The sequence below is a fragment of the Pseudoalteromonas sp. CR1 genome (assembly GCF_019392235.1).
In the GTDB taxonomy this organism is placed as follows: domain Bacteria; phylum Pseudomonadota; class Gammaproteobacteria; order Enterobacterales; family Alteromonadaceae; genus Pseudoalteromonas.
The window spans coordinates 1-115,343 of the sequence record NZ_JAHXRM010000005.1 but is presented as its reverse complement, the minus strand read 5'-3'; the positions used below and the strand labels follow the sequence as shown (position 1 = coordinate 115,343).

Here is a 115,343-nt window from a genome sequence, read left to right as displayed (position 1 = left end):
TTAAAATCTTTGCTTAATTGCTTAGGATCTAACGCTTCACGTTGTTTGCTGGAGCCCTCAGCCCACCACATTAATTGATTAAAGGTGCGCGAAAAATAGCTATCCCACGATGTTTGCTCAGGCATCATGGGGGAAACGGGTGGTGCTAGGCTATTAAATACTTGATTTAATTGAGTACCACATTTACCTACTGTTGACTTATTATCTTAATGGCCTTGGTCAATTACAAATTGAGCCACTTATATTTAAAGTTAGTGTGCCACTACAATTTGAAGACTTACGTAAAAGATCGAAAATACAAGAATTTTTTTGCTTAATCTATTTCATAAACTATTATTAAGAAAACACCAGCCCAGAATATTTACGGTTTAAAAAAGAAACATAATTTAAAAACGTTAATCTTTAGCATATTTCACTAACAATATTAAATTACGTTTTTAATCACTCTTTGCCTTTATAAATTATAGTTTAGACATTGAGTAAATTAGTTTTATATTTTAAAAGGAACATAAAATGTCTAAAGAAAATGTCGCAATTAGTCGTAGGCACATAATAGGTGAAGTTCCTATGATAGCGTGTGAAATTGCAGAAAAATGTCTATACACTGGATTTTTTGGATCTATTGACTCTGGCAGAATGGCACAAATTACAGAGTCATTGACACTTCGATGTGAAAAAGAAACTTATAGCGTAGCCATTGTTGACCTCAGTAATGTTGATGCGATTGACACTGCTGTGGCCACACATTTGGTTCGATTAGGAAAAGTGCTTGAACTTATAGGCGTGAAAATTGTTTTTTGTGGGATAAAAGGGAATATAGCACGAACTATGGTTACTGCTGGCGTGGAATTTGACCAATTTGATACGGTTAAAGATTTAAAATCTGCATTGACTTTTTTCTATAGCTCATCTGGCCTAGAGTTAGTAAATGTTATTGCTAAATAAAAATGGACATTGCTATCGAAGAGCCTGTTGATGCTTATTATGTTGCTCAAGAAGCACGCAAATTAGCTTTTGAATTGGGCTTTAATGAATTTGAAGCTGGTATGATAACAATCGCTGTTGCAGAAATTACTACAAATGTAGTTCGCTATGCTTTACCGGGCGTCGCTACTTTGACAGTTATAGAGCGAGGCAGAGGTATTCAAGTTACCATAAAAGACAATGGACCAGGCATTACAGATCTTGAAAAAGCTATGGTAGATGGATTTAGCACTCACTCAGAGCCAAGTATAGGTAAGGGTCTAGGGTCAGCTAAAAGGTGCGTTGAAGAATTTATAGTCAACAAAAATGATCCCAGTGGCCTTTCAATTACATTACGGCACTATCTAACAACTCCCGAAAATCAATTAGAGAAAGTATCGATATCCTTTCCTGCTATTGGGAACAGTGTCAACGGGGATAAATATTTTCTGAAACAATATCATAGCGATAAACTTTTTGTTTGTTTAATTGATGGATCGGGAAAAGGCATCAATGCATCGAATTCATCGCAGTGCGCACTCAATATAGTCAAAGAACATTATACTGATGATTTGAAGACCATTATTAGCCTATGCCACTCGAGCCTCAAAGACAATTATCCCTATCGCCCTGTGCAGATTGCATTATTACGTATCTCACCTGATTGGTTGGAATATTGTGTTGTTGGAGATTTAGGTATCAAAATTATTTCGGACTCTCAATTAGCATTTCCAGTAAATGACGGCAGTGTAGGTTTAACACTTCCTTCAAAAATCCACAATATAAGAGTTAACCGTCCTATGAACATGACTCTTTTTCTATATTCTGACGGAATAATACTGCCTCAAGATCTCAAAGAAATTAGAGAAGCTAGTTCTTTAGAACGTAGTGCATGTTTACTATTTAATGAAGCCGCTTTACCAGATGATGATGCGACATTAATTGTTATAAGAGATAAGATTTTATGACTATTCAATTTGATCAATTTACGACTCTACACGAGCAGCTGACAGGAATTATTTCTGCCATCCCATTTGGTGTTGTTGTGCTTTCAGATTCTCACGAAATTGAGATTATTAACGCCTCCGCTACCCAGTTTCTTGGCTTAACAAGTCAAAGTCCATCAGATGTTATAGATCAAAATTATAAAGATAGCTTTATGAATATTCCAGTTCTGGTTGACAAGTATGAGAATTTAATTGTGGCAGGTAAGCGAAGAAAGTTTGCGCTCCCTTGCGACAGCGAACAACATAACCTAAACATTTATGTTACCTGTCAGAAAATGCTAAAGGGTACGTTATTCATAATAGAAGACCGAACTGAAACAAAAGCATTAATTCATAAAACGTCACATGATCACTTAACGCAATTATTGAATCGTCAAAGTTTTGAAAAAATATTAGAAACAACATACCAAAAAAGTAATATAAACGACAACGCGGTCGTTGTATTTATAGATTTAGATAGATTTAAACTCATTAATGATATTGCAGGACATGCTTATGGTGATGAGGTTTTAAAACGAGTAGCAACTTCCCTTGTCAGCTGTGTAAGAGATTCGGATGATATTGCTCGAATTGGCGGGGATGAATTTGCATTGTTGATCAGAAATTGTTCCCTAAATCGCGCGAAGGACATAGTTCATGTAATACTGCAAAAAGTTGAAAATATTAACTTAATAAGCTCAGGGAAAGTACTTGGTGTTAGTTTATCCGCGGGAATAGCCCCTATTGACCCTAGCAAGTATGACAATGTTAGCCAAGTTATTAACGCTGCAGATACAGCTTGCCGATTAGCAAAAGGAGATAATGAAGAACGAATTCATATTATTGATAGTTACTATGGTGAATTTGAAAGTTATCTACAAGATACCAATCTTTTAAATACAATTAATTTTGCTATTGCTAACAATAGTTTTTATCTTGTTGCACAAGAAATATCACCTCTGGTTTGCAATTCGGAACACCAACATTATGAAATTCTGCTTAGGTTAAAATCTGAAGACGGTACAAATATTCCTCCTAACCTATTTATACCAGTTGCTGAGAGAGCTAGAATAATGGCAAAAATAGATCGTTGGGTAATCGCAGAAACCTTTTCAAAAATTAATTCAAAAGTTAATGTTTCAATTAATTTATCCGGTCAATCGCTCTCAGACATGACGTTAGCTGAATTCATAATATGTATGTCTCATAGATATCAGGTCAACCCTAAACAAGTTACGTTTGAAATTACAGAAACAGCAGTAATTTCAAACATTGAGAAAACTCAAAACTTTATTAGCTCGCTTAAAGAAAATGGATATACATTTTCATTAGATGATTTTGGAACAGGCCTTTCTTCTTACCAATACTTAAAAAGTCTTCGCGTTGATTATATAAAAATTGATGGTATGTTTGTAAAAGATATAAATGATGATAGTTTTTCTCATGCAATGGTATGCTCAATAAATGATTTTGCCCACAAGATAGGTTTAAAAACTGTTGCTGAATTCGCCTCTAGCAATGACATCGTGGAAGAACTCAAAAAAATGAAAGTAGATTTTGCCCAAGGTTTCTTTATCCATAAACCGCAACTTTTAGCAGAATTGATTAACGAAATACAGCTTAGGCCAAAAGGGTTCTATGAAGTTAGTTCTAATCCTAAAGCCAGTGCAAACAATGGATTGTAGAGGTAATACTTTTAAATTAGTTGACTACTACGTTTAGTGCTCAGAGTAATGCTCAAGCAAATATCGCTCACATGCTTTCGCTACCCTTTCCCCTAAACGCGCAGGTTTAGGTGGGGTACTTTTTCTAACCGAACCGAGAAAAATTAAAAATTTCATGTATCGGCACTCCTTTTTAATTGCAAAAATAAATACCTCAAAAAAGTTTGAGGTATTTACTGTACGATTTAGGCCTTATCGAGCGCTTGGCTTACATCGGCAATAATATCGTCAATGTTTTCAATACCCACCGATAAACGAATTAAATCGCGGCTAACGCCAGCATTGGCCAGCTCTTCATCATTTAATTGGCGGTGAGTGGTAGATGCTGGGTGGCAAGCAAGCGATTTAGCATCGCCAATATTTACCAAACGTAAAATCATGTTTAGAGCATCAATAAACCGCGTACCGGCTTCAAGGCCACCGGCAATACCAAAACTTAAAATACCTGACGCTTTACCATTGGTAATTTTTTGGCTCATTTCGTTATACGGGCTTGATTTTAATCCCGCATAATTAACCCAAAGCACCTTAGGATGGCTCTCTAAATATTCAGCAATTTTTTGCGCGTTTTCGCAGTGGCGATCCATTCTTAGCCCCAACGTTTCAAGGCCAATTAAAATATCAGATGCGTTTTTAGGCGCAAGCGCCGCACCGGTATTTCTAAGTGGTACAACGCGGCAAGGACCAATAAACGCCGCCTCAGCAAATGCATCGGTATACACTACATTATGGTACGACGGATCAGGCTCATTCATCATCACAAAACGAGTCGCATTGGCTTTCCAGTCAAACTTGCCCGAATCAACAATCATACCGCCAATCGCGGTACCATGGCCGTTAATATATTTAGTGAGTGAGTGCACCACAATATCGGCACCTAACTCAAATGGCCGACATAAATACGGCGTAGCAACGGTATTATCAACAATAAGTGGCACACCTTTGCTATGAGCAATCTTAGCTAAACGCTCAATATCAACAATATTACCTGCAGGGTTACCAATAGATTCACAAAAATATCACGGGTATTGTCGTCAATGGCATCCTCGAATGCGCTAAAGTCATCAGCCTTAATCATACGCGCTTCAATACCTTGGCGTGGTAATGTATGGGCAAATAAATTATAAGTGCCGCCATACACTTGGCTGGTGCTTACAATATTAGTACCTACTTCACATAAACATTGAATCGCATAGGTAATCGCCGCCATACCCGAGGCTACAGCCAACGCACCAATGCCGCCTTCCATTGCCGCAATACGCTGCTCAAGTACCGCATTGGTCGGATTCATTATGCGGGTATAGATATTTCCAGGTACTTTTAAATCAAATAAATCGGCACCATGTTACGTGTTATCAAACGTGTGCGATGAGGTATTATAAACAGGCACTGCTGCTGATTTCGTGGATTCTTCAGACTCGTAACCATGGTGTAGTGCTAAAGACTCTAATTTCATAATTAATTCCTTTGGTAAATTATTAAAACACACCACTTAAGGGTAATTAAATGCACGTAAAAATACAAACCCACAAGAAAAGAATAGTATAATCGTTAAATCTATAAATTAAGATTAAACTAGTTAATTTGGTTTTGGAGTTCCTACCAGCTAATACTAGAGCATGAACTAAACTTGGCACTTCTTATTGTCTATTAAATTGTCACCTCAAAACATAGCAGACGCTGAATCCGACGTGCAGATATAACTCAACAGATTTAAGAGCGATAGCACAGTCAAAACGTTAAAATACGCGCTCATGCCGCAATATGTGGAAGTAATTAATTAAACGAAGTCTTAAATCGATTTATGTTTGAATTCGAAAACCGTATATAAAATGTTATTTAAACACGGTAGTTACATCGCACCCTTTAAAAGGTTTACTGCAAGTTAACTATAAAAACGTATCGAAAAATCAATGAGGTCTTGCTCAGGTATTGGTTTACTAAAATAATACCCTTGAGCAAAATCACAACCAAGTTCTTTTAATATTGTGAGTTGTTCTTGAGTTTCAACTCCTTCAGCAACCACTCTTAACCCTAAACCATGCGACATTGCAATTGTTGCCTCTACTAAGCTGTAGTCTTCATTGTTTTCAGTAATCCCCCCAATAAAACCACGATCTATTTTTAATACATTAAACGGGTATTGCCTTAAGTAGCTAAGTGATGAATAACCCGTCCCAAAATCATCCATGGATAGAATAACCCCTAAATTTGTGATGTTGGTTAAAGTGTCAGTAATGGTGGACTCTCCAGTCATCAACACTCCTTCTGTAATTTCAAGCTCAAGGTTTTTAGGCTCAATATTCGCATTTAATAACGATGTTTTAATAAAGTTAAACAGACTTAAATCTTTAAATTGACTTGGAGATAAATTTACAGCGATAGTAAAATCTTTATTTAACTTTTCTACGTTTTTCCATCGTTTGAGTAAGTGAAGTGATTCTTTAATAACAAACTCACCAATAGAAATAATTACGCCTGTTTTTTCTGCAATAGGGATAAACTCATCTGGTGCCACGCTACCGAGTACAGGGTTTAGCCACCGTAGTAATGCCTCTGCGCCTGTAATTTCATTGTTTTTAACATCAAATTGCGGTTGGTAATAAAGGATAAACTCCTTTCGCTGTAGAGCACCTCGCATTTGCTCTTCTATTGCTAGGCGTCGTTGAATAACGGTATTCATTTGACTGGTAAAAAACGAATATGTGTTGCGCCCCAGTGCTTTTGCCTGATACATCGCTGTATCTGCATTTCTCAGTAAATCAGAAGCCGTTTTGCCGTTATCTGGAAATATTGCCACACCAATACTAATTGTTAACATTAACTCACGGCCTTCAATTGTGAAGGGGTCTCTAAAATTTTGTAGAATCTTTTCAGCAATACCCACTGCATTTTGCTGAGTAGAAATTCCTTTAGACAGAATTATAAATTCATCTCCTCCTAGTCGACCAATTGTATCTGCTTTTCTCAAAGCGCTTTGCAGGCGGTTAGCTGTTTCAATCAAAACCTTATCGCCAGCCTCATGGCCAAGTGAATCATTTATTTTTTTAAAGTCGTCTAAATCTAAAAAAAATATCGCGGCTTTTTCATCATTGCGATCGGCTTCTACTGTTACCTGTGATAATCGATCGAGGGCTAGTAAGCGGTTTGGTAATTGTGTAAGGCTATCAAAATAAGCTTGTTTACGAATTAATTGTTCTGATTGGTGTTGTTCGGTTATATCTCGAATAATTATCATTATTTGGTCATACTTAGAGACTTTATTTATCCTTGCCTCAAAGTAGGCTAAGCCTTGGCGTACTGTAAGCTCATATTTAAATGTCACCATCTCTTCTTGTTCGATTGCTTTAGCGATATGTATTTCAAATTTTTTTGCAACACCCTTTGGTAAAATATCAAGCATACTATTACCAATAAACTTTTCAGGGGATACATAAAGGGTATTTTTGTTATTAGTATGGTAATCAATGATGATTCCATCATGATCCATTAAAAAGAGTAAATCAGGGATTGCTTCAAAGATTGTTTTCAGCATTTGCTCTTTAAAAGTAGCAATGGCTTGGGCCTTTTTTACATCCGACAAATCAATGTCTATACAATACATTTGCTTGACTTTAAATTCATTTTCAAACATTACGTGGCTTGAATAAACGTATATATCAGTTCCATTTTTATGCTTAAGTAGTATTTCTGCAGCGGGTATTGCTACGCCTTCATTTATCCACTTTGTATGAGCCTCAACTACCATGTCTTTCATCGGAGCGGGTACGATAAGGTCTTCTAACTTATTTCCAAATGCTTCCTCTGATTTAAACCCATAAAGTAATTCACTTCCCTTGTTCCAATACACAACTCGTCTTTGTTCATCATAACCTTGCACTGAAATTGAATTTACACTTTCAAATAGTTGGTGCAATGAATCGTTAGTAACAAACTGTTTAGATAATTGATTAACAACCGTGTTGGAACTCATATTGTGGTTATCTCCTATAAAATTTTCTCATTTTATAATAGAAGTTAATTGTTGAATTTCCATACACATATATTCAAAAGTAAGCTTAAGTGTATTATTCACTGTTAAAATAATAATAAAGGAGCCTTAGCTCCTTTATTAGTGTTGTTAAATTCTATTTAACATCATTTGGGTGTTCAACTCCCATCCATGCTTTGAAGCGTGCTTTTTGATCTGTAGTTGCTTGGGGATTTGCTGTTACCTTTTTGGGCTTATCAAACTTTTCAGTTAACACTAAGGTAAGGCTTTGCAGTGAATCACGACGAATAAAGTCAATGGTTACCTTATCTGACGGACTAAAGGTTTCAAGGGTCGACTTCAGATCTTTTCCTACATGATGCTTGTTTATAGCTACGATTTTATCGTTGGTCGTTAATCCCGCTTTCCACGCACTACCACCACGTTGAACATGTGTTAATGTTAAAAGCTGCCCGGTATTTTTAGCTACTGCATCTATGCTGGCAACAGCCTTAGCGTCTTTGGGTCGCTCAAAAACCAAACCTACTTTATTGAGTAATTCGTCAAAATCAATTTTTGCAGGTGAATCAACATACTCTTTCCACCAGTTTGAATAATCGAGACCCGTCAGGTTTTGTAAAATGCTTAGTACGTCTTTTTCATTAAAACCTAATGGTAACTTATGGTTGTTATAGAGTGCTTTATGCACATCCCGGTAACTGACTTTACCTGCTGTTTTTTCTAATAGGTTTATATCAAGGACCATTGAGAGCAATGAACCCTCTGAATAAATATTTGTACTGTAATTACGTCCGTGATCTCCACCTTGGTTAATCCACTTGTCAAAACTTGTTTCACTGGCACTTTGAACGTCTCTACCTGGTGTTTGTAAGTGTCGATTTATGGTTTTTGTCAATCCATTAAAAAACTCATCAATCGTCTCAATTTTTGAGCGTACTAACAAATGATCCTCAAAGTAACTTGTTGAACCTTCTGCTATCCAAAGTAATTTTGAATAATTCATATTAGTGTAATCGTAAGGTACCAACCCCTCTGGACGATATGCTTTTACATTCCAAGTATGAATAAATTCGTGGGCAGCGGTACTAATAAAGCCTAAATAATCTTCGCGGCTACCAAAACGGCCGCGTGGGCGTTGAATTATGGTCGAATTTAAATGCTCAGTTGCCCCCCCTGCGCCAGACGTTGCATGCACCATAAATACATAGCGTTCATACGGGTAGCTATCCCAAATTACATTACCTGTTGTGACTAGGTTTTTGAGATCACGCAGCATTAATTCAACGTCGTAGTTCCCCTCGCTCCAAATTACCAATTCGTACTCACGCCCATCAACGCTAAAGGAATGGAGTTGGTTAATACCTGTTTCAATAGGCGAGTCCACGAGTACATCGTAATTAGCTGCTATAAACGAGTGTGTTGAATTTAAATTAGCCATCCCAGAAACAGAACGCCACAGTTTAGGAACCTCTAATTTAACCGTTACAGGCTCTTGACGAAATGATTCGCTGAACATAAAAAAGCCAGAAGCATCTATAAAAGCATGGCTATCATCAATGTGGCGAGCACGCTTACCTAGTTCATTGGCGTAAACCTGATAACCTACACTTACTTCTGTGGGTGTATCAATATGGACACGCCATGTACTGTGATCAATTTTTTCCCACTTTAGAGGATTACCCTCTTTATCCGTTGGGTTAAAATAACGTACTCCATTGGCAAGATTAAGGACTTCATAACGGCCGGTGCGCCAAGAAGGTAATTTAATATCAAGATGAGCTTGTGCTGACTTAGGAAATTGAACGCGAACATCACCAAGATGATGCTGAGGCTCATCGATACTCAATGAGTAGTCAACATCAGCAAAAGCAGATGCCGATAATGCAGCACAAATTGATAAAACTAATAACTTTTTCATATAAACTCTATTTAAGACCTTGATTGCAGCCAAGGTTATCAAGCGAACATTTAAATGTGAATTAAAAGCGATAAACCCTCATGTATACGAGTTTGTACGCACAAGGCTAATAAAAATATAGAGTTTTTACCGAGATAACTACACTTAATATAAATTTGTTGTAGACTTAGAGTAACAAAATTACAAATCATGGTGGCTGCCTAGGTGTCAGAAAAATCTACTGCTACAGAGAGAAAACTAAAACAAGCAATTGGTGCGCGCATGGCACTGGAAGACGCGCGAAAACATCAAGTAGACACCCTCTCTATTTTTTCATCTAAATTATCCTTAGCGTGTAAGGGTCTTGACACAGAACTTGACAACAGACTTGCTAACTTTAGAAGTGCACTCAACAAAGGCGTTGGTTTTGATGATTTATCCCCTTTAATTGACGAAACAATAAAGCTGTTAAAAAAACAAGAGTCCATTCAACTTTCGCAACAACGTGACCTACAAGAAAGTGTTTTATCAGCGGGCAGACAACTCCAAAAAACCAAAGGCTTGCCAGAAGGCACACGCCGTTCATTAAGAAATTTACTCGATCACGAAATGAATAACGTTCATTCCACTCATGACTTTATTCCGTTACTGGAAAAATTAATTAGCTTTTATCACCATGCGCTAAACACAAAACTACGTGCAGATAGCAAGATTACTTGTGAAGCGACGCCTGCATTAGCACAAAAACTACTTGAACTCGCTAACGACTTAGTTCTTGAAGATGAAGCAACAATAGAAATTAAGCGTATTAAAAGCATCATATCTGAAAGCGATAATTTAGGCTCTTTGCTCGATACGGCCATAAACATAATTACTGTTGTCGTAAAAAATATAAATAAAGAACGCGAGTCAGCTCAAAGCTTTTTATCATCGCTTAACCAGACAATTGAAGAACTTCACAAATCAATAGTCGCTACAAGTAAACATTCGACGTCAATGGGGGCTGAGTTTGAGACCCTCAATAAAAATATTAAAAGTAAAATAGAAAACTTAAACGAAAAAACACAATCCGCTACTTCTATTTCATCTTTAAAAGAGCTTGTTGATAATGAACTAAAGTCGTTGACTCAAGACTTTATGGCAAAAGAAAAACTAGAACGCCAAGACAGGGAAATACTTGTATCCAGTTTTAATGAGATTAATGGCCGTATTGGTACGCTTGAAACAAAACTAACAAAATACAAAAAGCGCTTAAACGATCAACGCTTTAAAAGCCTACTAGACGGCTTAACAAAATTACCTAATAGAGCCGCTTTTGACGAACGCTATAACCACGAAATGCATTTATTTAATGTTCAGCAATCAAATGTTACGCTGGTCGTTATAGATGTTGATCATTTTAAATCAATAAACGACAGGTTTGGCCATACAGCTGGCGACATTACGTTGCAAGTGATCGCAAAAGCATTACAAAAGTCGATACGAAAATCTGATTTTATAGCGCGATATGGCGGTGAAGAATTTGTCTTATTAATGAGTGAAACCACTGTTGACAATGCAGTTGCACCGCTTGAAAAACTCAGAAAAGTTATTAAAAATATTCCGTTTAAATTTAAAGATAAGCAAATTGAAATAACTATCTCCGTAGGCGCTACGCAGTTAAAAAAAGGGGATACCCCAATTAAAGCTTTTGATAGAGCTGACGATGCTTTGTATGAAGCCAAAAATACTGGTAGAGACCGCCTTTGTATAAGTAAATAATGCCATACGGGTATAAATAATGTATGGCTCAGTAGTAATTTACATAAATAGCAAGGAGTACGCCCATGTTAATACAGTTAAACCCAACTGGTGTATTAGATTTACTATCTCAGTTAGAGGTTGATTTATTAGAACAATCCTCAACTAGCGAGCGTTATAAACTATTTAGAAATTGTGTATTAGCGGTACTCAATGTAGGCAGCCATACCGACGAAAGTTCGCAAATATACGACAAGTATAAAGACTTTGACATTCGCTTACTCAGCCGAGAGCGCGGAATAAAAATTGAGCTTGAAAACCCACCTCAAACTGCCTTTGTAGATGGTGAAATAATCACCGGTATACACGAACACATATTTTCAGTTATCCGCGATATTTTATTTATTTGTCAAAAGTACGAAAAAGATCTAAAAGAACAAAAAGCCATTACTCATATGGTGTTTGACATGCTTAGAAATGCGCATGCGCTTCGTGTAAATAGCGAGCCCAATATGGTGGTTTGTTGGGGCGGGCATTCAATAAACGAAATTGAGTATAAGTATACCAAACAAGTAGGTTATGAATTGGGCCTGCGTGGATTAAATATTTGTACTGGTTGCGGACCTGGTGCAATGAAAGGTCCAATGAAAGGCGCTACTATAGGCCATGCAAAACAACGTATTAAAAACAATCGTTATTTAGGACTAACAGAGCCCAGCATTATTGCAGCAGAACCCCCTAACCCAATAGTAAACGAACTCGTTATATTGCCAGATATAGAAAAACGGTTAGAAGCATTTATACGCACAGCCCATGCAATTATTATATTTCCAGGCGGTGCGGGCACTGCCGAAGAATTATTGTATTTATTAGGCATTTTATTGCATCCAGATAACGAAAAGCAGTGCTTACCCGTTATTTTAACCGGACCAAAACAAAGCAAAGATTACTTTGAAAAACTGTGCGAATTTATTGAAATGACGCTCGGAAAAGAAGCGCTAGACAAATTTGAAGTTATTATTGACGATCCCAGTTTAGTTGGACAAAAACTAAAATCTAAAATGGCTAATGTTCGCGAGTATAGAAAAAGTGAGGGCGATGCATACTATTTTAATTGGACGCTTAAAATTGATAACGATTTTCAGCAGCCCTTTGCACCTACACATGAAAACATGGCAAACCTAGATTTACACTTGGATCAACCAAAACAACAGCTTGCAGCAAACTTACGACGTGCGTTTTCGGGTATTGTTGCCGGTAATGTTAAAGATGAGGGAGTACGCGCTATTAAACAACATGGACCTTATACTCTCAGTGGTGAACCTGCATTAATGCAAGATATGGATGTACTTTTACAAGCCTTTGTTGACCAAGGCCGCATGAAATTACCTGGCAGTAAGTATACTCCGTGTTACAAAATAAAAGCATGAGTCATATAGTTTGAAACCCCATTTATTATTAATTGATGCGCTTAATTTAATTAGGCGCATTTATGCAGTTGATGTAAACCAAAAACACAACAACGAAGACCAATTAATACTTACGTGCAGTGAGCGTGTAGCGCAAGCATGCAAAAAATTGCTTCGCATAACGCAAGCAACGCATGCAATTGCAGTGTTTGACGGAGATAAAAGTTGGCGCTATCACTTTTATGAACATTACAAACACTCAAGAGCCCCGATGCCCGAAACACTAAAAGGTGCGTTACATCATTTTAAATCAGCAATTGAGGAAACCGGTATTATTGTGTTTGAACCAATAAATGATGAAGCTGATGATATTATTGCTACGCTTGCTTGCAAAGCCGCTGATAAAAAAATAATGAATACGATTGTATCTACTGACAAGGGATTTTTACCGTATTTAAACAATGAAATACAGATTTATGATTATTTTAAAAGGCAGTATTTAGATGAACCCACAATGGAAGAGCGCTTTGGTGTAGAAAAAAATAAACTCGTCGATTTTTGGGCACTTGCAGGCGATAAAACGAATGACATACCTGGTGTAAAAGGAGTTGGTATAAAATCAGCTCAGCAGCTTGTTAATAATTACACCTCTATAAATGAAGCATTGAGTGATGAATTACTAAACACAGCGCTACGCAAAAAACTTGAAGCCAATATGGACATGTTCGTTATATCTAAACAATTGGTTAGTTTAAGAACAGATATAAATTTAGGGTTTAGTTTAAAGCAGCTTAGGCTTAATTAGTCGCAAGTAAATAGCGTGTATTTATAACAAAACGTATACTAATACCCGTGGTAGCATTTAAGGTAAATAGTGTTGAAAAAGTTTATACGGTATTTAATTTTAGGGTTGGGGCTATACGCGCTCATTGCAACCTTAGTGATTGCTTTTTACAAAGACGATCCACAAGCAATGATTTGGCAAGATCGAGAATCATTTAATAAGCGCTACATTGAAAAGCTTTCGCTAGATTCTCAAACTACACTCAACACCGTACTTGATTACCTTGGTAGCCCAGACTTAACATTTGCCAAGCGCGATAATGAACAAGTATTACAAATTATTTTTTATCGCACACAGCATATTACGTCAGACGGTATAACAACGATGGATGAATGCACAGGCTTATTATTTAAAAATGGCCAGCTAATTTTATGGGGACCAAGTGCATACAGTAAATATCAGGAAGAAATTAGGTGAAGGCATAATGGATGAGCCCCTTGCAAATCGTTTAAAACAACTGCACGAAAATACGCAGCGTTTTTTAATTGGCTATAATAATAAAGACCATTGGCAAGCCTTATACCCTATGGCCTGTAAATTAGCCGAACAGTATAGAGTCTTATACGAACACTGCCCTAATGCACTACTATCCAAATTAACGTTATTTAATTCCCACTACAGCTATTCAACTAATTTAGTGATAAGCCAGTGTGTCATTACTGCAAGCTTATGTGCTAGCCAAAATTACGACAAAAAACTAACCGAACTTTACATAAACGCCGCACTTGTGGAGCATTTGTGTGTCTGCTCGCAACTAAACAAGCTAGCTGAACAATCTGAATTTAGTGCTAACGATAAAAAGATTTGGCAGCTGCGCCACCAATTTGCAGCAAAAATAATGTTAAGCTGTGGCAATAGCGCTGCACCGATTACACATATACTCGCAAAACTAAATAAATATAAGCAAGCTCTCGTAAATACACCAAAGATAATGCTTTACGATGGTGGAATTACGCTTGTTGCACTCGCTAATATAATAGCAATGAATATAACCCATACCCCTGCTAAAAAGCACATAAGCTTTTATCAGGCCTTGTCCGATTTATATTTACGCACGCCAAATATTTTTGCACAACATTTAATTAAATCTTACGTTGCCCACGTAGGGGCATTTTTGGCTGGTAGCCGAGTTGTGTATCAAGATCAAAATATGGTTTATCTAGCAACCGATAAACAAAACAGGCATATAATAGTTACCCCTGAAAATAAACAAAAATTAGCTTGGTTTAGAGTAAAAGCGACATTAAAAGACAACCCCAAACAATGGAAATGTGCAGATAAAAAGCTTCTATACAGTGTATGGAACAGTGAACATATTACTATTAACGAGCCAAGCAGTTTAGATAAACCAAGGCAACTAATTGAGTTAATTAGTCAAATTAAAGTTAACCAAGAATATAGTTTTAAAGGTTTGAATAAAATAATGGCTCATCACCCTGAGATTATTGCGCGAGTATGTGAAGCCGTTAAACCTTATAATAAAGAACATCAAGCAGCTAAAGATCTGCGCCATAGCTTGTCTATGGTTGGATACAATAATGCGCCTGCTATTATTCAGCGCGTCGTATTTGAGCAATTGGTTAATTCAACACCCCATCCACTACAAAAGTTTATATTAAATCGACTAGACTGTTTGGTAAAAATAATGGCTTTATTGGTAACACACAATAAGCAGTATCAATTTGAGCACATCACTTTACCTTTGTACGCATATACTCATTTTTTGTTAACCCAATGCAGTACTCGCTTAACACGAAAAATAGCTATCGATGAAGTGCCAAACAAAACGTTAAGCACTCCATTTAGTGCATTTTTTGGTGTAGCTAATATTAATAATGAGCATATTAAAGCATTGCTTTTGCAATTACTAAGCGATAACCCTTGGGCAAACATGTTGTTACAGGCAGAGCAAACAGCAAAAAAACAGCTAACAAATGAGCATAAGCTATGGGTTGCTTTAAAAGTGATTGCTCAACGGGTTTTCAAACCTGAGCTAAAATTAACCCCATGGCAACAGCAAACTCTGAGTGAGCAACTAAGACTAAATGGCTGGGATGATGAGCGACCTTTTTACGCCCAATTAGCGGGTTTACAAATATATAACAATATTTAGTTCGTTTATTACCACTATAAATAGAAATTATACCCATTATTTATTCTATAAACTGGCAAAATAAGTGGTTTATTGGTATAAATGCGCCCTTAAAATTTTCAATCATTCACATAAATGACCTAACAAGCAGTTACTCTTTTAGAGTAATTTTTTATGTGCACATCAAACTCTTTAAAGGAAACGTTAATGGCCAAACAAACCATCACAGTGATCAAAGGCGACGGCATCGGTCCGAGCATCATCGACTCAGCACTTGAAATACTAAAAGCCGCAGGATGCGATTTTGATTATGAATTTGTTGATGCTGGCCTAGCCGCTCTTGAGAAAACAGGTGAGTTACTTCCACAAGAGACGATCGATACCATTGCTAAAAACAAAATTACACTTAAGGGTCCATTAACTACCCCTGTAGGTGAAGGTTTTACGTCTATTAACGTAACACTGCGCAAGCAATTTGGGTTATACGCAAACGTTCGCCCTGTAAAATCATTTGTGGGCACTAAAGCCCGTTACGATGATATTGACATCATCACTATTCGTGAAAACACACAAGGCATGTACTCAGGTGCAGGCCAAGTAGTGAGTGAAGATGGCAATGAAGCTGAAGCAAAATCAGTAATAACACGTGAAGGCGCTGAAAAAATTGTAACATTTGCTTATGAACTTGCAGTGCGTGAAGGCCGTAAAAAAGTAACCGCTGTTCACAAAGCAAATATTTTAAAGTCTACGTCTGGCTTATTTTTAAAAGTTGCTCGTGAAGTAGCTGAGCGTTACCCACAAATTGAATCAACAGAAATGATTGTTGATGCAACCTGTATGAAGCTTGTAATGACACCTGAAGAGTTTGATGTAGTTGTTACTACAAACTTATTTGGTGACATTTTATCAGACCTATGTGCTGGCTTAGTGGGCGGTTTAGGTATGGCACCAGGTGCAAATATTGGCGAAGATGCTGCAATTTTTGAAGCTGTGCACGGTAGCGCGCCAGATATCGCAGGTAAAAACCTAGCAAATCCAACTTCTGTAATTTTAGCATCTATTCAAATGTTAGAGCACTTAAATATGGGTGACACAGCAGAGCGTATACGCAGCGCCGTTGCTGATGTAATCAAATCAGGTGACCGCACTACACGTGATTTAGGTGGCAGCCACGGAACAACTGATTTCACACAATCAGTGATTGACCGTCTGTAATTTAATAGGACGTTCAAAAAAGCCAGCATTTTTGCTGGCTTTTTTATGCCATTTAAGCGCGTTTAAATCTAATTGAAATTAACAACATAAAAATTAATAACCCGCCAAGCGCACCGCCACTAGAGCTTGAACCATTATTATTTTCTGGCTGCGCTACATTTACAGACAAGTTTTCACTGATAACCTCACCCGTATTTGTGTCTGTTATGGTTAAAGCCACAGAGTAACTGCCAGCACTTTGATACGTATGACGTGGGTTTTGAACTTGAGATAGGTCGCTGCCGTCACCAAAATCCCAACTGTAAGCATAATTTTTAAAGCCACCTATTGCATCTGCATTAAATTGAACCGTTAAGTTATTCGTTGAAAAAGTGGTATTAACTGCTAATGGAACATTAACGTTTACATTTACATTTTGAGATACCGACACCCCTTGGTCATCAGTCACGGTAAACGACACTAAATAATCACCCGAGTATAAATAGTTATGTGAAACGCTTTGTGATGCTAACGAACTGCCATCGCCTAAATTCCACTGGTAACTGTACGGCGCTAACCCTCCTTCAACGTCAGCTTGTGCTGTTAATAGCCCTTGTGTTGTTTCATAATCAATTGCAGTGATACTCAGGGGAGCAACAATGGTTACTGTCGTTGTTGCTGTCTGCTCATCATTGCCGTTACTGGCTGTAAATTTAACATCATAACGTCCGTAACCTTCAAAAACGTGCGAGGGGGATAATTCAGAACTTGTTTTTCCGTCACCAAAATCCCAAATAAACGTGTCAGATGGTGAAAGCGATAACCCTTCTACTTTAAAATTAGCTGTGAAATCTGAGAGTGAGTAACTAATACCATTTAATGGCTCATAATTTAATAATATTTCAATGCTTTCATTATTGCTTTCTTGGTTTGTGAGCGTAAAACCAAAACCAACTTGTGGTAATTTAACACCCGATTCAGCTTGTTCTGCAAAGCTGAAGTCCGTCTTATCGTTAAATGAACTAATAGCAGATAAGTCATTATCTCCTAGCCCAGCTCGTTGAGCATAAAGACTGAATGCGGCATCTCGTACCTGAATAGCTGTATTTGCTGGCGATTGCGTAGCTCCTTTATTGATAGCACGCTGATCTGCGTCAACAACCAATGCAAAACCACTGCCGGGATGCTCAGTTGTATTGTTATCAGTGTGCGACTCATCGCTGTACCACAGTAATAACCCCGGCGAGTAACCTTCTTTTTGCAATCCACTATCTATACCCGAATAGTCACGCAACTGCAGGTAGTAATATGATGGCCTAGCAAATACATAACTACCCACTTTTGAAAAGCCGGCTAAGGTGATAGTGCTTTGAGTTTCTGCGTTATTTTGCCAAATTAATGAACCACTTTGCTCAATGCGCATATCGTCAATAACAAAGCCATAATAGTGCGCATTAGCGTCTGTTAAGTATTGTACTTGCAACTCTATTGTTTGCCCTGCATAAGCAGATAAATCAAATTGGTGTATTAAATAACCGTTAGGAAGCTGCGCATCAGCATTTAAAAATGAATCGCCTGTAATATAAGGGCCAATATTGCCATAGTAAGGGTTTATAGATTGTGTATAGTTACCAGCAATAGGCATACCATTAACCTTTATTTGGACTAGATCGTAATCTTTCTCAATGCTGTAAAAGGCAACAAAGCTCAGCATAAGCGACTCAGTTGTACTTGGTAAATTAATGGTATTTACTAAGCTCGTATTAAGATTATCGCCAGTATTTGAATAATATTGAAAAACACCTTCTACCGGGGTTTTAAATTTTTCAAGTTTTGGTGGTAATGCAACCTTTATTTGGCTTTGTGAAATAGACGTACTTGCTGCATTATTTATCACTTGCACAGCATTGGTATTAATCTCATCCATATCAAGGCTAAGCTGGTTTACCCAATTACCTTGGTAGCGTGTTTGTAGATACTCTAGCGCATAAGGGCTGAACATGACCGGCTCGGACCCTCTGGGAGAGCCCGCCCACGTACCTGATGACATAACAGACCATGAAGCAACGGGTTCACCAACCGTATTAGACTGTAAATCATATTCATCCTTTAAACCTAAATCGTGTCCAAACTCATGAACAACAACACCAATGGCTGCATCGATAGGGTTTATTGTGTAACCAAATAACTTAATGTCACTACCAACAACTTCAGAGGGTTGGCTATTTTCGTCTAAAACATAAAAGCGGTGTGACCAAATAGCATCAGTGGCTAAATAACCACCGCCCGACTCTTCACCAATACTAGAATGAAAAATCATAACATGATCGATTATCCCATTTGGCTCATCGGTAATACCGTCACCGTCTATGTCATCAAGGTCGGTTAAATCATAGTCTGCTAAATTAATATTAAATTGGGCAACCGCTTTTTCCACAGCTTCTTGCACTAGGCTTGGAGCGTCTTTATCTCGGGTGGAGCCTAAACGTTCACCGTAAAATTTAGCATTATTATTTGCAGTTACCCACCCGTAAACTTGCCCTTCAAAATTTAAGCTGTTGCCCGAAGCAGCTGCATAATACTCAGCTGCAGACGAAAGAGTCTCTCCATTAGGACCTTCATATCCACTGAGATTAAACAACATCTGCTGGTAATGATCGGCTGAGTAATCGGCATAAAACATGTCTGTATCTTGAGGAGTTAACTGGTTTTCGTCGTGTTTTAAATCAGGAAAATCAATTAAAATAGTTAGCACTTTAACTGTATTTACTCGCTCATCAGGAACTAAGCCTGTTGAATAACTCGGTTGTTTTTTAAACAAGGCCTTATTTTGTAACGAGTTATACGATGATATGCCTGATGATTGACGAAACCCATTTTTTAACGGCAGTTGCAGTGGTGATTGATTACTGATGAATTCATTATAAGAAGCTTCTAACTCATCGGGAGTTAAACCCTCTTTTTTATTAAGCCAATACAAAATACGTTCTTTGTTAGTCACCCCTAAATCGTGCGGAGTCGGTGCTTTAGCAGTAGCGATAGTGCTAAAAAACATAGTAAAAAAAGTAAGTAACGCTATTTTGTTCACTGTGTGTTCCTCAAACAGATTGTTAGACACATCATACCTAATAACAATCATTTAAACAGGTTATAAACTAGCTTAAAGTATATGCTAGCAACCTATTTTTGCTTAAGCCTAAAACAACAGCAAGTAAATGAAAATAAACAAATTGCATATTATCTCCTTAAAACCTTTAAATACCATTCAAATAAAGCATTAAAAAGCCAAAAAGTCCCAGCAAATGAATTTAAAATGCAAAAATACACATTCAAGGTTGACATGCACACCTAAAACACTTAAAAATAGCCCTATACAAAATTTCGCATCAAAGCAGTGTTTTGCTGAGTAGAGTAAATAACTATGAAAACACAATTTAATCTTCTAGTCGTTCTCGTACTGGTCTTAGTAATAAGCCCAGCGGGGATGTATTAAAAGGTAATACTGCTTTTTAAAAACCCTCGCTTTAAGCGGGGGTTTTTTTATGCACAAAAAGCGCAGAGGAATGAGGATGAGCAAACAAGAGTATAATGGCTCTGAACTAGTCGTTCAGGCATTAAAAGAATTAAAAGTAAAATATATATTTGGCTACCCTGGTGGTTCGGTATTAGATTTATACGATGCACTTTTTCAACAAAATGACATTGAACACATTTTAGTTAGGCATGAGCAAGCGGCAACACACATGGCTGACGGTTATGCACGTGCTACCGGAGAAGTCGGTGTCGTTCTTGCTACCTCTGGCCCTGGTGCAACAAATTGTATTACGGGTATTGCAACCGCTTATATGGACTCCATTCCAATGGTTGTATTATCAGGACAAGTACCCACTAGTTTAATTGGTGACGACGCCTTCCAAGAAACAGACATCGTTGGCTGCTCTCGCCCAATTGTAAAACACAGTTTTAACTGCAGAAGCGCGCAAGAAATTCCAGTTATTTTGGCAAGAGCGTTTTATATTGCAAGCACTGGCCGCCCTGGCCCTGTTGTAGTTGAGCTACCAAAAGATATGCTAAATCCGACAATCAAATTTGAATACGACTTTCCTACAACAACTGAGCTTCGAACATATAGCCCAAATACAAAAGGCCACTCAAAACAAATTAGAAAAGCAGTGGCTGCTATTTTGGAAGCTAAAAAGCTAGTTATATACTCTGGTGGCGGGATTATTATTTCAAACACATCTGAGCAATTAACTCGATTAGTAGAATCATTAAATGCGCCCATAACTAACACCTTAATGGGGCTTGGTGGTATATCAGGAGTCCACCCTAATTTTATTGGTATGCTAGGGATGCACGGTACTCTAGAAGCAAACAAAGCGATGGCTAACGCCGACGTTATACTCGCACTGGGTGCCCGCTTTGATGATCGGGTGACAAATAATGTTAAAAAATTCTGCCCTAACGCCACTATTGTTCATGTTGATGTAGATCCAACCTCGATTTCTAAAACCATTAAAGCACACATCCCTGTTGTAGGCTGTTTAGACACGGTACTTAAACAACTACAAGATGGCATTGATAAAAGCACAATCCAAATAGATCGCAGTGCACAAGAGGATTGGTGGCGACAAATTATTAGCTGGCGTGAACAAAAATGTTTGGGATATAAACAACAACCATCTGAAAAAATTAAACCTCAAGCCGTTATTGAAGCCCTTTATAAAGCAACTGAAGGAGAAGCTTACATCAGTTCTGATGTTGGGCAACACCAAATGTTTGCAGCACAATATTACCCATTTAAGTACCCTCGCCAATGGATAAACTCTGGTGGCCTAGGCACTATGGGCTTTGGTTTACCTGCCGCTATGGGTGTTAAGCTTGCATTTCCTGATAAAGAGTCAGTATGTGTAACGGGTGATGGCTCTATTCAGATGAATATTCAAGAACTTTCTACGTGCTTACAGTACAACTTAGCGGTTAAAGTGGTTTCTCTCAATAACCGTTCATTAGGAATGGTTCGTCAATGGCAAGATATGGTGTATGGAGGACGTCATTCTTCCTCGTATATGGACTCGTTGCCTGACTTTATAAAATTAGTTGAAAGCTATGGTCACGTTGGCATTCAGGTAAACACGCTTGAAGAGCTCCAACCCGCTATTGATAAAGCAATGAGCATAACTGATCGTCTCGTATTTTTAGATATACTTGTAGACGAGAAAGAGCATGTATACCCAATGCAAATTAAATTAGGTGGCATTGACGAAATGTGGTTACGTAAAGGAGTAAAAGCATAATGCGTCGTATTTTATCGATATTATTAGAAAACGAACCCGGTGCACTATCTCGTATTGTAGGGTTATTTTCGCAACGGGCATACAACATTGATAGCCTAACAGTGGGTACCACTGACGATCAATCTTTGTCTCGTATTACGATAACAACAATGGGTGATGACCGAATTGTTGAACAAATTACCAAGCAAGTAAATAAGCTAGTTGATGTTCTAAAAATTATTGATTTAACTGAAATGAGCCACATTGAACGCGAACTACTTCTTGTAAAAGTATTTGCGCAAGATGAAACAACGCGTGCAGCGGTAACGCGTGTGGTCGATGTGTTTAAAGGTGATATTTTAGATATGGGGCGTCAGAGTTACAGCTTACAACTTGTAAGTAGCACAGATAAAATAGAATCATTTTTAGATACGTTACGCCATGAAACAGACATCATTGAAGTTGTGCGTTCAGGTGCAGTTGGAATTGGCAGAGGCGATAAAGCCTTAAAAGCCTAACTTTACTGATACGGAGCCGTTTAAATACGGCTTTTAGAATATAAAAAAAAAGGGCTAAATAGCCCTTTTTTCAATTAATTTGTAAAACCAATTATAGGTTTACTTGGTCTTTAAGACCTTTGCCTGCTTTAAAGCTTGGGATAGTTGCTGCTGCGATTTGGATCTCAGCACCCGTTTGAGGGTTACGGCCAGTGCGTGCTGCACGTTCTTTTACTGAGAAAGTACCAAAACCAACTAATGCTACTGAATCACCTTCTTTAAGTGCAGAAGTTACAGCACCAGTAAATGCGTCTAGCGCACGGGTAGCAGCGGCTTTAGAAATTTCCGCGTCAGTAGCAATTTTTTCAACTAATTGAGCTTTATTCATTGTTAGATTCCTATTCGTTATTATTTTGCCTTCGCAAAACCTATCTTTATGTATTTTTTAAAAGTTAGCAACAGCAAATTGCAATTTTTAGTTAAAATCTTATAAAACACATAAAATTATATTAATTTCCGCTAAAATACAGCATCTTGTGTTAACAAAGACTTAATTTTTGTACAATTTTGGTGCGTGTTCATCAACATGTAAAAACTATATTTTTTCGATAACTAAGGTCACTTCCCCGACCTCGACACCAAACTTAACAATAGATGTGCGGTTAATCAAGCGTGATTGTGTTACCAAATACATCCAGTCATCAAAATTAACATCTAAAGTACTCCCGTCATAAGGAAGCTCAACGTTATAATTCCAATGAAATACACTGCCATCACTCTTACCTTTTGCTACACCAAGAACGTCATCAGCAGTACCTGTAAGCGTGTTATCATCGTTAAGGGTTATTTTCCAAATGCGTTTTTGTGTTTCACCATCATCATACACAAAATCTTCTTCTATAACGCCCTGGTTGCCCTCCCACGTAGCGTTCATGTCAACCACTAACTTACGGGTTAATTCACCTTTAAAGTCTTGCACTACGCCGTAGGCTTTTAATTTTCCGCTAAAGAACGTTTTAAAGTCAAAATTGGGGGTTGTTTTACTGTAATGCTCAACGCTAGGTGCAGAGCAGCTAACTAAAAGGAGCGCAAGTACGCACACAAGAGTCATTTTTAACGCGTTATTAATAGTCATTTTAATTCCCTAATAGTTTTTTTCTTAAAGCCGGTTCAGACGTATTTTCAGCTAACCAAATAGCTAAAAAATCACTCGAAAAGGCAATATCATCAATAACACCTACTTTTTCATCGTTAAACAAAAAAGTACTTTTGCCTTGTTCGTCTGTAACCAAGGTTAAAGAGTCGCCTTTGCTTATGTTTGGCCAAAGCGATAAAAGCTGCTTATCGTATTTATTAACTAAATCTTCCTTACCAATTAACTCCCACTGCTCATTAGTTGCTTTTATAATTTCTTTGGCTTCAAAATCACGTAAGTAGATAAGCTTAAATTTGACAGGGTGTTCACCCAAAGCATAATCGCCAGAAGGAGTATATAAGGTGGCGTCGTATACATCCCAAAACAAATACTCCATTCTACCCTCACCCACTTTGCTAAATTCAGCATTAGCAAAAGCAGAAGTACTTAATAATAGGTACAGCAAAGTCGTATTAATGAGTGCTTTCAATATTAAAGTCCTTATTTAAATAAAAAATTAACTAGGTAAACCGGCCTCAAGTAGGAGGTATTATCGACTTTATTTTTTGATTTATAAGTACAATGAACGTAAAGGCTGCTGACCACATCGCACCGTAGGCTAACCAAAATTGCCAAAGGGGTAACCCTAAATCAATTACGTTAAATCGTGCCCCCGCCCAATAACTAGCAGGTGCAAAAACCAAACAAACAACAAAAACTTGCCAAAATTTTAAACGACTCAAAAAGTGCATCGATGTGTTTAATGATAGTAGTAGTGCGGCCCATAAAAAAACCAACCACAGAGGAAATGGATTGACCTTGAACGCAAGTAAGCCAAGCTCTACAGAAATATATTCGAGCAATAATGCAATTGGGAGTGCTTTCAGTAAGAGTAATGCGTCTTGTTTTTTATGTTTTGATAAATAAAACATTAAAACAATAACAATCGCACTAAATAAAAGTGATTTCCCTTCAAGCAGTAATGATAAAAACCACACTGCTTGAAACAAAATAAAATTAATAAGCGAGTGCAATTTCATCTACACTGCTACTAAAGCGAGGTTTACGCGCCATTAAATGTACGGTACTGGTTGCACGGGTTCTAAATGCACCTTCACAGTACGCAAAATAAAATAACCATAGCCTATAAAAGCGGTCATCAAATTTTGAGCGGTCTAGGTCTGGCCAACTCTTGATAAAGCGCTCACGCCAATCAGCTAACGTTCTTGCGTAATGCGTTCCAATATCACTAACAGTATGAATAACCATATCGGTGTTGTTCTTAATTTGCTCACTCATTTCGTTTAATGAGGGTAAACACCCACCTGGGAAAATATACTGCTGGATAAAATCTGAATTTTTAAGGTAGTGCTTATAACGCTGATCGCTAATAGTGATTGCCTGTATCAACATTGCGCCATCGTCTTTTAGCAAGGACCCACACTGCGTAAAGAAGCTAGGTAGATATTCGTGGCCCACCGCCTCAATCATTTCAATTGACACTAACTTGTCGTATTTGCCTGTCAGCAACCGATAGTCGAGTTTAAGGAGCGTTATTTTATTTTCTAAGCCTAGCTCTTTAACTTTTTGAGCGACATAATCGTATTGCTCATCAGATATCGTTGTAGTCGTTACTTGGCAGTCATAATGCGTTGCCGCAAAAATGGCAAATGCCCCCCAGCCTGTACCAATCTCTATTACTGAGTCACCGGCTTTCAATTCAACCTGTTCACAAATACGCTTTAGCTTGTGTTGCTGAGCATCTTCTAAACTGGCATCTTTTGAGGGATAAACAGCACACGAGTAAAGCATCTCCTTACTTAAAAACGACTCATATAAATCGTTACCTAAATCATAATGAGCAACTATGTTTTTCTTCGATCCCGACTGAGAATTTTTGTTTTTTAAATGAGTCAACCTGTTAGCAATATTACTGAAAAATGCAAATTTTCTTTCAAATTCATCCAGCTGCTTCTCATTTATCGCAAACAACTCAATTAGTCGGGTTAGATTGTCACAACTCCATTGACCTAAAATGTAAGATTCGCCTGCACCAACACTGCCAGACAACGCAAATGCCTTATACATTGCTTTGTCGTGGATTGTTACCGTTACTTTTAAGTCAGATGATGCATCTCCAAAAACAAGCTGCAGATCTTCATCAATCACGGTGATTTGCCCTGTTTCTATTGAAGAAAAGGCTTTAAATACTAATTTTTTATAAAGCCCTGTAAACCAGCCTGTGTTTTGTTCGCAATTTAAGCTAGACACTTTTTCCATTAGAACACCTATGTTATTTTTATTACTGCTTATATGTAATTTGTGACTTTTAAGAATGGCCTAAAAAAGGCACTCTTTTTATAAATAGCTTTAACGCTTGGTAATAAATACCTTTAAATATTGTCCACGTCATTGCTGGGAAACGCTTTAACAACTGACTCATTTCTTTTTCAGTCAGTTCTTTGCGGGTTAATCGAAGAGTGGCATCAAATAGCAACTCACCATCCCGCTTATTTTCAATATGAATCAAAGTTTTATCTTGCGTTAACCTGATTGTCCAATGATAGTGCATATCAAGATTCATAAAGGGTGATACGGAAAATACTTTTTTAAAGTTCACTTTTTTCTCTAGAGGTATCAAGTAGTAGTGTCGCTCATTCCATGGTGTATTACTAACCTCAGCGACCATGTACTTAAATTCACAGTCACTATTACCATAAAAAAAGAAGTTTACTGGGCTAAAGTAAATACCAAAGCAACGAAGCTGTCCAAGCATGTAAACATGGCTAAAAGTCTCTGTTACACCGAGCGATAATAACTGATGACTTGCACGTTCAATGATTGAAGCATCATTATTGTGGGGACTATTAACAAAATAGTCTGATTCATTAAACTTTAATGCTTTTAAACCAGACGTGCCTAACCATTTATGCTTATTATTCAATTGCTCTGGGTTATTGAGGTCAACCCACATCATATACAGTGGATTACTAAAATGATGAGTCTTAACAGCAAAACGGCGATGCTTAACATCGCCTAAATAAACAGCACTAGTCAAACTCAACCCCTAACTGCCTTGCCACATCTACACCGCTGCGCACACCATCTTCATGAAAGCCGTTGTACCAATAGGCACCACAAAAATAACTATTATTTTGGCCATCGATAGTTTGTTTAAGACCTTGCGCAGCAATGGATTCTTTGTTGAAAACAGGATGATGATAAGTGAACTCACGCAATATTTTGCTTTTATCTATCCCTTCAAGGTGGTTTAACGTAACGCAAAACTGAGTGTCTGATTGAATACCTTGCAATATATTCATCTGGTAGGTAACAACAGCTGCTTTATCGGTATTGTTATTTAATAAATAATTCCAACTAGCCCAAGCAGCTTTTCTGTCAGGTAGTAAATTTGTATCTGTGTGAAGCACTACTGAATTTTCAGTATAAGGAATTGCACCAAGTACAGATTTTTCTTGGCTTGTTGCATCACCAAGTAATTTAAGTGCTTGATCTGAGTGGCAAGCAAAGACCACCTTATCAAATATATGCTGCTCACCATTGGTAAGTTCAATGGTTACTTGGTCATTTGCACGAATTACCGATTTAATATCAGTGTTAAGCTTTATTTTATCAGCGAACCCTTTTATTAATGGGTTAATGTATTCGCGTGAACCGCCAGGCACAACATACCACTGAGGTCTATTTGTAATATCTAAAAGGCCATGATTAAAGAAAAATTTTACAAAAAACTCTACACCTACATTTTCCATTTCCTTAATACTAGTAGACCAAATAGCTGCGCCCATGGGTAGGATATAATGATACTTAAAAAAGTCATTAAACTGATTCTCATTAAGAAGCTGGCCCAATGTTTGAGATTGTTGGTATTCGCCTTTTTCGTGTATGGCTTTACATAGTTTGTTAAATTTAACTATGTCAGATAACAAGCGCCAAAATTTAGGCCTAAAAATATTTCTTCTTTGTGCAAACAAACTGGTGAAGGTATGGCCATTGTACTCAAAGCCTGTTGCCTCATTATGAACACTGAAACTCATTTGGGTTTCTTGCTTTTTTATGCCAATGCGAGCAAGTAGCTTTTCAAAGTAAGGGTAGGTTCGGTTATTAAAAACAATAAAGCCGGTATCCACTGCGTAATTAACGCCCTTAACAGCTACGTCAACTGTCGCAGTGTGCCCGCCAATATAATCGTTTTTTTCAAATAAAGTGACATCGTAGTGTTTGTGAAGCAAATGCCCACAGGTTAAACCTGATACACCAGTTCCAATTATTGCTATTTTTTTCAACGGGTTAATCCTTTTGCTATTTTAAGCCAGAGCGGCAAAGGCAATATCCGCAATGCTTTTAATATAAGCGTAAAGCGATACGGAAAATGTACTTCTTTACGTCGTTTGTTTATTCCTTTGATCATATAATCTGCCGCTTCTTCAGCGGTCACTGCCATAGGCATAGGAAAATCATTTTTTTCTGTTAGAGGTGTTTTAACAAATCCAGGATGAACTAACGTTACATCTATATCGGTCAAATCAACGGCAAGGCTTTTAGCTAAATAACTTACGCCCGCTTTAGACGCACCATAAGCCTCAGAGCGTGGTAACGGTAAGTATGTAACGCTTGAACTAACAATAACTAATTGACCGCCGCTTTTAACTTTGGGGAGCAACGCCTCTAGGCAAAAGCCTACCGACAGTAAATTGGCATTAATTACTCGTTCAAACAGGGCACTGTCAAAGTTTTTCGCATCGTCTATGTATTCACAATTGCCTGCATTTAGAATAACGCGGTCAAAGTGCGGGTACCCAATCGTTGCTTCTTTAATATCTTTTAGGCTTGTTGCATCAAACTTACAACTTTCAATATTTTTATGTTTTGAAAGCTCCGCTAATTTTTCTGTATTACGGCCACATGCAATAACAGTGTCACCCATTTGTGCATATTTAATTGCTAATTGCTCGCCAATACCTGACGTCGCGCCTGTTATTAAGGTAACCATAATTAACCCGCCCTTTTATCAATGTAATTAACCACACTGCCTAATATAGGGATGTGTTTGTAGAGCAGTTCGCCGACATTGAAGTAATCACGGTGCTTAATAATTTTTTCATTATCAAAAATTAATTTGCTATGCCCCTGCACAGATATGGTTTTGCCAGAGGCCAGCTTGGGATGTGAATAATGCATTGTCCAATAGACAAATGCATTGTTATTAATACCAAACGAATCTGTAATATCAAACTGACAGTGCTTAACGTTACTATATAAATTTGCAAAATAGTCTCGCAAACTTACTATGCCGTTAATTTCGTGCATTGGATCAATAAATTGAATGTTGTCGGCATAAATATCACTTAATAAATCCAAGTTAGAACTATTGAGTTGCTGGTAAATATCAACAAATTTATCTACTGGTAACTGGTTATCCATATCATACCTTAAATGCAGCGAGCGCACGTTCACGTGCAGCTTTGTGATCAACAATTGCTGGCCAATAACATTCACTTCCTTTGCCTGTTGCAGCTAAGTAAGTATGTGGGAAATGAATGTGTTTATCTGGCACATTTTCAAGCTCAGGCAAATACTTACGTATAAACTTACCTGTCGGATCAAATCGCTCACTTTGGGTAATAGGGTTAAAAATTCTAAAATACGGTTGCGCATCACAGCCTGTACTTGCAGCCCATTGCCAGCCACCATTATTTGAGGCTAAATCACCATCAATAAGGTGCTGCATAAAAAAGCGCTCACCCTCACGCCAGTCAATTAATAAGTGTTTGGTTAAAAAACTGGCTACTACCATTCGTAAACGGTTATGCATCCATCCAGTTTGCTTTAGTTGTAACATGGCTGCATCTACTAATGGGTAACCCGTACGCCCTTCGGTCCATGCTTTAAACTCTTTTTCGTTTTTACGCCATACAACCGGATTATATTTCTCGTTAAAGTTTTCGCCACGCGAAAGCTTCGGGTACTCTGCAATAAGGTGCCTGTAAAACTCTCGCCAAATTAGCTCGTTAACCCACGTAAATGTTTTACTTTTTGATGTGGTGAGTATGTCGGGGTAACGTTGCTGTATATTAATCAATAATTGTTTTGGGCTAACTATACCTAAAGCTAAATATGGGCTTAAACCTGATGTGCCTTTAACACTGGGGATGTCACGCTGGTCGTCATAGCTTGTTAACTTATCGCAAATAAAATTATCAACAACGGTTAAAAGTGTTTCATCATCAACGGGCCATTTATCCGAGCTACCATCGCTTTCAAGGTACTGGCTTTTTTCAATTTTTATAGGATTTTGCTCTAGTGGCCATCGCGCCAAGCTAAAGTGGGTGTCTTGATATTGCTTTAACCATGCGCGTTTAAATGGTGTGAATACTTTATACATTTCATTACTTTGGTTTTTAACGCTACCAACAGGCGCAATTAAATCCCCTTCATATAACGTAAAAGTAATAGAACGTTTGTCACACTTTGCTAGAACGGCCTTGTCGCGATTAACTTCGTTTAATTCGTATTCTGTATTAGCAATAATGTGCTCAATGTTGTTAGTTTCACAAAACGAAAGTAATTCAGTTTCACAGTCGTCGAAACTAGGGGCATTAATTACATGAAGCGTTATACCATAATTGGCAAGTTGGTCTTGTAAATAAGCAACACGTCGCTTAAGTAAATCAATTTGTATGGGCGCTGCTTGGTGCTGTTGCCACTGCTTTTCGCAAACAAAAAAAATGGCGTGTTTAGCGCCATTATTTAGCGCTTCTATTAACGCTTCATTCGAAAAAAGGCGCAAATCGCGCCTAAACCAAAATAATGTATTCATTAAATACCAAATCGTAGTTTTAAGTCATGAGGATAGGGATTAAAAAACACCTGTTTTTCTAGGTACTCTTTAGGGTGAACTTTTAGGTGGTGCTTAAGTAAAGTAAGAGGTACATAAAGCGGCACTAAACCAGAGCGATACTCGTCTATTGCTTCACGCAGTTCTTGTTTTTCAACCTTAGCTAAGTCTTTTTTAAAGTAACCTTGTAAGTGCATTAATGTGTTGCAATTATTACGGCGTGATGCAGGTTTTTTAAGCCCTGTCATTAAGCCTAAAATGTATTCATCAGCCAACGTATTTATGTCGTCACCTGTATAAGTTCCAAGCAATTTACCAAGTTCTCGATACGCTTGATAGTTGTGAGCCATTAATAAATACTTATGCTTGGCATGAAATTGAGTTAGGTGGTGAACACTTAGTGGCTCTTTTACAAGCTGCTGCCAGCTATTTAAAACATATACGCGCATTACAAAGTTTTCACGTAAGTGCATATCGTTCAATCTGCCATTTTCCTCGCAAGGTAACAGCGGATTATGCTTCATAATTTGTTCGGCAAAAAAACCAACGCCCTCTGAGGTGTTACCTGTACCAGCCTCATTGTATATTTTTATACGCTCCATGCCGCAACTTGGACTTTTGGCGCAAAATACAAAACCACTCAACTCTTTAGCCTGCTCAGTTGATACTTTTTTACCGTATTCAGTTAACTTCGGACCTACGTCGCCAGAGCCGTCAGGACGGCAAACTTTAATAGTGTCACCAACTCGAACTTGGCGAATTGTAGGTCGAGGTATTGGTAAGCCAACCGCAACCTCAGGACAAAAGCGTGTATATTCAACATGCTTTGCAAGTTCATCCATACAAAAGTTTGACCTTTTGTGACCTGTATCAAATCTAACTTTTTCGCCTGCTAAGCAGGCGCTTATACCTATTTTTATTGTAGTTTTTTGCATGTAATCTCTTAGTAGATTAAATTACCAATTGGATTTAGTAACTTACTTAGCCCTTTATTAAAATGTAGCGCACTGCTCACAACTGTAAAGCATAAACACCCATCTTTTGTTATTGGCGTGTGTTGGTGGCTGCCATCTTGCCAAATAAAGTCACCTGGTACGTAGTGCCCGTCTTCATCACAAAACTCACCGTCTAGTAACAGGGTTATTTCAAAACCTGTGTGAGTATGTTCAGGAATCTCACCGCCAGCGTCTATATGTAGCAAACTTGAGCGTAGCGCACCATCGTCTAGTGCAACGCGTGAGCGAGCTAATTTGCCAACTTGGGTAAATTTGCTGTGTGAAATACGCGACAATGCGCGAGGCAATTGGTAGTTATGCTCATTAACACTTACTTTAACAGGTTCTACCTCATACACTTCATCTATAGAATCATCAGCAGTGATTAGGTCAAGCACGTTCATATCAAATTCTTCAAGCAATTGAGATTGGTTATTAATCGGTTGCTCAAAAGATTCGGTGTCTTCACTAAACAACGCATCTGCATTGCTTGCTTCTATTTTTGCTACCTTTTCTTGGCAAACAGGACACATGTCTACATGTATCGAAACTGCAAGGCTCAAAGAGGCACTTAACGACGCTGAACAATACTCTGTAAGTAGTGTTTCACTCGGGTGATGTTTAATCATGCTGATCTCCCATTTCATTACGTAATTTCTGCAAGGCTAAACGTAATCGTGATTTTACCGTGCCTACTGGAATATTAAGTTGTTGAGCTAATTGCTCTTGCGACATATCTTGAAAATAAACCCCACGAACAACTTCGCGTTGTGCGATAGGCAATTTGTCAAGGTAGCGTTTAATTTGTTTATCTTCTAAATGATCAGTGTATTCATGATTTGTGTCTTCAGAATCGTTAATTAAAGGCCATATATCTTCGCTAATGTTTTCTTCTTTGTTACTTTTCATTTTGCGGAGCATATCAAACGAGGCATTACGCATTACTGTGTAAACCCACGTAGTCGCAGCACCTTTATCGCTATTATATAAATGCGCTTTACGCCAAACTGACGTTAATGTTTCTTGCACAAGCTCCATCGCTTGTGCTTCAACACCAAACTGCTTTATTCCAAAGCGCTTAATTTTTGGTGAAAAATATTCAAATAAATAGGCAAATGCTTTTTTATCGCGGTCTTGTGCAACCGAAAGTAATGCTTGCATAAGTTCAGAACTAGGCGTTTCTGGCATGGCAGTATACTTACCTGTATTAGGTTCACAACGAGTTGACTGTTGTTGACTTACCATAGTAATTAATCCCATTTTTGTTTTGGTATGAGTAGTACGTACAATAAATTGTATGGGATCACATTATTTAGGCAAATTCGTTATTAATCACAGTATGTAGGAAATTGAGTAAGTTATCAAAGTTAGTTTCGAACGCAAGTTGTTGTTTTTTCTCGATCGAAATAGGCAATAGCTCAAGCCAACGTGCGGCTATCCATGCTAGATTGTTAAAATTAGTTGTTTTATAAAGTAGGTTTAATTCAGGGTTGCCATAAAACACATTGCGCAACGCATCATGTAGCAAAAAATGCTCGGCAACAGCAGTGTTTGTTTCGTTATACCAATAAGGCGTTTTGCAGTCAGATATTAAACCATGACGGAGTTCTTCTTCGTCTTGGTAAACATCATTAATTTGAACACTTTTAGACGCAAAAACATCAATAAGCAGCACGTCATTGTCATCTTGGTCAAAATCGATTATGTCAACCAAACAGCCTTGGGCACTTATATTAAAAGGTGTGTCGTGCTCAAACGTGCATAGTACAAAGCCCGTGCTATTTTTTAATGCGGTTTTAACCATATTTAAATAACGAGGCTCAAAAATACGCAAACGCGTGTAACCTTCAGGTAAAATAAAAATGGGTAATGGGAAAATCGCACGTTTCATAAAGTCTACTTCTATCAATAACACTGCCTTTATTTACGTGCGTTTTTACTAAGTCGATCAGCTTTAACTAAATCGAATTAATTGCAATATACTTAACTGGTTAAATATTAAGCCACCCGCCCATGCTCTTTAATGCTTGTACAGATACATACGCAGTTATAATACTCACTACAGGTGCTAACATAAGTGCAAATAATCCAAGTTCGGTACTCATCGTCTTATTCCTTTAAGTTGCTTATTTTGCGTTTTTTACTGCTGGATTCGTACTTTCAGCTACTTCATTACTGACTAAGCCAGCAGGCTCAATTAACGATTCAAGTGTTAGTTTTGTATCAAAATAAAGGGTATCTTTTATAGATTTTTCAAGCTCTATGGTGGTTTGCTTAATGTAGCTTGTCACACTGCTTGTTAAAATATCAGTTACATCTAGGTCAACTTCTGTCGCGTTTACTTGCGAAGAACCTAATACTAATAAACTAGCCATAGCGATTTTAATTGAATGTTTCATAATGGTATTCCTTGTTGGTGTATTGTTTAGACGTAGTTATATACTCAAGGGTTGTGCCAAGATGAAAATAAAGTTTAAATTATTGATATATATAATTATTTTATAAGCTAGGTAATTTATAAAAATTCAGGAGAGGTTAATTTAACCACGTATATTTATTTTTTAGCCACTTTTTAGTTAAAATAAACAGTGGGTATGCTCAGTTTTATAGATTCGCAAAAGCATTAAATTAAAAATGGTCGGTCAATCACAAAGTCATTATTAAAAACACGCAACCATAAATAATGGTTTTGAAATAATAAGATCAGTGAATATAAAAAGACTAATAGGCTTAGGCTTACTTTTTACCTAAACGAAAGGCATCAACCATACTCAGCACCCAAATCACAATCATAAGTGGTAAGTATTTGTATTCTGCAAGTTTTGCACATGCTTGTGACGGCTCTTTTGCGGCACTAAATATAGAGGTAAGAGTCATAGGTATTTTCCCTGCCACAATTTCATTGGCTGTGCATTGTGCAACGGCAAAAATATCCTTCATAGTTAAAATTAATAATACCGAAAACACACCAGCAAATATTGCACCTATTAAATGTTTTTTTAACGAAAAGTGCCCAGCCCCTGGATAAATAATGGCTGTTAGTAATGCGGCTTTTAAATTTGCTTTCATGGTTTTTAACTTGAGTTATGTTGAAAATAGGCCAACACATAGTGAATTATTTTTGTTTAAAATCAAGAAAAAGGTTTAACTTGTACAGTGATTGAAAATTTCAGCGTACACTTGTACACTAAACGCTAATTAAATAGTGGTAGGAGCAGTAATGTCACTCGACGCCCCTTATTCTCGTAAAGAAGAACAGCTCAATGTTATAAGCCATGCTCTGGGTATTATTTTTGCCGTGTTTGTTATGTGGGATCTATTTAGTCAAGCTACAAATCCCAAAGCCTATATAAGTACTGCAATATACGGTAGTACCTTGTTTATACTCTTTTTATCATCAACCTTATACCACGCCAGCGTCCAACCACGTTTACGTGCCTTATATAAAAAGTGTGACCACTGCGCCATTTATTTACTTATTGCTGGCACCTACACTCCTTTTTTATTGCTCTCACTTTCAGGGGCTTGGTCATGGGGAACACTCACTTTTATATGGAGTGTTGCTATTGCGGGTGTTGCGTACAAAATACTTGTTAAAAATGGCAATAAAAAAATATCCCTTGCCACTTACCTACTCATGGGATGGTTTGCATTAGCAATTATTTACCCGCTGTATTCAAGCGTTAATATAAATGCACTTTACTGGCTATTAGCTGGCGGCGTATTTTATAGTGTAGGTACTGTGTTTTACAGCGCTAAAAGTACTCAATATAGCCATGCTATTTGGCACCTCTTTGTTATTGGTGGATGCGTAAGCCATTACATCGCTATTACCCGCTATGTGTATTAAGCAATAATACACATAGTCTTTTTTAAATATCACCTCATTACCTGCGTTTTTAGCTAATACCCTGGACATGTACTTATTAATAAAAACGATAACGAAATCTATCTCATGATCTAGAAATCTGTTTGCTATACTGAAAAATGGAATTCAAAACGCCGTTGATTTAGATGGACGCGGCTAATACCAACTCGCTTAATTAATTATTATTGTTTGTTGGTATCAACAACGCTAGGTGTTATTAACATTGTCATTATCTAAGACACGCTCAAAAATATTAAGCTTGTTTATCTATGCAAGACTCGTTTTGATCACTTTTTTAATATCAACACTTGCCGCCGTGTATTCAATTTACTTACTTGATCAATACATTTATCAGCAAAAGCAAATCTCTATAAGAGAAGTTTCAGGTAGTTACGTAAACCACATTAGAAATAACCTTAACCAAACGCTTTCTGCAGCCTATCCAATCGCAGCATTAATTCGCACACAAAAAGGCAAAACAGATGGTTTTGAAGAGCTTGCATCTGAAATGTTAGCGCTCTACCCCGGCCTTGCCGCCTTACAACTTCATAAAAACGGTATACTTACACACGTAGTACCACTTAAACGCAATGAAAGCGCTTTAGGCAATAATGTATTAGAAAATCCATTGCGAACTCAAGAGGCATTTTTAGCCAAACAAACCGGAAAATTAACCCTCGCAGGGCCGTTTGAGTTATTTCAAGGTGGAATGGGGGCTGCTGCTAGGCTACCTGTCTATCTAGATACGCAAGAGGGTAAAAAGTTTTGGGGTTTTGCTACAGCGCTTATTCGCTTTCCGGATATTCTGCAAAGCGTTAACTTGGAACAACTGCCACAGGCAGGTATTGGCTATGAGCTTTCAAAAATCATGCCCGATACAAATCATGTACAAATTATTGTTAGCTCAAAAAACCAAAAAATAAAAAATACTGTCAACTTTAATATACAAGTACCAAATGGGGTTTGGATATTTAAAACTTATCCTATCAATGGCTGGAAAGATAGTAGCATGCTGTTATTTGGTGTTGCTATTGCAGCCCTGTTCATCCTTTTAACCACAGTCACTTCTTATTTAGTGACTCGCTTAAGAGCCAGTCACCTAAAACTAGAAAAAAAAGTAACGCAACGTACTCAGGCACTACAAAATAATATTAAGGCACTTACTAATACCGAAAGGCGGCTTCATCTGAGTCAAAAAGTAGGTGGGATTGCGACTTGGGAATGGGATATAAAAACCAATGGAATCCGTTTTTCTGAACATGGTATTAGATTAATTAACGGCAGTGTTAAACAACTAGAAATGACTAAAAATGAATATCTGGCCATTATTTACCCTGCTGATCGTGCCGATGTCATAAGAAATATAGAAAAATGCATTGACGATGCAAAGGAATATAATATTGATCATCGTATTGTTAATAAACGCAGTGAAATTCGCTGGTTTAATACCAAAGGAACACTCGTTAGAGATAATCAAGGTATTGCAGTCACTATGTTGGGTGTATCAATCGATATTACTAAACGAAAGCTAATTGAGGAAAAGCTGCATTTATCTTCGCGCGTATTTAGAGATACTCACGAAGGCATTATTATTACTGATGCAAATCGACATATTGTTGATGTTAATCCTGCTTTTTGTCGAATAACCGGTTACAGCCATGATGAGGTAATAGGCCGCACCCCAGAGTTTTTAAACTCTGGTAAACAATTAGACTCTTTCTATAAAGATATATGGCTACAATTAAACAAGGTTGGTCATTGGCAAGGAGAGATTTGGAACTGCAAAAAAAATGGCGAGCTGTATGCAGAGCTACTAACTATTTCCGTGTTAACCGATGATAACAACGTTACTTTTTACTTGGGAATATTTACCGATATAACCCAAGCTAAACGTCAACAAGAGCAACTAAGCCGAATTGCACATTATGATTTATTAACTAACTTGCCAAACCGTGTGCTGCTAGCAGATAGGCTTAGCCAAACCATGTTGCAATGCCGTCGACATAACAATTCACTGGCTGTGGTGTTTCTGGATTTAGACGGATTTAAGCAGGTAAATGATTCACATGGGCATGATATTGGCGATAAGTTACTTGTTGCGATCTCTATCCGTTTAAAAGATGCACTGCGTGAAGAGGATAGTTTAGCCCGTATTGGTGGCGATGAATTTGTTGCCGTATTAACCAACTTAGAATCAATTGCCGATTGTGTCCCTGTGCTCGAGCGGCTATTAGCTGCAGCAGCTAAACCGGTTACGGTGAATGACATTGTCTTAAATGTTTCAGCCAGTATTGGGGTGACCGTATACCCTGAAGATAATTTTGATGCCGATCAATTAATGCGCCATGCCGATCATGCCATGTATATTGCCAAACAAATGGGCAAAAATCGTTATCATTTGTTCGATACGAGTCAAGGAGATACAGTTAAATTACAGCAAAAAGGCATTGCGCTCATTCGTGAGGCTTTAGCTAATAATTGGTTTGTGCTTTATTACCAGCCTAAGGTTGATATGCGAACCGGCGATATGATTGGCGTAGAGGCATTAATACGCCTGCAACACCCCGAGCGTGGCTTACTAAGCCCTATCGAGTTTTTACCAGCCATTGAAAATAATCAACTAATGATAGACCTTGGCGAGTGGGTTATTGATACCGCCTTGACTCAAATTAATCAATGGCAATCATTAACGCCAAGTTTAACTGTAAAAGTAAGCGTTAATGTTGCTGCAGTACAATTACAACAACCTGAATTTACCTCAAAGTTAACTGAATTACTATTGGCGCACCCACAAGTGAATGCAACCAGTTTAGAGCTAGAAGTACTAGAAACCAGTGCACTGAGCGATGTGACCCATGTATCTAAAACTATGCAGGATTGTAAAACTTTAGGGGTTGATTTTTCGTTGGATGATTTTGGTACCGGTTATTCATCACTGACTTATTTAAGACGTTTACCAGCAAGTTTAATAAAAATAGATCAAAGCTTTGTTAGAGATATGCTTGAAGACTCGAACGATTTAGCAATTGTAAAAGGCGTTATTGCACTGGCTAATTCGTTTAAACGAGGCGTTATAGCTGAAGGCGTAGAAACGCCTGAGCATGCAGCAACTCTTATGCTTCTTGGCTGTCATTTAGCACAAGGTTATGGTATTGCCAAACCCATGAAAGCTGAGGCTATTCCTATTTGGTTAAACGAATGGACTGCTAATGAAATTTGGGCTTTAACTAACTCACATAAATAGAGTATTAGTTGAGCTTTAGTTTACTACCAACGGTACTTGGCCATATTAATACGCTGGTTAATAACAATGCCTTCAGCAATTAATCTCTCTCGTTGAATGTGATACTGAGGACAGCTCTCAGCAAACGATATTTTACCTTGGCTATTAACCACTCGATGCCATGGAATCGTCGAACCTTTTGGCATCTCTTTTAATAAACGACCTACCAACCTAGCATTATTAGGATAACCTGCAAGCGCCGCTACTTGGCCGTAACTGGCAACACAACCTTTGGGTATACTCGCTATGATAGTATAAATTACAGTGTGTTTATCAATATCCATTTTTATTAGCGTAAACCTTACTCAGTTGTTTAAATTGGTCCCATACAGTGCGTGCCACTGGGCCATGATGAATGGCGTGTTGCCTAAACGCTCTTATTTGTGCGCTAAATTTATGCTCGCGGTCGGTAATAAGGATTTCTTGTAGTAAATCTGCTTTTATTTCAGGCGCGCAATGCTCTAAGCTCATCATGGCCCAACCAGCTCCTGAGAGTAAAAACGATTTTAAGGTCGCCACATCGTCTATTTTCATCATAGCGGAGCCTTTGGAATACGAAAGCCTTTCGCTGTCTATACTTAAATCGCTTTCAAACATGGCTAAGCAGGGGTAGTTTTGTAGTTGAGTATAAGTGAGCTGTTTGGGTAAAACCCCTTTTGCGCTTACTATTCCAATATCGAGCTTGCCTATGGGCAAACTTTCTAAATCGCCTGTGGCATGGAATAAATCAAACCATGGGCCAATGCCTAGCTCTGCTTGTCCATTGTTTACTTGCTCTAACGACGCAAATCGTTTTCCGCTGCTAATACAAAACTCGGTACTGGTAAACTGTTTAAAAGTATTACTTATTATTTGGTTGTAGCTTTGCTTATGACAAAGCTGCTCGTAACAAATTTTATATTGCGGTTCATTCCCTAATGAGAGCTCTTCTGCCAGTTTTGCAAGCTCATCGTTCGCATGCAGCAGCTGTTGGGCTTCACGATGGAAGATACGCCCTTTTTCAGTCAGCTGTAATCTATACTTAGTTCTGTCTAAAAGCTCAAACCCTATTTGCGATTCTAGGTTTTTAATAGCCAATGTTAACGCAGGCTGCGTTTTATGAAGCCTTTGAGCAGCCCCGCTTAAGCTTGCGCTTTGTACTATGGCATCTAAAATTACTAATTGATTCAGCTTCATATTGTGCCCAAAAACATCATAAATAAAACTTATTAAGTATGTAAGATTTAATGAATTTTATTTTATATGTTTGCAGCGTATTCTGCACTTAATTAATTTGCCAATATTGCAACGGAGAAGACATGAAACTCTTTCGTCTATGTTTCTTAACAACGACCTTACTTAGCTTAATAGCCTGTTCTGAGCCAGAACAACAAGTTAAAGAAGAGCCTATCCGCCCTGTTAAGCTTTTCACAATAGGCCACGACTCACAAATTAATATTCGTAGTTTTCCAGCTGAAGTGGTTGCAAACCAAGGCTCATACCTTGCATTTAGAGTAAACGGAGAACTTATAGAGTTTCCGGTTCTTGCCGGTGAACACGTTGAAAAAGGTGATTTATTAGCAAAATTAGACCCTGAAGATTTTCAACTGCAGTTTGATGAACGAAAGGCACGTTATGAGTTGGCAAAGTCGCAATTGAGCAGAATAGAACAGCTATTTGAGAAAAAAATCACCAGCCAATCTGAGTTAGACCAAGCTTTAGCTAATATGCAAATTGCTGAATCGGCCTTTAGAATTGCTGAAACCAACCTCGAATACAGCGAGTTGCGTGCGCCATTTGCCGGTACCGTTGCAAAGGTATTTGTAAAAAACTTTGAAAACATTCAGGCAAAGCAAAATATTTTGCGCCTAGAAACTCGCGATTTAATGGACGTAGAAATTCAAGTGCCTGAAAAAATAGTGGCGCGTTTTAAAAAGGGCACTGATTACCATCCAACGGTTAAATTTGATGGCTTTGAAGATAAAGAATACACCCTCGACATTAAAGAATGGGACACCCAAGCCGATCCTGCAACACTGACCTATAAAGTGGTATTTTCGCTACCCGTCCCTGATGACTTTAACTTACTAGCCGGTATGACTGGCCGTGTGTTAATTGATTTAAGTAAAGTAACTCGCTCGCAGGTTGCTTATACCATATTGCCAATTGAGTCGGTTTTTTCTGATCCCCAAAAAGCGATTAACAATAATGCCTATGTTTGGCTTTATGATGAAAATACCGGCCAAGTTTATAAGCAAGCTGTTGAAGTTGGCCAATTACACCATGATGGCATAGAAGTACTTAGCGGTATTAAAGAGGGCCAAATTGTGGTGTCTGCGGGTGTTCATTCAATAGAAGAAGGCATGAAAGTTCGCCCATGGAATAAAGAGCGAGGCTTATAATTATGAGCTTTGCACAACTTTCCATAGAAAAAAAAGTAATTAGTTGGATGTTTGCACTGCTGCTTTTAATTGGCGGAAGTGTATCTTATTTTGATTTAGGCCAACTAGAGGACCCTGAGTTTACTTTAAAGCAAGCTATGGTTATTACCATGTACCCAGGTGCTTCGCCGCAACAGGTTGAAGAAGAAGTTACGTTTCCTTTAGAAAATGCAATTCAACAATTACCGTATGTTGATCATGTCACGTCTATTTCGTCAAATGGCAAATCTCAAATAGCCGTAGAAATGAAGAGCACCTACCGAAAAGAGCAACTTCGTCAAATTTGGGATGAAATGCGTCGTAAAATTAATGACCTTTCGCCATCACTACCTAGTGGTGTTTATCCAAGCACCATTTTAGATGACTTTGGCGATGTATATGGTGTTTTATATTCTGTTGTGGGTGACGGCTACTCTTACGATGAACTAAAAGACTATACCGACTATTTAAAACGTGAATTGGTATTAGTAAAAGGGGTAAGCAAAGTAACCATTGCCGGTGAGCAACAGCCACAAGTAATGGTAGAAATATCTACCCGTAAATTAGCCCAACTTGGTATAGCCCCTAGCCATATATTTGCTTTATTACAGTCACAAAACACGGTATCTAACGCAGGTAAAATTAGAGTGGGCGACGAATCAATTCGTTTTCACCCTACCGGCGAATTTAAAGATGTTAAAGAGCTTGAAACCCTGCTGATTTCTAAACCAGGTGCCAGCGAGCTTATTTACTTAGGTGATGTTGCCGAGGTATTTAGAGAGTACGCTGAAGTACCTACTAATGTTATTAGATACAATTCTGAACAAGCACTATTAATTGGTGTGTCGTTTATGAATGGCGTTAATGTAGTTGATGTGGGTAAACGTATTGATGCTCATTTAGCAGAGCTTGAGTACCAGCGCCCCCATGGTATTGACGTTAATGCTGTTTATAACCAACCAAAAGAAGTAGAAACCTCCGTTGACGGCTTCATTGTAAGCTTGCTAGAGGCTATTGCAATCGTCATTGTTGTTTTGCTTATTTTTATGGGTCTTAAAAGTGGCATTTTAATTGGTGGTATTTTATTACTAACTGTTTTAGGCACCTTTATTTTTATGAAGCTGTTTGCCATAGATTTACAACGTATATCACTAGGTGCACTGATCATTGCGCTTGGTATGTTAGTAGATAACGCTATTGTGGTGACCGAAGGCATATTAATTAACTTAAAACGGGGTCAAACTAAACTTAAAGCCGCTGTTAATATTGTAGAGCAGACCAAGTGGCCATTATTGGGTGCGACCATCATAGGCATTACTGCGTTTGCGCCAATTGGTTTAAGTTCTGACGCAACGGGTGAGTTTGCCGGCAGCTTATTTTGGGTGTTATTCATATCGTTGTTACTCAGCTGGATAACCGCTATTACCTTAACGCCATTTTTTGCAAACCTTATGTTTTCAGAAAATGAGTTTAAAAAAGATAAAAATACCGGAGACGATTCAGATAACGACCCATACCAAGGATTTATTTTTACAGGCTATAAAACACTCTTAGATTTAGCAATGCATTACCGTAAATCAACTATGATCCTCATGGTTGTATTACTTTGCAGTGCAGTAGTGGGGTTTGGCTCGGTTAAGCAGTCGTTTTTCCCGGCCTCTAACACACCTATGTTTTACGTAGATTACTGGCAACAACAAGGTTCAGATATACGCGCAACAATAGACGGTATTAAAAAGCTTGAACACTATTTGCAAAAAGAAGAACTTGTAGAAGAAGTAACAAGCACGACAGGCCAAGGTGCGCCGCGCTTTATGCTAACTTATGCGCCTCAAAAGTCTTATTCGTCTTATGGACAACTTATCATAAGAGTAAAAGACCGCGAAGCTGTTGCAGTCGTCATGCAAAAAGTACGAGATTATTCACAAAACTCAGCGTTATCAGCCGAGCTAAAGATAAAACCAATGGAAATTGGTCCTTCAACTGATGCAAAAATAGAAGCTCGTTTTACCGGCCCAGATCCTGTTATTCTGAGAAAACTCGCTGCAGAGGCTGAAAAACTAATGTCGCAAGACGACGGCGCGTTTAATATCCGAAACGATTGGCGTGCACGTACTAAAATGATTCGCCCACAGTTTAACGAGCAAAAAGCGCGACGTTTAGGGATCAGTAAATCAGACCTGGATGATGTGCTGCTTACAAGCCTTTCGGGTAAACAAGTCGGTGTATATCGTGATGGAACCCAGCTTTTACCTATTATTGCTCGCTCACCTGCGAATGAGCGCCTAAATGTAGACAGCGTTCATGATTTACAAATATACAGCCCTGTTTTAGGTGTATTTGTGCCTGTAACGCAAGTAGTTGATGAGTTTATAGTTGAATGGGAAGATAGCCTAATAATGCGTCGCGATAGAAAGCGAACAATTACGATAATGGCCGATCAAAATGTATTAGGCGACGAAACAGCCGCTAAATTATTTGCCCGAGTACGAGGCCCCATTGAATCTATAGAGCTACCTCATGGCTACTCTTTAGAATGGGGCGGCGAATATGAATCATCTAGTAAGGCTCAAAAAGCAATATTCGGCTCTTTACCGCTAGGCTATTTAGCTATGTTTGCTATAACTGTTTTACTTTTTAATTCTTTAAAACAGCCTCTTGTAATTTGGGCTACGGTACCATTAGCAATTATAGGTGTAAGTGCCGGTTTATTAGCTATGAACGCACCGTTTAGTTTTATGGGCCTACTTGGGTTATTAAGTTTAAGCGGCATGCTAATTAAAAACGGTATAGTGTTAGTCGATCAAATAAACCTTGAGCTTCGCGATGGTAAATCGCCATATCAAGCAGTGTTCGAATCTGGCGTAAGCCGTGTGCGTCCTGTCGCAATGGCAGCAATAACCACAATACTGGGTATGATCCCATTACTGTTTGATGTGTTTTTTCAATCAATGGCGGTCACTATCATGTTTGGTTTAGGCTTTGCCACTATACTGACACTAATAGTAGTGCCTGTTTTATATACTATGATTTTTAGAATTGAATACGAACCAAGTAAATAACGACATATTAAGTATTTATCTAAATAAAAATGCCACAGCGTAAACTGTGGCATTTTTTATAACTTAAACAAATATAATGGTAATTGTTTAGCTTATTTTTTTAAACTTAGCTTTATGCGTGCGCCTGCTTTATTGCTAGATGCACTATTTGCTTTTGCCGTTTTTGGTTTACCGACATAGGTTGTAGAACGCTTTTGATAAGGTGCTTTAGCGCGATTATTTTTTTGCTCGCCCCCTGGCTCTTTTTGTTTATTACGGCGCGGGTTTTCACCCTGAAAGTCGCGCTTGGGCGACACCCCAACGTTTTTATCCGCAACCTTATTAGTATCTAAAGAATGCTCTTGAGTTTTTCCTGAGTCTGCAATCGAGTCGTTAATTTGCGCCATTTCAACATCTGATAAATGACGCCACTGCCCTACTTTTAAGCCTTTTAACGTTACATTCATTATGCGAGTGCGCTTTAAAGTAACAACCTCGTAACCTAAATACTCGCACATTCTACGAATTTGGCGATTTAATCCCTGGGTTAAAATAATCTTAAATTCTTTAGGGGCTGTTTGTGTAACCTTACACTTTTTGGTCACAGTATCTAAAATAGGAATGCCGTTGGCCATTTTAGATACAAATTGGCGATTAAGTGGTTTGTCTACAGTGACTATGTATTCTTTTTCGTGGTTATTACCCGCACGCAAAATTTTGTTAACAATATCGCCTTCGTTGGTTAAAAAGATTAATCCTTCAGAGGGTCTATCTAATCGCCCAATTGGAAATATACGATCGGGATAATTAACCGCTTTAACAATATTGCTTTGTATTTTTCGCTCGGTTGTACACGTTATACCAACTGGTTTATTGTAAGCAATATAAACGCGTTTAGGTGGCGTTTTTAATGGTTTTCCATCGACCAATACGACATCGGTTGCTGCAACCTTTACGCCCATTTCTGGCGAATTACCATTAACTGACACACGACCTTGCTCAATATATTTATCGGCTTCACGGCGTGAACAAAAACCTGTTTCACTAATAAATTTATTTAAACGTTTTAATTCGGTCATATCACTTAATGGTATTAATTTTTTAGGGTCGTTAGTGTATACCCAAACCACCTAAAAATGCGAGTTATGCCGCCGATTTAATGTCGGTTAATTTACGCCAAAGCACTTCAAGCGGCCCTTGTTTAAAATAACAACTGTAAAATAACGTAAATAATAACTGCGCAGCAACTAAGCTAGCGGCAACTAACCAGTAATCTATTCTATTAAAGCTAAGTATCCACTCTGGAAATAACACTCTATAAATAAGCAATTGCATAACGGTTTGGCTTATATATAGTGTGAATGCCATGCGACCCGCCTGCTGTATTAGTTTGCCAAACTGTGGGCTATTGCCACAAAACTTAACGATTACATGAATATAAAGCCCAGCCATAAACAGGGCGGCGAACATGTTAGAAATTTCTTGTAAACTAAAACCCAAGCCACCGGTAAGCGTTGATGTGTTTAATCTTATAATACAAGAAATAAGTACACCTACTGTACATATCTGCAACTGCTGAGTTGATAAACCTTTGCTAAAAACTCCCTCTTTGTACGCGTAAATACCTATTAGCATAATGCCAACGCACATCCACATCGTCATTAGCGGTACTGTTATTAGCATAAGAATATTTATATAAAGATTTTCATTAAAATAGTCACTGTAATGAGGGCTAAATAACTCGATAAACTTGGCAGAATCACGATAAGTCTGATCGTCAGGAATACTCAATAACACTAAAAATGTAACTACTGCTGAGAGAGCAGTAAACTCAAGCCCTCTTTGCAATAGCTTGGGGTTGTCGGTGTCTAAATATTTAATAATAAACCAGCCAGATACACCATAAACAAACAAAATATCACCAGCCCAAAGTAAAAAGCCGTGTATGAGGCCAAAAATTATTAGCCAATATAATCTGCTCTTTATTTGAACTGATGACTTATAGCGCTGCCATTGAATATATAAACCTGCGCCAAAAAGTAGACTAAACAGCGTTCTAAATCGGCCTTCTATAAACAGTATATTCATATATTGAATGAGGGTGTCGCTTACAGGGGGGGTGGTTAATGGCACGTAACCAAATTCCATAAAACCAAAAGCATAGCCATTCATAAACACTAAGCCAAGCACGGCAATGCCGCGAATAAAGTCCATATTATAATTTCGCATTAAAGCTGTTTTCCGTTAAATATTATTTTTATAGCTGTCGGCCCAGTCAACCGACATTTGGTAAAGCTCTGGTAGTATATCACTTTGTATATTTAAAAATATAACTGCTTGTTCGAGTGCCCACCAGCTGCCGGTTTCGTATGCTTTAACAACTTTTAAAATGTAATACAGTGTGTTTTTTTCTTCAAGCAGGGCTGCTTTTATATCATCTTGAAAAGGTAACTTTTCAACCAATAAGCTCATTGGTTCATCTAAAATAGCATCAAGGAGTGAAAACAAGCCGGTTAAAAAAGCCTCTCCTGACTGATGCTTGGCCACTTTTTTAGCAATCAATTCACAAAAACGGGCACGCACCACGCACACTTGCATTAGCTCTGCAGGCTTTTTACCGGCAGTGTGAGCTGTCACGATTAAACTAACAAACTTTTTTAAACGCTCCTGTCCTAAATAAACAAGCGCTTGCTTTAACGACGCAATTTTACTTTGTATTGGAAACACACCGCTATTAATTAAACGCAGTAATTTATAAGCTAATGCTGCATCAAGTTCAAACAATTGTGCTATTGCCGTTAGGTCTGGATTAGGTTTCATTATCTCAGCGTAAATAGCCACGACTAACCCGTAGTTATAATCGATGTCGTTATGCTTCATCATGGTGGGTTTTGCAAAAAAATAACCTTGAAAGTAATCAAAGCCCATACCAGCGGCAACTTCATATTCTTGTTGTGTTTCTATTTTTTCGGCCAGCAACTTAATTTGTTTGTGATCTTTAAGCTTTTTTATAATAGGGTGAATTTCGTCTAATGGGGTTATGGTTATATCAAATTTTATGAGTTTAACGAGCTTTAAAAAACGATCCCATTGCGGTTTATAAACAAAATCATCAAGGGCGAGATTAAAATTACTATGAAATAACTCTCGGCATAACTCGTAATTTGTATCGGTGGGCTCTATGCTCTCAAGCAGCTCTATTACAACGTCTTGGCATGGTAAAAAGGCACATAGGTCAAGCTCTAAAGATTCTGGCCCAATGTTGATAAGTGCTTTTTTACCTGAGGTGATATGGCGTGTACCCAAATTAAGCTGATTTTCCATAATAAGCCGCGCAGTTGCCTGTCCCTCGGCTATATCTGGAAAAAAGTTTTTAGGGCTGTCCCTAAAAAGCAGCTCATACGCAACTACTTTTTGACGCCGATTGAAAATTGCTTGCCTTGCAACAAATACAGACACTTTACCTACTTTATTTAAATCCATTAATACCAAGTTATTAATAGCGTAAATAATCTAAAATGTCACTTCGCTTAAGTTAAATTACATAAACTTTATCGGTACAAGGTTGAAATGTAATCACTTGCAACCTGCGACCACGAAAAGCGTACTGCTTTTGCATTAGATTTTATTTGCTGCCATTTTTTTGGATATTGTTTATAAAATGCTAGCGTTTCAGCTAGACATACGTGCAAACTATGTGTTTGCTCAAGTAATGTTGCGCCGTTAAAACTAAACCCATTTTCGTTGTGTTTTACTGTATCTTTTAATCCGCCAACGCTATGCACCAAACAAGGTTGACCTGCACGCATTGCCAGCATTTGGCTAATTCCACACGGTTCAAACGAACTAGGCATTAAAAATAAATCACCTAATTGATACATTAAGTCGCCTACTTTTTGTGCATAACCTTTTAAAAATAATAAGTTTTCGTTACGCGTCATAGCTTTTGTGAACACGGCTTCTAACACTTTATCGCCAGAGCCTAATATAATTAAACGCCCACCGTACTCATTAATACTATTACATACTGCGTCTATAGCAAGTTCACCATTTAAAGACTGGCACAATAGCAATACTTTTTGCTCTGTAAGTCTACCTACGCTAGTTACTAGTGGGCCGTTATGTGGGGTTGCTTTAAACTGTTTCAATCGTTGGTGTGCAATGTAGTGACCGCTTTCAAGCTGTTCGCTATTACCCATCCAACTAAATAAACTTTTTTCAGCCTCGCTGTACAGCTCATTAATATCTGCCTTTATTACTTCAGGCCCAGGGTATTCACAGCCATTCAAAATGCCGACGACTTTCCCTAGATTAGCTGCATTTTGGAGATCGTGCTCAAGCCCTTCACCACCAAAAAAGCCATCGTTATAATTACTTGGCTTAAGTACTTCTTGGCTATAGGTAGGCGACACTAAATGAATTTTATCTGCTAAATTAATAGCGCTTCGCATTGGGTTAAAACAATTTGTGTATCTTGGGTCACACAAGTGTTGGCCGTTATAACTTAGTGATGGAAACCAAGCCTCTAAGCTTGACTCATCGTGCTTAAAAGGTCTTATTCCTTGTAGTGCTAAATTGTGCACTGTGTAGGCTAAATGTATATCAATTAGTGGGCTGTAACGCGGTTCAAACTTTAAGAGAACAGCAACACATGCGCTATGCCAATCATGCAAATGCAACGTATTAGGGTGTTTTAGTAACCCTTGCAATAATGCTTCGCAAACCGCGGCATTAAATAGCGCAAATTTTGTTGCATCGGTTGCAAATGGCCTGCCCGGTGCATCATTACAATAAACACTACCCGATTCACTAAACATTGGGTGACTTATCACAATTTGGGTTATGTTATTTTTTGTTTGATCCACTTTAAACAAGGTCAATACATGAGATTGAGCATTGAAGGCTACCGTTACTTCACCTATGTAATGCCTATTTAATGGCTCAAAACCATAATCTGGGATCACCACATCTACCGATACGCCTTGCTTTGCAAGAGCCTTAGGTGCATCACGAACTACATCTGCTACACCCCCTACTTTAGCGCCAGGTAACGCATCGTTTTCTGCACCCACCATTAATACATGCATTAATTTACTGCTTCCTTTGTTTTAATAAGCTCGCCCGCTACAGGGCAAGCTTGTTTTTACCTAACTCTGTATTAAGCTAGTTTCTTATTTTCTTGTGTTTGACGTTCTAATTTTTTAGCAAGTTCACTAAGCATTTCTCGCGTAACAAGTACAATGCCTTTTTTTGATACCCTAAAGCCATTCTCTTCATCTGTTTTGCGATCAAAGCCTATTTCAAGCCCTGCTGGTATTTCACAACTTCTGTCTATTATTGCACGTTTAATTTTACAACCGCGGTTAATAATAGCACCCGGTAAAATAACCGATTGCTCAATTTCACAAAATGAACGCACATGCACGTTAGAAAACAACAATGATTTTCTTACTGCCGAACCCGATATAATACACCCACCAGACACAGTAGAATCAAGGGCCATTCCTCGTCTGTCGTCATCATCAAATATAAATTTAGCGGGAGGTAATTGCTCTTGGTATGTCCAAATTGGCCACGCTGGGTCGTATAGGTCAAGTTGAGGCTCTGGCATAACGAGCTCCATGTTAGCCTCCCAAAATGAGTCAAGTGTTCCTACATCGCGCCAATAAGGCTGACCTTCCTGTTGAGGGTCTCTAAATGGGAATGCAAAAACGTTATGCTCTTCAATAATCGCAGGGATTATATCATGCCCAAAATCGCGACCTGAGCCTTCATTTTCTGCATCTTTCTTGAGTTGCTCAAATAAGAACTCAGTATTAAATATGTAGTTACCCATGGATGCTAAACATGTACCCGGCTTGCCTGGCACTGAGCTTGGCATAGCTGGCTTTTCATCAAAACGGCAAACACGGCTTTCTTCATCTACCGTCATCACGCCAAAAGTATCTGCAGCTTCTTCAACGGGTACTTCAATACAACACACGGTCATATCGGCCCCTTTTTGCACATGCTCAGCAAGCAATGCACCGTAATCCATTCGATAAACGTGGTCGCCTGATAAAATCATTACATATTTAGGTAACTCATGACGAATAATATCCATATTTTGAAAAACAGCATCGGCAGTACCGCAATACCATTCATCACCATGGCGTTGTGATGCAGGTAATATTTCAACCGATTCACCCAATTCCTTTTTAAAGTGTCCCCAAGCTCGATTTACGTGGCGAATAAGTGAGTGAGATTTATATTGTGTTGCTATACCCACACGCCTAACACCCGAGTTAATACAGTTAGACAAAGGAAAATCAATAATTCTATGTTTACCACCAAAGTATACGGCTGGCTTTGCACGCCAATCGGTTAATTCGTGCAGGCGAGAACCACGACCACCAGCAAGTATTAACGCATACGTTTCTCTAGTTAGGCTACTTATGTAGCGATTTGCATAATTAGGCATACTTTTCTCTCCATTTATCTAACTTTTAGTGGCTTTACTGGTAGCTGTCGTTGAGTCAGTGTCACTAGTATTGAGTGGGGTTAAATGCCAAATGTCGTCACTGTATTGGCTTATGGTCCTATCACTTGAAAATATGCCACTGGCAGCGGTATTTAAAATACTCATTTGCGTCCAATAAGCTTGATCAGCATAGGCTTTATCTACTTGCTTTTGTGCAGATACGTAGCTTTCGAAATCGTGTGCAACAAGCCATGGATCGTGTGGGCTCTTAATTGCATTAATTACATCGTCAAATAGACAAGGTTCAAATAAATTAAAGTGTCCGCTTTCTAGCAAATGCATGACATTGGCTAAATCGCTATTTTGCTCAATTAGATGTGCTGGGTTATAACGCGATTTAATATCATCAATCTGATGCGCTTCAGCGCCAAATAAGAAGAAGTTATCAGCACCAACAGCATCTCTAATTTCAATATTGGCACCATCTAACGTGCCAATAGTTAATGCACCATTCATCATAAACTTCATATTGCCTGTGCCTGAAGCTTCTTTACCGGCTGTTGAGACTTGCTCAGACAAATCAGTAGCGGGACAAATAACTTCCATGGCTGTGACATTATAATTAGGTAAAAAAGCCACGCGTAAGTACGATGACGCTAGTGGGTCTTTATTGATCACATCTGCTACATTATTGATTAGCTTAATTATTTTTTTAGCCATGTAGTAACCCGGTGCAGCTTTACCACCGAGTAAAACACAACGAGGCACGAGTCCTTGCGTGTCGCCACGACGAATGCGGTCATATAAATGGATAACATGGAGGATATTTAGTAGCTGACGCTTGTACTCATGAATGCGCTTAACTTGAACGTCAAACATCATAGACACATCAAACTCTACACCACAGCGCTCTTTAACTAAATCAACTAAACGTTGTTTGTTTATTACTTTGGCATTTTGCCACTGTGTTTGAAATGATGTGTCATCATAAAAACGGCGTAACTGATTGATTTGAGCAAAGTCGCGTACCCAATCGCTGCCTATTTTCTCACTAATCAATTCACTCAAGGTTGGGTTACAATGGGCAAGCCAACGCCTCGGTGTCACCCCATTGGTTTTGTTATTAAACTTATTTGGCCAAAGTGCATAAAACTCTTTAAATAAACCGGCTTTTAATAGTTCTGTATGCAGTGCAGCAACACCATTAACTGAATAGCTACCCACAATGGCTAAATAAGCCATGCGAATTTGCGGTTCGCCACCTTCTTCTATCAGTGATAGCTCTCGCTGTTTATCAACATCACCAGGCCAATGCTGTGCAACGTCTGCTAAAAAACGTGCGTTTATCTCAAATACTATTTCTAAAATACGCGGTAACAATTTTGAAAATAATGAAACTGACCATTTCTCCAACGCTTCTGGTAATAACGTATGGTTTGTGTAGGCCATTGTTTTTGTGGTTATTTGCCATGCATCATCCCAGTCGAGCTCGTAATCATCAACTAAAACACGCATGAGTTCTGCAACTGCAATACTTGGATGGGTATCGTTTAATTGAAAAACATGATAATCAGCAAAATCAGTGAAGCTTTCACCATGATCATTCACCCACTGATCAACAATATCTTGAATACTTGCTGATGATAAAAAGTATTGTTGGCGTAGTCGTAGCTCTTTACCATTTTCACTGCTGTCGTTAGGGTAAAGTACCATGGTAATTTGTTCGGCTAAGTTTTTTTGTGCAACCGCTTCGGAGTAACTACCTGCATTAAATTCGGTTAGGTTAAATTCGTCAGTCGCTTCTGATTTCCATAAGCGTAGTGTATTTACTATATTATTTTTATAACCAGGAATGGGCACATCGTAAGGCACTGCTAACACATCATGGCTACTAACCCACTGGCGGTGCTCTCGACCCTGTTTATCGGTATAACTATTTACATAACCACCAAACTTAATACGCTTAGAATGCTCGGGGGCACTCAGCTCCCAAGGATGCCCTTCGCGTAGCCAATTATCGGGTTGCTCTATTTGATTACCGTCACTGATTGATTGGTTAAACATTCCGTATTCATAACGAATACCATAACCAACAACGGGTAGAGCTAAACTTGCGCAGCTATCTAAAAAACATGCCGCTAAGCGCCCTAAGCCACCGTTACCAAGACCCGCGTCGTGCTCTGCATCTTCAATTGTTTCAATTTTAGTGCAGTACTCTTGCAATGCCGATGAAACTTGATCTTCTAAATCAAGATTTAATACCGCATTGCCCAGTGCGCGCCCCATTAAAAATTCAAGTGAAAGGTAACTCGTTTTTCTGCTTTTTTGCTGTTTTATTTTTTTATTAGTTTCTCGGCACCGCGCAACCAAACGATCGCGGATCGTTAATGCTAATGCATGGTATAAATAAAGCTGCGATTCGCCGACTTTATCTCGACCTAGGGTGTAATAAAAATGGCGTGTTAAATCATCTTTTAAAGTGCTTTCGTCAATCACAGGGCCTTCTTGCCACCCTTTTACAACACATACTTGTTCAACTTGCTTAGCCATTAGCTACGTCCTCTAAGTTAGCACTAAAAACCCAACTACTCTGTGCAGAAATTTCAACGGTTGCATCTTGGTGAGTTATTAAAGATGCATTATTTACACTTGATAAAACCAATTGCCACGGTGCATTAATAGGTGATGCAGGTAGCTGGCAAAAAATACTTTTTTTACTGGCATTAAATACAATAAGTAACGCATGCTTATTTTGCTTATCAAGCAAGCTGTACATTAAAAATTGACGCGAATTTTCATGCCAATGCGAATCTGTCATGGTTTTTCCTGTTTCGGTAAACCATTTAACGGTAAAACGCTCATCTATGTCTTCTAAAAATACACTGTGTTTGAATGCGCTGTGCGCACGCCTAATTTTAAGTGCATCGTCTATAAATTGAGTTAATGAATGATTAAGTTGTGATTCTTTCCAAGCAAGCCAACTCGTACGATTATTTTGACAATATGCATTGTTATTGCCTCCTTGCGAGTGCCCTATTTCACTGCCAGCAGCAATCATAGGAACACCTTTAGAAAGAATTAATGTAAGCAAAAAGTTTTTTTGTTGTTGTAATCTTAATGCGGTTATTTTTTCATCATTGCTAAAACCTTCTACTCCGCAATTAAATGAGTAATTAGCACTGTGGCCATCTCTGTTATTCTCACCATTTGCTTCGTTGTGTTTATGCTCGTAACTCACTAAATCTGCCAGCGTAAATCCATCATGACTGGTTATGAAATTAATACTGTTTAATGGGCCACGTTGGCTGTGCTCAAATATATCAAACGATCCATGCAAGCGTTTAGCTACACTGGCTATAATGCCTTCCTCACTTTTCCAAAAACGACGAATTACATCTCGGTATTGGTCATTCCACTCTCGCCAAGGTGAAGGAAAAGCCCCAAGTTGATAACCGCCCGGGCCAATATCCCATGGTTCACTAATTAACTTTACCTTGTTTAAAACAGGGTCTTGAGCAATGGTTTGCAAAAACGTATGCGCTGAACTAAATCCTGATTTAGAGCGACCGAGTATTGTTGCTAAATCAAACCTAAAGCCATCAACACCCATTACTTCAACCCAATATCGCAAGCTATCGAGCACAAGCTGCAACGTTTTTGGGTGATCAATATTAATAGTATTGCCACACCCCGTATCGTTTATGTATACATTAGGTTGTGCTTCTGCTGTGCGGTAGTAAGCAAGGTTGTCTAACCCACGCAATGACAAAATAGGACCATCGTTGCCCGCTTCGGCTGTATGGTTATAAACAACATCTAAAATAACTTCGATATCTGCAGCATGAAGCTCCTTAACCATCTGTTTAAACTCGTTAATATCGTCGTTTACTAAATAGTCTTTATGAGGAGTAAAAAAGTTAAGCGTGTTATACCCCCAATAATTTTGTAGGCCTTTGCCTGTTAAAAATTGCTCGCTAATAAAAGCATGCACAGGGAGTAGCTCTATTGCTGTTACTCCAAAGCTTTTTAAATGTTCAATAAAAAACGGATGGCTCAATCCTAAAAACTTACCTTGCAAAGCTTTAGGTATTTGAGGGTGACGACACGTAGTCCCTTTTACATGACACTCATAAATGACTGTTTGCGACCACCTGTGATTCGGTTTTTTATGTTCATATGAAACAAGTGATGACACTTTTGATTTTGGTATATCAATGGCATTGTTAACCGTACTTTTGGTGCCTATCGGCATTTGTCCATAATGGCGCTCACTCCATGTAAACTCACCAAATAAATCTTTTGCGTAAGGGTCAATTAATAATTTATGTTCATTAAATAGCATCCCAGTATTTGGATTGTATTCACCCTCAACCCTAAACCCATACAGTGCCCCAGTATTAAGCGGTGCAATATGAACACTCCATATACCGCCTTCGTTTATATTCATAGCCACTTTAAGTATTTCAGAGTGGCCACTTTTATCAAATAAACACACATACGCTTGTGTCGCATTTGGCGCATACAATGAAAAATTAACACCATTTGCATGCAAGCTTGATCCGAGGGGCTCAACAAGGCCGTGAGTGACTTCAAATTGATTACTCATCTTGTACCTTTTGCAAATATATTGTGGTTAAGCCACCCATAGCAATCGTGATGCTTTGGTTAAAACCATGTTGAGGATTATCGTTAGTGACAACTGTATTTGATTGGTTATGCGATACTTTAATACCCGAACCAAAAAAATCGCTTTCATCGGTGTTCATGATTACTTTATAAACGCCTTTGCTCGGAACGCCCAAGGTATATTCTTGATATGACATAGGCGTAAAGTTTGCAATCACAACTATAAAGTCATGGGCATTTTTAGCATAACGTACAAAACTTAAAATGCTTTGCTCGTTATTATTGTTATCAATCCAATCAAAACCTGCGGCACTTGAATCAAGTTCATAAAGCGCGGGTTGATTTTTATAGACCTGATTTAACGTTTTTACTGTCTGCTTTATACCTTTATGACTTTCATGTTCTAGCAAATGCCAATCAATAGAATGATCATGCCCCCACTCAGCCCGTTGAGCTATTTCACCACCCATAAATAATAACTTTTTGCCTGGGTGTGCCCACATAAATGCATAATAAGCACGTAAATTTGCGAATTTTTGCCAATCATCGCCTGGCATTTTTTCAATTAGCGCGCCTTTCCCATGAACAACTTCGTCATGGCTAAGCGGTAAAATAAAGTTTTCACTAAATGCATACACCATCGAAAACGTAATTTCATGATGGTGATGTTGCTTATAAAGTGGATCACGCTGCATATATAATAAGCTGTCGTTCATCCACCCCATATTCCATTTATAGCCAAAACCTAAGCCATTATGCTCTACACTTTGTGTGACTCCCGGCCAAGCAGTCGACTCTTCTGCCACCATCATAATGCCAGGGTTGTTTTTATAACTGCGTAAATTAACTTGTTTGAGGCACTCAATGGCACCGAGGTTTTCGCGACCGCCATAACAATTAGGTATCCACTCTCCCTCTTTGCGGCTGTAATCTAAGTACAGCATTGACGCAACGGCATCAACCCTCAAACCATCTAAGCCAAATTGATGAAGCCAATACATTGCATTAGAAATTAAAAAGCTCTTAACTTCTGGGCGATCATAATTATAAATATACGTGTTCCAATCTGGATGAAAGCCTTGGCGCATGTCGGCATGTTCGTACAAGTGTGTACCATCAAATCGATGTAAACCATGGGGATCGCTTGGAAAATGCCCCGGAACCCAATCAAGTAAAATACCTACGTTGTATTTATGGCATTGCTCTACAAAATACTTAAAGCTGTTGTAATCACCAAAACGACTGGTCGGCGCGAATAATCCGACTGGCTGATATCCCCATGAACCGTCAAACGGATATTCACTTATGGGCATAAGCTGCAAGTGGGTAAAGTTCATTTCAAGCGCGTAGCCTACGAGTTTGTCGGCAAGCTCGATATAACTCAAATAACGATTATCTTCACCACGCTGCCACGACGCTAAGTGCACCTCATAAATACTGATTGGTGCGTCTATATGATTGCGCTTTTGCCTATTGCTGATTGCTTGTTCACTTAGAGTTATTGCTTCTGGTTTGAACTGCAGAACACTTGCGGTACCTGGTGCCTGTTGCATTTTAAAAGCATAAGGGTCTGCTTTCTCTATTACCTCACCACTTTGCGCTGTGATAGCAAATTTGTAGCACATGTCTGCTTTGAGTCCGGGAACAAATAATTCCCAAACACCACTGGCAGGATGAAAACGCATGAAATGCCGGTTTGCTTGCCAAAAATTGAACTCGCCAATAACAGAAACACTGGCGGCATTAGGTGCCCATAAACAAAAGCGAACGCCATCTACATCTTGCTGGTTAGTGAAATGTGCACCAAAGTGCAAGTATGCATGCTCTAAGCTGCCTTCGTTAAATAAGTACATGGCATCAGTATCAAGCTCACTTTTAAAACTATACTCATCAAAAAACGTACTCGAAGTGTCGCTATATTGGGCAGTACATAAATAAGGCGAGTCAGGTAACTGGCTTATATAGGCTATAAATAAGTCACTTTGCTTATATCGTTGTGTTTCGACTAATTTGTTATTTATTGTTAGAGAAGCGCTTTGTGCATCGGGTAAATATAAACGCACCTCTGCATTTGATTCATTTACTTTATGTGCACCTAAAAAGCTAAATGGGTCTTTAAATCGTCCCGTGCTAAGCGCATTAACTTGCGCATCGTAGTCAGCGTTTTGAGCTTTAGATAATACCGAACTATTTGAAGCTGTACTGCTCATTTAACCTTTCCTTATTGAATCGATTGCAGCTAAAAGCGTGGCGTTGTTTGCAAAAATTTCTTCACATGTATGTGTTAATACACGTCGCCAATTTGGATACTCTTTGTCTGTACCAGGAATATTCACCGGGTATTGCTGTTCATCTAAATCATCTATTTGTAAAGCAAACAACCGAGAGTCTGAGCCAGCTAAGCACTGACTAAGTGCACCATAAACCGACTTAGCATCGCTGTGTATGGTTAATTTAAGCCCAGCGGAAGCATTAATAAAACGCAGCAACCGTATTTGTTCATCAGCTCTTTGGTCGGTTAATTGCGTTGATTGTGCGTTGTCAAGTAATTGGTATTTTAGCTTTATAGCTATGTCATCGTGCTGCCACCAGCCTGTAAATGGAGGTACATCGTGGTTTGCAATCATTAATAAACACTGAGCGGGTAATTTGTGTACCGGTAAAAAGTCACCGTCGTTATGCTTTTCAAAATAAAATAAACTGTTTGAAAAAATACCACTGCATGACAAAGCATGCTTTACCTCTGGTGGAACAATGCCTAAATCTTCGCCTATAACTATACTTTGATTAATATGCGACTCTATTTTCAAAATAGCCAGCAAATGTTCAAAGGGGTAATAAATATAGCAACCATCTTGCTGGTCATTATTTTCAAAACACCACCATAAACGACGAATAGCCATAACATGGTCGATTCTTAACCCGCCTACATTCTGCATATTTTCACGAATTAATGAACGGTAAAACGAGTAGTTATCATGTGCTAAACTTTGCGGGTTTAAAGCCGGCAACCCCCAATTTTGACCACCTTCAGCCCAAGGGTCAGGTGGTGCGCCCACACTGGCATTATCAGCAAATAATGATTGTTGTGATTTGAACTCAACACCGTCGCCGGCGCACCCAACAGCTAAATCATTAATCAAACCTATTTTCATACCCCCCTGCACACAACGCGCTTGACATAAACCAAGTTGTAAATGCGCTTGCCACTGAAGGTAATAGTCGAAAAGAGGATTTTTTGATTCTAAAGTTTGTAACGTTGGCTGATGTTTGTCGCAAAAAGCATTAAATGCGTCACGGCGTAGTTTGCTGGCTGTTAATTCGAAGTGGTTATACAGTGCCTTAAACAATTTGTATTTAACGCAACTAACATTCTCGTAATTAATAAACTGTTTACTGTTATTTAGAAGTAAAGTAGCTTCATTACTTTGCATAATTTTTGTGATTTCAGCATTATTTTTACTGTCTTCACATAAACCAATCGATATATATAAAGGGTTTAGTAAAGCACGACTATTAGGGCTGTATGGGCTTGCACGCTCAGGCATGTCGCAGAACAACAAATGCAGAGGGTTGAGCAAAATGTAATCCATATTATGCTCACTGCATAAATCTACAAGCGTAAGTAAGTCTGAAAAGTCTCCAATTCCTAATCTTTCATTGTTTTTAAGCGTATATAACTGAATCGACAAACCCGTTTTTTTTGTATCTTCAACCTGAAAAACACGCTCAGGTACAGACCAAATTTCGGTGCTTGAATGGTGTTCGCCTACATTAATACTCGCTTGGTAATACCCTGCAGGCATGACTGGTATAGGAAGCGCAATTTCAATGTAACGGGCACCATTGAAGTGGTATTCACCTGTGACTGTTAAATTAGTAAGGTCAGTAAACTCACACTGTATACCCAGTTGTGCAACACTTACTGATGCAGTTTGGCCAAGTTGTCTGTCATCTATTTTAACTTTTAAATAACAGTCTGTTTGTTCAACTAAGCTTACATTTGGCAACAATTGCATCCAAGGCAGTACATCAAGCTTGTAATTTAATTGAGCTATTTTGTTATGATCGTAAGTATTGATTCCGCAGCATTGCAAGGCACGCTTACGGGTATCTTCACTAAAAAATATTTGCTCGCCTGTGTACTTGGTAAATTCATAACCAATGCCATGTAAGTAAAACAACTGCGAAAGTTCATTCATTTACAGGCCTTAATTGATACGTTGGGTATTTACAATACTATTTTCAGTGCCAAAACTGTTAGCCTCATAAGCGTCCGCTTTATGATCGTTATCCCAAAATTCGCCATTTATCAAATAACGAAAGTGGTACTGTTGATCCAGGGGAAGGCGTTGTTTGCATTTAAACACACCTTGTTTTTTATTAAGCTTCATTGGCACGGGTTGCCAACTATTGAATTCACCAATTAAACAGACTTCTTGCGCGTCCGGGTGAGCAAATTCGAAGGTGATTTCCGCTTCATCTTTTGTTTTAAAAAAACGTTTATGCAACATAGTAGGCTCCAACTAAACAGTAAAAGGTATTTAATTATTGCCACAGGGCCTGTTTTAAAGTTGGCGATGTGGGATTGTATTCATTCAAACTTTGAGCTTACCGTAGTAAAGCAAATTTTTGTTTACGCTTTATTACAGTGCAAGCAATCTTTTTATCGCACTTTATTAGTGCATAAAATATGAAAACATAGACATTAAGAATGACATACACAACATAGAGCAATTTTTAAACCAATTAGAGCAATTGTAGGCATTTAATATTTATCTCTAATACTCTGATAAATCAATTCAAGCCGACCAAATAACTTGTTTGATAAACTGCTTTAGTTACGTATTCACTTAAGTGATAATACACAGCAAGTTAACACTCTGAAATATCGTAAATTTCATGTTGAAAAAAAGCATTTTATTAACTATGGCTGTTATTTTTATAGTTGCAATAGTGTCTACCCTTAGTTCAATTTATACCCTATACAGTAAAAAAGAAATCACATTCGATCCTAAGCTTAAAGAAATATCAGGCATTGAATTTGATAAGCGTAATCGCTTGTGGGCAATTAACGACGGTGGCGACGAACCTAAGCTTTACCGCTTGAATAAAGATGGTTCGATTGCGCAAGAAATTTTAGTCTCAAATGCTAAAAACATTGATTGGGAAGACATGACGCAAAATAAATTTGGTCATTTCTTTTTAGGTGATTTTGGTAACAATAAAAATGATAGACGTTGGCTAACTATTTATAAAATAGAGAATCCAATCGATATTAAAACCGACTCAACAAAGGCCGAAATAATAAAGTTTACCTACCCTGAAATGGATGGCAGCCCAATAAAACCAAGCAATCGTAATTTTGATCTTGAGGCGTTTGTAGCTCTGGGTCGCCACCTATATTTATTCACAAAAAATCGCACTGAGCCTTTTGATGGCATTACAAATCTATACAAAGTAGGCGACCACGCAGCTAACTTTAAAGCGCAATTAATTGGATCTTTTAAAACCTGTACAACAATGGAAAAACTGTGTTGGATCACGTCGGCAGCGTTAAGTCCAGATCGTAAAAAACTCGTGCTACTCGACTCTACCAGTATTTGGTTATTTGAAAACTTTGAAGATGATCAGTTTTTCTCTGGTGATGTATCTAAAATAGATTTAGGCATCATTACACAAAAAGAAGCCATCACCTTCTATAACGACAATACAATTGTATTCACAGATGAGGAGTTTAAGGGCATAGGGGGTAACGCCTACTTCATAAAACTTGATACAGCAAAAAAAGTAATTGTTAAACGCGCTAACCCTATACTTAAATAAGCTATAAATTCATAAATGAAATACATTAACGCTTAAACTTGGTCTCTAAAATAACCGAAGAAGTTGTGCGTTCCACACCATCTAAATTACCAATATCATCGAGTAAATGACTCAACTTTTCTAAATTCTGTGCTTGGACCACTGCAATTAAGTCAAACTCACCACTAATAGCATAAAGCTGCGATATAGCATCAATTTGCTTTAGTTCAATATTCGTTTTTGTAGTCAGCTTTTGAATCACTTTGATTGATACATGTGCCGATACCATTTTACTTAAAAAAGCATCGCCATAATCAACGCTATAACCTTTAATCACACCCGTTTCTTCTAATTTAAGCATCCTACTTTGTACTGTAGATCGAGATAAATTAAGGAGCCTAGCTAAATCAGAAATACTCGCTCTGGCGTTTGTTTTAAGTATAGAAAGTAGCTTTTCATCTTGAGGTGTTATCATATTGGCAATTAATTTCGTTATTTTGATTTTTATTTTAGTCATTTTTCACAAAATAGCACTACAATTTTAACTTCCAACCTTCGATAATGACACTCAACATAAAATAATTATTAGTTTGCTGAGGCGTAATGGCTTAACTCCTCTTTACATTAGCAACTAACATTTCAATCTAGCCCATATAATTTAGGTGTAATGATGCAAGTAACAAGAGATTTATTTAACGACGTAATGGTACCGAACTACAATCCTTCAGCTGTTATTCCAGTACGCGGTGAAGGTTCTCGCGTGTGGGATCAAAATAACAACGAATTTATTGATTTTGCTGGCGGTATCGCAGTTAATTGTTTAGGCCATTGTCACCCTGCTCTTATTAATGCACTTAAAGAGCAAGGTGACAAAATTTGGCACTTATCAAATGTAATGACTAATGAACCTGCACTTCGCCTTGCAAAAAAAATGGTTGATGCGACGTTTGCCGAAAAAGTTTACTTTGCAAACTCGGGAGCAGAAGCGAACGAAGCAGCACTTAAATTAGCACGTCGCTTTGCACTTGATAAATTTGGCGCAGAAAAATCACAAATCATCGCATTTAATAAAGGTTTTCACGGCCGCACTTTCTTTACCGTGACGGTAGGTGGTCAAGCAGCCTATTCAGACGGTTTTGGTCCTAAACCGGGTGACATTGTCCATTGTGATTACAATGATCTAGCAGCATTTGAAGCACTTATTAGTGACAAAACATGTGCTGTAATGATGGAACCACTTCAAGGTGAAGGCGGTATTATTTCTCCAACAAACGATTTTGCCAAAAAAGTACGCGAGCTGTGTACTAAACATAACGCATTACTCATTTTTGACGAAGTACAAACAGGTGTTGGCCGAACGGGTGACTTATATGCGTACCAAGGTTTAGATGTTATTCCTGATATTTTAACAAGCGCTAAAGCATTAGGTGGCGGATTTCCTATCGGTGCAATGATCACAACAACAGACATTGCTGCTCATCTAAAAGTAGGGACGCATGGGTCAACTTATGGTGGTAACCCACTGGCGTGTGCAGTAGCAGAAGCTGCCTTTGATACTGTTAATACTGAAGATGTATTAAATGGCGTAAAGGAACGTGAGCAACTATTTCGCGAAGGCTTAACTGCAATAAACGAAAAATACAATGTGTTTAGCGAAGTGCGTGGTAAAGGTTTATTAATTGGTGCTGTATTAAACGAGCAATTTGCAGGACGTGCACGCGACTTTTTAGTGGCAAGTGCTAACAATGGTTTAATGAACTTAGTAGCAGGTATGGATGTGATTCGTTTTACACCTTCTCTAGTGATCCCATTTGAAGATATTAAAGAAGGCTTAGCACGTTTCGATAAAGCAATTAACGATGTTGTAAACGGTTAATAAAGTTAAATTAGCACGGCTTGCCGTGCTACTGGAGCATGCACTAAATGCAAGTATTACGTCCTATTACAGCCAACGATTTCGATGCGCTTAAACAAATTGCTATCGAATCTGGCCATGGGTTTACTTCTTTACCTGTTGATGACGAACAGTTAAAAGACAAAATTAGCCGCGCTGAAAAAAGCTTTGCTAAAAATATCAATAAGCCGATAGATGAAAGCTATTTATTTGTCTTAGAGGACAGTGATACCGGTCAAGTGATTGGTACAACGGCAATTGAAGCGGCGGTCGGCTTAACAGTGCCCTTGTATCATTATCATTTGGGTAAAACGGTTCATCACTCCCCTACGCTTAATGTTTACAACACGGTAGATATTTTGAGCATGTGTAATGATTACACCGGTTGCTCTGAAATATGTACGTTGTTTTTACGGGAAAACAATCGCAAAGGTTTAACTGGCCGCTTTTTATCACGCTCACGCTTTTTATTTATGGCCCAGCACAGCGAACGTTTTGCCGATACCGTGATTGCTGAAATGCGCGGTGTGAGTGACGAACACGGCCACTCACCATTTTGGCAATGGTTACAAGAACATTTTTTCAGTATTGAATTTCCACAAGCCGATCATTTAGTCGGCCTTGGCGATAAAGTGTTTATTAGTGAACTCATGCCTAAGTATCCTATTTACGTAAACTTATTAAGTAAAAAAGCTCAAGCAGTCATAGGCCATGTGCATGAAAAAACTAAGCCAGCCTTAAAACTTTTAGAAAAAGAAGGGTTTGAACACAGAGGTTACGTTGACCTTTTTGATGCAGGCCCAACTGTAGAAGCAAAGCTAGGTAATATTAGAAGTGTTAGAGAGTCGCAAGTTTGCCCAATTACTATTGGTGAGCTTGAGCACATTAGTGAAAAAAGCTCAGATACACTTGCTGTATGCAATCAAGGAGTGAGTGGTTTTAGAGCTACATTTACTCAGCATGCACATTACAACCATGCCAAACATACATTGGTGATCAGCCAAGACGTTGCTGACGCCCTCAATTTAAGTCAAGGAGATGCAGCCCGATTCTTTCGACTGTAAATACACTTATGAACACACAACTAATTAATAACCAGTGGCACAGCGGCCAAGGCCCAGCATTTACATCTGTGAACCCAAGTAACGGAGAAACTGTGTGGCAAGGCAATGGCGCGAATGCAGATCAAGTAAATAGTGCTATTAAAGCAGCAAGAACTGCACAATTATCATGGGCCGATACACCGCTGGAGGCGCGAATTGCCCTACTAGAAAACTTCGTACAGCAATTAAAAGAAAACAGCGAAGAATTTGCCACTATTATAGCCCGAGAAACAGGAAAGCCACTTTGGGAAACGCGCACAGAAGTGGGCGCAATGACGGGTAAAGTGGCTATTTCAATTAAAGCCTACAATGAGCGCACAGGCACAACCGAAAACCCAATGCCAGGTGCAAAAGCGTTTATACGCCATAAGCCACACGGTGTTGTTGCTATTTTTGGCCCGTATAACTTTCCGGGGCATTTACCCAACGGCCATATAGTCCCGGCTATTTTAGCGGGTAACACCGTAGTATTTAAGCCCTCTGAGTTAACACCACATGTGGCTGAGTTTACATTATCACTTTGGTTAAAAGCAGGTTTACCTGCAGGTGTTATAAACCTTGTTCAAGGTGAAATAGAAACCGGTAAAGCCCTTGCTTCTCATCAAGACATTGATGGGCTATTTTTTACCGGCAGCTCTAATACCGGACATTTACTACATAAACAATTTGCTGGCCATCCGGGTAAAATTTTGGCACTTGAAATGGGCGGTAATAACCCATTAATAGTTAAAAATGTAGCCGATGTAAGCGCTGCAGTACACGATATTATCCAGTCAGGTTTTATCACTTCAGGTCAGCGCTGTACCTGTGCTCGCCGTGTGTTTATAGAAAATTCAGCCAATGGCGATGCCATTTTAGAAAAACTTATTAGCGCGACTAAAAATATTGTGGTTGACGATAGCTTTGCAACAGAGCAACCATTTATGGGCGCAATGATAAGTGAAAAAGCAGCCCTTGGTATGGTTTCTGCGCAAAATGAGCTTATTAAAAAAGGCGCTACCTCTTTAGTTGAATTGAAACATTTAAAGGGTGGAACAGGCTTTGTTAGCCCAGGTATTATTGATGTAACACACATTACAGATATGCCGGATGAGGAACATTTTGGCCCTTTAATTAAGGTATACCGATATACTGAATTTAATAGCGCCATTGCCGAAGCTAACAACACCAGCTTTGGATTATCAGCCGGGTTACTAGCTGACAACGAAGATGATTACGCACACTTTTTAAAACGCATTCGTGCAGGTATTGTTAACTGGAACCGCCCTATTACTGGCGCTTCTAGTGCCGCACCATTTGGCGGTATTGGCGCCAGTGGTAACCACAGAGCAAGTGCGTATTACGCAGCTGATTACTGTGCATACCCTGTAGCTTCTGTTGAATCAGATAAAGTGAACCTACCGCAAACCCTCGCACCAGGCTTAATAATAGAATAAATAAAGTAACCAAATTTAAGGATTGACCATGCATACAGATGTAAACACATTATTTGAAAATCTTTGGCAAAATTATGTTGAAGTAACCCCGTCGGCTGATAAGATTCATTCACTGTTAGGCTCAACGCAGCAAAACGATATTATTAACGACCACATCGCACTTCGTACATTCAATATTGAAAAAGTAAACCTTGAAAAGTTAGCTGCGCACTTTTTGGCAATAGGTTACAAAGAGTGTGGTGAATACCATTTTGAAGCAAAAAAACTGTACGCTAAACACTACGAACATACTGATCCATCGCAACCTAAAGTATTTATTTCTGAACTTTTAGTAGAAAAGTGCTCACCAGCACTTCAAGCAATCGTTACTGACATGGTTGAGCAAATAGATGAGAGCGCCGTTACCGCTGATAATTTTCTATATTCAGGTACGCATTGGCAAGTGTCTACAGATACTTACAAACAACTACTTGCTGAGAGTGAATACGCTGCATGGATGTCAGCTTGGGGATACCGAGCTAACCATTTCACTGTAAACATTAATACGCTTGCTAAGTTTGATAACATTCACGATGTTAACCAAGCACTTAAGGATGCCGGCTTTACGCTTAATACATCAGGCGGTGAAGTAAAAGGCTCGCCAGAGGTGCTACTAGAGCAATCATCAACACTGGCTGATGAATACGCTGTCAGTTTTAGCGACGACGACATGCGCATTCCTAGCTGTTTTTATGAGTTTGCAATACGTTACCCTAAAGCTGATGGTGAACTTTACACAGGCTTTGTTGCAGCGTCTGCAGATAAAATATTTGAAAGCACCAACGCACGATAATTTGATGAAAACAAAAAAAGCCCTTACGGGCTTTTTTTATGCTCACTAACTTAAGCATGCAGATAAAATACCTACATCATAAAAACAAGGGTTTATAGTCGTTTTCTAGTTGCTCAAACGATAAGTCACCTATAAAGCGCCCAAAACTAAGCCATGTTGCTAACCCGCGTAAATCTTTAAAATGCGGGGGAACAAACTTAGGGCTTTCAATCACACCTAAATCATGAAGCTGAGAAATTAACCTAAAATCATCAATAGACAACTTACCGACTAATAACAACGGTAACTGATCGATGCGCCCTAACTGAATTGCCACACGTATTAAGTTATACACCAAAACAAAGCCTTTTATGTAGGCAATGTCTTTAGTAAACGGTAACCCTGTTGCTGTGCTGCCTCTAAATACACGCTGAGCTAACGTATAACTATCGTCTTTAGATACTCCTTGAGCTACGTAATCTCGGTATATATCAACAAATTCAGCACCATCAATTACTTTGGTGACCGCTTGAATTCGATTAACCAATTTCGATAAGCGCCTAGGGGTAGATTTTAAGGTAATAATTTCAGTTAATACGGCCAACCCCTCTTGTGTCACTGTTGAGCTTGGTGTGCCCTTACTCAAACACGTTAAATAAGGTTGGGCCAAACCATTTTGAGTCGTGCCCACATGAATCCACCCTTCATGTACTTCTAATATATCTAATTCACGTTGTGAGAATTTCACATCTTGGTTTAGCTTTATATTATTAGCACCTGCTGCTGCGTCGCTTACAATCCCATCGCTCAACATAACCTCTACATTTATGCCTGGCATACTGGCATTAACTTGCTCAGATAAAATTCGCACCGCGTCGCTAGCATCTATATTTTTAGGATCATCGGGTAAAATGTCAGCCATTAATAAATTTTGCAGTGGTTGCTCTAACATATTCGCTAGCTCAGAGAGTGAAGGCTCACCCGCATGAAATAAATCTTTAGGATGACCAAAAAGCTCGACTGATAAATCGTGAAATTCTGGTGTACCCCGGTACTCCAACATACTTAATACCGTTTTATATTCGCCACACATTTTACCCATATATTGAGAAATAGGGTTTAACTGACCTAACTGGTTAATAATGTTTCGGTGTAATGTTGAAAAGGCCTGGCGTAACTCACTAGGCACAAAGCCTAAATCGCGCTGTTGGTAGTATGCACGATCTATAAGGGGGTTTTTTTGACACTTTTGCCTAAAAAATTCTTCTTTGATCTGTTTATCCCAATTTATTGCATCAAGAATTCGAATAGGTGTTTGAAGTGCAATTAGTTGATCTGATAACTCACGAGTTTTAAGCAGTAACGCCTTGTCTATCATGGTGAAAGCTCGATAAAAAATGAACCATGAGCATAATTTATAAACAGTAAATCGCAAAGCATTATCAATCAATTTTATCTGTTGTTTTTATGCTGATCGACCCTCATAACAAATACGTATTGAATCTAAATTAAAGGTGCAAAATATGAAAAATGAACTCGACAACAAACAAATACTTGCCGTATATGAGCGAATTCAAAAGCGCGGAGAGATAAACGACGAAGGTAAGCATTATCAAGGCGTTACAGCGTTTTCAGATATTGATGGTTACACAATTTATTTACAAGGTAGTGGCGTGCTTTTACGCTTTGGCTTTCATAATACCTATCATCTTGATTACGAACACGATAAACATAAAGATGATTTTTTAAAAAAATTAAACAACATTGCTAATGAAGACTAATGTATCCACGAAAAGTAAGAAAGCGCAGCGACAGCAAGCTCAACAAAGCCTTTATAAACCAAGTAATAGCTGCGCTTAAGTCAGATCCATCAAAACTCACTATCATTCAAAAAAATCTTGAACAGTACAGAGACCAACGCCATCTAAAACGCGGGTTTTTACTTGCTATAGAGCGCTTTGATTGGGTTTTTGAGGCAAGCGATGATGTTAATTTTATCTGTGACCAAATATTAGCTGACGACTATATAGGAAATCGCTTGAGACGTTATCCTCTTTTATTCAAAGGTGTTGTTGGCGAACAACAATAGTAACCTTGTTTATACAAAAAAAATTTATTTGCAATTCATGTAACTAATACTAAGCGGTTTTTGTGTATTAGGTTTGAAATTAGCGTGGTTAGTAATACTTAGCCAGAGCTAAGTATCTTGTCGTGTCTTATTTAGAAACATAAGCAACACTTATCTTGAGCAGTTGCTTGCCTAAGTTATTAGTGCACTAAGTAATTGTTGAGTTTGTGCTCACTTGCTGTAAAAAAATACTATTAGTACTCTAATTATTACCACTCAAATAATTTTATTCACCTTTTATTTAAGAACAATGAGTAAAGAAATAATTACACTTTCAAATATTTAAAGCCAATCACTTAAGTCACTGTTTTAAATATAAATTAACCAAATACTACAACCTCTAGCATCCCTACCCCTTCTGTTAGTTTTATTAATAATTCATCTACATTTTAGTATCTGACTATTTACTTCGCCCTTGAATTGTTAGAGCTATTACCTTAAGCTTATCTTTATTGAACGTTCAATTAATAAAAATTATGCCTAAAGTTGGAATGGAACCGGTCAGGCGTCAACAGTTAATTGACGCAACAATTGAGTCAGTCGCGATGCGTGGGTTACAAGCAACCACCATTAACAGCATCAGTAAAAATGCAGGGTTATCGTCAGGCATTATTAGTCATTACTTTGGTGGTAAGCAGGGGTTAATAGAAGCAACTGTTCGCTATTTGCTTTCTAATCTTAAAAAAGACCTTATTGAAAAAGTTAGCCATAACACCAGCGCTACACAGCGCCTAATGTTTATTGTTGAAGCTAACTTTGCGCTTGTACAACAGCGCAGTGATACCACCAAAACTTGGTTGAGCTTTTGGGCGCAATCAATGCACGATGATGAACTTCACAGACTGCAGAATGTAAACAGTACACGCTTGCAAAGTAATTTAGCATTTTCGTTTAAGCAATTAATGCCTATTGAGCAAGCAAAACAAGCTGCTGAACTCAGCGCCGCTATGATTGATGGCCTATGGTTAAGAGCAGTACTTAGTAAATCAGACAAAAACCAGTTTAAACACAGTGAAACTTTAGCAAAAAGCTATGTAAATTCACTCATCAAGCAATATGGAGCCTAGCGTGAGCACACCAGTCTATCAAAACTTTATTAATGGCCATTTTCTTGCTAACCAAAGCGGTGAAACTTTTGATGTAACTAACCCTGCAACAGGTGAAGTTATTTACCGTGTTGAAGTTGCCGATGAATTTGTTCAAAACGCAGCGATTGAAAGCGCAAAACAAGGTTTTGCACAGTGGTCTAAAATGGCCCCTATTGAACGTAGCCGTATTTTATTAAAAGCCGTAGCAATACTTCGCGAGCGCAACGATGAACTAGCCTTGATAGAAGTGCTTGATACCGGTAAACCAATGCAAGAGGCAAACTGTGTTGATATAGAAACCGGTGCAGATGTAATCGAATACTTTGCAGGCCTAGCACCGGCGCAAGTTGGCCAACAACAAATGGTGGGCGAAGACTTTTACTACACTCGTAAAGAGCCACTAGGAATTTGTGCCGGTATTGGTGCATGGAACTACCCGCTACAAATAGCATGTTGGAAATCTGGCCCAGCCCTTGCTGCGGGCAACGCATTTATTTTTAAACCATCTGAAGAAACACCACTAGGCGCTATTAAACTGGCCGAAGTATTTGTTGAAGCAGGTGTACCTGCTGGCGTATTTAACGTTGTACAAGGTGCAGGTGACGTAGGCCAATGGTTAACCTCGCACAGTGAGATTGACAAAGTGTCGTTTACTGGTGAAGTAGGTACAGGTAAAAAAGTAGTAGCAAGTGCTGCGGGTACCTTAAAAGACGTAACAATGGAGTTAGGTGGTAAATCGCCGCTTGTTGTATTTGATGATGCAAATATAGAGCAAGCAGTAAGCGCAGCCATGCTAGGTAACTTTTATACGCAAGGCGAAATTTGCACTAACTGTACACGTATTTATGTTCATAAAAATATATATCAGCAATTTATTAATGAGCTTAAAACGCGTACAGAGCAAAATATTATTGCTGGCGATCCGCAAGATTTAAACACTAACTTTGGTGCGCTTATCTCTAAAAAGCACCAAGACTTAGTAATGAGTTATGTTAATAAAGGGATTGAAGACGGCGCAACGCTTTTAACTGGTGGTACAACGCTTTCACCAGAATCTGCCCCTAATGGCTACTTTGTTGCACCTACCGTGTTTATTGATTGCAACGATGATATGACTATCGTTAAAGAAGAAATATTTGGCCCAGTAATGAGCGTACTTGTTTTTGAAGACGAAGACGATGTTATTGCACGTGCCAATGGCACTCATCTAGGCTTAGCTGCAGGCGTATTTACGAGCGACATTAAACGCGCACACCGTGTTATTCATCAATTAGAAGCGGGTATTTGTTGGATTAATGCCTATGGTAACTCACCTGCTGAAATGCCTGTGGGTGGTTATAAGCAATCAGGTATAGGCCGTGAAAACGGAATAGAAACACTTGATCATTACACGCAAACCAAGTCTATTTATGTGGGCATGGCCGACATAGAAAGCCCGTTTTAAGGTGGTAACTATGAGTAATCATTACGACTATATTATTGTTGGTGCAGGCTCTGCGGGTTGTGTTTTAGCAAATCGCTTATCTGAAGATTCAAGCAACAAAGTGCTACTGCTTGAAACTGGCGGCAGTGATAAAAGTATTTTTATAAAAATGCCAACGGCGTTGTCTATTCCTATGAATACTGACAAGTATGCTTGGCAGTTTCACACTCAGCCAGAGCCATACTTAGACAACCGTGAAATGCATTGCCCTCGCGGTAAGGTACTCGGTGGCTCATCATCGATTAATGGCATGGTTTACGTACGCGGCCACGCAAAAGATTTTGATGAGTGGCAACAGCACGGTGCTAATGGTTGGGACTACCAATCGTGTCTACCGTATTTTCAAAAAGCGGAAAGCTTTTACCTTGGTGAAAACACATACCGAGGTGGTAAAGGTCCACTTGGCGTTAATAACGGTAACGAAATGCAAAACCCGCTGTACACCACATTTATAAAAGCCGGTGTAGAAGCAGGTTATGCTAGCACAGACGATTATAACGCATCGCAGCAAGAAGGCTTTGGCCCAATGCACATGACCGTTAAAAACGGTGTGCGCAGCTCGGCTTCTCGTGAATATTTAGACCCTGTAAAGTCACGTAATAATTTAACTGTCATTACCGGCGCACTTGCTCAAAAAGTGATTCTTGATGGTAAAAAAGCCACAGGTATTGAGTACAAAGTTAAAGGTAACGTTCAAACAGCTCACGCGGCAAAAGAGGTTGTTTTAAGTGCTGGCCCTATTGGCTCTCCGCATATATTACAGCTCTCTGGTATTGGCGATAAAGACACCCTTGAAAAAGCGGGCGTTGCAGTTAAACACCACTTACCGGGTGTGGGTCAAAACTTACAAGACCATCTTGAATTTTACTTTCAATACAAATGTAAGCAACCAATTACACTAAATGGCAAGTTGGGCCTTATTTCTAAGGGCTTAATTGGTGCTAAATGGTTCTTTACACGAAAAGGCTTAGGCGCAACTAACCACTTTGAGTCGTGTGCATTTATTCGCTCAAAGCCCGGTGTTGAATGGCCTGATATTCAGTATCACTTTTTACCAGCCGCTATGCGATACGATGGCCGTAGTGCATTTGCAGGTCATGGTTTTCAAGTTCACGTAGGTCATAACAAACCAAAAAGCCGCGGCAGCGTAACTATTCAATCAGCTAACCCTGAGCAGCCACCACAAATTTTGTTTAATTACTTACAGCATAAAGACGATATTGAAGGCTTTAGAGCCTGTGTGCGTTTAACTCGCGACATTATTGAGCAAAGTGCCTTTGACGATTACCGAGATGAAGAAATTCAACCAGGTAAACATATTCAAACAGACGAAGAAATAGATGCTTTTGTACGCCAAGCCGTAGAAAGCGCTTACCACCCTTCTTGCTCATGCAAAATGGGTGAAGATGCAATGGCCGTTGTTAACTCTAATACCCAAGTGCACGGCATTGAAGGTTTACGTGTTGTTGATTCGTCAATATTTCCGACAGTACCTAACGGTAACCTTAATGCCCCTACAATCATGGTTGCAGAAAAAGCGGCAGACATCATTTTAGGAAATGTTGCTTTACAAAAAGCAAATGCTGATGTTGCTATGACTCAAAACTGGCAAGAAACACAGCGTGCAGCAAAAATTTAATCAGCTACTTATAGAGTTAGTCTCGTCAGACTAACTCTATGAGCCTTGCAGTGGCGAACAACATAAATTGGTTATGTTGTAATAATGCAAGATTGAACAATAAAAAACGGAGTGCTTATGAATAACTCACTATTGGAGGGTACCAATGACCATTTGGCTTAATGCTGGTATTATTTTTACCCTACTTGCAATTACGATCATTTTATTAAAATGGGGTAATGTACGTGTTGTTGGTGTTACACCAGTTAAAACACTTACCTTTATCGCAATACTCTTTACCTCAGGCCTTGATGTTGGCCTTATAATGTTTCCTTTAACTGAGTTTGCAGGTTATGCAGACATAAAAGCAAGCCCAGAATACGCGTTTGCAAATCCACTGGCCATTGAGTTTGGTTATTGGGGATTTTTAATCTGGGGATTTTACTTTCTTACGTGCTTTTATTTCTGTGTAATAGAACCTAAAGTTAAATTTTTCGAAATACCTTGGGTAAAGTTCATTAATAACGTAGTTATTATTGGTACATGTGCTTTTACCGCTTACCTCTTACTTTCTAACCTTCCATGGTATTTGCCAGAAATTGGCGATGGTTCAAGTATTGTTTCTGAGTTTTACTTAATTGTATTTGCAGCAATTTGTTTTGCCGTATATTCAAGTACAGACATTAAGTACGTACGATTTTTAAGTATTGCTACTACTTGGTTATTTATAGCACTAATTGGCTTTATGTGGGCAGGTGCGTTTGTATTAGGTGACAGTGAAATGTCAGCATTCACTGATAACTTAGCCTCTATCGGCACATACTTTGCCAACATAAATGAATTTGTTTTACCGCTTAACGATTACCATGAGTTTTACTTATTTTGGTGGTTTGCTTGGAGCATTATGATTGGTCAGTTTACCTCTCGTTTTGTAGGCGGTTTAAAAACTTACCAAGTTCTAGGCGCTATGTTAATTTTCCCTTCAATACCAATTGCAATCTGGTTTAGCGTACTTTACCACTACCACGAAGCGGGTATTCCAACGCAAGGCATTAAAAACTTTGCCATGGTATTTGTAGGTATTGTGTTTGTAATTAACTCACTCGACTCGTTAGTGCGTTTATACACAGACAACTTAAACATTACTGTAAAACGCTTTGGTAAAGCGAAGTATATGATTGGAAACATACTTGCGCTTTCATTATTAACATTATTGTTTAAGCTAGAATTTTTACAAATACAGTGGGTAGGTGCATTAGTGATTGCCTTGTTCTTCCTGTGTGCTGGCTTTATTGGCTACAGTAAGTTTAAAACAGTTAAGAATATTGATAGCTCACCAAAAGCAAACAAAATTGACTACACTAAAATTGAAACACAAAGCTAGGAATTTATAATGAACAATAAACTAAAACAACTTGCAGTAGCAGTGCCATTCGCTCTTTTATCAACAACGGCAGCTGCCGACTGGTCAACAACTATTACAGCAGCATCAGATTACACGTTTAACGGTGTAAGCCAAACAGATAACGATCCTGCATTACAAGCAAGTTTGGATTATGCTTTTGATAATGGCGTGTATGCCGGTGTATGGGCGTCAAACGTAGACTTTGGTGATGATACCGATTTTGAACTAGATGGATACGTTGGTCGCTATGTACAATTAAACGATAAGTTTAGTGTTGACTACGGTATTGCATACTACACATACCAAGGTAATAACAGTGATGGAAATTACCCTGAGGTTTACACAAAATTTGGTTACGCCAGTGATTACGGCCAAACAGAGCTTAATTTTTGGTACAGCTGGGATTATTTTGGAACAAGTGCGGGCCATGTAGTTTCAATGATTGCTCATACTTATGAACTTGCACCAAATCATGCAATACGTGCAAGTTTTGATATTTCTAATTCACTTGACGGTGAAAAATGGGCGTGGGATGTAAACCAAAAGAAATCGTACAGTCACTACCGTCTTGCTTATCAAACCAGTTACGAAGGCTTTGGTATTGAAGTAGCCGCTGAGAATACTAGCCTTGATTACGACTACGCCGATGAGCGCATCGTACTAGCAATTTCAAGAACATTTGATTTATAAAGATTAATTAATTTTAACTTTGAACATTAGCGTGGCGAACCACAACTCAGGTTCGTCATACTCAAAAAGCCTCCTTATGAGGCTTTTTTATTATTTAAATACTCAATTAATGCGCTTGAGGTCAGCGGCCTTGAAAAGTAATACCCTTGTAAATGCGATACGCCTAGTTGAGTAAGCTTCTTACACTGCAAAGGTGTTTCAACCCCTTCAGCAATAACATTAAAATTAAGCGAACTTGCCATTTGCACTACTGCGTTAACAATGCTTAAGCCTCTTTCATCCTCATCTTGAACAAAACTTTTATCCACTTTTACAATATCGACACCTACATCAAGCATGCTCGATAAAGAAGAATACCCTGTACCAAAGTCATCTATTGAAATTCTTACACCCAGTTCTTGTAATGATTTAACCACATACAAAAATGTATGCTTATCGTTTGCAAATACAGATTCAGTTACTTCTAAATGAAGCTTATGGGCAGGAAAATTCAAATTCGCCAAAATATTCTTAACCTTCTTGGCAAACTCTATTTCTTTAAGCTGCATCACAGATACATTAATGCTGACTGATAAATCTGGGGAGAGTTGTTGAAAAGTAAGTGCTTGTCGGCACGCCGTTTCAAGTACCCAAAAGCCTATTTTTGAAATTAACCCATACTGCTCTGCAATTGGTATAAATTCGTCAGGAGGTATGTTTTCTCCTTTTAATTGCCAACGAATGAGCGCCTCAATCGCGTATATATCATGTGTTTTAGAGTCAATAATGGGCTGGTATACCAACGAAAAACAATTATTGGCAAGCGCGGTTAAAAGCTCTTCGCTAAGTAGGCGCTTTCTTTCTAATTCAGAACGAAGGGACTCGCTAAAAAAACTAATTTGCCCACGATTCATTCTTTTTTGGTGATACATTGCCATATCGGCATTTAAAATTAAGCTATCCAGGTCTTTACCATGCTCTGGGTAAAGTGCAATGCCTATGGTCGCCCCTACCCGTGCGCCGTGCTCTGTTTCTGGATGATCCTGTGTAATTGCATCAATAATTTCTTTAGCAAAATTGTAAGTATTTTCTTTGCATACAAAATCACTTAAAATTAAAAACTCATCGCCGCCCCAGCGGCACTTTTGCTGATTATGAGCACACACATCAGAAATACGTTTCGCTGTTCTTTTTAAAACGTTATCACCGACCTTGTGACCCATCACATCATTTATATTCTTAAACCCATCTAGGTCTATAAAAAGCAGCGCAAAAGGTGGATCTGGATAATGTTTAATTCGATTTTTTGCATCATTTAAAAATGCATTTCGATTTAATAATTGGGTCAGAGAGTCAGAATTTGACAGATGCATTATTTCTTCAGTACGCGCGTCAACTCTTAACTCCATTTTTTCAAGTAAATCGCTGTTTTGATTTTTTAAGTGTATTGCTTGCTGTGTAAATGCAGATGCTTTATTGAGAGTTAATAAATTAATTGAGCCATAGCCTATACCTAAAAAGCCAAGTACATTTTCGTAATAATGTGAAGACATTATTAACACTAATGCGTAAGGAAATAATAGGATAAATGCATAAGCAAAACAGGTCAGCTTATGTGCAGACAACACATTAGCAGAACCACCACCTAAAGCAGATAATATAATTATGATACTTGTGGCTTCTAAAGGCTCGAAAGAAGTGTGAAAATACAAAGCATAACTGGACCATACAATAGCGGTTATGACAACCCCTGATGAAAATTTTAGGAGGTCAAATTGAGTAGCACGTTTGTCTATTTTTAAAAATGTGCGGATATCTAAAAAACGAATCCCCAAAACAAACAGCATAATAAGCCACCAAGCTAGCTTATCGTTATAACTTAATAACTCGCCTTTATTAAAACTAAAAGCAATACAGGCGCTCGCAAATAAAGAAACGAGTAAACCTGAATAAGCGTTCTCGTAAAGTAATCTTACTGTATCATTAAGGTTTTCTTCGATTAGGGAGCTTCGATGCATGTTATCTAAGCCTTAACATCTCGTTTTTATTATTTATGTAACTAAAACTATGTCTTAATTAAAAAATTGTCCAGTAAACGCCCAAGTAACACATTTTTATTTAGTAATTTCCCAGGCACTAGAACCCGATGCAGATAAATTAGCGTTATTATTACGTAACACTTTATTTCCAACATTAATAGAAGACTCTGGACGACTCACTAAATAGCCTTGAACTGAGCTCACACCTAACTTTTTTACAAGCTCAAATTGGGCAATTTCTTCCACACCTTCTGCTACTATTTTTAGCCCCAACCTCTGGCCTAACTCACTAATGGTATTGAGTATGTCATTATATTTTTTACTTTTATTGGCTTGAGTTATAAACGAGCGATCAATTTTAATAACATCAATAGGTAAATCTGCTAGGGTGCTTAAAGAGCTAAATCCGGTACCAAAATCGTCTATAGCAATAGTCACACCGTCTTCTCTTAGCTTACTAAGCTCATCAATAATTCGAGTACTTGCCTGAATAAAGGTAGACTCTGTCACCTCAAGCATTAAAGACGTTGCAGGTAACCCCGTACTTTTGAGTGTTTTTGTGATCCAATCATATATATCACGGTGTTTTAACTGAATACCTGAAATATTTACCGATATTTTTACTTTACGCATACCTGCATTGTGCCAGGCAGCCATTTGCCTGCATGACTCAAGCATAATCCAATCACCCAACTCTAATATTAAATTTGACTCTTCAGCAATAGGGATAAATTCAGCAGGTGAAATCATGCCTTCAACTGGGTGGTTCCAGCGTGTGAGTGCTTCAAAATAGTCAATCATGCAATCTTCTACGTGCACGATGGGCTGAAACGATAGATAAAAGTCTTTACATGCAATGGCTAAGCGAAGCTCTTCGAGTAAATAATGATACCGGCGCATTTTGTTACCCATTTCAGGGGAATACACTTTAAAAATACCCTTGCCGTCACTTTTAGCTCGATACATTGCTACATCTGCTAACTGCAACAATGCTTGTGGTGTAGATGCGCTTTCTGGATAAGTAGCAATACCAATGCTTGCACTAATTTTTACAATTTTATTGCCAAGCACAAAATCTTTTTCAAGCTCACTAAGTACTTGTTTTGCTATGTCGACAACCTTGTCGCTTTCGTCCAACGACTCAATAAAAATAGAAAACTCATCCCCCCCTAAACGCGATAAATTTTGTTCAAGCTGATTAGCTGAGTTTATATTACTTAATTTATGGTGACGCAAAACATTAGCCAAACGTGTTGCCACTTGTACAAGTATCTCATCACCAAAGCTATGCCCAAATGAGTCGTTAACTTGCTTAAACCCATCTAAATCAATGAATAATAATGCACAGGTTAATTTCTTTTGACCTGTTTGGTTTATATGCCTACCTATATGCTCAATGTAGGCATGTCTATCGATGAGTTGGGTTAATTTATCTTGGCATATGCTTGTTTGTGTTTGTTTTACATAATTGGCTACATGCATATTTAGGGTGGTAATAGATTTACTTAAATTGCTAATACCATTAGGGTTTTGAGCAGGTTCAATATCTAAATTAAACGACTCTAAAAGTTTATTAGCCTGCTGATTAAGTTGGCTTAACTTATGTTTATGGTTTTGTTTCCTGCTTTGTTTTTTTATATACACAGCAAGCAAAAGTATGCAAGAGAAAAAAATAATGATGTTTTTAGGCGACGTTAGCACCATCAAAATGAGTACATTGGCATCAGCCGCAATAAAAGATTGTTCCGTTGTTTTAACAAGGAGTAATGTTTGAGAAGCACTGTCAATTGTATAATGGCCGCTCAGAACTGGGTTGTACCAAGGGGCAATATCTAAATTGGTGCTGCTTATATCAAATTTTTTAACGCTAAAATTAGACTGGAACAGATTGGTGCGGCTTATCTGACTCGTCAATTCAGTATTTAGGTAAAAGCAAAATAGCAAAATGAGTAAGGAAATTAATCCAACATGCTTTAATTTTTTCATGAAAAATTCCCTAACAATACTGATCCTCAATAACTAAATGTTCATTATATCTCCTATTTTCATTTGTAAGCAATTATTTATCTGATATATGTCGATATTTTGTGCGAAAAAAAGTGTAGCGATGACTGAAAAAGAGCGAGGAGTTTAGGTTTTAAGTGAGGCTAAAATATAAAACTTAAATGTGCACCCATAAGCAGACTCTATTTGACGCCTGGTTATGAGCCCATATTTACATTACCTTGTTAGATCTGCCATGCATAACTCACTTTTGTGAAAAAGGTGCGTTGGTCACGCTCAATATTTTCGAGTGTATCGTCCTGATACCCTCTATCTGAGTAACCTAAATAAAATAAAGTTTGTGCGTTAATCTTATACGAATAAACCAGTTGGCTACCATAGTCTTTATTTGTTTGGCTTACTTGATAAAAGTAAGCCTCTTTGTTTCTGTCTATATCTTCAACTTGTAAAATCAGTTTTAACATTGATCGCATGTTAAATTTATAATGCAGTCTAAAGTCGACCAAATTTGCTGTATAAACGCGATCATCCCGTGGGTTATCTAACTTGCTGTAACTGTGTCTTATATCCACTTGCCAATGATCGTTTATATCCCACACTGCTTGAGTTTGTGTATTAATTACATCGCCAAGCTCAAGATTTGTATAGTCAATACGGCTTGCATATTCTAAATAAAACGATAGATTCAAGTCTTTAGTGGGCTTAAGTGAAGTATAAAGGTAACCTATATTTTGATTGTAAAACTCATCGTAATAACTCTCTTTACGATGAATAAAGCCAATATTAAATAAAGACTGCTTTTGCCCCTTAAAACTTAAAAAGCCTTCATATTCTTCTTCAAGCAAGTCACCACTTTGCGCCCAGGTTTTATCCCAATCAGCTTCATAAGACCATGACGTAATTAAATCCAACTCATCTCGATACCACGTTTGGCCGCCACCAATCAGCACTTTTTCATAATCGACCTTGGCTTGGTATCCTAAATCGGTGCGATAATCCTCGCCAATATTTTCATAAGATGTGAAAAGTTTATAGTCTCGCTTGTCACGAGTTAATTCAATTGCATATGCCTGATCTGATTGTGTTTTAGAGAGACCATAGTTATCAACTAAAAAGTCAGAGTTTCGCGTATCAGCTGACGAAACTTGATAAAGCAATGTATCTGACTGATTAAACCAATAACTGCCATCAACTGATAACACCGTATTACGATAATTATTACTTTGTCGGTGTGTACTTGATACGCCCAACGTTCCTTGTTCACCTAAATCATATTGATAACGACCGACTGCTGCCTGTGTTTTCTCATTCAGTGAGGCAAAACCAGAACCTTGGTTTGTTGGTAATAGGATATTACTGTTTTCGTCATCAGCTAGCATAAGTGCATAGCTGTGCCCATCGGTTTTACCAGTTAGCTTTGCCCCTAACGTCGGCTCTGCAATGGTTCGAGTGTATAAAAGCTCAAACAAGCTACTTTTAAAGTAAGAGGCACCATCTAAAAAGAAAGGTCTTTTCTCTGCATAATAGATTGAGTACGTTGTGTTCACGTCAAGCTCAAGAGAATCAGTCTCTACCTGCGAAAAGTCAGGGTTAATAGTCGCATTTAACACCGCGTCTTTTGTTATTCCCCAGCGTAAATCTAAACCGGCCTCAGTGTCTATGCTACCGTTCTCCCAGTCACCAGGGAGTTGGGCTTTATCATCGTGGCGAAGTGCTGTGAGCGTTGGGGTAAGTTGAACATTTTTACTTGATGCTAATTCGCTCAAGCCCGTTAACTTATCAAACTGACACAAGCTACATTTAACATCGCGGTCAAACCCCATATTGGATATTTGATAAAGTACATCCCTAGGGTAGTTTCTCATTAATAAAAACCCCCACGTTAAATCTTTTTTATTTTCTGGAAAGCGCAGTGCTTTAAAAGGAATACGCATTTCAACTATATAGCCTTCATCGGTAATTTTGCCAGCGCTATCCCAAATTGCATTCCACGATGGATCTGACTGCCAACCATCAGTATCGCTCATGCGTAAATCGCCTTGTGCGCCTAACGGATTAACAAAAAACTCATAGCCTGAGCGTTCATCATTAAAGGTGTCTATTACAAGTATTACAGTATCGTCTTGCCAAAGGGTATCTCGGTCACGAAGTGAAGCGCGTATTTGATCTGGGTCAGGATCGTAAGCAATAAAACCAACATACAAATTTGTGCCATCTTCATACATGTACGCATCGGTTTTTACAGGAGGGGTACCTCTTTCATTAGGCTCATCTTGAACAAGCAAAGGGACATAGGTCGCTTTTTGCCAATGCGCTTCATCTAGTACGCCATCAACACTGATATTTTGATTTATTCGAGCCAGCGATACCTGCTCTTTTTTAGCAAATACACTGTAGCTATTAACTAGTAGGAAAAACGATAAAAGTAAAAACGTGAGTGGTTTTTTTATAGTTATAAAGTACTGCATAAACATCCATTTAAAACAACTTTACTCAATATGAGTAATTTCTAAACCGGAGTGTAATTTAAGCGGGTACATTTGTTAATACCTTGCAAACATAATTTCGCAAAATATTAACTAATTAATAATAAAGGATTATTTGTTCTATTCTTAGGTATCAAGTAGCTTTAGCTTATTTTCAACACCGTTCCATGTGTCAGCATCTTTAGGGGCTGTTTTTACCTGTGTAATACGAGGCCAAATAAGAGCAAGTTCTGCATTGAGTTCGGTAAATTCTTTTTGAGATTCAGGTAGTTCATCTTCTTGATAAATTGCTTCTGCTGGGCACTCTGGAACACATAGACCACAATCAATACAGTCAATCGGGCTAATAGCTAAAAAATTAGGGCCTTCAAAAAATGCATCCGCAGGACACACTGATACGCAATCGGTGTACTTACATTTTATGCAATTTTCGGTAACTACAAACGCCATAATATTTTTGTACCATAAAGCTAATTTAACAGTGGGCGATCATACCCTTTCACCTCAAAAACACAATAAATAACTGCCATATTTTGCCAATTTAACGTAGTATGTGCGCCCTTAATGTAAAGCCAATTCGTGCCCTACACTTTCTTATTGTGAGCGGAGAAACACCCGCTAAGACACCAGATAGAGATAATAATGATACGTTTAACTGAAATAAAATTGCCACTTGATCATGATGAAAATGCCATTGGCCAAGCCATTATCAACAAACTAAAAATACAACCTGCACAATTACACAGTTATAACGTATTTAAACGCGGTTACGATGCTCGTAAAAAAACAGCCATATTACTCATTTACACCCTTGATATAGAAGTTGATAACGAAGCTGAGCTTTTAGCCACATTTGCAAAAGATCAACATGTAAAAACAGCGCCCGACACATCTTATAAATTTGTAGCGCAAGCAAACGAAAATATCACCGAGCGCCCTGTCGTTATCGGATTTGGTCCATGCGGTTTGTTTGCAGGCCTAGTGCTTGCCCAAATGGGCTTTAACCCAATTATTGTTGAGCGTGGCAAAGAAGTACGAGAGCGTACCAAAGACACCTTTGGGTTTTGGCGTAAAAAAGCACTAAACACCGAATCAAATGTACAGTTTGGTGAAGGCGGCGCGGGTACATTCTCAGATGGAAAATTATACAGCCAAGTAAAAGATCCAAAACATTATGGACGAAAAGTTATTACTGAATTTGTTGAAGCCGGCGCACCTGAAGAAATTTTGTATGTAAGCAAACCTCATATTGGTACTTTTAAACTCGTCACTATGATTGAAAAAATGCGCGCTCGTATTATAGAACTTGGCGGAGAAATTCGTTTTAGCACGCGTGTAGACGATATCCACTTAGACGACGGCCAAGTAACAGGCCTTACCCTGTCTAACGGTGAACATATTGAAACACGTCACGTTGTTCTTGCTGTTGGACACAGCGCACGCGATACCTTTAAGATGATTCATGACAAAGGGATATATATTGAGGCCAAACCATTTTCAGTGGGATTTAGAATTGAGCACAAACAATCAATGATTGACGAGTGTCGTTTTGGGCCAAATGCCGGAAACCCAATTTTAGGCTCTGCCGATTATAAACTTGTGCACCATTGCAATAACGGTCGCACTGTATATAGTTTTTGCATGTGCCCTGGTGGCACTGTAGTTGCTGCAACATCTGAAGAAGGCCGTGTTGTAACCAATGGAATGAGCCAGTATTCACGCAGTGAGCGCAATGCAAATAGTGCTATTGTTGTAGGTATTTCACCTGAAAAAGATTTCCCAGGTCACCCTCTTGCGGGTATTGATTTGCAGCGCAAATTAGAAGAGCAAGCTTACAAGTTAGGCGGCGAAAACTACGATGCACCAGCCCAGCTTATCGGCGACTTTTTAAAAGGAAAATCTTCTGCTGATTTGGGCGATGTAAAGCCTTCATATACGCCCGGGATTAAGTTAACAGATCTCAGTAATGTATTGCCTGCTTTTGCAATTGAAGCGCTTCGTGAGGCTATCCCTGCTTTCAACAAACAAATACGCGGGTTTTCTACTAATGACGGATTACTAACGGGTGTAGAAACACGCACGTCATCACCCATTAGTATAAAGCGCGACAGAAGCTATCAAAGCATTAATACTAAAGGGCTTTACCCTGCAGGTGAAGGCGCAGGCTACGCTGGCGGTATATTATCAGCGGGTATTGATGGCATAAAAGCAGCCGAAGCTGTTGCGCTATCAATGCTTGAAAACACTTAAACGCTATATTTAGTTAATTATCGTAAAGCCTCACATTGTGGGGCTTTTTTGTGTTAAAAGTAACCAAACAACTATTTGCGTGCTTTTTATGATAAAAACATTACTAGGATTATTAACCTGTGTTATTGCTTTAAACACTTCAGCATACGAACTAAAAACAATAGATGAAATTCACTCGGCGTTTAAAAATAATACAATTAGTGCCCAGCAACTTACCCAACACTATATTAATCGTATTAATAAACTTAACCCTCAATTCAATGCGGTCATTAATATTGAGCCTAGTGCTATTGCGCAAGCTAAAAAAATTGATGAGCTTAGTGCTAAAGGGCTGTGGGCTGGGCCTCTTCATGGAATACCGGTACTTTTAAAAGATAACATAGAAACCAAAGGCTCATTACCAACAACAGCAGGCTCGTTAGCACTTAAAAATAATATTACTAACAATGATGCCTTTGTGGTTAAGCAGTTGCGTAATGCTGGCGCCATTATTTTAGGTAAAACTAATTTAAGTGAGTGGGCTAATTTTCGGTCGTCTTACTCATCATCAGGATGGAGTGCCGTTGGGGGGCAAACACACAATGCGCATGACATAACTCGTAATCCTTGTGGTTCGAGCTCAGGATCTGCTGTTGCCATCGCACTTAACTTTGCCCCTGTAGCCCTTGGCACAGAAACCGATGGCTCTATTACTTGCCCAGCTTCAGTGAACGGTGTTTATGCGATAAAACCAAGCATGGGCCAAGTATCGCGCTCTGGTGTGGTGCCACTTTCAAGTAGCCAAGACAGTGTTGGTCCAATGGCACACTCATTAAAAGATGCCCGCCTTGTATTATCACTTATACAAGGTCGCGATACGCTTGATACCTCAACGCATAGTTTTCAATTACAAGCATTGCCAGATGCTAAAAAGTCATCATTAGTTATTGGTGCACTACCAAGTGATAAATTTACAGTAGAAACACAGCGTTTATACCAAAATCAACTTTCAGCTCTCCAACAGGCTGGTCATAAAGTAATTAATATTGATATAACAGATGATTTAACTACGCTATTTGTCGATGAATATTATGTATTGCTTTACGACTTTAAAAAGGAAATAAACCATTACTTAGTAAATACTGCTGCCCAAGTGAAGGTAAAAAGTTTAAGTGCACTGATTGATTTTAATAAACAAAATAAGGCAGCTGAAATGCCCCATTTTGGGCAAGACATTTTAATACAAGCCAACGCTATCGACTTAACGCAAACAGACAAATACCAAAAAACTAAACAGCGTTACCGCACATTAGCCACCGCCGCCATTACTAATTTATACAAAAATAATAATGTGGATGTAGTCATTGCTCCAACCACATCGCCTGCGTGGAAAACAGACTTGGTAAATGGTGATAACTTTAAAGGCAGTAGTAGCTCTTTATCAGCAATTGCCGGCACAACTCATATTACCCTTCCCGTTGGTAAGGTAAGTGGTTTACCCGTTGGATTGTCTATTATTGCAAATAAAAACCAGCAACAGGCAGCCTATCAACATGCTCAAATAATCGACGAAGCTTTTATTTCGACCATAAAAAAACCTGAGTAAACTCAGGTTTTTTTTAATTCTTATATTAGCTGTTATTTCTTAAGTGACAGCTTTGCACCTTTTAAGCTTTTACGCACGTTAGATATACGCGAACGGTTTACTGCGCGAGCTTCACCCGTTGCCTGTCCTGATAGTTTATTAGAACGAGTACGGCGTAAATGAGCGGGTTTTTTACCTATCTTATCAATAAGTACTTCACGGTTACTTACTTCATAGCCTTCGAGATAAATACGCTTAATTTTTTGACCAATTAATGTTTCTATTTCAAATAGTGTATTTTCTTCTTCACGGCTTACAAACGATATTGCCTGACCTTGGTTACCAGCTCGGCCTGTACGACCAATACGGTGAACGTAATCTTCAGCAAGCCAAGGTAAATCAATATTAATTACACGGGGTAATCCATCAATATCAATACCTCGGGCGGCAACTTCAGTGGCCACTAGCACACGCACTTTACCTTCTTTAAATTCACGTAAAGCTCGGCGTCGGTTACCTTGTGACTTATCGCCATGGCAAACTGTTGCAGGAATACCATCAAGGTTAAGTTCTTTAACTAGCTCGTCCGCGGTGTCTTTCATATTTACAAACACAAGTACTTGTTGCCAGTTCTTTTTACCAATCAGCTCTGAAAGAAGTTCTTGCTTACGGCGCTCTTCGACTGGGTACACAACGTGCTGAACGGTACTTGCTGTACTGTTAGTTTGGTCAACACGTACAATTTCTGGTTGCTTAAGTACTTTAGAGGCAAACTGTTTAATCGCAGCTGGGAATGTAGCCGAAAACAATAAAATTTGACGATCATCTGCACAGCTTTTTATCACAGTTTGCATGTCTGTGATAAAGCCCATATCAAGCATGCGGTCAGCTTCATCTAATACTAAATGCTTTACATTCGCTAAGCTTAAGTTACCTAGGCGAATGTGATCTAATAAACGGCCCGGAGTTGCCACAACAATATCAACACCTGCTTTTAATGCGTTTTCTTGACCTGTAGTATTCACCCCACCAAATAAACTCACTACTTTTAGCGAGGTATGCTTTGCATACTCTTTGCAGTTATTGGCTATTTGCTCTGCTAATTCGCGTGTAGGCGCTAATACCAGTGCACTAGGTGCGTTGGTTGTACTTAAGTCTGACTCAATTAATTTTTGAATAACAGGTAAAGCAAACGCGGCAGTTTTGCCGGTACCAGTTTGTGCACTGGCTAAAACGTCTTTACCTTTACGAACAGCTGGAATAGCTGCGCGCTGAATGGGCGTAAGAGTGTGATAGTTAAGTTCGTCTAATGCCTGGATGATTTCAGGTGCGAAACTAAAAGATTTAAAATTCATGCTGTATAACCTACGGCCACATTATCAAGGGTCGCAAATTATACAGCAAAAATGAGCCGACAGTTAGTTTTAAACAATATTACTATTTAAATATTTTGTTTTATTAAAATTGCTTACCAATAAATCAATAGTTTCTCTCATAAAGTGTTCAGAGCCCCACTTATCGAAAATATTTACCCCATAAAATTTACAAAATATACTTATTATTAATTTTTTTAAAACGGGTTATTGTTCTTAAGCTTTCTTATGTATAGAATTCAAGCCCCATTTAAGGGACATATAAATAAGGATTTAATAATGATAAAAAGATGTTTAGCTGCAGCAGTATTAGCAAGCGCTTTCGTAGTAACACCAGCGCAAGCAGATGTTAACCCATGGCAGCAATGTGGTATTGGTGCAATGGTTTTTCCTGATAATGGCACAGCCGCTGCTATCTCAAATGTTATTTGGGATTTAGGAACAACTGCTGTTTCTTCAAATGTTTCATCTGTAGAAAGCTGTAAAGGTGCAAACGTTAAAACTGCACAATTTATAAAACAAACATTCCCAATCCTAGAGCAAGAAATTGCACAAGGTGAAGGGGAGTACATCTCAGCAATGCTAAATGTACGTGGGTGTGATAGCTCAGCTCATTCTCAAATGATCTCAACGATACGTAATGATTTTGCTCAAACATCTGTAAACGATGCTCAGGCTCTTTATACACTTGTTGAAAGCAATATTGCTAGCCAGTTCTCAGCTAACTGTTCTGCAATATAATATATAAAAGGGCTAATTTTAGCCCTTTTAGCCTTTTCTACCCCAAGCCCGTTGGGTATTTATGAAAATTTATTCTTTTATAATTTTTATCTTTTTTATTGCTTCGTTTAATCTTCAAGCATCTGCAACATTAAAACAATTAGCTCAACATCCCACGTGGTTAAGTTTAGGCCATTACAAAAAACCAGCGTTTAATGAAAGCTATATTACAAACACATCATTTTTTATATCTTCTCGCGGAGCAACAAGCCCTTTTGAAGAGCTAAAAGCAACAGTGCAAAGCTTTAACAAAGACCCACTAACACAATGTAAATATCCTGCACGATACACCTGGCTACAAAAACAAGGGTTAACATTTACGCAGCCTAAGTCCTCCTGTATTGAACTAGAACAATGGCGAGATGCGCAACCTATACATTCTATAAGCCTAATATTTGCATCTGGTTATATGAGTAATCCGGCATCACTTTATGGGCATTTGTTGTTAAAACTAAATCGGTCATCGGCCAAAAATAATAAATTACTCGATTACAGCATAAATTATGGTGCTCATGTACCGGATAACGAAAATGGTCTAGTTTATATAACAAAAGGCTTGTTTGGCGGTTATAAAGCAGGGTTTTCGGATCAATTATTTTACCGTCATCAACATAATTACGGTGAAATAGAACTCAGAGATCTTTGGGAATATAAGCTTGCCTTAAAAAATGACGATACAAAGTTTATTGCTAATCATTTATGGGAAATACTCGGTGCGCAATTCGATTACTATTTTGCTGATGAAAACTGCGCGTTTCATATTGCGCAACTAATAGAACTTGTTATAGGAGAGCAGTTAACAAATAACAGCTCGCCATGGATGATCCCGACAACTGTTTTTTCAAAGTTAAATCAGGCTACTTATAACAATAAAAAGCTGGTTCAAGAGGTACGCTTTACGCCATCTCGAAGTACTGTTTTTATTGAGTATATGAAAAAGCTGACTAGCAACGAATCAACCATTGCAGAGCAAATATACAAAACACCTGACTTTCTTGAGCAAGATGATTTCATCTCACTCAATATAAAAAGTAAAAAGCGAATTATTGAAACATTATTTGAGCTAGCCCAATTACAGCAAATAAAAAAACACAATATTGACCATATTAAAAGCTTAAAAAAAGCACTTATTAAAACGCGTTTAACGCTCCCAATTGGCAATGAAGTGCACGTTTCATCATATACCCAGCAAGCGCCTCACAAAGGACAAAAACCATCAAATATGTCTGTTTCTTCAACCCAGGTAAACAAACAACACAACTTTGGTTTGGGATTTAGACTCAGTTATTTCGACTCTTTAGCGTCAGATGTTGCTCGCATTGCGTTTTCCAATTTAGAAATGGTTGATACTGAAGTCTCAATCTTAAACTCTAATTTGTATCTAGATAAACTGCACTTACTGGATTTAGAGTCATTTTCACCAGCCTATGTTAAATGGCCAAAAGAAAATAACCTTTCATGGAAAATCAATGCTGGTTTTGAAAGGCAGAATACACTTTGCCAAAGCTGCACAAACACGTTTGTAATGGGTGGAATAGGTAAATCTTATCTGACCAATAATAATAAAACCCTGCTCTTTACGCTTGCTAACGGGTATATTGGAGATCTTGCTGCTACAGACAATATTTATGACTCATCGTTAGAACTAGGTCTAATAACAACACTATACTCAGATATTAAATTAAGAACTTCTCACGAACAATTTATATTAGGAAATGATGAGAAGTCATCAACTCAAGCTGAAATATCAATTCCTATAAATCAAAATTTTGACATTCGCGTTAGTTACAAACATTCAAACCTAACAAGCTGGAAACTTAAATTAAATTATTACTGGCAATAAAAAAGGCCAAAAGTGAAATTATTTACGCTTCACTTTTAGCCTCATACCTTAATTAAGAAAGAGTTAATACTTCATCGCTGTTAAGTAAACTAGCCTTGCCACCAACTACATCGGCTTCATTTAACTGATTAATAAGTGGCAACCCTATTTGTTGCTGCTCTTCATTTAAAGGCAAATACGGTAATCTAAATACGGGATTTACTGCGCCTGTCATCATCATTGCGGTGTTAATTGCAATCGGGTTTGGCTCGCAGAACAGCCAGTTCATTAAAGGTTGTAATGCGGTATTTAACGAATCATTTTTAGTATCCATTAATTGGCGGAACAACCCAGGAATAAGATTAGAGGTAACCGAAATAACACCGTGTGCTTTGTGTACATGGCGCGCATCGTGTGCTTCGTCATCGTTACCAGACCAACATGCAATACCTTGCTGCTCGTAGTGGGCAATACGTTCATTGCCGCCACATTCTTTTATACCAATTAGGTTAGGATGCTGTGCTAATGGCTCAATAATATCAGGCGTTAAATCTTGCCCTGTGCGCCCTGCTACGTTGTAAATAAACGCAGGGCCTATATCGAGCACGCGTTTAAAGTGCTCTTTTACACCGGCAATAGACGTACGGCCATAATATGGATTAATTTGCAGCGCTGCATGCATACCACTGGCAAAGCCGTATTTAGTGGCTTTTATTGCTTCACGTGTATTGTTACTACCTGTATTACCTACAATCAGTAGCTGATTGCCATACTTGTTTGCACTGTGCGCAATAAGCATTAAATGCTCTTCCCAGTTCATTAACTGGCCTTCGCCGGTTGTACCACCAACCACAATGCCATCTACTCCCGCTGCTATTTGTATTTCAACGAGTTCGTCGTACTTTGCTAGGTCTATTTCACCATTGGCTAGGTATGGGGTTTTAATAGCGGTAATTAAGCTTGCTTGTTTAATTTGTTCTAGGGTGCGCATAAAAATTCATTATTTATAAAACTTGCGCTATTTGTAACATACTTGCACGCATTTTTGCAGGCTTAAGCTAATAATAAACGTAAAATGGCTTGTGTTATTTAGTTTGATAATACAAAATATAAACACTGTACATTTAAACAGTGTTTATATTTTTAACTTTAAGCGAGCCTTTATGCGTTTATCTAACTACTTAGCCACTCATTTTTATAATACTGATGAGCTTTGCCATGCTTTAAATATTGACGCCGAGCAGCTAGATACATGGCAGCAACACAGCGTATTTCCTAAACCAAGCTATTGCATAAAAAGTCAACTAAGTTGCAGTTCGTATTCTGGATTGTATGAGTGTGAAGAGTACGATGACTATTACCCGCGCGGTTGTGTAAATTGGGGGCAAGGGCTAATTAAACAAAAAATTGAATCATCAAGTAATGCCTTTAATTATTTTGCACAGCAATACACGGCAAGCCTTACTAAACTTGCTCAGCAGGGCTTTACCTTTAACGAAGAATTGTTCGGTTGTGAAATAGAAGAACACCTACAACAAGTATGGCAGCAGTTTTTATGTAGTAAATATGGTGTGCTTACACAAAACGGGTTAATTGATGAAATAGTATGTGTAGATATTGGCCGCCTATTGGTAGACGACATCACTGAGCTGCGCACTAAAGCAACCTTAAATCAACAAGAGCGTACACAACTACACCCCGCTATGAAACTATTAAACAAAGCACTAGGCCACGGGGCCGATCACGAAAAACAGCAAACCCTACGCGCTCGCTATATAGATGCGCTTATTTTAAAGTACGACTTATCCATAAAATAAAAAATAGTAAAGCTAAACCTTAGCAAGGGAATATAAAACTTTAAAAGGCGGTGTAGATTTACGCCGCCGTTTAAATTCATTGGATCAATTAGTTATGCCTAGCCAATTGATTTATATACATCAATATTACTGCTGGTTACTAGGCCCGTCACTTGTGTGCCAAAGGCTTTAAAATGCGGCTCATTTTTATGTGCTTCAAAATGCTCATCAGATGCCCACTGCTCACTCACTAAATAAGTTGTTTGCTGCGCATCACCTTTAACCGATAGCTCATAACGCAGGCAGCCTACTTCTTGGCGCGAGTACTTTTGCAGGTTTTCGAGTGCGGTTAATACAACATCTGCATCCATATTTTCACTCGAAATAGTGGCAATTACAGTTAACATACTGAGTCCTTTTAAAATAAAGGTGCAGTTTTTCTGCACCTAATAACGTGTGACGTATTTTATTACTGATCCCACTGCGGCGCAAAATCTGGCGTCGCTTGGCGGTCGCCGCAATCAAGGCCATCAATACGGGCAATGTCCTCATCATCTAATTTAACATGATCGTTAAAGTTATCTTCTAAGTTTTTACGCTTAGTAGATGAGGGGATCGTTGTCATGCCATTGGCGTTTACCCATGCAATAACCACTTGCGCTGGCGACGCATTATACTTATTGGCAATATCAATAATCGTTTCATCTTTAAGTACTTTGCCTACTACAAATGGCATATACGCTGTTACGTGTATATCGTGTTGAGCACAAAATGCGCGCAATTTAGTATTAGTTAAGTATGGGTGAACCTCAACCTGATTGGTAAAAATTTCACGCGAGTCGAGCGTTTGCATTGCTTCGTTTAAATTTGCAATAGTGAAGTTTGATACACCAATATGTTTAGTTAAACCAAGCTGTTTAGCTTTTAAAAGTTCAGTAAGGTATTCGCTCATTGGTTCATCATTTGCTGGTGATGGCCAGTGAATAAGTAGTAAATCAACAGACTCTACCTGTAGCTTTTCAAGCGATTTTTTTACACTGGCAATAAAGTCGGTTTTATTGAGCTTATTGTTCCACACCTTAGTGGTTAAAAATATTTCGCTACGCGGGATGTTGCTGTCTTTTATGGCTTGGCCTACTTGATCTTCGTTACCATAAATTTGCGCTGTATCGATATGACGAAATCCTACTTCTAACGCCATTTTTACTGAATTGTAGGCGGTGTCGCCTTCTAAACGGAATGTTCCCATACCTAAATCTGGCATTTCAATTACACGTTGTGTCATGGCTCTATCCTTATAAAATAATCGGTTAAAAACAAGCTCTTTTAAAGCTTTACAAAATACACCTTTTACTTCTTTTGTGTCGTCACTTAAAAATCTATGACCTCAATACAGGTAATGAGGCCATTAATTTAAGTTTCAACCTTAACAGCTTACACTTTATACGCGCTGAATTTCCCGCTTATCAAGCATGCCACTGTAACGGGTTACAATTAATGCTAAAGCGGATATTGCTGCGCCAATCCAAGCGGTATCTTGAAGCGACATGCCCTCCACTACACTACCACCAATAATTGAGCCCAGTGCTATACCAATATTAAACGCCGCTATGTTTAAGCCCGATGCGACATCTACCGCGTTAGGCGTATGCTTTTGTGCCTGTTTTACAACATAAAGCTGCAATCCTGGTACGTTACCAAATGCAAATGCACCCCATATTAAAATAGTTAGTACTGCGGCTACTTTTGATTCCATGGTAAAGGTAAAAGCCAATAAAATAATTGTTAACGCGCTAAATATAATACTCAGTGCGCTAATTGGGCCGCGTTTATCAGCCAATTTTCCGCCCCAAATATTGCCTACCGCTACAGATGCACCATAAACCAGCATTATTAAACTAATAGCCGAGGGGGCAAAGCCAGTTTGTTGCTCTAAAATAGGTGCTAAGTAAGTAAACGCAGTGAACGTGCCGCCGTATCCTAAAATTGTCATTAAATATACGAGCAATAAGCGCGGCTTAACAATAACCTGAAGCTGCTCTTTAAACGTCGCCGGGATAGACTGTTTTAAATTCTTAGGCACTAAAATAGCGCTTCCTAGCAAAGCAATTAAACCCAACAGCGATACCACTAAAAACGTTGCACGCCAACCAAAGTGTTGGCCAATCCAAGTACCTAACGGCACACCCGTTACAAGTGCAACCGTAAGGCCTGTAAACATAATCGCGATAGCACTGGCTTCTTTGTCTTTACTTACTAAGCTTGTGGCAATCATAGAGCCAATTGAAAAAAACACACCGTGAGCTAGGCCTGTTAGTATGCGAGCCAATATGAGTGTTTCATAACTCGGTGCTTGCCATGCAAGTAAGTTACCTACTACAAATAAGCCCATTAAGCTTATTAATACAATTTTACGGTTCCATCGCCCAGTTAATGCTGTTAACACGGGCGCGCCAATAGCCACGCCTACTGCATACAAACTCACTAACAAGCCTGCTGAAGGCAAGCTCACACCTAAGTCGTTCGCAATGGTAGGCACTAAGCCTACTATTACAAACTCGGTTGTTCCTATTGCAAATGCGCTTAAGGTAAGCGCCCACAAAGCCAATGGCATAATTTTATCCTCATTATTTATTAAGGCGTGTAGTTTGACTAAAAATGTGTTTGCAAAAAACAGCAATAATGACAAAATACTTTTGTAGTAAATGCAAAGGTAATCGAGGGGTTTATGTCACAACATGCCAAAACTGAAGACTTAGAAATTTTTATTACGGTTGTTGATAGCGGAAGCTTTTCAGCAGCAGCTAATTTACTTGATCAACAAGTAGCTAAGGTGTCGCGTGCTGTATCTCGCCTTGAAAATGCACTGCAGTGCACTTTATTAAACAGAACGACACGCAGATTAGAACTTACAGAAGAGGGCCATACTTTTATTAAATATGCGCGTGACGGCTTAAATACTTTGCAAACAGGTGAGGAAGCAATCAAACTCTTAAAACAATCTCCAAGTGGTAAACTTAGGGTAGATGCTGCAAGCCCATTTGTTTTGCATCAACTGGTACCTTTAATTGAGCAATTTACTCAGCAATATCCGCAGATCACACTGGATATAACCTCCCATGACAGCATTATTGATTTACTAGAACATAAAACTGATTTAGCTATACGTATTGGTGATTTAAAAGATTCAAACCTACATGCTAGAAAACTAGGCACGAGCGAATTACATTTAGTTGCAAGCCCTGAATATTTAAAAAAGGCACCAAAGCTCTCTCAAGCAAGCGATTTGAGCCACCATAAACTCATCGGTTTTACCGACTCACCTTGCCTCAATAATTGGCCACTTAACATCCCCTTAAAGCTCTCATTTGGGGTCACAGCCAGTAGCGGCGAAACAATTAGGCAACTCTGTATTGCAAACCAAGGCATTGCATTACTTTCGCATTTTATGGTTACCGACGATCTAAAAACAGGCCGGTTAGTAACCGTTTTACCAAAGAGTATTAAAACGCCAAACCATCGTGAGGACATACAAGCTGTTTATTACAAAAACAGTGCCGTGTCGTCGCGCATTTTGGCATTTTTAGACTTTATAAAACCTAAGCTTAAACTATAAGTGACGTTTTTTAATGGTTTCTCAGTATAAACAACATCATAAACAATAAGGAATAATATGGACTCGTTAACGCAGGTGGTGTTAGGCAGCGCTGTGGGCTACGCCGTTCTGGGAAATAAAATTGGCCATAAAGCCGTGTTGTGGGGCGCGGCTCTTGGTACCTTACCTGATTTAGATGTGTTTTTGCCTTATGGCGGGCATGTAGAGTCATTCACTTATCATCGAGGTTTTAGCCACTCTTTTTTTATTCACTTGTTAATAAGTCCACTTATTGTGTGGCTTATCTTAAAAATACATACCGGCATGCAAACCTATAAAATGAGATGGTTTTGGTTGGTGTTTTTGTGTTTATCAACTCACGCATTACTGGATAGTTTTACGGTATATGGTACGCAACTAATGTGGCCATTTACCGAGCATCCGTTTGCGTTATCAAATATGTTTATTATAGACCCCCTCTATACACTTCCATTACTGTTAGGGGTGGTGTGCACGTTATTTCCTAAAGTATCATCACACACCGCTTACAAAATAAATAGTATCGCGCTTGGAATAAGCTCACTGTATTTATGCTCATCACTCATTTTAAAAGTCATAATTGACGGTAAAGCACAAACTGCACTTAGTGCACAAAATATAGCAGTTGATCGTTATATAAGTACGCCAGCCCCACTTACTACATTACTGTGGCGTTTTGTTGCTATGTCTGATGGGCAATATTATGAAGGCTATGCATCTGTATTCGATAAACCAAGTGAAGTCACTTTACACGCTTACAACACAACCCCTGCGTTATTAAATGACATTAAAAATGAATGGGGAGTAAAACGATTGCAATGGTTTACCAAAGGGTTTTATTCAGTACATGAACAACAAAATAACGTGGTGCTTTCGGATTTGCGTATGGGGATGGAATGCCAGTATGTCTTTAATTTTAAAGTGGGTGAAATAAACTCAAACGGAGTAAGTGTTGCTAGTTTTGAAAAGTTTAGCCAAAGACCGAGCTTTAATGATATTGATAAAATATGGGATCGGATTTGGCAACCCAGCAATTCACTTATTAAGAATACGTGCGACAACTAAAGTAGCTATTAAAGGTGACCCTTGTCGCCATATAGCTGCGTTCTATTTTTACCACGTGCTTTGGCTTCATACACTGCATTATCGGCTTGTGTAAATAAATCAAGGAATGACTTAGTATTGTTACTTATAGTCAAACCAATACTCACAGTAACAGGGTTGTCATTCACTAAAACCGTAGCAATAAGTGTATGCAGCCTATTACAAAATAGCACAGCACCTTTTTTATCAGTGTCGGGGAGCATTATTAAAAACTCTTCCCCGCCATAGCGCGAGATTAAATCTGTTTGACGACCAAAGTTTTTAAGTACTTGCCCAAGCTCTTTTAAAACTCGGTCACCTTCTAAATGACCAAAAGTATCGTTAATTATTTTAAAGTCATCTATATCTATAACAAGTAACGCAATTGTTTGCTTTGACCTTAACGATTGGTCCAATAACAACCCACTTCGGTAATTCATTTCTCTTCTGTTTAATAAGCCTGTTAGCTCATCGGTTGCTGCTAAAGACTTTAGTTTTTCAGCTTGCTCTTCTAACTTTTCTCGTGTTTTTATCAACTCATCGTAAAGCTGGTCTTGCTTAGTTGCATTAAACAAACTCCAGAACACCAATCCCTCTTCATTTATCTGCGCGTTAATAGTCATCGGGGTTTTTCGCCCTTGCCCATTAAAAATTATCAACTGCATTTCTTCAGACTTTTTCTCATGAAGTACGGTGGGAATAAGGTAGCTTTGAAAAAAAATTCTTGACGATTTTGTCAAAATTTTATTTATATTTTGACCCACTAACTCGTCCGGCTTCCAAAGTAAGTGGCTTTCAAAATAGTTGTTTACGTAAACAATTGTATTTTCAGAGTCAGTTATTAAAGCACCGCATAGAAAGCAGTCAACTGAATAAGTTGTTGGTGTTACATTATTTGGGTTGAATTTTCTCACACCAATTACTGTATGTAATTAATAATAGATTCACTTACAATCTCGGGATGAGTCATTTGTAAACAATGACCTTGGGCGGTTATAACAATGAGCGAGCTGGTTTCTATCTCTTGTTTGACGTACTCACCAACAGATACATCCGCTAAAGCATCATCTTGGCTTTGCAAAATTAGTGTGGGTTGTTTTATTTTCTTTAATAGAAAACGATAGTCAGAAAAAAAAGTAGCCTCTGCAAAATTTTTGGCTATAACAGGATCGGTAGAACAAAAACTACCTGAAAGCTCGCCAATCAACTCAGCCGAGTTAGCATTACCTACAACTAAAGGGGCAAGGTAATCAGCCCAACCGATATAATTTTTATCCATTAAGCTTAATAATTCTTGCAAGTCTTCTTTATCAAAGCCACCTTGGTAATCTGGCGGGAAATTTAAAAAGCAAGGCGAGGGGCATACCATAATTAACTTACTAATTAAATCAGGCCTTTCAAAAGCAGCCAAGGCACCAATCATACCACTGACAGAGTGACCAACAAATACAACATTAGATAATTCCAAAGCAGTACATACTTCTATAACATCTAATGCATAACCTTCTAGTTTCTTGTATCGCTGTTTGTCGTAGTGAGATATATCCGAATTACCTGACCCCACATAATCGAAAAGCACAATCCTAAATTGCGTCTCTAAATAAGGGGTTAAAAAACGCCACATGTTTTGGTCACAACCAAAACCATGTCCGAATAATAATGTTTTAGGGCCGCTACCAATTATTTTTACGTTATTTCTAGATTTTATTGTTTCTGAATTTAGCACGTTAAAGTACGCCTTTATCACAAGTAACTAATCAATGTTGTCGCTAAGCTATTAAAAGTTAATTTGTATTCACTTTTAACTAAATTAGCAGCCATATAAAATACTTTTAAACATACTTACAATAGTACAGAATTAATTTTGGTGTTCGTATTGGCCTCTGTATACCTCAAAAACTTTTAGGACTGTGAGTTGTTCTTTTGACAAATTATCGTACCAATCATCAAATAATTCGTCATTATCTTGCTCACTCAACGCCATATAGTGAGCCAGCAACTCAATAATATCGTTGTGGTTGCATGCAAGATGGTTAACTTGCTGTGCTAGGGCACTATGGTCGCGCTCTCTTAGGGTTTCCATTACCCCTTGATCTATTTGTTCTTGTTGTATCGCGTCGCTCATAAATTACCTCAGTATCTACTGTATATATTGTATAACTATTTTTATTATATTATTTATAGTTATAACAGCCTAAAAATGAATAGCCAGTATTTTTGATCTAAGTGATTATTTTTTGATTTGTTTGTTTAAATAGTCAACAAATTTACTGTTTAAAGCAAGAAATAGCAGATATTACGAGTAATCACCAAACTAGAAACACAATAAGAAATGGCTATGGCGCGAGGATTTGTAATAAAGGCATTGGTAAATTTGCTAACTTTTGAACCATAAGCGCAAGAGGTAAATTTTTAATAAAACAGGCAACACTTTGAGTGCTACCTGTTAACACTTTATTTTACTACGACAGAAAACTCAGGCACGGCTTGAATTACTTTTTTTACCGTACACGTATTCACTGCTGCAATAAGTGCTTTTTTGTACTTTTGAGGAAAACCATCAGGTAAGTTAATTTCGATAGAAAATAGTTTTTTACCGTTCTCATCTACGTTTTCATTACTTTGTGTAAGTGTCATTCCCTCTGTAGAAATATCACGTTGCTCACAAAATTTGCGGGCATAAAACCCGGCGCACAACACCATGCTTACTAAAAAATAATCAAATGGTTCTGGGTGCTCTGCACCACCACCGGCAGCAATACTTTGATCGCTAATTACTTCTAAATCACCAAATTTTGCGCTTTGCTTTTGGCCATCTAATAATGAAACTGAAATTTCCATAATTGTTCCTTACTTTCCAAACAATAATTCAAAAAAGCCGGGAGGCTCATGTAGTTTGTGATACTTTTTACGTAGATTATCAATACTTTTTAGTGGTACTTTCGCTGCTGCTAAGCCTTGTTCGTTTGCCACTTTTTTAGCAAGCTTTGCCTGAGAGAGCACTTTATCAAGACCTTGCACAGATTTTTCAGGTTCTTGATAAAACTTGGCTGTTTTACTTACTTCAACCAGGTTAATAAACTCGTCAATTGCTGCATTAAAATCTGTAAGCTGAGTAGCTTGCACTGCCTTTTTATATGCAAGACCCGTGTTTTTCATATTTAACTCTAGGTCTACAGGCTCGCTTGCATTACTTAATGTGCTCAATAATATAATAATAACGAAGTAACAATATTTCATGAAAAACCCTATATTTTTAAGTCTGTTAATTGTATCAAGTAAAGAGTTTAAAGTAACGAAGCAACAACGACTTAATACTGTAAAGGGGGTTTACATTTAATTAGTAAAAAATAAATTAGCACACTATCACAACAAATAAGCATCATTTAAGTCACTGGATAATGAAATTTACTCAACCTGAAAATTTTTTTGAATAGCGCCGCTAAAAAACATGGTCACCAAACAATCAAAAGCACACATTTATTTTACATTTAAGCTTGTTTAGTAAGCTAAAACAGAAGCCATTACTAAAATTTACTCTCGCATCCACCAGCCGAAATAAACAACAAAAAGATCAAAAATACGACGTTAAATTTAATTTTACTCACCCAATGTAAATAGCATAACTAAAGAAGGTAAATAAAATAGTAAATAGCGATCTATTTATCAGCAAAACTTAAACAAAATTTACAAAATAAAACAACATAAACAAAATTAATCGAACAAACAAAGCCAACAATAGCAAGGCCTGCAGAGGGTTTATTCTTATTTATTAGCATGTAATAATCGATAATTCTTTAGCTAAATGTGATAACAACGTTGTCTGTTAATAGCAGCGTTGATAAACATTTTTAAAACAAAAACCCACCAGGGAACACATGAAACATTATTCTTTAATTTCTAACAGCATAAAATGTGCACTACTAACCGCTGCTGCAACAGCGAGTAGCACAGTATTCGCTCAAGAAGAGCAGATAGCAAAAAAAATAGAGCGTGTTGAAGTAACAGGCTCTCGCATATTACGTGAAGGTGCTATTGCACCGGCTCCCGTAACAGTAATTACTGGCGATCAACTAGTAAATAGTGGCGCCGTTAATATTGGTGAAGCATTAAACAACCTCCCTGCACTGGGTAGTACTTACTCAATGGCTAATTCTGGTCGCTTTATAGGTACTGCAGGTTTAAACATTCTTGATTTACGTAATATGGGGACAGACCGTACACTTGTACTTGTAAACGGTAAGCGCCACGTATCAAGTTCTGCGGGTTCACAATCTGTTGATACCAATACAATACCAAGTGTATGGATTGAGCGCGTTGAAATTATTACTGGTGGCGCATCTGCCGTATATGGTGCTGATGCTGTAACGGGTGTAGTAAACTTTATTTTAAAAGACAACATTGAAGGCATGGACTTTAGTGTTACACGTGGTTTTGCCGATTTAAATAGTTACAACAACAAAAAAGCAACGTTTTCTTACGGCTCTAACTTTGATAACGACCGTGGTAATGCCGCTTTTGCTATTGAGTACTCTGGCCAAGATTCGTTGAATGCCCTTGACCACCCGTGGACTAGCACTTCGTTCAGTAACTTACCTAATCAAGCCCAAACGGATGAGAACAAAAATAGCGCGGACTTCCCAGACGATATTTTAACACCTAATGCGGGTTATTTCGCTATCAATGATGCTGGTGTTTATGCACTTGAAGATCCAACTAAGTATATTAATAGCTTTAACCCTGATAGCAGCGCGCGCAACTTATACGTAGGTAATAACGCAGATTTATATTCATGTGCAAACTGTGACTTTTTTAACTTAGGTCAATTTGAAGAAATACAGCCTGAGTTTGAGCGTTACAACGTAAACTTTAAAGTTAACTACGATGTGACCGACGACTTAAACGTTTACTTTGATGCAAAATACGTCAACAGCCAAGGCGAAAGCATTGGCCAACCAGCGTTTTTCTTTTTTGATAGCGACAACAGCATTAAAATTGACAACCCATACCTAGACCCAAGTATCAAAGCCCGTATGAAAGAAGAAGGCGTTGATTCAATCATGGTTAACCGCATGATGAGCGACCTAGGCCGCCGCGTTGAAAACAATACCCGTGAAACAACACGTTTTGTTACTGGCTTAAAAGGTACAGTGTTTGAAGACTGGGAATTAGATACCTCTGTTGTTTACGGTCAAACAGATTTAGAGCGTGAAAATGGCGCAAACATGATTTTAGCCAACTACTTTAACGCCCTAGATGCCGTTGAAGATGCAGATGGCAATGTTGTGTGTCGTAGTGCGGCTGCACAAGCTGATGGCTGTGTACCTGTAAATATTATGGGTTTTGGCGCGCCTTCTCAGCAAGCTATTGATTACATAAATACGGTATCAGTTGGCACATCAACTATTAAGCAAACCGTGGTTTCTGGCTCGCTTGCTAACGGTGCTATTTTTGAATTACCAGCAGGATATGTAGGTGTTGCATTTGGTGCTGAGTACCGTAAAGAAGAAAGCGAAACAAAAGAGCCAGATAACGCAGAAGGTACCTTCTTTAATGCTTTAGGCGAAGATAAAGGCTCGTTTAATGTTCGCGAAGTATTTTTTGAAGCGAGTATGCCTATTTTAACAGATTTACCGCTTATTCAAGACTTAGTATTTGATACCGCTGTACGTCATGCTGATTACAGCACCATTGGCGATGCAACTAGCTGGAAGCTTGGTTTAGATTGGACGGTAAACGACGAGTTACGCGTGCGTGTAACGCAATCTGCGGCCCTTAGAGCACCGAATATTGGTGAGGTTTTTGGCGCACCTAGCCAGACTTTCTACACGGTTGACGACCCATGTCGTGCAGAAAACATAGCTAATTTATCAAATGCAGCAACACGCACTGCAAACTGTGCAGCGTTAGGTGTAGCGAGTGACTTTAACTCAGGTTACGACTCGGCCTCTCTAGATGGCTTAACAAGCGGTAACCGTGATGTTAAAGGTGAAGAGTCTACAAGCACAACGGTAGGTATTGTTTACCAACCTGAATTTTTAGACAATGCTGTACTGACTATTGACTACTGGGAAATTGACCTTGAAGACGCCATTGATACAATCAGCGCGCAAGATATTCTTGACCGCTGTGTAGACAGTACTACCGGCATCAATAACCAGTACTGTAATTTAATTACGCGCGATACAAACAGCGAAATTTCGTTAATCCAAAACTCTGTATTAAACGTGGCGGGTCAAAAAGCGTCTGGTGTTGATTTTGAACTAGGTTACGATTTTGATGCGCTTGAAGGTAGCTTCAAAACGCGTTTAGTAGGAACTTACCTTATTGAACGTAAAGACTTCCCTTTCCAAGACGATCCAAGTTCATATATCGAATATGCAGGTACAACCGGTGAAGCTAAATGGCAAACCAACCTATCTGTAAGCTACGTTATGGATAATTTTTTCTCAACAGTTGAAACTCGTTTCTTAAGTGAAGTCGATTTTTACACAAATGTTGAGCTTGCAAGTAACTCTAACCCTAGTAACCAAATGTCTTACGGTAAATACTTTATTACTGATATGACTGTGGGTTATAACTTCGATAGCGGCTTAGGCGTTAAAGTAGGTGTCGATAACCTATTTAACCGTAAACTTCCGTACGGTTCACGCGGGACAAGCGCTGGTAGCGCAAGTTACGACAACATTGGCCGCTTTGGCTACATAAACTTAAGCTACAGCTTATAATTATTAACAACGTTAATAATTAAATTAAAGGCTCGCAGTGCGAGCCTTTTATATCAATCCACTTCATTAAGTGATCAATTTTGAGGATTGGTATTATTTCACCTTATTCTATATTACTTAGCCAAACACATTGATACGGTTCAAGCTCAATCGTTAACTGCCCTTCCTCTATTGTTTTTCCTGACACTAAGTCAAACCACTGCTGAGTATTAATTAAATTTAAATCAGCCAATAAAAGCGTTTGCGGTTTATCGCTAATATTAAATACACAAAAAATACTTTGCCTGCGGTCTATACTCTGGCGCCAAAAGCCAAATAATCCTCCAGAAAGATGCAACGTAAACTGAGTGGCATTAGGGTGAAAGGCACTTTGTTTTTTTCGTACACCTAACAAGTTTTTAATTCCGGAAAACACTTTGTGGTGGTGGCTGTATTTTTCGCCAATTGCGGCTAATAGTTTTGACTCTTGCCAACGGTGGCGGTTAATTGCCCTATTGTGTTGCGAGTTTTCAAAACGTTCATAATCATTAGTTGTGGCAAGTAAACTATGAATGTATAAGCCCGGTATTCCCTCAAGCGCAAACATAATCGCATGTGCGCACATAAAACGCTCAAAGCCAAATTTATCTGGGCCATTATGCGTCCCCTGCATTGCATCAAATAATGCAATATTTAGCTCATACGGTGTGTGAGTACCATCATTACTGGTTCGCATTGAAACCCGACCACCAAACTGCATGGTCGTACTTACCAATGACGCCACCTCTGTTGGCTGCAACAATCCTTCAATTGGCCTAAGCCCTATACCATCATGCGATGCAATAAAGTTAAAGTATGCGGTACCGTTTTGAGCCGGTGGCATACTCATCATCCAATGCTTAAGTGCCGTACTATCGCCACTTAATAAGGTATGCAGCAGTAACGGAGGTAAAGCAAAGTTATAAATGGCATGCGCTTCATTGGCATTACCAAAATAAGATAGGTTTTCTTGGTTTGGAATATTAGTTTCAGTGATGATCACCACGCTTGGCTCTACATGCTCAATGAGCGTGCGCATTAGCCTGACAGCTTCATGGGTTTGAGGCAAGTTAATACAACTTGTATTAAGTTGTTTCCATAAAAATGCCACAGCATCGAGCCTAAAAAGTCGCACGCCATTGTCTAAATAATGACGGATAATACCTACAAACTCTTTTAACACCTCAGGGTTAGCAAAATCAAAATCAACCTGATCATGGCTAAATGTGCACCATACATGCTTTTCACCACTAGGTGTTGTGACAGTATTGAGTAAAGGAGACGTGCGTGGACGAACAACTTGGCTTAAATCGTCGCTTAAGCTTGCCGTTTTAAAGTAATCTTTGCCGGGATGCAAATCGTTTAAAAAGTTTTCAAACCACACACTTCGGCTCGAGCAATGGTTAATAACTAAATCAGCCATTAGCTTTACATCTTTAGCAATGCTTTTGATATCTTCCCAATCGCCTAACGACTCATTTACTTGCACGTAGTTCATTACCGCAAAGCCTTCGTCTGAGCTATACGGATAAAAAGGTAAAATATGCAGAGCGTTAATTTGCATATCGCACTGCTCTTTTATAAATCGGTGCAATGTTTTAAGCGGCGCTTCAATTGGATTTGACACTGCAAACTCAGCGTCATCGTGTTTGATAATCGAATCACCATACGCAATAAGTACAATATCTTGCTCATCCCACCGGTTTGTGTGGGGTGTTGGGTCGCGAAGAGGACTGTCACCTAAAATAATTTTTATCAGTTGCTGTGCAAACTCTGGTATCGACAATGGCAGCTCAACATCTTGATAAATAATGTGTAGATGCTGCTCTACTCGCTGTAAAAATAATTCATTCACTGTACTCACACGCGACTCCTTTAACCGTTTATTATTTTAACTTAGCTATATTCTTCGTTATCGAGTTCTACCGCTTCTTTTAAACGTTCAAATACATCTGGCATAGCCGACACGACACGGTTCCAACTTGGCACAAATGGCGCTTCCATTGGATTATCTAAAAAGTGTTGGCCTGCTTCCATAATGTTTTGTGCAAACATTTCAACAGCTTTTTCTTCTTGGTGAACATCCAGTGTTAAACCATTCATAAGCGCATCGTTGTGGTAAGTTTCTATAAAATCTAAGCCAATGCGGTAGTACGTTGCTTTTAATGAACGAATTGTCTCGCTGGTAAACGTTACCCCTTGCGTAGCGAGCTTTCTAAATAATGCTTTAGTAATATCAATCGACATTTTAGACAAGCCAGCGCTTTGGTCGTCAAGCGACAACGCCTGGTGCTTATGATCGTAATTGTCGGCAATATCTACTTGGCACAAACGGTTATGCGAATAGTTTCGATACATTTCACTCAATACGCCTATTTCAAGACCCCAGTCACTTGGTATACGAATATCGTTTAATACATCACGCCTAAACGAAAACTCACCCGCTAATGGGTACCTAAACGAATCCATATATTCAAGGTAGTCTGTATTACCTAAAATTGTTTTAAACGAACGTAACAAAGGCGTCACTAATAAACGCGATACACGGCCATTAATTTTGCCGTTGGCTGTACGCGGGTAAAACCCTTTACAAAACTCGTAGTTAAAGCGCGGGTGTGCAACCGGATAAATAAGACGCGCAAGTAAGCTTCTGTCGTAGGTTAAAATATCGCAGTCATGAAGTGCAATAGACTCAACCTCAGCGGTTGCAAGCTTATAGCCCATGCAATACCAAACGTTACGCCCTTTACCGAGTTCACGTGGAGCAACGCCTAATTCTTGAAGCTCTTTGTCAAGTGCTTGCAAGCGCGGGCCATCGTTCCACAACACTTTATGATTTTGATTTAGCTCTTTAAAAAAGCCGAGTGCGTGGCGGTACTGTTGCTCATCGGCCCGATCTAAACCAATTGTTATTTGTGATAAGTACGGCACTTCTCTTAATTCTTTTATTATATTTTGAAGTGCGGGGCCTTCCAATTCGCTAAATAAAGAAGGAAGTATTAATCCCATAGGGCGCTGTTTACTAAAGCCTACTAGCTCTTCTTCCAGCGCTTCAATGGGTCTGTCTGCAATGTTATGCAAAGTCGTAATAATGCCATTTTGATAAAAATCAGCCATGTGATTTTTGCTCCTCAATAGTATTTAAAATGCTGCTAATGCTTGGCAGTATCGTTATTTCTTCAATCCAGCCTTGCGGCGCGGGCGATTGAGAATAACGTGCCTTGTTATGTGATAATTTAACCGGCTTTTTACTGCTTGGATTATTGATGATGATGGCGATATCAGCGTGTTCTAACATTTGCTTATCGTTGTCACTATCACCGAGTGCAATTACTGTGAGAGGCTTTCTAAAATGTTGGGTAAATTGTTTAACTAACCACTGCTGAGCAGCGCTTTTATCTGTATTTTTAGCAATATGAATAAATCGGCCCCCTATTTTTATGTCGTAGCCTAATGTCGTTACATCACTTACAAAAGTGTTCAGCAACTCATCACTACCATACCAATATAAAGGGTCTGAATAATCACGGGTTTGAGCTCGCCTAGCCTGCGCGTTGTTTAAACCTGTAAGCTCACTTATCTGCTCACTACTTAGCTCACTAAATAATTTATAATGTGCTTTGTATTGCGCATCTAATGTGTCTAAATCACTCAACAAGCTTGATAATGGCGACGCTAATGCGTAACACCAATAACCTGCCACTTCTTTACAGCCTATTGGCTTAAGCTCAAAGTAGCTTTGCGGAATAAATACCGCGGCGCCATTTTCTACAATAAAAGGCTGCTGAATATTTAACTCATTTTTTATTTCAACCACTTCGCAAAATGTTTTGCTGGTGTTAAATACCACGGGAATGTGTGCACTTTGTAACTGCTGAAGTAATTCGCTCACATTACTTGTGTTGTAATCGGTATGATCGAGTAAAGTACCGTCTAAATCAGTAAAAATAATAGGCTGTAACGTATCGTCACTTGTTAGGTGCATGCTTGCTATGTCGCGATTGCTGTCAAGTTCAATCAATGCGTTAGCTTTGCGACTCAATGTGTTTAAGTTTTCACGAGTTATGCGCTCAAAGTGAGAAATAAAATAAACTAATTGTTCATCGGTCATGGTGCCAGCACCAACACCATTTTTAGCTATTAGCTTTTGTTCTTGCTCTTTTCGCCACGTAAAAACATCAGAAAAGCTAGGTGCTTTTAGCATGACTTTATAATCTATTTTATTAAAAATAGATTTATATTCGTTTGCGAGGCAGCTATTTATACACCGACGCCACACACCTTCTTTGTCATTTAATTGCTCTAATTCATTAAGTGGCTCACTGAGAGAAAATAGCGGCTGAGGCTCGCTACCTACGCACCACCCTTCTAAAATCACAATATCAATAGGGGCCGTGGTTGCTACCCAATCTTGCTTTGCAACGCAATCATCTTGATGTTTATTAAAACGCGGTAATGCAACCCCTACCTCACCAGCTAATAGCTTAGTTATTGTTGTGTTCATTAGCTCGGTGTCATGCGTGCCCGGTACACCACGTGTTACAAACAATGGATGCACATCTTCGGCTAGTTGTTTGCGGCTTTCTTTACCTAGGTAAAAGTCGTCAATCGATAACGCAATCGTGTTTAATGAGGTGTTGTTACTAAACCAAGTAACTAAAAAGTCAGCTAAGGTTGTTTTGCCTGAGCCTTGACAACCATTAATGCCAACAAAAAGAGGAGTTGATGATTTTTTTGATTCGAGAATGTCATGTGCAAGGGGTACAAAGTACTGCTCACTTAAATATTGGTACTTTAAAGGCAGTTGATGCTTTGCTAAAAACGGGGTTATATCCACAATATTGGCCTCTGACATAGTAACTCCTTAAATACATAGTGTTCAGAGTACTAAATGCAGGGACTAGACCAACATTATTTTTATAACCTTTTTAATAGGTTATAAAAAAGGCACGTTTTAAACGCGCCAATTTGGTGCAAATATTTTAACTAATGTGCAAAGTTATGCAGCGTTTTGCTCTACTTTGGGGAGCACTAAATTAAGCACTATACCTAAAACGGCACACAAGCTAACCCCCTCTAAACTAAATTGACTGCTACCTATGTGCATACCACCTATGCCACATACTAAAATAAGGGCAACAATAGCTAGGTTACGAGGGGCTGTTAAATCATCGCCCGACTTAACCAAGGTGTTTAATCCAACGACCGCAATCGAGCCAAATAACAAAATCATAATCCCCCCCATAACTGGAACCGGTATGGTTTGTAATCCAGCTCCCATTTTTGCAATAAACGCCAGAGCAATCGCAATAATAGCGGTCCACATCATTACTTTGGGATTAAAGTTTTTAGTCAGCATAACCGCACCAGTCACCTCTGAATAAGTGGTGTTTGGCGGGCCTCCAAACAACGACGCTGCAGACGTTGCTAACCCATCACCAAACAAAGTACGGTGCAAACCTGGCTTTTTTAAAAAGTCTTTTTTAGTCACTTGGCTTATCGCCATCATATCGCCAATGTGCTCAATAGCTGGCGCAATAGCCACAGGCACCATAAACAAAATAGCCTGCCATTTAAACTCTGGTAAAGTAAAGTTAGGTACAGCAAACCAGTGTGCATTGGTTACAGCTGCAAACTCTACTACACCCAGCACAAGCGATAGTCCATAACCTGATATTACGCCTGCTAATATGGGAATTAACTTAAATACTCCTTTGCCCCACACTGCAAAAATAAGCGTAACCACAAGTGAAAACATGGAAATTAAAATAGCACTGTTGTAATCAATTAACTGAACACTGCCATCACCTGTTTTGCCCATCGCCATATTAACCGCAACAGGCGCAAGCGCTAAACCTATCACCATAATAACGGGGCCAACAACAACCGGAGGTAAAATTTTGTGAAGTGTAGCAACACCTTTAAATTTAACGAGTAAACTTAATAACATATAAGCTACGCCGGCGGCCATTAACCCGCCCATCGTAGCGGGTACGCCCCACATTTGTACACCAGCAATAATGGGTGCTATAAACGCAAACGAGGAAGCTAAAAATATAGGCACCTTCCCTTTAGTCACCAATTGAAATAGTAATGTGCCTACACCTGCCGTAAAAAGTGCAACACTTGGATCGAGCCCTGTTAATAGCGGTACCAATACCAACGCACCAAATGCAACAAATAGCATTTGTGCGCCAGTTAAAATTGTTTTAATTGAAAACGTTGCGTTACCTTTCACTACACACTCCTAAATTTAATTTTTGCTTTTTGCCGTTATAAAGTTAGTAAACAAACACGAAAAAGGCCTTCCTCAGAAAGCCTCTTTTATAATTGCGTTGCCTATAACACAAAAACGATTAACGCTTATCAATAGCGACTATACCGTGCCAAATATTTTATCACCTGCGTCACCTAAACCAGGCACTATATAACCTTTTTCATTTAAATGGCTGTCTACCGCTGCGGTAAATATTTCTACATCAGGGTGAGCTGCTAAGGTTTTTTCTACCCCTTCAGGGGCTGCAACTAATACAATCACTTTAATTTCTTTACAGCCTGCTTTTTTTAACATGTCGATTGTGGCAACCATCGAGCCACCCGTTGCAAGCATAGGATCAATAACTAAGCTAAGGCGCTGTTCAATATTCTCTACCAGCTTCTCAAAATAAGGAATTGGCTCAAGCGTTTCTTCGTTGCGTTGAAGGCCAACTACACTCACTTTAGCCGCAGGCAACAACTGCATAACACCATCCATCATACCTAAACCTGCACGTAAGATAGGAACCACCGTAATTTTTTTGCCTTTAATATGTTGTACGTTAAGTTTGTTACCGTCCCAACTGGTTATTTCATTGTCTTCAAGGGGAATATTTTTCGTTGCTTCGTACGTTAATAATGTGCCAACTTCTGAGCACAGCTCACGAAAGCTTTTAGTGCTAATGCCGAAAGCACGCATTAAACCTAATTTATGTTGAACAAGTGGATGAGTAATAACGTGAATAGCCATGATGAAAACCTACTTAGACAATAATTAGCGATATTTTATATTAAAAATGACCATTTGACCTGTAGTTTTAAAGCAATTCTCATACATTGTGCGCAAATATATGTGTTTGTTTGATATTTATGCACAACACAATACTTAAAATTTAGTTATTTGTTTTAAACCAACGAACAACTTGCTCATGCATATAACTATTTATTTTATAATGCTCTGGACTCCACCCTGCTAAAAAACGATAAAAATCAGCCCATGCGGCAGACCACAACGCTTTCCATTCATTTGTTACTGCGTGAACAGGTATATCTGGTTGATGAAGAGCTAGCGCATGCTCTAGCTCATCGAAATAATATGCAAGTTCGTTTTCTGCATGAGCATATAGCTCTTCACAGCTAAAGCAGCTCGTCATAAAGTACATAACATCGACTATACCAACGCCAGCACCTGTGTACTGAAAGTCGTATCCACGTATCTCATTATTTGAATTAACAGCAAAGTTTGCCAGTTTAGCATCGCCATGGATTAACGTTTTATACTTAGCGTGTTTTAGCTGATAAGCTAATTTTTTAGCAACTACTTTTATATCAAACTCGTTATTAGTGTTTGACATAAGCGCGTTAAATTCATCTGGCCGAGTATTTAAATGCCAATAACACCCCTGCCCCCATAATTCATCATGCTGCTTATTCAAATTAAACGCATGGAAGTGAGCAAGCCACTTTAATATTGGCTTTATATGTAATGAGCTGGCTTGAGTAAACCCAAACTGAGTAAAATTTTTAAATACCAGCGCATACTCATCGCCAAAATTAATAGCATTCACACATGCAATACTCTTTGCTGTTTTAGGTAAATGATGGCTATAAAGCTTATAAAAATGATACTCAACATGGTAAGACTGCTGCTTTCTTTTTAGTGCAAACTTACTTTGTTTTATTTTAGGGTGGTTTATGTGATTGGGTATTTTAATCGCCTTAATAACACAAGGTACATTATCAAGCCTGCACTCAACAATACTGCCACACCCGCTCCACAGCGAAGTAAGTGTTTCACCTATTTCAATATGTTTAAAGTGAGGCTGTAATAAAGGGAAGTAAAATGTCATAGCTGTATTAGGTTATTAATTTTTTTTGTAGTTTAACATTAGACGATATTATTGGTGAAAGTACTTAATAAAAACCATGCAGTTTAATGGGTTCATTGCTTTCTTTTTCAAATGACACCTATCTTAGTTTTTTTGCTGTATTTCTCGTTGTCGCATATACATAGCGTCTATGGTCAAAAAGAGGGCTTTAACATCAACGGTGCTTCCTTGAGATTTAATGCCTCCATCTTTTCCTATTAAAGTAACGGTATTTTTTTTGAGTCGGTACTGCTGTTTAATATTCGACATAAATGACTCGGATAATTGGCCAGAGTAGTTAGTTAAAGCCTCGCTGTCTTTTAAAATAAACCATACTATATGCCGGTCAACAATGCCCTCTGAGTGATTTTTCATAAGGCTTAATACGTAATCTGGATCTGTTGGTTGATTTACGATGATCAGCCGGTTTTCCCATCGTAAAGTGGAAAAATCATTCAATAGAGCACTTTCACTGGCGTTTGAAAACAAGCCAAGTGCAAGTAAAAAAAGGTATCTGAGTTGTCTCATAGCATAACCTAAAATTAGAATTTAATTATTAAATACGCTCTGTTTAACCTTGTAGTTTTGCTTATTTTATTTTTTAGCGTTTATAGCTGTAAAATATTTGTGTGGTTGTGATTGTTGTTTTAACCCGCTTAAAGTGCAAAATTTAGAATGGGTACCATGTTGATTTCTGTGTTCTCTCAATTTGAGCATTAATTGCGCTTGCTGTTCAATAATAAATTTTGAAGTATTAAGTGAACATCTGATAACAGCGAAAATTGTAAAACAGCCAAAGTATCATTTTTATCTGTTTTTTGACTTTGACAAAGAAACATAACTAATCACGCAGATATTAGTAAGGAATTATGACCAAGTGAAGTTGCAAATTGATGCCAATAATTAGCACTCGCACAGGCCTCAAAAATAATCGTTGAAGGACTAAGCGATACCAAGTACTCACTAAATTGTTGCAGTGTCATCTCTTTATTTGAGTGCACTTTATTATTTGTAGAACTACAAACTTGTATTAATTTATGAGCTAAATAGACACCAATTCTTAACTTATTCATAATTGAACTCCGAAAAATAATTTCTACTTCAGTGTAGAGGTTGGGAGTCCAATTATCTTGTTAGGTATACATTTCACGAAAGCGGACCTAAATCATTATTGTCTGCCATGACATTAAACTCTGATTCTTCTTTTTGTAAAGAAGGTAACTTTACAAATAATTTATAACCTGAAAAAGACAATAAAACTAGAGATATCAAACCCATAATAATGGTGAAAGAATTTTGTTGTGGGTGTGGTCCAAAATATTGTGGCGTAAAGCAGTATGTGAATGCCTGACCATGAGGATAAAAACTCTCATACATAGTCACAATAAAGGCAATTAAACCTAAACTTAAAATGAAATAATTTACCCAACTTGAATATTTACGCATATCTTCCTTGTATACCTAACGCCCTGTTAATGGGCAAAATTATGTTGGCTAAAATGTGAAGCGGAGCGAAACAAAGCCAACGTAATTTTGTCCACTTTAAACAGTTTGTTAGGGTTGCTCTTCTACGAGAACTTGCAAATCATAAATAACCCAATCGGCTTGTATAAATTGTTTCTCTGCAAACCCTTTTGAAGGTTTCAATTTAAATATCCATTCGTAATCTGAGTCATGTATTTCTGTATGTCTGTGCGCAGCAATCAGTTGAATAAAATCACCTGTCTTTTGCGACTTGGCTTTGATTGTGTATCTATGCCAGTATGGAAATACACAAATAGACTCAGCAGGACATGCAAAAGGGACTTCAGTAGAGTCAATGTACTCAGCTCTTCCTTTATACTCATCTCCAAAAACTATGGGAGAAATTAAAATCATTAGCAGAAATATGATTTTTTTCACAGCAACCCTAACGCCCCACTAAGAGGCAAATGATAGTTGGTTATAATAGAGATCGAAGCGAACAAAACCAACTGTTATTTGTCCTGCTTGAGTGGCTTGTATGGATAATAAACCCATAAATTAATTAATACTTTAACCTAGTTCGGGTAATGTGAGGCCCAAGCTTTGGCTGCAACCAATAATAAACAAGACCAATAATAAACAAGACAGCCACTTTAATTGAGTAAATAAAACGGTGCGACTAAGTTTACTCTTTTTGGCTAAAAACTTATCTCTTTTTACATCATCACCCGCACATAGTTCGTTAAGTGAGCGCTTATCACTGTTAAACCTAAATTACACGCATGAAAATAACTGCATGATTGCAGTTTTAATTCTTTATTGAAGACTTTAAACTTTATGCCAGTAGCTTTTCGCAGTTACCTATATTTGCTCGCCGTTTTCTATGTAGATTTTCACAGTAACTTTCTTGTGAGGTTGCCCTGCCTACTGCGCCGTGAAATACGTGCGTAAATTGCGTGGTCAGTTTTAACCAGTTTTCTGGGGAGATATTTACTCTTTCTAGTAAGGGCAAATGTGTGCTTTCAATATACCCGCGTTTACCTTCTCGTATACAACGTCCTGTTAATTCAACGAGTTCAAGGTAGCTTTTAAGTTCAAACGGTAACCCTTTTGGCATGATTTGACGTGGTATTCCGGCAAAACGTAATAGTTTTTTTGGTTGTTTGCCTTCTGTTGCACTTTCTAATCGTGTTTGCACACTCGTAATAAACAAGACAGCCACTTTAATTGAGTAAATAAAACGGTGCGACTAAGTTTACTCTTTTTGGCTAAAAACTTATCTCTTTTTACATCATCACCCGCACATAGTTCGTTAAGTGAGCGCTTATCACTGTTAAACCTAAATTACACGCATGAAAATAACTGCATGATTGCAGTTTTAATTCTTTATTGAAGACTTTAAACTTTATGCCAGTAGCTTTTCGCAGTTACCTATATTTGCTCGCCGTTTTCTATGTAGATTTTCACAGTAACTTTCTTGTGAGGTTGCCCTGCCTACTGCGCCGTGAAATACGTGCGTAAATTGCGTGGTCAGTTTTAACCAGTTTTCTGGGGAGATATTTACTCTTTCTAGTAAGGGCAAATGTGTGCTTTCAATATACCCGCGTTTACCTTCTCGTATACAACGTCCTGTTAATTCAACGAGTTCAAGGTAGCTTTTAAGTTCAAACGGTAACCCTTTTGGCATGATTTGACGTGGTATTCCGGCAAAACGTAATAGTTTTTTTGGTTGTTTGCCTTCTGTTGCACTTTCTAATCGTGTTTGCACACTCGTATGTGATGACTCTTCTGGCGTGTTTGCCATTTTGGCCCTAATTGGGTTTAAATCAACGTATGCCATACAGGCTGCCAATGCTGCTTCATCAAGTAGCGCTTGTGACTTGAAGCGGCCTTCCCAGAATCGCCCTGTGCAGTTATCTTCTTTATTCGCTTTACGCGCAATATCTTCATTTAATAACCGCATAAACCAACTGATACTTGCTAGCCGTTCACGGTATTGTTTTACTGTTTGATTAAAAAAGATAAGCTCAGCTTTACTTAACTTCTCACCTTGTATGTATTTTTGCGTAAGTGCGGTGCCTTTACATAGCTTGTGCCAACGAATAACAATTGCTTTATCATTTAGCCGATCCGCTTTTTTATCATCTACATACAGGACTAAGTGGGTGTGGTTACTCATGACTGCATAAGCACATACATCAATACAAAATACCTTTGCTAATTCAAGCAGCTTATCTTCAACCCACCCTCTGCGATGCTCAAAAGATTGACCTGTAAAACGATCTTCACCGCACAAGAAAGCATGTCGAACGCAACGTGAAATACAGTGATAATACTTTGTATCAACCAAACTTACTTGACGCTTTCTTGCAATTGCCATGTGACACCCTGATTATATTTTGCACTAATTGAAAGTTAGTAAAAAAAACGAAAAATACAAACTTTAGGATGGGTGTCATCTTTGTTTTTGCAATCTTTGTTTTTGCATTATGAGCAACAAAAAGCCAAGGGTAAGCCGCATAACAGCATTATTAGATCACTGGCATTTAAATGGATAAGGATTGTATTTAGGTGTTGGAAAACGAATACACCCTACGATGAATCGACGTATTTAGCAGCATTGAAACGCAGAGGCTCACCACTTTTAAAATTTGCAATTAATAGCTAAATTTTACTAGTCGTCCACCTCAGGGCGTGTTGTTATATGGCTACTTTCTGTCTTGCCAACATTTAGAAAATACTATGTTATTAGAGTTTGATACAACTAGCTTATGAACATAATCTAAACCATGAACAGGGGCTGGATCTTTACCAACCATATACACAGCATTAGATGAGGGAATTAATTTTTCATTAATACTTACCGATGCTTCATTGTTTAACAATAAACCTTCGAATAACCCTTGATACCCCGCCATAACATGAATTGCTTTATTTAACTCTTGCCCTTGCAATCCTTCTGTCGCAATCCAAAGGTTTGAATGATCCACAAGTTTGTTTTTTGGTAATTCAGACAAGCTATTAATTATGTATTCTTTGGCATTTTTCAAATAAGGTTTCTGAGTCGCCATATTACCTTCAACAAAACTCTTTGCTTTTGAAACAGAGATAATAACTTTTGAGTTGTTAGTTTTATAGTAAATTGCAGGTAGCTCGTAAGATATGGGATGGCTTAAACCGGATTTCCATTTGACTGGGTAGCTATTTGATTCGCAAGGATCAGAGTCGGCATGAACTAAGCTAGAAACTAAAAACACCATCAAAACTAAAATTTTACGCATACTTTCCTTAGCCATATAACGCCCTGTTAACAGGCAAAAAATAGTTGGTTAAAATTAGCGACGAAGGAGCAAAACCAACTATTTTTTGTCCTTGTTTAACAGCTTGTATGGATAATAAACCCATAAATTAATTAATACTTTAACCTAGTTCGGGTAATGTGAGGCCCAAGCTTTGGCTG

The 115,343-nt window shown here is 38.4% G+C and carries 94 protein-coding genes and 4 pseudogenes (1 of these 98 running past the window's edge); 36 read left to right on the top strand and 62 right to left on the bottom strand.

All coding sequences use genetic code 11. From position 1 onward, the window contains the following. Positions 1-128: the 5' portion of a hypothetical protein gene (locus KZZ04_RS06650; protein ID WP_235591490.1), read on the bottom strand. It extends 31 nt beyond the left edge of the window; 128 of the gene's 159 nt are visible here — the first part of the coding sequence; it begins with the start codon at positions 126-128; its stop codon lies off the left edge, out of view. A 385-nt stretch (positions 129-513) separates the two neighbouring features. Between KZZ04_RS06650 and KZZ04_RS06645 the strand changes: the two genes are divergently transcribed. From KZZ04_RS06645 to KZZ04_RS06635, 3 genes are read left to right on the top strand one after another with little or no spacing between them, the layout of a single operon-like run. After that, positions 514-945 (top strand): STAS domain-containing protein, encoded by a 432-nt coding sequence (locus KZZ04_RS06645; RefSeq protein ID WP_058405284.1) that lies wholly within the window; start codon positions 514-516, stop codon positions 943-945. A gap of 2 nt (positions 946-947) precedes the next feature. Continuing rightward, on the top strand, positions 948-1,931 hold the full coding sequence (locus KZZ04_RS06640) for an ATP-binding protein (protein ID WP_058405283.1): 984 nt from the start codon (positions 948-950) through the stop codon (positions 1,929-1,931). Further along, the gene (locus KZZ04_RS06635; RefSeq protein ID WP_058405282.1) at positions 1,928-3,634 is read left to right on the top strand and encodes an EAL domain-containing protein; all 1,707 of its coding nucleotides are present in this window, start codon (positions 1,928-1,930) and stop codon (positions 3,632-3,634) included. The genes KZZ04_RS06640 and KZZ04_RS06635 overlap by 4 nt, the downstream gene beginning before the upstream one ends. Before the next feature lie 36 nt (positions 3,635-3,670). Here KZZ04_RS06635 and KZZ04_RS21195 read toward each other — a convergent pair. From KZZ04_RS21195 to KZZ04_RS06620, 4 genes and pseudogenes are all read right to left on the bottom strand, one after another. Next, a pseudogene (locus KZZ04_RS21195) lies at positions 3,671-3,790 on the bottom strand (NADPH-dependent oxidoreductase); the annotation flags it as partial. Positions 3,791-3,858: 68 nt separating this feature from the next. Then, positions 3,859-5,129, bottom strand: a pseudogene (locus KZZ04_RS06630) (O-acetylhomoserine aminocarboxypropyltransferase/cysteine synthase family protein). Between the two features lie 429 nt (positions 5,130-5,558). After that, on the bottom strand, positions 5,559-7,646 hold the full coding sequence (locus KZZ04_RS06625; protein WP_219422221.1) for a bifunctional diguanylate cyclase/phosphodiesterase: 2,088 nt from the start codon (positions 7,644-7,646) through the stop codon (positions 5,559-5,561). A gap of 154 nt (positions 7,647-7,800) precedes the next feature. After that, positions 7,801-9,582 carry a M61 family metallopeptidase gene (locus tag KZZ04_RS06620; RefSeq protein WP_219422220.1) on the bottom strand — a complete coding sequence of 594 codons (1,782 nt, stop codon included), beginning with the start codon at positions 9,580-9,582 and terminating at the stop codon, positions 7,801-7,803. Between the two features lie 204 nt (positions 9,583-9,786). Between KZZ04_RS06620 and KZZ04_RS06615 the strand changes: the two genes are divergently transcribed. From KZZ04_RS06615 to KZZ04_RS06590, 6 genes are all read left to right on the top strand, one after another. Further along, entirely contained in the window at positions 9,787-11,322 is a 1,536-nt protein-coding gene (locus KZZ04_RS06615) for a GGDEF domain-containing protein (protein ID WP_058405155.1), read from the top strand. A 65-nt stretch (positions 11,323-11,387) separates the two neighbouring features. After that, positions 11,388-12,731 carry a nucleotide 5'-monophosphate nucleosidase PpnN gene (gene ppnN / locus KZZ04_RS06610; protein ID WP_058405154.1) on the top strand — a complete coding sequence of 448 codons (1,344 nt, stop codon included), beginning with the start codon at positions 11,388-11,390 and terminating at the stop codon, positions 12,729-12,731. A 10-nt stretch (positions 12,732-12,741) separates the two neighbouring features. Further along, the gene (gene xni / locus KZZ04_RS06605; RefSeq protein WP_058405153.1) at positions 12,742-13,515 is read left to right on the top strand and encodes a flap endonuclease Xni; all 774 of its coding nucleotides are present in this window, start codon (positions 12,742-12,744) and stop codon (positions 13,513-13,515) included. A gap of 69 nt (positions 13,516-13,584) precedes the next feature. Further along, entirely contained in the window at positions 13,585-13,971 is a 387-nt protein-coding gene (locus tag KZZ04_RS06600; protein ID WP_058405152.1) for a DUF3192 domain-containing protein, read from the top strand. A gap of 7 nt (positions 13,972-13,978) precedes the next feature. Then, positions 13,979-15,667: a hypothetical protein gene (locus tag KZZ04_RS06595; protein WP_058405151.1), complete on the top strand. Its 1,689-nt coding sequence runs from the start codon at positions 13,979-13,981 to the stop codon at positions 15,665-15,667. Between the two features lie 186 nt (positions 15,668-15,853). Beyond that, positions 15,854-16,861: an isocitrate dehydrogenase gene (locus KZZ04_RS06590; RefSeq protein WP_006793428.1), complete on the top strand. Its 1,008-nt coding sequence runs from the start codon at positions 15,854-15,856 to the stop codon at positions 16,859-16,861. A 52-nt stretch (positions 16,862-16,913) separates the two neighbouring features. Here the strand turns inward: KZZ04_RS06590 and KZZ04_RS06585 are convergent, their stop codons facing one another. After that, positions 16,914-19,928, bottom strand: coding sequence for an immune inhibitor A domain-containing protein (locus KZZ04_RS06585; RefSeq protein ID WP_219422219.1), 3,015 nt, complete (start codon positions 19,926-19,928; stop codon positions 16,914-16,916). Between the two features lie 481 nt (positions 19,929-20,409). Between KZZ04_RS06585 and KZZ04_RS06580 the strand changes: the two genes are divergently transcribed. After that, positions 20,410-22,137 carry an acetolactate synthase 3 large subunit gene (locus KZZ04_RS06580; RefSeq protein WP_219422218.1) on the top strand — a complete coding sequence of 576 codons (1,728 nt, stop codon included), beginning with the start codon at positions 20,410-20,412 and terminating at the stop codon, positions 22,135-22,137. Next, on the top strand, positions 22,137-22,634 hold the full coding sequence (gene ilvN / locus KZZ04_RS06575) for an acetolactate synthase small subunit (protein ID WP_006793425.1): 498 nt from the start codon (positions 22,137-22,139) through the stop codon (positions 22,632-22,634). Before KZZ04_RS06580 ends, ilvN begins: the two co-directional genes overlap by 1 nt. 91 nt (positions 22,635-22,725) lie before the next feature. Here the strand turns inward: ilvN and KZZ04_RS06570 are convergent, their stop codons facing one another. The 16 genes from KZZ04_RS06570 to KZZ04_RS06495 all read right to left on the bottom strand — a co-directional run bounded on the left by KZZ04_RS06570 (position 22,726) and on the right by KZZ04_RS06495 (position 34,671). Further along, a complete protein-coding gene (locus tag KZZ04_RS06570; RefSeq protein ID WP_006793424.1) occupies positions 22,726-23,001 on the bottom strand; it encodes an HU family DNA-binding protein in 276 nt (91 codons plus the stop codon). 207 nt (positions 23,002-23,208) lie between these two features. Then, positions 23,209-23,748 carry a DUF3833 domain-containing protein gene (locus KZZ04_RS06565; protein WP_219422217.1) on the bottom strand — a complete coding sequence of 180 codons (540 nt, stop codon included), beginning with the start codon at positions 23,746-23,748 and terminating at the stop codon, positions 23,209-23,211. 1 nt (position 23,749) lies between these two features. Continuing rightward, a complete protein-coding gene (locus tag KZZ04_RS06560) occupies positions 23,750-24,145 on the bottom strand; it encodes a chalcone isomerase family protein (protein WP_368735886.1) in 396 nt (131 codons plus the stop codon). A gap of 139 nt (positions 24,146-24,284) precedes the next feature. Next, positions 24,285-24,788, bottom strand: coding sequence for a DUF2878 domain-containing protein (locus tag KZZ04_RS06555; protein ID WP_219422215.1), 504 nt, complete (start codon positions 24,786-24,788; stop codon positions 24,285-24,287). After that, positions 24,766-26,028, bottom strand: a complete 1,263-nt coding sequence (locus KZZ04_RS06550; protein ID WP_058405146.1) for a cyclopropane-fatty-acyl-phospholipid synthase family protein — start codon at positions 26,026-26,028, stop codon at positions 24,766-24,768. The genes KZZ04_RS06555 and KZZ04_RS06550 overlap by 23 nt, the downstream gene beginning before the upstream one ends. A gap of 49 nt (positions 26,029-26,077) precedes the next feature. Beyond that, positions 26,078-26,806, bottom strand: coding sequence for a DUF1365 domain-containing protein (locus tag KZZ04_RS06545; protein WP_219422214.1), 729 nt, complete (start codon positions 26,804-26,806; stop codon positions 26,078-26,080). Beyond that, a complete protein-coding gene (locus tag KZZ04_RS06540) occupies positions 26,799-28,055 on the bottom strand; it encodes an NAD(P)/FAD-dependent oxidoreductase (RefSeq protein WP_219422213.1) in 1,257 nt (418 codons plus the stop codon). The genes KZZ04_RS06545 and KZZ04_RS06540 overlap by 8 nt, the downstream gene beginning before the upstream one ends. Then, on the bottom strand, positions 28,052-28,762 hold the full coding sequence (locus KZZ04_RS06535) for an SDR family NAD(P)-dependent oxidoreductase (protein WP_058405143.1): 711 nt from the start codon (positions 28,760-28,762) through the stop codon (positions 28,052-28,054). The genes KZZ04_RS06540 and KZZ04_RS06535 overlap by 4 nt, the downstream gene beginning before the upstream one ends. 2 nt (positions 28,763-28,764) lie before the next feature. Continuing rightward, entirely contained in the window at positions 28,765-29,193 is a 429-nt protein-coding gene (locus tag KZZ04_RS06530; RefSeq protein ID WP_058405142.1) for a nuclear transport factor 2 family protein, read from the bottom strand. 1 nt (position 29,194) lies between these two features. Then, complete coding sequence (gene phrB, locus KZZ04_RS06525) at positions 29,195-30,589, bottom strand: deoxyribodipyrimidine photo-lyase (protein ID WP_219422212.1); 1,395 nt, start codon at positions 30,587-30,589, stop codon at positions 29,195-29,197. After that, positions 30,589-31,542: a DUF523 and DUF1722 domain-containing protein gene (locus tag KZZ04_RS06520; protein ID WP_219422211.1), complete on the bottom strand. Its 954-nt coding sequence runs from the start codon at positions 31,540-31,542 to the stop codon at positions 30,589-30,591. Before KZZ04_RS06520 ends, phrB begins: the two co-directional genes overlap by 1 nt. A gap of 8 nt (positions 31,543-31,550) precedes the next feature. Beyond that, positions 31,551-32,231: a ChrR family anti-sigma-E factor gene (locus KZZ04_RS06515; protein ID WP_058405139.1), complete on the bottom strand. Its 681-nt coding sequence runs from the start codon at positions 32,229-32,231 to the stop codon at positions 31,551-31,553. Next, complete coding sequence (locus KZZ04_RS06510; protein WP_008129206.1) at positions 32,224-32,847, bottom strand: sigma-70 family RNA polymerase sigma factor; 624 nt, start codon at positions 32,845-32,847, stop codon at positions 32,224-32,226. Before KZZ04_RS06510 ends, KZZ04_RS06515 begins: the two co-directional genes overlap by 8 nt. 67 nt (positions 32,848-32,914) lie before the next feature. After that, positions 32,915-33,493, bottom strand: coding sequence for an LON peptidase substrate-binding domain-containing protein (locus tag KZZ04_RS06505; RefSeq protein ID WP_171034603.1), 579 nt, complete (start codon positions 33,491-33,493; stop codon positions 32,915-32,917). 235 nt (positions 33,494-33,728) lie between these two features. After that, complete coding sequence (locus KZZ04_RS06500) at positions 33,729-34,001, bottom strand: hypothetical protein (protein WP_219422210.1); 273 nt, start codon at positions 33,999-34,001, stop codon at positions 33,729-33,731. Between the two features lie 337 nt (positions 34,002-34,338). Continuing rightward, on the bottom strand, positions 34,339-34,671 hold the full coding sequence (locus tag KZZ04_RS06495) for a hypothetical protein (protein WP_219422209.1): 333 nt from the start codon (positions 34,669-34,671) through the stop codon (positions 34,339-34,341). Between the two features lie 151 nt (positions 34,672-34,822). Here KZZ04_RS06495 and KZZ04_RS06490 point away from each other — a divergent pair, with 151 nt between their 5' ends. Continuing rightward, positions 34,823-35,452 carry a hemolysin III family protein gene (locus KZZ04_RS06490; RefSeq protein WP_219422208.1) on the top strand — a complete coding sequence of 210 codons (630 nt, stop codon included), beginning with the start codon at positions 34,823-34,825 and terminating at the stop codon, positions 35,450-35,452. 301 nt (positions 35,453-35,753) lie between these two features. Continuing rightward, entirely contained in the window at positions 35,754-38,714 is a 2,961-nt protein-coding gene (locus KZZ04_RS06485) for an EAL domain-containing protein (RefSeq protein ID WP_257903567.1), read from the top strand. 23 nt (positions 38,715-38,737) lie between these two features. On the opposite strand, the gene KZZ04_RS06480 is transcribed toward KZZ04_RS06485, so the two are convergent. Together KZZ04_RS06480 and KZZ04_RS06475 are read right to left on the bottom strand one after the other, a co-directional pair. Then, complete coding sequence (locus KZZ04_RS06480) at positions 38,738-39,037, bottom strand: MGMT family protein (protein WP_219422206.1); 300 nt, start codon at positions 39,035-39,037, stop codon at positions 38,738-38,740. Next, positions 39,027-39,929, bottom strand: a complete 903-nt coding sequence (locus tag KZZ04_RS06475) for a LysR family transcriptional regulator (RefSeq protein WP_058404170.1) — start codon at positions 39,927-39,929, stop codon at positions 39,027-39,029. The genes KZZ04_RS06480 and KZZ04_RS06475 overlap by 11 nt, the downstream gene beginning before the upstream one ends. A 122-nt stretch (positions 39,930-40,051) precedes the next feature. On the opposite strand from KZZ04_RS06475, the gene KZZ04_RS06470 reads away from it, so the two are divergent. Further along, positions 40,052-41,134 carry an efflux RND transporter periplasmic adaptor subunit gene (locus KZZ04_RS06470; RefSeq protein WP_219422205.1) on the top strand — a complete coding sequence of 361 codons (1,083 nt, stop codon included), beginning with the start codon at positions 40,052-40,054 and terminating at the stop codon, positions 41,132-41,134. Between the two features lie 2 nt (positions 41,135-41,136). Further along, positions 41,137-44,214 (top strand): efflux RND transporter permease subunit, encoded by a 3,078-nt coding sequence (locus KZZ04_RS06465; RefSeq protein WP_138528986.1) that lies wholly within the window; start codon positions 41,137-41,139, stop codon positions 44,212-44,214. A 92-nt stretch (positions 44,215-44,306) separates the two neighbouring features. Here KZZ04_RS06465 and rluF read toward each other — a convergent pair whose 3' ends face one another. From rluF to KZZ04_RS06415, 10 genes are all read right to left on the bottom strand, one after another. Next, on the bottom strand, positions 44,307-45,272 hold the full coding sequence (gene rluF, locus KZZ04_RS06460) for a 23S rRNA pseudouridine(2604) synthase RluF (protein WP_219422204.1): 966 nt from the start codon (positions 45,270-45,272) through the stop codon (positions 44,307-44,309). A 64-nt stretch (positions 45,273-45,336) separates the two neighbouring features. Further along, complete coding sequence (locus KZZ04_RS06455; RefSeq protein WP_219422260.1) at positions 45,337-46,407, bottom strand: DUF418 domain-containing protein; 1,071 nt, start codon at positions 46,405-46,407, stop codon at positions 45,337-45,339. A gap of 30 nt (positions 46,408-46,437) precedes the next feature. Next, a complete protein-coding gene (locus KZZ04_RS06450) occupies positions 46,438-47,652 on the bottom strand; it encodes an EAL and HDOD domain-containing protein (protein WP_058404216.1) in 1,215 nt (404 codons plus the stop codon). 92 nt (positions 47,653-47,744) lie between these two features. After that, positions 47,745-49,280 (bottom strand): glycogen synthase, encoded by a 1,536-nt coding sequence (locus KZZ04_RS06445; RefSeq protein ID WP_058404173.1) that lies wholly within the window; start codon positions 49,278-49,280, stop codon positions 47,745-47,747. Between the two features lie 71 nt (positions 49,281-49,351). Next, positions 49,352-50,653 carry a glucose-1-phosphate adenylyltransferase gene (glgC, locus tag KZZ04_RS06440; protein ID WP_058552342.1) on the bottom strand — a complete coding sequence of 434 codons (1,302 nt, stop codon included), beginning with the start codon at positions 50,651-50,653 and terminating at the stop codon, positions 49,352-49,354. Between the two features lie 18 nt (positions 50,654-50,671). Beyond that, positions 50,672-53,203, bottom strand: a complete 2,532-nt coding sequence (locus KZZ04_RS06435) for a glycogen/starch/alpha-glucan phosphorylase (protein ID WP_138528992.1) — start codon at positions 53,201-53,203, stop codon at positions 50,672-50,674. Continuing rightward, positions 53,196-55,259 (bottom strand): glycogen debranching protein GlgX, encoded by a 2,064-nt coding sequence (glgX, locus tag KZZ04_RS06430; protein ID WP_219422203.1) that lies wholly within the window; start codon positions 55,257-55,259, stop codon positions 53,196-53,198. Before glgX ends, KZZ04_RS06435 begins: the two co-directional genes overlap by 8 nt. Then, positions 55,252-57,489, bottom strand: coding sequence for a 1,4-alpha-glucan branching protein GlgB (gene glgB / locus KZZ04_RS06425; RefSeq protein ID WP_219422202.1), 2,238 nt, complete (start codon positions 57,487-57,489; stop codon positions 55,252-55,254). The genes glgX and glgB overlap by 8 nt, the downstream gene beginning before the upstream one ends. Continuing rightward, the gene (gene malQ, locus KZZ04_RS06420; RefSeq protein ID WP_219422201.1) at positions 57,490-59,481 is read right to left on the bottom strand and encodes a 4-alpha-glucanotransferase; all 1,992 of its coding nucleotides are present in this window, start codon (positions 59,479-59,481) and stop codon (positions 57,490-57,492) included. A gap of 9 nt (positions 59,482-59,490) precedes the next feature. Beyond that, complete coding sequence (locus KZZ04_RS06415) at positions 59,491-59,793, bottom strand: isoamylase early set domain-containing protein (RefSeq protein WP_008127875.1); 303 nt, start codon at positions 59,791-59,793, stop codon at positions 59,491-59,493. Between the two features lie 388 nt (positions 59,794-60,181). On the opposite strand from KZZ04_RS06415, the gene KZZ04_RS06410 reads away from it, so the two are divergent. Next, complete coding sequence (locus KZZ04_RS06410; protein ID WP_219422200.1) at positions 60,182-61,105, top strand: hypothetical protein; 924 nt, start codon at positions 60,182-60,184, stop codon at positions 61,103-61,105. A 25-nt stretch (positions 61,106-61,130) separates the two neighbouring features. Here KZZ04_RS06410 and KZZ04_RS06405 read toward each other — a convergent pair whose 3' ends face one another. After that, complete coding sequence (locus KZZ04_RS06405) at positions 61,131-61,559, bottom strand: Lrp/AsnC family transcriptional regulator (protein ID WP_058404217.1); 429 nt, start codon at positions 61,557-61,559, stop codon at positions 61,131-61,133. Positions 61,560-61,754: 195 nt separating this feature from the next. Between KZZ04_RS06405 and KZZ04_RS06400 the strand changes: the two genes are divergently transcribed. The 4 genes from KZZ04_RS06400 to KZZ04_RS06385 are packed head-to-tail and all read left to right on the top strand — an operon-like array spanning position 61,755 to position 66,349. Then, positions 61,755-62,960: an aspartate aminotransferase family protein gene (locus KZZ04_RS06400; RefSeq protein WP_219422199.1), complete on the top strand. Its 1,206-nt coding sequence runs from the start codon at positions 61,755-61,757 to the stop codon at positions 62,958-62,960. Between the two features lie 47 nt (positions 62,961-63,007). Next, a complete protein-coding gene (astA, locus tag KZZ04_RS06395; protein ID WP_219422198.1) occupies positions 63,008-64,042 on the top strand; it encodes an arginine N-succinyltransferase in 1,035 nt (344 codons plus the stop codon). A gap of 8 nt (positions 64,043-64,050) precedes the next feature. Next, complete coding sequence (astD, locus tag KZZ04_RS06390; protein ID WP_219422197.1) at positions 64,051-65,517, top strand: succinylglutamate-semialdehyde dehydrogenase; 1,467 nt, start codon at positions 64,051-64,053, stop codon at positions 65,515-65,517. 28 nt (positions 65,518-65,545) lie between these two features. Then, positions 65,546-66,349 (top strand): DUF1338 domain-containing protein, encoded by an 804-nt coding sequence (locus KZZ04_RS06385; RefSeq protein ID WP_219422196.1) that lies wholly within the window; start codon positions 65,546-65,548, stop codon positions 66,347-66,349. A gap of 76 nt (positions 66,350-66,425) precedes the next feature. On the opposite strand, the gene KZZ04_RS06380 is transcribed toward KZZ04_RS06385, so the two are convergent. Further along, positions 66,426-67,706 (bottom strand): flavohemoglobin expression-modulating QEGLA motif protein, encoded by a 1,281-nt coding sequence (locus KZZ04_RS06380; RefSeq protein ID WP_138529006.1) that lies wholly within the window; start codon positions 67,704-67,706, stop codon positions 66,426-66,428. A gap of 145 nt (positions 67,707-67,851) precedes the next feature. On the opposite strand from KZZ04_RS06380, the gene KZZ04_RS06375 reads away from it, so the two are divergent. The 7 genes from KZZ04_RS06375 (at position 67,852) to KZZ04_RS06345 (ending at position 74,740) form a co-directional block, all read left to right on the top strand. After that, the gene (locus KZZ04_RS06375) at positions 67,852-68,109 is read left to right on the top strand and encodes a DUF3081 domain-containing protein (protein WP_058552354.1); all 258 of its coding nucleotides are present in this window, start codon (positions 67,852-67,854) and stop codon (positions 68,107-68,109) included. Further along, the gene (locus KZZ04_RS06370) at positions 68,109-68,417 is read left to right on the top strand and encodes a hypothetical protein (RefSeq protein ID WP_219422195.1); all 309 of its coding nucleotides are present in this window, start codon (positions 68,109-68,111) and stop codon (positions 68,415-68,417) included. Before KZZ04_RS06375 ends, KZZ04_RS06370 begins: the two co-directional genes overlap by 1 nt. Positions 68,418-68,947: 530 nt before the next feature. Further along, the gene (gene betI, locus KZZ04_RS06365; RefSeq protein WP_171034604.1) at positions 68,948-69,523 is read left to right on the top strand and encodes a transcriptional regulator BetI; all 576 of its coding nucleotides are present in this window, start codon (positions 68,948-68,950) and stop codon (positions 69,521-69,523) included. A gap of 1 nt (position 69,524) precedes the next feature. Then, the gene (betB, locus tag KZZ04_RS06360; RefSeq protein ID WP_219422194.1) at positions 69,525-70,988 is read left to right on the top strand and encodes a betaine-aldehyde dehydrogenase; all 1,464 of its coding nucleotides are present in this window, start codon (positions 69,525-69,527) and stop codon (positions 70,986-70,988) included. Between the two features lie 10 nt (positions 70,989-70,998). Continuing rightward, the gene (betA, locus tag KZZ04_RS06355; RefSeq protein WP_219422193.1) at positions 70,999-72,666 is read left to right on the top strand and encodes a choline dehydrogenase; all 1,668 of its coding nucleotides are present in this window, start codon (positions 70,999-71,001) and stop codon (positions 72,664-72,666) included. A 145-nt stretch (positions 72,667-72,811) separates the two neighbouring features. Then, on the top strand, positions 72,812-74,029 hold the full coding sequence (locus KZZ04_RS06350) for a BCCT family transporter (RefSeq protein WP_138529012.1): 1,218 nt from the start codon (positions 72,812-72,814) through the stop codon (positions 74,027-74,029). Between the two features lie 9 nt (positions 74,030-74,038). After that, positions 74,039-74,740, top strand: a complete 702-nt coding sequence (locus KZZ04_RS06345) for a TorF family putative porin (protein WP_138529014.1) — start codon at positions 74,039-74,041, stop codon at positions 74,738-74,740. A gap of 74 nt (positions 74,741-74,814) precedes the next feature. Here the strand turns inward: KZZ04_RS06345 and KZZ04_RS06340 are convergent, their stop codons facing one another. The 4 genes from KZZ04_RS06340 to fdxA all read right to left on the bottom strand — a co-directional run bounded on the left by KZZ04_RS06340 (position 74,815) and on the right by fdxA (position 81,698). Beyond that, entirely contained in the window at positions 74,815-76,737 is a 1,923-nt protein-coding gene (locus tag KZZ04_RS06340) for a bifunctional diguanylate cyclase/phosphodiesterase (protein WP_219422192.1), read from the bottom strand. A 96-nt stretch (positions 76,738-76,833) separates the two neighbouring features. Then, positions 76,834-78,744, bottom strand: coding sequence for a bifunctional diguanylate cyclase/phosphodiesterase (locus tag KZZ04_RS06335; RefSeq protein WP_219422191.1), 1,911 nt, complete (start codon positions 78,742-78,744; stop codon positions 76,834-76,836). Between the two features lie 242 nt (positions 78,745-78,986). Beyond that, complete coding sequence (locus KZZ04_RS06330) at positions 78,987-81,230, bottom strand: carbohydrate binding family 9 domain-containing protein (RefSeq protein WP_219422190.1); 2,244 nt, start codon at positions 81,228-81,230, stop codon at positions 78,987-78,989. A gap of 144 nt (positions 81,231-81,374) precedes the next feature. After that, the gene (gene fdxA, locus KZZ04_RS06325) at positions 81,375-81,698 is read right to left on the bottom strand and encodes a ferredoxin FdxA (protein WP_058404191.1); all 324 of its coding nucleotides are present in this window, start codon (positions 81,696-81,698) and stop codon (positions 81,375-81,377) included. A gap of 192 nt (positions 81,699-81,890) precedes the next feature. On the opposite strand from fdxA, the gene KZZ04_RS06320 reads away from it, so the two are divergent. Beyond that, on the top strand, positions 81,891-83,498 hold the full coding sequence (locus KZZ04_RS06320; protein ID WP_219422189.1) for an NAD(P)/FAD-dependent oxidoreductase: 1,608 nt from the start codon (positions 81,891-81,893) through the stop codon (positions 83,496-83,498). A gap of 88 nt (positions 83,499-83,586) precedes the next feature. Further along, a complete protein-coding gene (locus tag KZZ04_RS06315) occupies positions 83,587-85,083 on the top strand; it encodes an amidase family protein (protein WP_219422188.1) in 1,497 nt (498 codons plus the stop codon). A gap of 32 nt (positions 85,084-85,115) precedes the next feature. Here the strand turns inward: KZZ04_RS06315 and KZZ04_RS06310 are convergent, their stop codons facing one another. Continuing rightward, on the bottom strand, positions 85,116-86,417 hold the full coding sequence (locus KZZ04_RS06310; RefSeq protein ID WP_058404193.1) for a DEAD/DEAH box helicase: 1,302 nt from the start codon (positions 86,415-86,417) through the stop codon (positions 85,116-85,118). A 297-nt stretch (positions 86,418-86,714) separates the two neighbouring features. Between KZZ04_RS06310 and KZZ04_RS06305 the strand changes: the two genes are divergently transcribed. After that, positions 86,715-87,176: a DUF3015 family protein gene (locus KZZ04_RS06305; RefSeq protein WP_219422187.1), complete on the top strand. Its 462-nt coding sequence runs from the start codon at positions 86,715-86,717 to the stop codon at positions 87,174-87,176. 61 nt (positions 87,177-87,237) lie between these two features. Continuing rightward, positions 87,238-89,058, top strand: a complete 1,821-nt coding sequence (locus tag KZZ04_RS06300) for a DUF4105 domain-containing protein (RefSeq protein WP_219422186.1) — start codon at positions 87,238-87,240, stop codon at positions 89,056-89,058. A gap of 52 nt (positions 89,059-89,110) precedes the next feature. On the opposite strand, the gene dapA is transcribed toward KZZ04_RS06300, so the two are convergent. After that, positions 89,111-90,028, bottom strand: a complete 918-nt coding sequence (gene dapA / locus KZZ04_RS06295) for a 4-hydroxy-tetrahydrodipicolinate synthase (RefSeq protein WP_219422185.1) — start codon at positions 90,026-90,028, stop codon at positions 89,111-89,113. A 172-nt stretch (positions 90,029-90,200) separates the two neighbouring features. Here dapA and KZZ04_RS06290 point away from each other — a divergent pair, with 172 nt between their 5' ends. After that, positions 90,201-90,854: a DUF6058 family natural product biosynthesis protein gene (locus KZZ04_RS06290; RefSeq protein WP_058404196.1), complete on the top strand. Its 654-nt coding sequence runs from the start codon at positions 90,201-90,203 to the stop codon at positions 90,852-90,854. Positions 90,855-90,952: 98 nt separating this feature from the next. Here the strand turns inward: KZZ04_RS06290 and KZZ04_RS06285 are convergent, their stop codons facing one another. The 3 genes from KZZ04_RS06285 to KZZ04_RS06275 all read right to left on the bottom strand — a co-directional run bounded on the left by KZZ04_RS06285 (position 90,953) and on the right by KZZ04_RS06275 (position 93,447). Then, positions 90,953-91,240, bottom strand: coding sequence for a putative quinol monooxygenase (locus tag KZZ04_RS06285; protein WP_219422184.1), 288 nt, complete (start codon positions 91,238-91,240; stop codon positions 90,953-90,955). Between the two features lie 62 nt (positions 91,241-91,302). Next, positions 91,303-92,118: a 2,5-didehydrogluconate reductase DkgB gene (gene dkgB / locus KZZ04_RS06280; protein ID WP_219422183.1), complete on the bottom strand. Its 816-nt coding sequence runs from the start codon at positions 92,116-92,118 to the stop codon at positions 91,303-91,305. A 156-nt stretch (positions 92,119-92,274) separates the two neighbouring features. Further along, complete coding sequence (locus KZZ04_RS06275; RefSeq protein WP_219422182.1) at positions 92,275-93,447, bottom strand: MFS transporter; 1,173 nt, start codon at positions 93,445-93,447, stop codon at positions 92,275-92,277. A 114-nt stretch (positions 93,448-93,561) separates the two neighbouring features. Here KZZ04_RS06275 and KZZ04_RS06270 point away from each other — a divergent pair, with 114 nt between their 5' ends. Both KZZ04_RS06270 and KZZ04_RS06265 read left to right on the top strand, forming a co-directional pair. Further along, positions 93,562-94,449 (top strand): LysR family transcriptional regulator, encoded by an 888-nt coding sequence (locus KZZ04_RS06270; RefSeq protein ID WP_219422181.1) that lies wholly within the window; start codon positions 93,562-93,564, stop codon positions 94,447-94,449. Between the two features lie 57 nt (positions 94,450-94,506). Further along, positions 94,507-95,532: a metal-dependent hydrolase gene (locus tag KZZ04_RS06265; protein WP_219422180.1), complete on the top strand. Its 1,026-nt coding sequence runs from the start codon at positions 94,507-94,509 to the stop codon at positions 95,530-95,532. 8 nt (positions 95,533-95,540) lie between these two features. Here the strand turns inward: KZZ04_RS06265 and KZZ04_RS06260 are convergent, their stop codons facing one another. The 5 genes from KZZ04_RS06260 to KZZ04_RS06240 all read right to left on the bottom strand — a co-directional run bounded on the left by KZZ04_RS06260 (position 95,541) and on the right by KZZ04_RS06240 (position 98,790). Then, entirely contained in the window at positions 95,541-96,464 is a 924-nt protein-coding gene (locus KZZ04_RS06260; protein ID WP_219422179.1) for a diguanylate cyclase, read from the bottom strand. Between the two features lie 5 nt (positions 96,465-96,469). Continuing rightward, positions 96,470-97,276: an alpha/beta fold hydrolase gene (locus tag KZZ04_RS06255; protein ID WP_219422178.1), complete on the bottom strand. Its 807-nt coding sequence runs from the start codon at positions 97,274-97,276 to the stop codon at positions 96,470-96,472. A 132-nt stretch (positions 97,277-97,408) separates the two neighbouring features. Further along, the gene (locus KZZ04_RS06250) at positions 97,409-97,675 is read right to left on the bottom strand and encodes a hypothetical protein (RefSeq protein ID WP_058552375.1); all 267 of its coding nucleotides are present in this window, start codon (positions 97,673-97,675) and stop codon (positions 97,409-97,411) included. A gap of 329 nt (positions 97,676-98,004) precedes the next feature. After that, a complete protein-coding gene (locus tag KZZ04_RS06245) occupies positions 98,005-98,391 on the bottom strand; it encodes an OsmC family protein (protein ID WP_219422177.1) in 387 nt (128 codons plus the stop codon). 9 nt (positions 98,392-98,400) lie between these two features. Next, positions 98,401-98,790 carry a cytochrome b562 gene (locus KZZ04_RS06240; RefSeq protein ID WP_219422176.1) on the bottom strand — a complete coding sequence of 130 codons (390 nt, stop codon included), beginning with the start codon at positions 98,788-98,790 and terminating at the stop codon, positions 98,401-98,403. Positions 98,791-99,428: 638 nt separating this feature from the next. Here KZZ04_RS06240 and KZZ04_RS06235 point away from each other — a divergent pair. Then, positions 99,429-102,278: a TonB-dependent receptor gene (locus KZZ04_RS06235; protein ID WP_219422175.1), complete on the top strand. Its 2,850-nt coding sequence runs from the start codon at positions 99,429-99,431 to the stop codon at positions 102,276-102,278. A gap of 103 nt (positions 102,279-102,381) precedes the next feature. On the opposite strand, the gene KZZ04_RS06230 is transcribed toward KZZ04_RS06235, so the two are convergent. The 11 genes and pseudogenes from KZZ04_RS06230 to KZZ04_RS06180 all read right to left on the bottom strand — a co-directional run bounded on the left by KZZ04_RS06230 (position 102,382) and on the right by KZZ04_RS06180 (position 114,263). Beyond that, positions 102,382-104,160 (bottom strand): sugar phosphorylase, encoded by a 1,779-nt coding sequence (locus tag KZZ04_RS06230; protein ID WP_219422174.1) that lies wholly within the window; start codon positions 104,158-104,160, stop codon positions 102,382-102,384. A gap of 32 nt (positions 104,161-104,192) precedes the next feature. Further along, positions 104,193-105,413: a glycosyl transferase gene (locus tag KZZ04_RS06225; protein ID WP_138529048.1), complete on the bottom strand. Its 1,221-nt coding sequence runs from the start codon at positions 105,411-105,413 to the stop codon at positions 104,193-104,195. Continuing rightward, complete coding sequence (locus KZZ04_RS06220; protein ID WP_219422173.1) at positions 105,406-107,151, bottom strand: HAD-IIB family hydrolase; 1,746 nt, start codon at positions 107,149-107,151, stop codon at positions 105,406-105,408. The genes KZZ04_RS06225 and KZZ04_RS06220 overlap by 8 nt, the downstream gene beginning before the upstream one ends. Positions 107,152-107,295: 144 nt before the next feature. Further along, the gene (locus KZZ04_RS06215) at positions 107,296-108,534 is read right to left on the bottom strand and encodes a uracil-xanthine permease family protein (RefSeq protein ID WP_219422172.1); all 1,239 of its coding nucleotides are present in this window, start codon (positions 108,532-108,534) and stop codon (positions 107,296-107,298) included. 138 nt (positions 108,535-108,672) lie between these two features. Next, complete coding sequence (gene upp, locus KZZ04_RS06210; RefSeq protein ID WP_219422171.1) at positions 108,673-109,302, bottom strand: uracil phosphoribosyltransferase; 630 nt, start codon at positions 109,300-109,302, stop codon at positions 108,673-108,675. Between the two features lie 142 nt (positions 109,303-109,444). After that, positions 109,445-110,401 (bottom strand): ecdysteroid 22-kinase family protein, encoded by a 957-nt coding sequence (locus KZZ04_RS06205; RefSeq protein ID WP_219422170.1) that lies wholly within the window; start codon positions 110,399-110,401, stop codon positions 109,445-109,447. Positions 110,402-110,524: 123 nt separating this feature from the next. Beyond that, on the bottom strand, positions 110,525-110,947 hold the full coding sequence (locus KZZ04_RS06200) for a DUF4174 domain-containing protein (protein ID WP_219422169.1): 423 nt from the start codon (positions 110,945-110,947) through the stop codon (positions 110,525-110,527). 618 nt (positions 110,948-111,565) lie between these two features. Beyond that, positions 111,566-111,865: a hypothetical protein gene (locus KZZ04_RS06195; protein ID WP_219422168.1), complete on the bottom strand. Its 300-nt coding sequence runs from the start codon at positions 111,863-111,865 to the stop codon at positions 111,566-111,568. A 108-nt stretch (positions 111,866-111,973) separates the two neighbouring features. Continuing rightward, a complete protein-coding gene (locus tag KZZ04_RS06190; RefSeq protein ID WP_219422167.1) occupies positions 111,974-112,321 on the bottom strand; it encodes a hypothetical protein in 348 nt (115 codons plus the stop codon). 397 nt (positions 112,322-112,718) lie between these two features. Further along, a pseudogene (locus KZZ04_RS06185) lies at positions 112,719-113,087 on the bottom strand (hypothetical protein); the annotation flags it as partial. 201 nt (positions 113,088-113,288) lie between these two features. Beyond that, positions 113,289-114,263, bottom strand: a complete 975-nt coding sequence (locus KZZ04_RS06180; protein ID WP_219422166.1) for a transposase — start codon at positions 114,261-114,263, stop codon at positions 113,289-113,291. A gap of 90 nt (positions 114,264-114,353) precedes the next feature. Between KZZ04_RS06180 and KZZ04_RS21190 the strand changes: the two are divergent. Then, positions 114,354-114,551: pseudogene (locus KZZ04_RS21190) on the top strand (IS110 family transposase); the annotation flags it as partial. A 40-nt stretch (positions 114,552-114,591) separates the two neighbouring features. On the opposite strand, the gene KZZ04_RS06175 reads toward KZZ04_RS21190, so the two are convergent. Continuing rightward, positions 114,592-115,179, bottom strand: a complete 588-nt coding sequence (locus tag KZZ04_RS06175; protein ID WP_219422165.1) for a hypothetical protein — start codon at positions 115,177-115,179, stop codon at positions 114,592-114,594. Positions 115,180-115,343: the final 164 nt, after the last annotated feature.

What these genes read in the sequence shown, in the direction of transcription:
- KZZ04_RS06645 (WP_058405284.1), top strand. Translation starts at nt 514, where the DNA reads ATGTCTAAAGAAAATGTCGCAATTAGTCGTAGGCACATAATAGGTGAA.
- KZZ04_RS06640 (WP_058405283.1), top strand. Translation starts at nt 948, where the DNA reads ATGGACATTGCTATCGAAGAGCCTGTTGATGCTTATTATGTTGCTCAA.
- KZZ04_RS06635 (WP_058405282.1), top strand. Translation starts at nt 1,928, where the DNA reads ATGACTATTCAATTTGATCAATTTACGACTCTACACGAGCAGCTGACA.
- KZZ04_RS06625 (WP_219422221.1), bottom strand. Translation starts at nt 7,646, where the DNA reads ATGAGTTCCAACACGGTTGTTAATCAATTATCTAAACAGTTTGTTACT.
- KZZ04_RS06620 (WP_219422220.1), bottom strand. Translation starts at nt 9,582, where the DNA reads ATGAAAAAGTTATTAGTTTTATCAATTTGTGCTGCATTATCGGCATCT.
- ppnN (WP_058405154.1), top strand. Translation starts at nt 11,388, where the DNA reads ATGTTAATACAGTTAAACCCAACTGGTGTATTAGATTTACTATCTCAG.
- KZZ04_RS06595 (WP_058405151.1), top strand. Translation starts at nt 13,979, where the DNA reads ATGGATGAGCCCCTTGCAAATCGTTTAAAACAACTGCACGAAAATACG.
- KZZ04_RS06590 (WP_006793428.1), top strand. Translation starts at nt 15,854, where the DNA reads ATGGCCAAACAAACCATCACAGTGATCAAAGGCGACGGCATCGGTCCG.
- KZZ04_RS06580 (WP_219422218.1), top strand. Translation starts at nt 20,410, where the DNA reads ATGAGCAAACAAGAGTATAATGGCTCTGAACTAGTCGTTCAGGCATTA.
- ilvN (WP_006793425.1), top strand. Translation starts at nt 22,137, where the DNA reads ATGCGTCGTATTTTATCGATATTATTAGAAAACGAACCCGGTGCACTA.
- KZZ04_RS06570 (WP_006793424.1), bottom strand. Translation starts at nt 23,001, where the DNA reads ATGAATAAAGCTCAATTAGTTGAAAAAATTGCTACTGACGCGGAAATT.
- KZZ04_RS06565 (WP_219422217.1), bottom strand. Translation starts at nt 23,748, where the DNA reads ATGACTATTAATAACGCGTTAAAAATGACTCTTGTGTGCGTACTTGCG.
- KZZ04_RS06560 (WP_368735886.1), bottom strand. Translation starts at nt 24,145, where the DNA reads ATGGAGTATTTGTTTTGGGATGTATACGACGCCACCTTATATACTCCT.
- KZZ04_RS06555 (WP_219422215.1), bottom strand. Translation starts at nt 24,788, where the DNA reads ATGAAATTGCACTCGCTTATTAATTTTATTTTGTTTCAAGCAGTGTGG.
- KZZ04_RS06550 (WP_058405146.1), bottom strand. Translation starts at nt 26,028, where the DNA reads ATGGAAAAAGTGTCTAGCTTAAATTGCGAACAAAACACAGGCTGGTTT.
- KZZ04_RS06535 (WP_058405143.1), bottom strand. Translation starts at nt 28,762, where the DNA reads ATGGTTACCTTAATAACAGGCGCGACGTCAGGTATTGGCGAGCAATTA.
- KZZ04_RS06530 (WP_058405142.1), bottom strand. Translation starts at nt 29,193, where the DNA reads ATGGATAACCAGTTACCAGTAGATAAATTTGTTGATATTTACCAGCAA.
- phrB (WP_219422212.1), bottom strand. Translation starts at nt 30,589, where the DNA reads ATGAATACATTATTTTGGTTTAGGCGCGATTTGCGCCTTTTTTCGAAT.
- KZZ04_RS06520 (WP_219422211.1), bottom strand. Translation starts at nt 31,542, where the DNA reads ATGCAAAAAACTACAATAAAAATAGGTATAAGCGCCTGCTTAGCAGGC.
- KZZ04_RS06515 (WP_058405139.1), bottom strand. Translation starts at nt 32,231, where the DNA reads ATGATTAAACATCACCCGAGTGAAACACTACTTACAGAGTATTGTTCA.
- KZZ04_RS06510 (WP_008129206.1), bottom strand. Translation starts at nt 32,847, where the DNA reads ATGGTAAGTCAACAACAGTCAACTCGTTGTGAACCTAATACAGGTAAG.
- KZZ04_RS06505 (WP_171034603.1), bottom strand. Translation starts at nt 33,493, where the DNA reads ATGAAACGTGCGATTTTCCCATTACCCATTTTTATTTTACCTGAAGGT.
- KZZ04_RS06500 (WP_219422210.1), bottom strand. Translation starts at nt 34,001, where the DNA reads ATGAAACATTCAATTAAAATCGCTATGGCTAGTTTATTAGTATTAGGT.
- KZZ04_RS06495 (WP_219422209.1), bottom strand. Translation starts at nt 34,671, where the DNA reads ATGAAAGCAAATTTAAAAGCCGCATTACTAACAGCCATTATTTATCCA.
- KZZ04_RS06490 (WP_219422208.1), top strand. Translation starts at nt 34,823, where the DNA reads ATGTCACTCGACGCCCCTTATTCTCGTAAAGAAGAACAGCTCAATGTT.
- KZZ04_RS06480 (WP_219422206.1), bottom strand. Translation starts at nt 39,037, where the DNA reads ATGGATATTGATAAACACACTGTAATTTATACTATCATAGCGAGTATA.
- KZZ04_RS06475 (WP_058404170.1), bottom strand. Translation starts at nt 39,929, where the DNA reads ATGAAGCTGAATCAATTAGTAATTTTAGATGCCATAGTACAAAGCGCA.
- KZZ04_RS06470 (WP_219422205.1), top strand. Translation starts at nt 40,052, where the DNA reads ATGAAACTCTTTCGTCTATGTTTCTTAACAACGACCTTACTTAGCTTA.
- KZZ04_RS06465 (WP_138528986.1), top strand. Translation starts at nt 41,137, where the DNA reads ATGAGCTTTGCACAACTTTCCATAGAAAAAAAAGTAATTAGTTGGATG.
- rluF (WP_219422204.1), bottom strand. Translation starts at nt 45,272, where the DNA reads ATGACCGAATTAAAACGTTTAAATAAATTTATTAGTGAAACAGGTTTT.
- KZZ04_RS06455 (WP_219422260.1), bottom strand. Translation starts at nt 46,407, where the DNA reads ATGGACTTTATTCGCGGCATTGCCGTGCTTGGCTTAGTGTTTATGAAT.
- KZZ04_RS06445 (WP_058404173.1), bottom strand. Translation starts at nt 49,280, where the DNA reads ATGCATGTATTAATGGTGGGTGCAGAAAACGATGCGTTACCTGGCGCT.
- glgC (WP_058552342.1), bottom strand. Translation starts at nt 50,653, where the DNA reads ATGCCTAATTATGCAAATCGCTACATAAGTAGCCTAACTAGAGAAACG.
- KZZ04_RS06435 (WP_138528992.1), bottom strand. Translation starts at nt 53,203, where the DNA reads ATGGCTAAGCAAGTTGAACAAGTATGTGTTGTAAAAGGGTGGCAAGAA.
- glgX (WP_219422203.1), bottom strand. Translation starts at nt 55,259, where the DNA reads ATGAGTAATCAATTTGAAGTCACTCACGGCCTTGTTGAGCCCCTCGGA.
- glgB (WP_219422202.1), bottom strand. Translation starts at nt 57,489, where the DNA reads ATGAGCAGTACAGCTTCAAATAGTTCGGTATTATCTAAAGCTCAAAAC.
- malQ (WP_219422201.1), bottom strand. Translation starts at nt 59,481, where the DNA reads ATGAATGAACTTTCGCAGTTGTTTTACTTACATGGCATTGGTTATGAA.
- KZZ04_RS06415 (WP_008127875.1), bottom strand. Translation starts at nt 59,793, where the DNA reads ATGTTGCATAAACGTTTTTTTAAAACAAAAGATGAAGCGGAAATCACC.
- KZZ04_RS06410 (WP_219422200.1), top strand. Translation starts at nt 60,182, where the DNA reads ATGTTGAAAAAAAGCATTTTATTAACTATGGCTGTTATTTTTATAGTT.
- KZZ04_RS06405 (WP_058404217.1), bottom strand. Translation starts at nt 61,559, where the DNA reads ATGATAACACCTCAAGATGAAAAGCTACTTTCTATACTTAAAACAAAC.
- KZZ04_RS06400 (WP_219422199.1), top strand. Translation starts at nt 61,755, where the DNA reads ATGCAAGTAACAAGAGATTTATTTAACGACGTAATGGTACCGAACTAC.
- astA (WP_219422198.1), top strand. Translation starts at nt 63,008, where the DNA reads ATGCAAGTATTACGTCCTATTACAGCCAACGATTTCGATGCGCTTAAA.
- astD (WP_219422197.1), top strand. Translation starts at nt 64,051, where the DNA reads ATGAACACACAACTAATTAATAACCAGTGGCACAGCGGCCAAGGCCCA.
- KZZ04_RS06385 (WP_219422196.1), top strand. Translation starts at nt 65,546, where the DNA reads ATGCATACAGATGTAAACACATTATTTGAAAATCTTTGGCAAAATTAT.
- KZZ04_RS06380 (WP_138529006.1), bottom strand. Translation starts at nt 67,706, where the DNA reads ATGATAGACAAGGCGTTACTGCTTAAAACTCGTGAGTTATCAGATCAA.
- KZZ04_RS06375 (WP_058552354.1), top strand. Translation starts at nt 67,852, where the DNA reads ATGAAAAATGAACTCGACAACAAACAAATACTTGCCGTATATGAGCGA.
- KZZ04_RS06370 (WP_219422195.1), top strand. Translation starts at nt 68,109, where the DNA reads ATGTATCCACGAAAAGTAAGAAAGCGCAGCGACAGCAAGCTCAACAAA.
- betI (WP_171034604.1), top strand. Translation starts at nt 68,948, where the DNA reads ATGGAACCGGTCAGGCGTCAACAGTTAATTGACGCAACAATTGAGTCA.
- betA (WP_219422193.1), top strand. Translation starts at nt 70,999, where the DNA reads ATGAGTAATCATTACGACTATATTATTGTTGGTGCAGGCTCTGCGGGT.
- KZZ04_RS06350 (WP_138529012.1), top strand. Translation starts at nt 72,812, where the DNA reads ATGACCATTTGGCTTAATGCTGGTATTATTTTTACCCTACTTGCAATT.
- KZZ04_RS06345 (WP_138529014.1), top strand. Translation starts at nt 74,039, where the DNA reads ATGAACAATAAACTAAAACAACTTGCAGTAGCAGTGCCATTCGCTCTT.
- KZZ04_RS06340 (WP_219422192.1), bottom strand. Translation starts at nt 76,737, where the DNA reads ATGCATCGAAGCTCCCTAATCGAAGAAAACCTTAATGATACAGTAAGA.
- KZZ04_RS06335 (WP_219422191.1), bottom strand. Translation starts at nt 78,744, where the DNA reads ATGAAAAAATTAAAGCATGTTGGATTAATTTCCTTACTCATTTTGCTA.
- KZZ04_RS06330 (WP_219422190.1), bottom strand. Translation starts at nt 81,230, where the DNA reads ATGCAGTACTTTATAACTATAAAAAAACCACTCACGTTTTTACTTTTA.
- fdxA (WP_058404191.1), bottom strand. Translation starts at nt 81,698, where the DNA reads ATGGCGTTTGTAGTTACCGAAAATTGCATAAAATGTAAGTACACCGAT.
- KZZ04_RS06320 (WP_219422189.1), top strand. Translation starts at nt 81,891, where the DNA reads ATGATACGTTTAACTGAAATAAAATTGCCACTTGATCATGATGAAAAT.
- KZZ04_RS06315 (WP_219422188.1), top strand. Translation starts at nt 83,587, where the DNA reads ATGATAAAAACATTACTAGGATTATTAACCTGTGTTATTGCTTTAAAC.
- KZZ04_RS06310 (WP_058404193.1), bottom strand. Translation starts at nt 86,417, where the DNA reads ATGAATTTTAAATCTTTTAGTTTCGCACCTGAAATCATCCAGGCATTA.
- KZZ04_RS06305 (WP_219422187.1), top strand. Translation starts at nt 86,715, where the DNA reads ATGATAAAAAGATGTTTAGCTGCAGCAGTATTAGCAAGCGCTTTCGTA.
- KZZ04_RS06300 (WP_219422186.1), top strand. Translation starts at nt 87,238, where the DNA reads ATGAAAATTTATTCTTTTATAATTTTTATCTTTTTTATTGCTTCGTTT.
- dapA (WP_219422185.1), bottom strand. Translation starts at nt 90,028, where the DNA reads ATGCGCACCCTAGAACAAATTAAACAAGCAAGCTTAATTACCGCTATT.
- KZZ04_RS06290 (WP_058404196.1), top strand. Translation starts at nt 90,201, where the DNA reads ATGCGTTTATCTAACTACTTAGCCACTCATTTTTATAATACTGATGAG.
- KZZ04_RS06285 (WP_219422184.1), bottom strand. Translation starts at nt 91,240, where the DNA reads ATGTTAACTGTAATTGCCACTATTTCGAGTGAAAATATGGATGCAGAT.
- dkgB (WP_219422183.1), bottom strand. Translation starts at nt 92,118, where the DNA reads ATGACACAACGTGTAATTGAAATGCCAGATTTAGGTATGGGAACATTC.
- KZZ04_RS06275 (WP_219422182.1), bottom strand. Translation starts at nt 93,447, where the DNA reads ATGCCATTGGCTTTGTGGGCGCTTACCTTAAGCGCATTTGCAATAGGA.
- KZZ04_RS06270 (WP_219422181.1), top strand. Translation starts at nt 93,562, where the DNA reads ATGTCACAACATGCCAAAACTGAAGACTTAGAAATTTTTATTACGGTT.
- KZZ04_RS06265 (WP_219422180.1), top strand. Translation starts at nt 94,507, where the DNA reads ATGGACTCGTTAACGCAGGTGGTGTTAGGCAGCGCTGTGGGCTACGCC.
- KZZ04_RS06250 (WP_058552375.1), bottom strand. Translation starts at nt 97,675, where the DNA reads ATGAGCGACGCGATACAACAAGAACAAATAGATCAAGGGGTAATGGAA.
- KZZ04_RS06245 (WP_219422177.1), bottom strand. Translation starts at nt 98,391, where the DNA reads ATGGAAATTTCAGTTTCATTATTAGATGGCCAAAAGCAAAGCGCAAAA.
- KZZ04_RS06240 (WP_219422176.1), bottom strand. Translation starts at nt 98,790, where the DNA reads ATGAAATATTGTTACTTCGTTATTATTATATTATTGAGCACATTAAGT.
- KZZ04_RS06235 (WP_219422175.1), top strand. Translation starts at nt 99,429, where the DNA reads ATGAAACATTATTCTTTAATTTCTAACAGCATAAAATGTGCACTACTA.
- KZZ04_RS06225 (WP_138529048.1), bottom strand. Translation starts at nt 105,413, where the DNA reads ATGGCTGATTTTTATCAAAATGGCATTATTACGACTTTGCATAACATT.
- KZZ04_RS06220 (WP_219422173.1), bottom strand. Translation starts at nt 107,151, where the DNA reads ATGTCAGAGGCCAATATTGTGGATATAACCCCGTTTTTAGCAAAGCAT.
- upp (WP_219422171.1), bottom strand. Translation starts at nt 109,302, where the DNA reads ATGGCTATTCACGTTATTACTCATCCACTTGTTCAACATAAATTAGGT.
- KZZ04_RS06205 (WP_219422170.1), bottom strand. Translation starts at nt 110,401, where the DNA reads ATGACATTTTACTTCCCTTTATTACAGCCTCACTTTAAACATATTGAA.
- KZZ04_RS06200 (WP_219422169.1), bottom strand. Translation starts at nt 110,947, where the DNA reads ATGAGACAACTCAGATACCTTTTTTTACTTGCACTTGGCTTGTTTTCA.
- KZZ04_RS06195 (WP_219422168.1), bottom strand. Translation starts at nt 111,865, where the DNA reads ATGCGTAAATATTCAAGTTGGGTAAATTATTTCATTTTAAGTTTAGGT.
- KZZ04_RS06180 (WP_219422166.1), bottom strand. Translation starts at nt 114,263, where the DNA reads ATGGCAATTGCAAGAAAGCGTCAAGTAAGTTTGGTTGATACAAAGTAT.
- KZZ04_RS06175 (WP_219422165.1), bottom strand. Translation starts at nt 115,179, where the DNA reads ATGGCTAAGGAAAGTATGCGTAAAATTTTAGTTTTGATGGTGTTTTTA.